The following is a 114,837-nucleotide window of genomic DNA, read 5'->3' on the forward strand; positions in this document are numbered from 1 at the left end:
TGACGCACTTCCGAAACGACCAGTCCCCCCTGGAAGAGAGGCACCGTCGCGGTGATCGTCGCCGAGGTCGCGCGATCATAGTCCTTGTAGCGGTCGCCAATATTGCCGACCTGGCTTGCGGTGTACCCCAAAGACCCGCGCGCACTGAGCGTGGGACGATACCCGGCGCGAGCCGCCGCGACACGCGCCACAGACGCGGCCTCGGTGTAGCGCGCCGCTTGCACGCTCGGATTGTTACGATCTGCGGAATCGAACGCCTGGTCCACATTGGCGGGCAACAGATCGGCCAGGGACGGCTCAGGAGCCAGATCACCAGGCGTCTGCCCGACAATCGCGACATAGGCCGCGCGGCTGGTTTCCAATTGAGCCTGAGAGGACGCGAAAGACGCCTTCGCTGCAGAGAGACGAGACTGGGACAGCGCGACGTCGGTGCGGGTGAGCTCGCCCACCTCAAACCGAGCCTGGGATTCTTCCAGCTGCCGCTCGAGAACGCTGACGTTCTCGCGGAAGATCCGCAGGCGCTCCATGTCACGGCGCACATTCACATAGGCCTGCAACACCGAGAGCACGAGCTGCTGTTCCACGCTGCGCAGCGTCTCGCGGCCGGCAAGCGCGTCGCCCTCCGCGGCGGTGAGGTTGGCCGTCGCCCGGCCGCCGGTATAAAGCGGCTGGACGATAGACAGGGTGGCTGCGCTGGAGCCCGAATTGGTTCGCGTGCCTCCAGTAGGATCGCTGCGGCCATCGGTCGCTGTAATGGACGTGCTGGCCGTGGGACGGAACGCCGTCTTGGCCTGGGCAATGCCTTCATCGGTGTAGCGAGCGGTGGCGCGCTGCTGGAGTAGCGTTGGATTGGTCTGATAGGCCAGGGCCAGAGCATCAGCCAGCGTCTCCGCCTGGGCGGCGGACACGAAGCCGGCCATCAGGCCCAAGCTGCAAGCGGCGGCCAGCAATCCGGCCCGACGGCTATTCGACATCAAGTTCTATCCCTAAGAAACGCGAAGCCCGCGCTCGCCCCGAATATATATGAGCGCGTGTAGAACCGACCGCCACTGGCCGCTAGTTAAGCTTTTTTCACGCACACGTTGCGCACATGCCTCAAGACCGACAAAACCACGGCTCGCCTTCGTCCTAGAAGGCGAAACCCGGCTCGGCCGAAAAGCCAGCCAGAACCGGCGGCGTCGCGTCAAACACCGTCCGACGGCCGATACCATCCTCGGCGCGGACATAGATTGTCGCCTTGCCCACCGGACCGTTCCGCTCAACCACGCCTAACCGGCCGCCGGCCGCCAGGGCCTGTGTCCAGGCGCTCGGGGCCACATTGACGGCGCCTTCGCAGATGATGACGTCATAGTCGGCCCCGACCGGGGCTTTCAGGTCATCGCCATCGAGACGGGTCACCGCCAGCCCCATGGTTTCGAGAACCGCCGCCGCATAGGGCGCAGCGATCGCCAGGGCCGTCTCGCCCGAGCGGGGCTTCAGAAATTGCAGAAGCTTGCCAATGTCGCGCGGGCGCATCAGCCATCGGCCGGGCGCATATTCGACCTCGGCGTCGGCATAGGCCAGGAAGGCCTTTGAGGCAGGCGCCAGCGCTTCACGCGCCACCACCCGCAGCGCATCCTGCAACGGCAGATCGGTCACGTCGGCAGTACGAATCTGGCTTTCCACCATGTTCAGCCGCGCGGCGGCGAAATCGGTGCTCATGGAATCCCTCGGGCGGACTGAACGTTCGAGCAGGCTTATAGGTCCGCCCCTCGCCTCAAGGCAATGCGGACGCGCGAAAAGCCACCTCAGCGGGCCTGCGACTTTGTGGCGCCGCCTGAAATTAAGATCCGATTAACCATAAACGCGCAATTTCAGTGGGTCTTCCTTGAAGACACCCACCATCACTGACTTTCCACAGCCCGGTCACAAGCCGGGCTGTTTTTTTGTCGGAAGGCGCTTGCGCCGAGTCAATGAGGCGGCTATCACCCGGCCTCTTCCTGAGGCGACCTGTTCCGCGGTAGCTCAGTGGTAGAGCAGCCGGCTGTTAACCGGCTGGTCGTAGGTTCGAATCCTACCCGCGGAGCCACCTCCGGCTTGGAGCAGCGACCTTCGTTTCGGCGAAGGTCGCGCCCTTCCCTCTCCCAGATCATATTTTCTTTCCTCGTCGAGGCGACGGCTGCGGTTTTGGCGCGCAAGAGGCTGACGCTGCTCAACGGCGGTCACGCCGCCGCTGAGCACACCCACAATCATCATGAGAAGTCTCGAGCAGCGCTGACGGGCGCCTACCAGGCCCCGACATTGGGCATCGACGCCCAGGGTTCGGCGGCGGGCAGATGGCCGTCCTGCAGCAGTTCGACCGAAATATTGTCCGGCGAACGAATGAACGCCATGTGTCCGTCGCGCGGCGGACGGTTGATCGTCACACCCATGTCCATCAGACGCTGACAGGTTTCGTAGATATCGTCGACCCGATAGGCCAGATGGCCGAAATTGCGGCCACCGTCATAGTCTTCGGGATCCCAATTGAAGGTCAGTTCGACCAACGGCGCCTGGCGCGCCTTGGCCAGCTCGACGTCTTCGGGCGCGGCCAGGAAAACCAGGGTGAAGCGCCCCTTGTCATTTTCCACCCGATACATCTCGGTCAGGCCCAGACCCTCGCAATAGAAGCGGAGCGAGGCGTCCAGATCCCGGACGCGAACCATGGTGTGCAGATAACGCAAAGCGAAACTCCCGGACCGTTTAGCGGTCGATATAGCGCCCCTGGGGCCTGAGGCGAAAGCCTTGTCAGACCGGTGTGCGATCACGCGTCTGGCGCCGCCACAGCGTCGCATATTCGCCGCCCGCCGCCAGCAACGCCGCATGAGGCCCGCGCTCGACGATCTTGCCGCGTCGCAGGACCACGATCTCGTCCGCGTCGGCGATCGTCGAAAGCCGGTGGGCGACAACCAGGGTGGTGCGGCCGGCCCGCGCCTTGCGCAGGGTCTCCTGAATCGCTGCCTCGGTGCGGCTGTCCAGAGCGCTGGTCGCCTCGTCCAGGATCAAGACCCTGGGCTGGGCCAGCATCGCCCGGGCGATGCCGACGCGCTGGCGTTCTCCGCCTGAAAGCTTCAGCCCACGCTCACCCACCTTGGTGGCCATGCCTTCAGGCAGGTTGCGAATGAATTCGCCCAGCTCGGCGGCCTCGGCGGCGGCCCAGATCTCGCCCTCGCTGGCCTCCGGACGGCCAAATCCGATATTGCTGAGCAGAGTGTCGTTGAACAGGGCCACATCCTGCGGCACCAGGGCGACCGCGCGCCGCAGAGACGCCTGGCGCAGGCTCCTGAGGTCATGACCATCGAGCGTTATGCGCCCCGCCTGCGGATCGATCATCCGCAGCGCCAGCCGCACCAGGGTTGTCTTCCCCGCTCCAGACGGCCCGACGATCGCTACCGTGGTTCCAGGCGGGATGGCGAAACTGACATCGCTCAGTCCTTCGGATCGCGCGCCATGCCGGAACGAGACCGCCTCGAACATGACCGCGCCGCCGCGCTGGTCGGCGCAAGGCGGCAGGTCTATGGCGTCGGGCGCATCGGCCACGTCGGCGCTCTGCCGGCGAAGATCGAGCATGGCCTCCATGTCGATGAACGACTGGCGGATTTCCCGGTAGGCGAAGCCGAGGATATTCAGCGGCGCATACAGATTGATCAGGATCAGCACCGCAGCGGTGACATCGCCAGGCCCCATGCGGCCGGCGGAAGCCTCGACGCCGGCGAGTATGGCCATCCCGCCCAGACCCACACTCATCACCGCCGACTGCACCACATTGAGCACGGTCAGGGAATTGGTCGCCTTGATCTGTGCGTCGCCATAGGTGTCGAGCGCGCCCTTGTAGCCGCCGACCGCCCGGTCTTCCCCGCCAAAGGACTTGACGGTCTCGTAGTTGATCAGGGAGTCAACCGCCCGGCCCGCCGCCTCGGCGTCGGCCTCGTTCAGCGCCCGGCGGTGACCGATCCGCCAATCGGAAATGGCGAAAGTGATATAGCCGTAGACACCGACCGTCAGCAGGGCGATGGCCGCGAACCGCCAGTCATAGGCCTTGGCCAGGACGACGGCGGCCATGATCAGTTCGACCGCCGTCGGCGCCAGGTTGAAGACCAGGCTGCGCAGCAGGAAGTCCATCGACCGCGCGCCGCGATCAATCACCCGCGACAGCGACCCTGTCCGCTTGGACTGGTGGAAATCGATCGACAACGACAGGGCGTGGGCGAAGGTCTCAACGGCCGCCCGGTTCTGCGCGGCCTGGGCCACCGGCGTGAAGACCGCGTCCCGCGCCTGTGGCGCTGCGGCCGAAATGAACCGCACCAGGGCCCAGCCCCCCGCCAGGCCGGCAAAGGTCCAGGTGAGGCTGGACATCGCCCCCTGCCCCGCCGCCAGGCGGTTGACCGCAGCGCCCAGCAGCAACGGGGCCAGAACGCCCAGCGCCTTGCCGATCAGGGTAAAGCCCAGCGCCAGACTGACTCGCCAACGCAGGCCCGGCGCATTCGAGCGCAGCACGAGGCGAAAGAGATCGCCCATCGCGCTCCAGAACTGGATCTTCGCCGCCGGCGGCGCAATCGCGCCCGCAACGGCCACCCGCGCGGAGGGCGCCGAACCAAACCCCCTCATCGGGGCGGCGCCTGGAGAATCAGACTGGTCTGAACGCCGCCGCCCGGCGTCATCCAGTCGATCCGCCAGCCGGTATCGATGCGTTCGGCGCGAAACGGGCCGTCCTCGAAAGGCGCAGGGTTCGAGATCACGACCCTGATCTTCTGCTCGCCCCCCTCGCCACTGACCTGAATGTCGTGCGGGCCCTCCCGGAGAAATCCGCTAAGAGAGAGGAAGAAGCGTCCATCATCGCTGGCCTGACCCACAGCGCGCGTGGTCCGATCGACGCGAACGCCAAGCCCGGCGCCGGGCGCGGCCATGCCGGAAATCACCGCGCCGCCCTCCGGATCCACGTCGACCGCCAGGATATTGGGCGAGGCCGACCCCGGCGCGAGGCGCCAGGCGCCCGCCCCAGCGCGCAACAGCGCCACGGCGGCCTCAGGCGTGATCAGAACATACCCTTCGGCCTGGACCGTCCGTCCGGCGTGGGTCATCGACAGGCCATAAAGGCGAGCGCGGTCGCTGGTTGGAACGGAAAGACTCCAGCGCCCCTGGGCGTCGGCCTTGCCGATAATCGCCTCTCCCGTCGGCGCCCCCAGCCGCACGCTGGCGTCTGGCGCGCCGACGCCCTTCAGCATCAGTCCTGTGACGCTGTGTTCGATATCCTCGACACGCGGCGGTGCAATATAGCCGGCCTCGACAGCGTCAGTATGGGCGGCGGCGGGAGCGCTCTTGGGGCGCCATTCATCCTGACCTGAACCGTCGCAGGCCGACAGGACGACGCCCGACCAGACGAAAAGTCCGATAATGCCCCCTCGGGCGAGCATCGGCTTGAAACGGGCGGTGCGAATCCTGATCATGCGGCGCTCTTGCCGGCGCGGTGATCCGCGCCGGCTTTTACATAGGGGGCCCGCCGCCACGGCGCGCCCTGTTTTTTCTGGAGTGAACGACGATGTCCGATGAGTCTAGGCGCCTGGGCTCGGTCTGCGTCTATTGCGGTTCCTCCAATGACGCCGACCCAGCTTTCATCGCGGCCGCCTACGCGATCGGGGTCAGCTTCGCCCGAGCAGATTTGAAGCTGATCTATGGCGGCGGCGGCGTGGGCCTGATGGGCTCAACCGCGCGCGGCGCGCACGAGACTGGCGGGAAGGTTCTGGGCATTATTCCCAAGTTTCTCACCGGTCGCGAGCAACCGTTCGACGACGTCGAAACCATCATCGTCGACAATATGCATGAGCGAAAAATGCTGATGTTCGAGCGTTCGGACGCGTTTGTCGTGCTGCCCGGCGGCATTGGTACGCTTGAGGAGATCATCGAGCTGCTATCGTGGCGACGGCTCGACCTGCACAAGAAGCCGATCGTGTTCCACAATCCGCGCGGCTTCTGGGATCCGCTCTTCACCCTGCTGAAACATACGATCGACGAAGGCTTGACGCCGCCAACCCTCGCCGACTGCTGGCGCTCGGTCGAAAAAGCCGAAGATGTGGTCCCCGCGCTATTGTCATGGGATGCAGAATTCTATCAAAGCGACGACCAAACAAGCGTTCGGCAGTTGACTTAGTTTTGAAACGCAACGCAAGTTTGTGACGGCCGTCCTCCCTGGCGGCCAAGGGGATAAAGGAAACAGTCATGCGTATTTTTCTGATCACGCTCATCGCGGCGTCGGCCTTGTCGACGGCCGCCCTCGCGGCCGAAGGCGCGGTGCTGAAGCTGCAAGCGCCAGCCAAGGTTCCCAGCCTGATTCAGGACGGCGCCGCCTGGCGCTGCACGGGCGACACCTGCGCCGCCCCCCAGGTCAAGGCTCTGCCCATCGGCCGCGCCTGCCGCAAGATCGTCGCCGAACTGGGCGCCGTGACGTCGTTCAACTACCGCGGCACTGAACTCGACGCTGCGGGCCTCGCCGACTGTAATACGGCCGCCAAGCCTTAAGGCGCGCCCCAGGCTTGATGTTCAAACGCCAGTCGGGCGGCTCGAGCGAAAGCACGAGCCGCCCGAACTTTTTGCGGGGTCAGCTCCGCTTGCGGTCAGTCTGCCGCGAAGGCTTGGACGAGGGTTTTGGCCTGGGCTCGGCTCTTCCTCCGACAAGCAGTCCGCCCAACAGGGCGAAGGACAGCATGGCGTGGTTCATCTTCGATACGATCATGGCGGCGTCTCCCAGACAGGCCAATGGGACCAGGAGACGCGCGCGGCTTACAGGGGTGGTCCCCTCCTAGTCGTCAGCGCGTCAAGGAAAGGCTCGCCCCGAAGGGAAGGCTTCGCAAGCATTTTATTCAGAGTACTGATCATATCAGCGCACGGAACATGGGGTTTTCCGCCCCGGCGCATGGCGTAATTTTTACTCCGTACACAGCTCGATTTCCCTAGTGCAATGTGATGGCGTCCACGGTGGGTTCAAAGGCCTCAGCCGCAGCGCCCGCTTCGCACAGCACGCCGGCCGCGGCGCGCAGAATGGCCGGGCTCACCCGTTCGATGTCGCAGCCGATGGTCTCGGCCGCCAGTTCAGGAACGTCGGCGCACAGCCGCATCTGTCCCGCGATCCGTTGCAGGATAGGGGTTCCCTGCAGGTCTGGGTCATTGGCGACCAGGCCAACGACCAGGGCCAAAGCCGCTTCGAACTGAGACGCCGCGAGCTTGGCCTGACGCGCCTGATCGATCAGCAAGCGCGCATTGGCCTCTACCAAGGCGACAGCGTCCTTGCTTGCAACCTGCGTCTTTTCCATACCCTCACCCGTCATCGTCTTCATCCTTGGCAGTCAATCAACAGGTTGAACGGCGCTTCGAGGCCGGCTTGGGCGGTCAATTTAAAAGGGGCGATAAAAAAGCCGCCCGCGTCGGCGTGACGCAGGCGGCTCCTTCATTTTCATCGATCTTCCGTGGGCGTAAACGCCCCAAACCCTAGGCGGCGGCGTCGAACGACAGGGATTCGTAGCGCTTCAGGTGATGGTCGACCGAGCCGAACAGCCCCTCGATGATCGAGGCGCGTTTGAAGTAATGGCCGATGGCCAGCTCGTCGGTCATGCCCATGCCGCCATGGATCTGAATGGCGTTCTGACCCACGAAGCGGCAAGCCCGGCCGATCTGCACCTTCATGGCCGAAACGGCCTGGGCGCGGGTGGCGGCGTCCTCGTCGATCTTGATCGTGGCCATATAGGTCATCGAAACGGCCTGTTCGACATTGATGAACATGTCGACCATCCGATGCTGCAGCACCTGGAAATTGGCGATGGCGGTGCCGAACTGCTTGCGCTGCTTGGCGTAGTCCAGGGTATTTTCATGCAGCTTGCGCAGCACCCCGACAGCCTCGGCCCCGACGGCGGCGGTGGCCTCGTCGAGCACCTTGTCAACCAGCGGCAGACCTTCGCCCTCGACGCCGATCAGGGCGTCAGCCGGGACCGAGACGTTCTCGAAATAGACTTCCGAGGCGCGGTTGCCGTCCACAGTCGGATAGTCACGCGTGACGATACCCGGCAGCGACTTGTCGATCAGGAACACCGACACGCCCCCGGCGTCGCGCTGGGCGCCGCCGGTGCGGGCCGTGACGATCAGATGGGTCGCGAAGGGGGCTCCAATGACCACAGCCTTGTGGCCGTTGATCACGTAGCCCGAGCCTTCCTTCTTGGCGGTCGTCTTCAGATCACGCCAAGTGTAGCGCCCCTGGGGTTCGGCATAGGCGAAGGCGATCGTGGTCGTTCCGCCGACAATGCCTTCGATGACCGAAGCCGCGCCGGCATAGCCCGAGTGCTTCATGAAACCGCCGCCGATCACCACCGTGCCCAGATAGGGCTCGATGACCAGGGCTTTGCCGAACTCTTCCATGATGATCATGTTGTCGATCGCGCCGCCGCCCAGGCCGCCCAGCTCTTCGCTGAACGGCGCGCCCAGGATGCCCAGCTCCTCGGCGAAGGCCTTCCAGTAGTCGGCGCGCCAGCCGCTGTCGGAGGCCACGATCTTGCGGCGGGTCTCGAAGTCGTACTTGTCCTGCAGGAAGCTCGCGACCGTGTCGCGAACCATCGACTGCTCTTCAGTGAAATTGAAATCCATCCCGGGTTTCCCGTCTTTGTTTTTTGCCTCGGCGGCTCGTGGCCCGCTTCGAGGTTTCGATGATCATGATCAAGCGATCGGGAGAGCGGCTCGGCCGCCCTCCCTTGGAGGTCGCGGCTAGAGCCCGAGCACCATCTTGGCGATGATGTTGCGCTGGATCTCGTTGGACCCGCCATAGATCGACGTCTTGCGGACGTTGAAATAGGTCGGCGCCGCACGGTGGCTGAAGTCGGGCCCGATCGGGTGAGCGTTGTCGCCGTCGTTCGGGAAGCCCCGGAAATAGGGCGCGCCGTAGTGGCCGGCCGCTTCCAGAACCAGTTCAGTGATCCGCTGCTGGATCTCGGTGCCCTTGATCTTCAGGACGCTGGATTCCGGACCGGGGCCCTTGCCGGCCGCTTCGCCCGCCAGGGTGCGCAGTTCGGTGAATTCCAGAGCCGTCAGGTCGATCTCGAGGTCGGCGATCTTGCGCTTGAAGGCGGGGTCCCGGATCAGGGTCTCGCCGTCATCCGAAAGCTCGGTCGAGGCGATGGCGCGGATACGCTCGATGCCGCGCTTGGAGCGGGCGACGCCGGCGATGCCGGAGCGCTCGTGGGCCAGAAGGAACTTGGCGCAGGTCCAGCCCTTGTTCTCGTCGAAGATGCGGTTCTCGACCGGCACCTTGACGTTCTCCAGCCAGACCTCGTTGACCTCGTGCTCGCCGCCCAGGGTGATGATCGGACGAACCGTCACGCCCGGCGACTTCATGTCGATCAGCAGGAAAGAGATGCCTTCCTGGATCTTGGCGGTCGGATCGGTACGGACCAGGCAGAAGATCCAGTCGGCGTGCTGGGCCAGGGTGGTCCAGGTCTTCTGGCCGTTGACCAGATAATATTCCTTGCCGTCATCGCCGGTGAAGCGCTCGGCCTTGGTCTTCAGACTGGCCAGGTCGGACCCCGCGCCCGGCTCGGAATAGCCCTGGCACCACCAGATGTCGCCCGACAGGGTCTGCGGCAGGAACCGCTCCTTCTGCTCGGGCGTCGCGAAGGTGTAGATCACCGGGCCGACCATGTTGATGCCGAAGGGAAGGATCGGCACGCAGTCGGCGCGGGCGGTCTCCTCGGACCAGATGTAGCGTTGAACCGAGGTCCAGCCCGGACCGCCGAACTTCTCGGGCCAGGCCGGCGCAACCCAACCCTTTTTCGCCAGGATGCGGTGCCAGGCCAGGAAGTCCTCCTTGGCCATCTCCTCACCCTCTTCCTGCTTTTCGCGCAGGCCGGCGGGATAGGTCTCGGAGATAAAGGCGCGGACTTCGTCGCGGAAGGCGACGTCTTCGGGCGAAAAATCGAGATTCATGGCGGGCTCCCGGTTCCGGCCCTTCATTATAGGGGGCCGTTCTTACGTTTCGGGCGCCATGATAGGTGTCGAACGAGCGTTTGGAAAGATGACGTTAGCGTCAACGGAAGCGAATATAATCCGCGTTCAGTTATCGCCGACCAGCCCCCTAACGCGCTTCGCAAGCCAACCTGACGAGGGGAAGAGCGCTGGCGCCGCCCACCCCTTCCTCGTCAGCGATATCGAGCGCCAGAAGCGGTCGCTTGTCGAGGGCCGCCAGCAGCCGCGCGTGGCCTTTCGACGAGCCAACATGGGCGGCGATGCAATGGTCGAGCAGTTCGGCATCGATCCGATGCAGCACGGCGGCGGCGGCGCAGGCTGCAAAGCCGTCGAGCAACACCGGAACCTTCTGCACCCGGGCCGCAAGGATCGCGCCGGCGACGGCGGCGGTCTCGCGACCACCCAATTGCCGCAGGACCTGCAGGGGATCGTCCAAACCGCCCTCCTCCCGGGCCCGCTCGACAGCGGCGGTCACCAGATCAGGCGCGTCGGACCAGTCACTGGCCTGACCGCCGAACAGGGCGTGGGCCAGACAGGCGGCGATCATGTCGGACTCGGCGGCGATGACGCCGGGGATCAGCAGGTCCGGCTGCTTGGCCAGGGCTTCCATGCCGAAGGCCATGGTCGCGGCGCATTCCTTCTCGCTCATCGCGGCCGTGTCGACAGCGTTGGGCGTTGGGCGATCAACGGCGAGATCAAAAGCTTCAAGACCCGCGCCCTGGACCCCAGCCAGTCGGCAAACGGTCGCGCCGCCGGAGGCCACGGCCTCAAGACGGTCCCGGGCATAGCCGCGCGGCCCCACGCCCTGACGCGCGCCGGCATAAAGCGCCACGACCGGCCGGTTCACGGTCGGCGGCGTTTTTCCGGTCCAGGCCGTGAGCCAGGTCGAAATCTCCGCCAACCGGTCGGTCTGAACCAGGACGGGCGCTGGGCCTGCCGCCGGCGGACTTGAGGCCAGGGCGCGAATGTCGTCGAAGGGAGAAGCAGTCATGACGCGGGCTTTGGCGCCCGCATCCGATCTTGTAAAGGCGCTAGCGACCTAGCGTGCGAGCAGGGCCTGGCATGACCCATCGCGCTCGGCGATGAGATCGCTCCTGACGGACTCGTCGCCGCGCCGGGCTTGGCTACTGGCCGCCCTGGCCGCGTCGGACGCCTTGCCGATGGTATAGTCCGCCCGCCCCTGGCGCTGAGCCTTGATGAGACCGTCGAAAGCACCGACCTCGCCGCCGCCGAGACTTGACGCCTTGGCGAGCGCCTGACAGCGCGAGGCTTGAATGAACTGGCCGTCCGTCAGACGCGGCGCAGCCAGAACGGGCGAGGCAATGGCCAAGGCCAGGGCGACGCCGAAAAAGCGATTAATTTTCATGAGATTGCTCCTAAGCTGCAGGCGCGAGGGAGCCCGAACGCGCCGACTGTTGCGCGGTGCGAACGAACCAGAGACAATTGGCTATGGATCCGACCGCCACCCTGCCCCGCCCGATCAGCACGCCCTGCGTGAAGACCTGCGCCGTGGACGGTCGCACGGGCTACTGCCTGGGGTGCCGCCGCACCCTGCCGGAAATCGCCGCTTGGAGTCGCCTGAGCGATCAGGAACGGGCGGACATCATGGCTGCCCTTCCCGATCGACCAGACCCCCGGGCCAGCCTGACGGCCAGCCCGAGACAAGCGGACTAGGCGCCGCCGCCCAGCCAGGCGACGCAGGAGCCCTGACGTTCCGCCAGCAGCTTTTCCCTTTTTGCGCCTGTGGCTTTGTCGCCCTGGGCTTGGGCGGAATTGATCTTGTTATTGGCGGAGGCCCTGACCGGCAGTGCGCGCGACTGGGATTCAGCACGCAAAAACTGGTCTATGGCTGCCGTGTCGAGTCGTCCAAGACCTTCGGACGCCGCCAGGCCGCGGCAGCGAGCTGCCTGCAGGAACTGACTATCGGTAACCGCGGGGGCGGCCTGGGCGACACCCGTCAGCGCAGACACCGCGACAGCGGCGATGATGATGATCGACTTCATGTGCGTACCCTCGATAAGCAAGTTTTCTTGGGCGCACTGTTACTTCCCACACACTAAACTCGGAAGTTAATTCCAAGACATGTATTTCATTACACAAGTTTAATCACAGTCTTTATCGGAAAGCGGCAATCGTGGTTATGGCATCATTAACTATCAGCAATATTTCTTCGCTACGATTCACCGCTTGAAAACGCCTCACGACGTAAGGTCTGCATCAACGGCCGAAGAAACGGTCAAAAAGCCTATATGGCAGGGTGTCTTCGATGTTGAAATTCGCGGCGATCGCGATGGTGGGCGCGCTCTCGGCAGTGGGGGCCGCCAAGGCCGTTGTGTCCCTGGATGATCTGCGCCATCCGGACCTGCGCGCGCCGATGGCGGCTAGCGCCACGCTTGGCGGAGCCGACGGCGCCGCCCAGATCAGCAAGGGCGCTGACGGGCACTTCTGGGCCGAGGCCTCTGTCGACGGCAAGGCTGTTCGCTTCCTGGTCGACACCGGCGCCACGGCGGTCTCACTCAGCATGGCCGACGCCCAGCGCCTGGGCATCGACACCAACAAGCTCACCTATGACTACAGTGTCATCACCGCCGACGGCCGCACCCGCGCCGCCTCGGTGAAACTGGCCAGCGTCGCCATCGCCGGCGCGCGCATCCGCAACGTCGATGCTCTGGTCATCGAGAAGGGCCTCGAAACCTCCTTGTTGGGCATGAGCTATCTGGGACGGCTCTCACGCTTTGAAGCCACGCCCCAGGCCCTGATCCTGCACCCCTAGGAGCAAGGCGCGTGAAATCGGACTCACGCGCCTTGCTCTAGGTTTTTGGTTTCGCATGGTTTTTGCGGAAAACCGGCGTCCACTTTTCCGCACGATGCTTTAGACCGCTTCGGCGGTCCGGGCCTCGCGGGCCTGCAGCGCCTGACGCACAGCCTCCAGAGCGCGATCGACGACCTCCAGACCCGCCCCGGCGGGTACGCCCTCGACCGTCAGAATTCGACGCCAGGCCCGCGCGCCCGGCAAGCCATGGAACAGGCCCAGCATATGACGGCTCATGGCCGCCAGATGCACGCCGGCCGCCAGCTTCTCGGCCATATAGGGCTTGAAGCGCTCCACAGCCTCGAATTCGGAAACATCGGCGTCCGCCGCACCGAAGACCCGCCGGTCCACCGCACCCAGCAGGCCCGGTTCGTGATAGGCTGAGCGACCGAGCATCACGCCATCCACCTGGGCCAGATGGGTCTCGACCGCGTCCAGATCGGTGACGCCGCCATTGATCACGATGGTGAGGTTGGGTCGCTCGCGCTTGAGCCGGTAGACCAACTCATAGTCCAGCGGCGGAATGTCCCGGTTTTCCTTCGGCGACAGCCCCTTCAGCCAGGCCTTGCGCGCGTGGACCACGAAACTTTCCACCCCTGCGGCCGCGCTGGCGTCGACCAGGGCAAACAGGCTTTCTTCGGCATCCTGATCATCGACGCCGATCCGGCATTTCACGGTGGCCGGAACGGAAACCGCCGCCTTGATCGCCGCCATGCAGTCGGCCACCAGTTGCGGCTCACGCATCAGGCAGGCGCCGAACCGGCCGCTTTGCACGCGATCGGACGGGCACCCGACGTTCAGATTGATCTCGTCATAACCGAAATCCTCGCCAATCCGCGCGGCCAGGGCCAGCTCGGCCGGGTCTGATCCGCCCAGTTGCAGCGCGACGGGGTGCTGATCGGCGTCGAAACCCAGCAGCTTTTCCCGGTCGCCATGGATCACGGCGCCGCTGGTCACCATCTCCGAATAGAGCAGCGCGTGGCTGGACAGGGTGCGGTGCAGCGATCGGCAATGCCGGTCGCTCCAGTCCATCATAGGGGCAACCGAAAATCGATGCGATTGAAATTTCTGCATTCTTTATCGCAACTTCAAAACGTTGGTCGGTCCAGACAGTCGCCGGTTTGCCGCCAGGGCAAGACGCATCTCTAGGTCTCACCCCACACCTGGGGCGCTCTGCGGCGGTCGGTATATAGGCGAGACCTTCCGATAGCGCGAGAATGCAGTCCTCAGCTACTGAGCTCTAGCGTTGCGCGGCAGACCCTTCGAACGCCTCGAAATCCCGCTCAAGCCGCCATTGCAGGGCAGCCTTCGGGCTCTTGGCCAGAAAGGCGTCGCAGGCTGGCCCGGCCTTGGCGCAGGCCGGCGTCGGCTCCGCCTTCGAAACCCAGAGGCTGTCGCCGGGCAAGAAAGCGTACTCCAGACTGTCGCGCGCCGCGGCTTTCAGATCGAGATAGCGCAGGCCGTGCTCTGTCGCGGCGCGCAGATACTCCTGGGTCATGTCGATGCGCGACACGCCTTCGTCATCAGTCGACAGCACAACCGGCACGCCGGCCGCGCGGTAGAGGTTCAAGGGGTGGTCTGCGCCCTTCACCCCCAGAATGACGTCATTGCTGGTCAGGTTGATCTCGACGGCCACGCGATCCCGCGCCATCCGGGCCAGCAGCGCCGGGGCGTCGTCCTCATGGGCGATATCAACGCCGTGTCCGATACGTTTGGCTCCGGCCACCTCGACCGCTTCGCGGATGTGGAAGGTCAGATCGCGCGGCGGGGTCAGGCCCAGGGTCAGCTCCCCGGCGTGGAGCGCCAGCTTCACCTTCGGATAGCGTGCGGCCAGGAACTGGAACATCCGCATGTGCAGGGAATAGTCGGCCAGGGAGGTCGGATCATCCTCGGGATTGACGATGTTGACCCCGACGAAGCGCGGATCACCCTCGGCCAAGGCGAAAGCGGCCAGCATCTGGGCGAACACAAACCCTGGCGGCTGGGCGCGCTCGACGAAGGACTGGAAGCCCAGCACCACCTGGCAAGGTCCGGCCTTTGTCGAGGCGTCCGCCCCACAGTTCTGGCGACGGTCAGCCTCTGCGAGAGCGACGTCCAACTCGCTCCGGGACGCGACCACCATGGCCGGCAGACCTGGAGTCAGACGCGCCAGACTGCGTTCGAAGTCACCATCCCAGCGCCCCTGCCCCGCGACAGCGAAAGCCCGCATGGCATTGGGATTGGATGAGCTCTCGACATAGCTGACACGATCACTGGCGGCATATTCCCGGGTGACGGCAATCATCGGGCCCATATTGCCGACCGCCGAGGCGGCGAACCGGCCGAAGGTGGCAAAGAACTGATCGTGTCCGGATGCGGCGGCGCCATCGGCGCCGGGCGCATAGTTGCGCACCGAAAGCGCGTCGATCGCCCGATTATAGAGGGCGAGGTCGCGGCGCTCCAGGTCCTTGGCCGGAACCTTGCCGCCCCCGTCGCAGGGTCCGTCAATGATCCCCGGCGTCCGGCCGGTCGTGACACACTGCCCGGCAGCGCCGGCCCAGGCCAGGAAATCCTCGGCATAGGGCGCGCCCCAGAGATGATTGTGCAGGTCGCCGCCCTTGGGCATGGCCTTCAGGAACAGGCGCAACCGGGCACGGTCGTGAACGACGGCGTCAAAGCGGGCGGCGGTCCTGGCCTCAGGCGTTGGCGCGGACGCCGCAACAGCGGCCCCGGCGCAGAACAGGCTTGCGGCCCCGAGCAGCATCCCCAGTTCGCGCAGTCTCATCTTGGCCGTCATCATTGCCTGCCCCCCAAATCGTAGCGCCTTTTCCACGATGATTTGCCCGCCTTGGCAAATCCCCCTCAAGCCTGAGACGGCGCGAGAGTCCCGGTCCTGCAGGTCGAGCAGGCTTGCTCAATCTGCAGGACCGGATCCCGATGGCCTATCCGGTTCAGTCCAGCTTCAGCTTGCCGTCGACCCGGCGCGCGAGACCCAGCGGGTTTTCGGGCTTCAGTTCGTCGGCCAGCAGGGCCGTCGGCAGGTTCTGATAGCAAACCGGCCGCAGGAAGCGGGCGATGGCCAGGGACCCCACCGACGTGGTCCGGCTGTCCGACGTCGCCGGGAACGGACCGCCATGGACCATGGCGTGGCAGACCTCGACGCCGGTGCCAAAGCCGTTGACCAGGATCCGGCCGGCCTTCAGTTCCAGATCCGGCAGCAAGTCGGCGGCCAGAGCGTGGTCGGCCTCATCCATATGCAGCGCGATGGTCAGCTGGCCTTCGAGGGACAGGACGACCTTGTGCAGTTCAGCCATGTCCGCGCAGCGCACGACGATGGACGCCGCGCCGAACACTTCCTCGGCCAGATGGGGATGGGCCAGGAAGTCCGCGCCCGAGACGCTGAACAGGGCCGCCTGCCCTCGGTTGCCATCCGACGCCTGCCCCTTGGCGACCTCAGTGACCACCTTGGACTCGGACAGCGCGCGCACACCGGTGGCGTAAACACGGGAAATGGCCGGGGTCAGCATGACGGCGGCCGGAACCGGCTTCAGGGCCTCTTCGGCCGCGGCCAGGAAGCCGCTCAGCTCAGGCCCTTCCAGCGCCAGGATCAGACCCGGATTGGTGCAGAACTGCCCCGCGCCGAGCGTCAGGGCGCCGACGAAGTCCTTGGCGATGACAGCACCGCGGGCAGCCAGGGCGCTGGGGAACAGCACCACCGGATTGATGCTGCTCATCTCGGCATAGAACGGGATCGGCTCTGGACGCCCTTGGGCGACGGCGGCCAGGGCCAGACCCCCGCGACGCGAGCCCGTGAAACCGGCGGCCTTGATGCGCGGATCGGCCACCAGGGCCTGGCTGATCTCGAACCCGCTGTCATGGATCAGGCTGAAGACGCCGGGATGCAGGCCGCAGGCGGCGACCGCCGACTGGATGGCGCGGCCCATCATCTCAGATGTGCCCGGATGAGCCGGGTGCGCCTTGACCACGACGGGGCACCCCGCCGCCAGGGCCGAAGCGGTGTCGCCGCCGGCCACCGAGAAGGCGAGCGGGAAGTTGGAGGCGCCAAACACCGCCACAGGACCCAGGGGCACGTTGCGCAGACGCAGGTCAGGACGCGGCATCGGTTGGCGGTCTGGAAGGGCCGGATCAATCCGGGTCTCGAGAAAACCGCCGTCACGCAGCACGCTGGCGAACAGGCGAAGCTGACCCATGGTGCGACCACGCTCGCCTTCCAGCCGGCCGCGCGGCAGGCCGCTCTCAGCCATGACGCGGACGATAAGATCGTCGCCCAAGGCCTCGATATGCTCAGCGATGGTTTCGAGGAACGTCGCGCGCGTCTCGTACGGAAGGGCTCGGTAGGGTTGGAACGCCGCCGCCGCCTGGGCGCAGGCTGTTTCCAGATCGCTCCGACTGGCGCCGCCGAAGGCGGGCTCCATCACTTGGCCCGTGGCGGGATCGATCCCGCGAATTTCACCTTGAAGGCCGCGCGTTGCGCCGCCTCCCATCAACAGTTCACCGGTTAGCTGCACGTAGAGGGTCCTTGGGTTGAAGGCGGGAGGTCAGAGCGATCTGTTCCAGCGCCTTGCCGTTCATTGGGTCAGTCTGGAACGATCGAAGAGACGCGCCTTGACCTATAGCGATATGGGGTCGTGGCGATCGACGTCGCCTTGTCGCACCGCAGTTCGTGAGCGTGCCGCAGGGCGGCGCGCAATCTTGCCGCCCGGACATGACCGTTTTCCGATCAGCTCCTCCCAGAAGCGCCTTGTATAACCCAAGCCCGCCGTCGAACAGAGGACCAAGTCGGTTTCCGAGCGGATAAACCAACGGATGGCGCACCCGCTCGACGCTTGAACCTGATCCAACCGGACGACAACGGCGTCGCAGTCCGGCCTGGGGCAGCTGGCAAGGATCAGGCCTCTATATCGACATCCTTGGTTTCCTTGAGGAACAGGATGCCAATCACCGCCGTCACGCCGGCGACGACGATCGGATACCAAAGGCCATAATAGATATTGCCCGTCGCAGCGACCATGGCGAAGGCCGTGGTGGGCAGGAACCCGCCGAACCACCCATTGCCGATGTGATAGGGCAAGCTCATCGAGGTGTAGCGGATATTGGTCGGGAACATCTCGACCAGCATCGCCGCGATCGGGCCATAGACCATGGTCACATAGATCACCAAGATCGCCAGAATGCCGACAACCAGCGGCTTGTTGACCAGGGCGCTGTCGGCCTTGGCGGGATAGCCGGCCGACGTCAGCGCGGCGCCCAGTTCAGTCTCCCAGCTCTTCTTGCGGGCGGCGAAGGCCGTCTTGTCGAGGGTCTCCCCCGGGAACGAGGCCAGGGCCACCGCCCCGATGCGCACCTGGGCCACGGAACCGGCCGGAGCGGCCGCGTTGCTGTAGGTAACCCCCGCCTTGGCCAGATAGGACTTGGCCAGGTCGCACGAGGTGTTGAACACCGTCTTGCCGATCGGATCGAACTGAACCGAGCAGTCGGCGGGATCCGCCACGACCGTCACCGGCGAGGCGGCGACGGCGGCGGCCAACTGCGGATTGGCGGCCACGGTCAGGGTCTTGAACAGCGGAAAATAGGTCAGGCAGGCCAGGACGCAGCCGAGCATGATGATCCATTTGCGGCCGATCCTGTCCGACAGCCAGCCGAAGAAGACAAAGAACGGCGTCCCGATCAGCAGGGAGACGGCCACCAGCCCATTGGTGAGACCGCCATCGACCTTGAGCATCTTCTCCAGGAAAAACAGGGCGTAGAACTGTCCCGTGTACCACACCACCGCCTGGCCGGCCGTCAGCCCGACAAGGGCCAGGATGACGATCTTCAGATTACCCCACTTGGCGAAAGAGTCGGTCAGAGGCTGTTTGCTGCCCTTGCCCTCGTCGATCATTTTCTGAAACGACGGGCTTTCAGACAGTTGCAGCCGGATCCACAGCGACACCCCCAGCAGAAGCACCGAAATCAGAAACGGGATGCGCCAGCCGAAGGCCTTGAAGGCGTCCTCGCCGACCGCATTGCGGGTCAGCAGGATGACGATCAGGCTCAGGAACAAGCCAAAGGTCGCGGTGATCTGGATGAAGCTGGTGTAGAGGCCGCGGCGATTGTGCGGCGCGTGTTCGGCCACATAGGTCGCCGCGCCGCCATATTCGCCGCCGAGGGCCAGGCCCTGGACGAGGCGCATCGCCACCAGGGCGATGGGCGCGGCGATCCCGATCGTCTCGTAGCTGGGCAGCAGGCCGACCACAAAGGTCGACAGGCCCATCAGAAGCATGGTGACGAGGAAGGTGTTCTTGCGGCCCCAAAGATCGCCGAGGCGGCCGAACACCAGGGCTCCAAAGGGCCGGACGGCGAAACCGGCGGCGAAGGCCAGCAGGGCAAAGATATACCCCGTCGTCTCGTTCACCCCAGAGAAGAAATGGTGGGTGATATAGGTGGCCAGCGAGCCGTACAGATAGAAGTCGTACCACTCGAAGACGGTGCCCACCGAGGCCGCTCCGATGACCAATCCATCCCTGCGACCGACCACAACTCCGTCTTTCGCGCCCAGATTGTTGGCTTTGGCCATGTGCTTCCCCCGTTTTAGTGACCGCTACCACGGCATGAGTTGGGCGTCACCAGCGGTCACAATCCGGAGACTCGGCATTCTATCGACGCCCAACAGCCATTTGAAGGTCAACCTTGCCCCAAATTATCCTTAAACACCCGTATTTGCTGGGATGACGTGACAAAACCTTCCCGGTTCGTCAGGGTCTACCTTCCTTGATTCCACTTGAGATGAGCTAACATCATGAACGTTTCGGATCTGGTCGACGCCGCCGTTGCTGCCGACGACAAGCTGACCAAGGCTCAGGCCAAGTCGATCATCGACGGCGTCTTCAAGTCGCTGACGGACGCCGCCGTGAAGGGCGAAGAAGTCTCGATCCCCGGCTTTGGCAAGTTCAAGGTCCAGGCCAAGCCGGCCCGCACCGGCCGCAACCCGGCCACGGGCGCGGCGATCGAGATCGCGGCCTCCAAGAAGGTCGCCTTCACGCCGGCCAAGCAACTGAAGGACGCCGTCAACGGCTAGTCCCTCGGCTTTGAGGCGACCGGCGGACTTCAGGTCCGCCGGTCGTTTTCTTCTACGGATCAACAGAACCAACCGGCGGTCCCGCGCCAGGACGTCGCGTACTATTGCGCCCCTACGCGTTTGCGAGGGACCGGGCGAAAGCCTGCCCGTCAGAGCGATCCCAGGCGGATGACCTCGCCCTGGATAGTGGAAGCGGCCCCGCCAAGACCGGCCGCCTGATCACCCCTCGCCTTTCGTTCGCTGTAGCGATCGACCAGATAGTCGGCATGACCCCGCGTCAGCAGGGTGAACTTGACCAATTCCTCCATCACGTCGACCACGCGATCATAGTAGGCCGAAGGCTTCATGCGGCCGTCGTCATCGAACTCCTTCCAGGCCATGGCCACCGAAGACTGGTTGGGAATGGTGATCATTCGCATCCACCGCCCCAGCAAGCGTAGGGTATTGACGGCGTTGAACGACTGAGATCCGCCGCTGACCTGCATCACGGCCAGGGTGCGGCCCTGAGTGGGCCTTATGCTGCCCATCTCCAGCGGCAGCCAGTCGATCTGGCTCTTGAACACCCCCGTGATCGCGCCGTGCCGCTCGGGACTGCACCAGACCTGCCCCTCCGACCACAGTGATAGATCGCGAAGCTCCTGAACCTTAGGGTGACTGGCGTCGACGGAGTCCGGCAGGGGAAGATCGCGCGGATCGAAGATCTTGGTCTCCGCCCCCAGCGTTTGCAGGATGCGCGCCGCCTCCTCGACCAACAGTCGGCTGAAGGATGGTTCGCGAAGCGATCCATAGAGCAGCAGAATACGCGGGGCGTGGCCAAGAGCGGTCGGCTCCAGCCGGGCCTGATCCGGCGCGGCAAGATAGGCGGACTCCAAGGCGGGCAGATCGTTCACGGGCGCTCCGGGGCGTTCAGGAAGGACAAGGTCTTTCCCCTGTCACACATTTCGATTATATTCGAAACATGGAAATGAATTCCGCCATCGCAAGCCTCTCGGCCCTGGCCCATACCGGCCGACTGTCGGCGTTCAGGATACTGATCCAAGCTGGCGCATCGGGCCTGGCCGCCGGCGAAATCGCCCGCCAACTGGACATCCCGCCCAGCACCCTGTCGAGCCACTTGGCGATCCTAGACCATGCGGGACTGACCCGATCACGGCGCGATGGCCGCTCGATCATCTACACGGCCGAATACGGGGCGATGCAAAAGCTGCTGGGCTTCCTGCTGGAAGATTGTTGCGCTGGCGCTCCGGAAATCTGCGCCCCGTTGAGCGACATGCTGGTCAAGGTCGCCGCCTGTGACGGAACCTGCATTACCGAACCGGAGACCGCATGAGCGCGACCCAAGACGCCAGAGCGCTGAACGTCCTGTTTCTCTGCACCCACAACTCGGCCCGTTCCATCCTGGCCGAGTCGATCATGAACAGGGTCGGCGCGGGCCGTTTCAAGGCCTATTCGGCCGGCTCGATGCCCAGCGGAACGATCAATCCGCACGCGATCCACCTGCTGGGCCACCTCAACTACAAGACCGACCATCTGCGTTCAAAGTCCTGGGACGAGTTCTCCAAGGCCAGCTATCCCGACGCCCCCGATCTCGATTTCGTCTTCACCGTCTGCGACAACGCCGCCGGCGAGGTCTGCCCGATCTGGCCCGGCCAACCGATGACAGCGCACTGGGGTGTTCCCGATCCCTCCGCCGTGAAAGGAGCCGAGGCCCAGATCGCCCTGGCCTTCGCCGAGACCTACCGTCAGCTGAACAATCGCATCGCCCTTTTCTGCGCCCTGCCCATGGCCTCGATCGACAAGCTGTCGTTGCAACGCCGCCTCGACCAGATCGGCAAGGCGCAGGCTCCCGACGAACCCGCCGCTTGAGATCAAGAGCTCCGCATGTCCATCTTCGAACGCTACCTGACCCTGTGGGTGGCGCTGTGCATCATCGCCGGCATTGCTCTGGGCCACGCCTTTTCCCCCGCCTTTCATCTGATCGGATCCGCCGAGGTCGCCAAGGTCAACCTGCCGATGGCCGGCCTGATTTGGCTGATGATCATTCCGATGCTGATCAAGGTCGATTTCGCGGCCCTGGGTGAGGTCCGCGATCACTGGCGCGGTATCGGCGTCACGCTGTTCATCAACTGGGTAGTCAAGCCGTTCGGCATGGCGGCCCTGGGCTGGATTTTCATCGCGCATCTCTTCCGCCCGTGGCTCCCGGCCGACCAGATCGACAGCTATATCGCCGGCCTGATCCTGCTGGCGGCGGCGCCCTGTACGGCCATGGTCTTCGTCTGGAGCAACCTGACTCGCGGCGATCCCAACTTCACGCTCAGCCAGGTCGCGCTGAACGACACCATCATGGTCGTGGCCTTTGCGCCCATCGTCGGCCTGTTGCTGGGCCTCTCGGCCATCACCGTGCCCTGGCCGACCTTGGCCCTGTCGGTGGGGCTCTACATCATCGTTCCGGTCGTCGTCGCCCAGTTGGTCCGCAAGTCTGTTTTGGCCTCTGGCGGTCAAGCCGCGCTCAATGCCCTGATGACCCGGCTGCAACCACTGTCGATCATCGCCCTGCTCGCCATCCTGGTGATGCTGTTCGGCTTCCAGGGCGACCAGATCATCAAGCAGCCGCTGATCATCGCCATCCTGGCTGTTCCCATCCTTATCCAAGTCTATTTCAATTCCGGCCTGGCTTACCTGTTGAACCGTCTGACCGGCGAAGCGCATTGCGTGGCTGGCCCGTCAGCCCTGATCGGGGCCAGCAATTTCTTCGAGCTGGCCGTCGCCGCCGCCATCAGCATCTTCGGCTTCCAGTCCGGCGCCGCCCTGGCCACCGTGGTTGGGGTTTTGATCGAAGTGCCGGTGATGTTGTCGATCGTCGCCATCGTGAACGCCAGCCGGGGCTGGTATGAGCGCGGCGAGGCCGTTCGCAAGGTGGCCGCCGGCCGCGAAACCCTTCCTCCCTCTTCAGATTGCTGAGCCATGACCGACGCTGATTTTCCCGTGGTGATCTTCCACAACCCCGCCTGCGGCACCTCCCGCAACGTCGTGGCGATGGTGCAGGCCGCCGGCTACGCGCCCAAGGTCATCGAGTACCTCAAGGCGGGATGGACCCACGACCAGCTCCGCGACCTGGCCGTCCAGGCCGGCGTCCCGCTCCGCGACCTGATGCGCGACAAGGGAACGCCCGCCGCCGAACTGGGCCTGCTGGACCCCGGCGCGTCGACCGAAGCCATCCTCGACGCCATGGTCGCCCACCCCATCCTGGTCAATCGGCCGATCGTGGTGACCCCCAGAGGCGTCGCTCTGTGTCGGCCGTCCGAGAGGGTCTTCCCCCTGCTGGACAAAACTCCGGAAAACTTTACCAAGGAGGATGGAGACGTGGTCTCGGCGGGCGATTGAGCCACCATGGTCAAGCTTGCTCCGCTCACGGATTGCCTGTCGCAAAGCCGTCTCTGACTTGTGAAAAAAGCCATCTGACGGGCGCTGATCGCCGCCCGACGCCACCGGGGTACGACGCCATGAACAAGCTCCTTGGAGCCGCCGCCGCCATCGCCTTGCTGGCCGCCGCCGACAACGCTTACGCCGCGCGGGACTATGTCTGGGCCGCCGGTTCCTCGACCGTGTTCCCGTTCTCCACCCGCGTAGCCGAAAACTACGCCAAGAAGACTGGCAACAAGTCTCCCAAGATCGAAAGCCTCGGCACCGGCGGCGGCATAAAAATGTTCTGCGGCGGCATGGGCGAAGGCTTCCCGGACATCGCCAACGCCTCGCGTCAGATGAAGAAGTCCGAGTTCGAAGCCTGCGCGGCCAAAGGCGTCACGGACATCGTCGAACTGAAGATCGGCTTCGACGGCATCGTGGTGGCGATGGACAAAAAGGCTCCCGACTTCAACTTCAAGCTCGAGCAGCTGTATCTGGGCCTGGCCGACAACACGCTGCGCGGCGGGCAGTTGGTCAAGAACCCCTACAAGACCTGGCATGAGATCGGGGCCAACCTGCCCGACACGCGCATTCTGGTCTATGGACCGCCGCCCACCTCCGGAACCCGTGACGCCTGGATCGAGCTGGTCATGGAAAACGGGGCCCACACCTTCCCGACCCTGGCCAATCTGAAGGCCAGCGACGACAAGGCCTTCAAGGCAAAGGTCTCGCCCCTGCGCACCGATGGCGGTTGGGTCGACGCCGGCGAGAACGACAACGCCATCATCGGCACGATCCAGAAGACGCCCAACGCGCTTGGCGTGTTCGGCTTTTCCTTCCTTGAGCAGAACGCCAACACCATCAAGGCCGCCAGCGTCGACGGCGTGAAGCCGACGATCGAGACGATCACCAGCGGGGACTATCCGATCTCGCGCTCGCTCTTCATCTACGTGAAAAAGGGCCAGATCGGCGTCACGCCAGGCCTCAGCGAATTCCTCAGCGAGTTTGTGTCCGACGCGGCAACCGGTCGGGGCGGCTATCTGCAATCGCGCGGTCTGATCCCGCTGCCGCCCAAGCTGCACATGGACAATAAAGCCAAGGCCAAGGCCTTGCCGGTCATGGCCGCGCCGAAGTCCTGATCCTTGGACGATCCGCTGGACCCACGCGCCGTCGGTCCAGCGGACGCCCGATCCCAAACAATCCTAGAGCAAGGCGCGTGAAATCGGACTCCCGCAGCTTGCTCTAGGTTTTTGTTTTCGCATCGTTTTTGCGGAAAACCGGCGTCCACTTTTCCGCACGATGCTTTAGTTTGTCGGTCGATCCGGAGCGGCGCGCGACGTCATGCCCGCAGCGGCGGCGTCTTCCGCCATCTGGGCGTCAAGGGGCGGCGTCTCTCTAACCGGGCCCGCAGCCGGCGCAGCGACGACCGGAGCCTCGATCTGACGCGGCGCCGGAACCGCCGCGGCGCTCCCGATCGCGGCGGCGGCTGCGTCATCGGCCGCCGTCCGCATCTCCGGCCCCTCGTCATAGCCCCCCAGGCCCGCCGTCAGGAACAGGATGGTTCCAAAGGTCGCCAGAACACCCACGACAAAGCCGAGCAATATCCATCCGAACGGATTTCCGCGACGTTCAGCGCTCATTCCAGCCCCCTGCCCCTTGGGGCTAAGTTCCCTGCCAGCGTCGGACGGGCCCGACGTCGACATGTACAAATCTGGTTTCGGGATAGTACCCGACGCCGCCGCGCTTGATCGTCAACGCCGCGGCGCGAAGTCGATCCAGGGCGACATCTTCCAGATATATGTCCATGGCCTTGCCGTCCATGTGCAGGCTGTGTTTGGCGACCTGGCCACTGCGCGCGGAAAGCAAGGCGTTGCTGGCCGGAGAGCGGTAACCCGAGATCACCTGGAAGGCCTTCCGGGTGTCGGTCTTGCGATGAAGCTCGCCCAAGAGGTCGAAAAGCTCGACATTCATCGGCGCAACCTCGCCAGTGCGATGGTCACGCAGCACCTTGTTCAACGCCGTGAGGGCGTCGGGGACATAGGCCCCGTTCTCCCAATAGACGGCTTCGAGCTTTTCTGCGGTGTGCACGTTGTGCAAGGACAACCACTTGGGCTCAACGGCCGGAACCGTCCTCACGACCGGCGCGACGGAAGCGCCTTGAGCCTCCAGAATCGCACCGATGATGTCGTCCTGGGCATAGGCGCTAGGCGCAACCGCGCTGACGCCAAAAACGCTCAGGCTGAGCTTAAGCAGTCTACGCCGTTCGATCATCACGCCAGTCCCAACATCACACGGTCGGGAATGACACCCCAGGCCGCGACTGAGGTCAAGCTGAGCCACGGGTGGCTGCGTCGATACGCTGCATCAAGATCCGGTCCCAGCCATAGGGATCGTCGCGGAAATTGACCTGACCATCAGGCGTCACATAGGCCGTCCAATACAGCAGGAAAACCGCCATCGGCTGGGGCAGCGTCGCTCGCACCGTCTTGCCGCTGGCGATGGTCGCGTCGATCGCCTCCGGCGTCCAGACAGGGTCACCTTCCATGACGGCGCGCGCGAGGTCCGTCGGCCTTTCCACGCGAACGCAGCCGTGGCTGGCCAGACGGCTGTAGCTGGAGAAGCGGGCGCGGCTGGGCGTGTCGTGCAGGTAGACGCCGTAGGGATTGAGAAAGTCGAACTTGATCAAACCCAAGGCCGCCTTGGGTCCGGCCGTCTGTTGCAGGCGCGATCCGCCGTCGCCGGTGGGGATGACGATGAAATCGTTGCGCGCCAGATAGCCTGGATTGGCGCGTTCCTTCGGCCACAACTCCCGCGAGGCGATCGAGGACGGAACGTTCCAGGGCGGATTGAGAACGATGCTGTGGATCTGCGACTGCAGCATCGGTGTCTCGTCCCCTGGGCGTCCCGTCACGGCGCGCATGGTCAGGATGGGACTGTCGTGATGAAACATCGACAGCACGGCGGCGGCGATATTCACCTGGATGCGGTCGGCCGGCAGGACCTGCGGCAACCATCGCCAGCGCTCCATATTGGCGACAATCTGATCCAGACGCTGCTCGACCGACATGTTGAGTGCGTCACGGGTGGCAGGGCCCAGAACGCCATCGGGATTAAGACCGAAGCGCTTCTGAGCGCGCATCAGGGCCTGAGCCAAGCCTTCATCGAACACAGCGGCGCCATCGACCGCGACGGTGGGATCTTCGACGGCGAGACGCGCCTCCAGCGCCACGACCAGCGGATCGGTCGAGCCCAGCTTGAGGCTAGGCCCTGCCGGCAAAGGCGCCCAACCGCCCCGCGCGGCGATGTCGCGATAGGTCGCCAGGCCCCGCCGCAAGGTCTGATAGCCGGTATAGGGCGGCGGCAAGGTGTCCAGCCAAGCCCTCATACGATCCTGGGCGGCGGCCTGTACGAACTCCGCGCCTGGATCATAGTCGACAGGACGCAGGCCCCAGTCCGACCGGAAGCCGCTGGCGGGCAATAGACCAGACCGCACGGCCTTGGCATAGGCCAGGGTCAGGCCGATCAGTTGGGTGTTGCCCGACTGACGCGAAACCGGGTCCTTTGAGGCCAGCAAGGACAGGGCTTGTGCAGGCGAATAGGCGCCGAGTTCGAAGCCATGACTGGGCGCCTCGGTCAGGGCCCGCGCCAACACCTCGATTTGACCGGCCCGCAGCGATACGGCGTACGGATTGACCGGCGGACTGTCGGGCTGTGGCATGACCTGAACCGGGGTCGAGCCAAATTGGGGCGGCCGCTGAGCCTGGGCCTGGGCCTGGGCGTCCAGGCTCGAAAGGAGCCAGACGGCGCCGGCGGCCAGCGCGGAAGATCGTCGAAAAAAACCCATCACTGTCTATGAATCTCGCCGCGCGCCAGCGCGCGGCGTCTCCGCGCCACGCCAAATGGCCGCTCCGGCGCGGTTCCGTCAACGCGTGTATCGTGATAAGCGAAAGGCATCATGGATCCCGGCCTTGTTTTCCAGAAATGGGAACTGGGCGTAGCGTCAATGGTTCCGTAGAGCGGCCTTTGGCTGAACCTTGGCTGAACCCCGCCCATTGGTCTTACGCACCGGAAATCGCTTGCCCCAAAATCTAGATCTGTTCCCCATCGGCAACTGCGCAGTCAGCGCCCTTATCGATCGAACCGGACGTTTCGTCTGGGCTTGCGCCCCCCGTGTCGATTCCGATCCCGTCTTCAGCGCCCTCCTGAATGACAAAGACCCTGCAAGCGACAGTGCGATCGGGCTTTGGGACGTGGTGGTCGACGGAGCGGCGTCGGTCGAGCAGAGCTATGTGCGCAACACGCCGATCCTGCGCACCGAAATCACCGACGGCGACGGCGCCAGGATCGAGATCCTCGATTTTGCCCCGCGTTACGTGCAGTTTGGCCGGACCTTCCGACCCACCGCCTTTATCCGCCTGATCCGGCCCGTGTCAGGGACGGCGAGGGTTTCCATACGTCTTCGTCCCACCGCTCAATGGGGCGCACGACCGGCCGAGCTGACGTCCGGCTCCAACCATATTCGCTACCTGTGCTCGGACCTGACCCTGCGGCTGAGCACCAATGGCCCGGTTTCGCACATTCTGCAGGAGCGCACCTTCCGTCTGGAACAGCCCATCGCCCTGTTCCTGGGTCCTGATGAGAGCTTCGACGCGGATGTCGGCTCGACCTGTGAGCGCATGCTGCGGGAAACAACGAAATACTGGACCACCTGGGTGCGCGGCCTGGCCATTCCTCTGGACTGGCAGGAAGCGGTGATCCGCGCCGCCATCACGCTCAAACTCTGCGTCCACGAGGAAACCGGGGCGATCGTCGCCGCCCTCACCACCTCAATCCCCGAGCACGCCGACAGCGGCCGCAACTGGGACTATCGCTACTGCTGGCTGCGCGACGCCTACTATGTCGTCCAGGCTCTCAATCGCATCGGCGCGGTCGATATTCTGGAAAACTATCTGGGCTATCTGCGCAACATCATCGACAGGGCCGATGGCGGTCATATCCAGCCCCTGTTCGGCGTGGGATTCGAGCCTCAGCTCACCGAGCGCCTGGCGCCGTCTCTTCCCGGCTATCGCGGGATGGGCCCCGTCCGGATCGGCAACCAGGCGTTCGAGCACCAGCAGCATGACGTCTATGGCCAGATCGTTCTGTCCACGACCCAGGCCTTTTTCGACGAGCGCCTGCTGCGCCCCGCCACGATCGCTGACTTTCATGATCTGGAACCGGTCGGCGAACGGGCTTTCCAACTGCACGCCACCCCCGACGCCAGTCTTTGGGAGTTCCGGGGACGGGCCAATGTCCACACCTATTCGGCGGTGATGTGCTGGGCGGCCTGCGACCGCCTGGGCAATGCCGCTGAAAAGCTCGGCCTCACGGACCGTGCGATCTTCTGGAACGCGCGCGCCGCCACAGTGCGCGTCACCATTGAAGCGCAGGCCTGGAACGCCGAGTTGGGCCGTTTCGCCGCCACCTTCGGCGGCGATGAACTGGACGCCAGCCTGCTGCAGTTGGTCGACCTGCGGTTCCTCGACGCTGACGACCCGCGCAACGTCGCGACGGTCGCTGCGGTCGAGGCCGGTCTGCGCAAGGGCTCCTACCTGTTGCGGTACGCCATTCCCGACGATTTCGGCGAGCCTGAGACCGCCTTCAATATCTGCACCTTCTGGCTGATTGAGGCGATGCATCTGGCCGGCCGCGCCGACGAGGCTCGAAGCCTTTTCGAGGATATGCTGGCGCGACGCACGGCTGCGGGCCTGCTCTCGGAAGACATCGGCTTCGCCGATGGCGAACTCTGGGGCAACTACCCTCAAACCTACTCGCTGGTGGGCCTGATCAACTGCGCGGTTCTGCTGAGCCGGCCCTGGAGTTCTGTGCGGTAGCGCCGCTGGATCGAAACCCGGACCAGAGCGTTACCGACCCCATGTATCGATTGAATGAGGGGCTGCAGTTGATGACCACCCATGGGTCAGCCGCGAGACAAGAGTTCCATCAACTTCCTCCGCCTCCGGTCTTCTCGCCGGCCGACTTCGCGCTATTCCTGGATGTGGACGGTACGCTGGCGCCCATCATGCCGCGTCCCGAGGATGTCGGTCCGGACCGCCGCCGCGCCCTTCTGCTACAGCGTCTGACCGCAGCGATGGACGGCCGCCTGGCCGTCGTCAGCGGACGGGCCCTGGAGGATCTGGACCGCATCCTGGAGAATCAGATTCCGGCCGTCGCCGCCATTCACGGCCTGTCCCGACGTGACGCCGCGGGAGTGGTGGTTCGCGCCGCGCCCCACGCGGGGATCGAGGATGCACGCCGGATCCTGAGTGACTTGGCGCGTTGCGACGCAGGGCTGCAGTTCGAGGACAAGGGCCTCAGTGTCACCCTTCACTATCGCCGCGCGCCTCAGGCCGCCGACGCCGTGATCGAGGCCGCCGAACGTCTGGCGCAATCGACGGGACTGGTGCTGCAGATGGGCGACATGGTCGTTGAGCTGCGCACGCCGGGCCACAACAAGGGCGGCTCTGTGGACGCCTTCCTGACCGAGCGGCCCTTTGCAGGCGCCCTGCCCATCTTCGTCGGCGATGACCTGACCGACGAAGACGGCTTCATCGCCGCCGCGCGCAGTGGCGGGTATGGCATCCTGGTTGGCCCAGCCCGAGAAACAGCGGCGACCTATGGCCTGGCGGACAATGAAGCGGTGCTGACCTGGCTGGAGGGCGTCGCGGCGCTGGCGCCAGAATGAGCCGCCTGATCGTCGTTTCCAACCGGGTCAACCCGCCGCCCACACGCGAGAGCGGCGATGAGGGCGAGGGCAGCGTCGGCGGCCTGGCCATGGCCCTGGCTGCGGCCTTGCGGGAGTATTCCGGCATCTGGTTCGGCTGGAGCGGCAAGACCACGCCGGAGTTCACAGGTCAGCTTTCCATGCAAAGGGTCGATGGCGTGACCACCGCTACGGTCGACCTAGAGGACGGGGACTACCAAGAATATTACAACGGCTACGCCAACAAGACCCTCTGGCCCCTCTTCCATTATCGCGTCGATCTCACCGCCTATGACCGCTCGTTCGGCGAGGGCTATGACCGGGTCAACAAGCGCTTCGCCGAGACCCTGCAGCCGCTGATCGAGCCCGATGACGTCATCTGGGTACACGACTACCACCTCATTCCGATGGCCAAGGAGCTGCGGCGGTTGGGTGTCACCAATCGGATCGGCTTCTTCCTGCACATCCCCTGGCCAGCCCATCAGCTGGTGGTCACCCTGCCTCGCCACCGGCCGCTTGTGGAAGCCATGTTCGACTACGATCTCATCGGCTTCCAGACCGAAGAATCGCGTCACGCTTTCGAGGGCTATGTCACCTCCGAGGTCGGCGGTTCGGCGAGAGCTGACGGTATGCTCACGGCCTTTGGCAAGACGACCCGGGCGGCGGCCTTCCCGATCGGCATCGACGCCGAGGACTTCGCCCGCATCAAGGACAGCCCGCGCGCCGCCAAGGTCTATGACCGCATGCTGGCCCACAGCGTGTTTCGCAAGATGGTCATCGGCGTGGATAGGCTCGACTATTCCAAGGGCCTGGAAGAGCGCCTGATCGGCTTCGAGCGCTTCCTGCACGACAATCCCGACATGCGCAGCAAGGTCATGCTGCTGCAGATCGCCCCGCTGTCGCGCGATGAGGTCGAGGCCTATCAGGACCTGCGCTCGCGGCTCGACGGCCTGATCGGCCGGATCAACGGCGCCTATGCCGAGATGGACTTCACCCCGATCCGCTATGTGAACCGGTCCTATCGGCGCGACGAGTTGGCCGGGATCTACCACGCCGCCAAGGTGGGTCTGGTCACGCCCCTGCGCGACGGCATGAACCTTGTGGCCAAGGAGTATGTCGCCTCCCAGGACCCCGCAGATCCCGGCGTCTTGATCTTGTCGCGCTTCGCCGGCGCGGCGCGGCAGTTGTCGGACGCCCTGATCATCAACCCCAACAGCCCCGAAGAGATCTCCGACGCCCTGAGCCGAGCCCTGGCGATGGGACTACCGGAACGCAAGCGACGCTGGGAAGCCATGTTCGACAATGTTCAGCGCAAGGACGTCACCGCCTGGCGGGACGACTTCGTCGGCGCACTGACCGCGCCAATGGCAAGCGAAATCAAGGCGCCCGCGGCTCAAGTCGTGCCGGAACTCAACGTCAGCGAAGACGCCTAGGCCCGGATCCCGCTGGCCGGCTAGGGCTCGGAAGCCAGCGAAATCTGCGCATAGATGATCACGGGCCACTGAACGGGGCGCACCACCGGTTTGGGCGGCCCTTCAGGCTGGGTCGACCAGGCGCCGGCGGCGGCGCTCAGACTCATGATCGCCACAAGCGCTCCTCCCATGGCGGCGCGATGCACGGACGGTTGCGGTCGGGACAACATGATCACCCGCTGTTCCAGCGGGTGCGGGGTTGCGGCGGGCCAATGGCAGCCCAAGGGCAGGACACGAGCGTCCAGCTGGGTCTTCAACAAGGTGCGGGCATAGAGACCGCGCGTCCGGGACAGACGGCCCATGACCCTGGCGTCGCAGGCCAGTTCTTGATCGAGTTTTGCTTCCCGGATGGCCAGATGGACGAGCGGATTGAACCACGCAAGGCCCTGGATCAGCGCCATAATGGCATTGGCTCGGTGATCATGGCGCTCGATGTGGGCTCTCTCGTGGGCCCGGATCAAGGCGCGCTCTGCTTCGGTGAATCGGGTCTGGTAGTCGCCGGGCAAAATCAAGCGTGGGCTCAGGACGCCAACCACGGCGGGCCCGGCCTCGCCTGCCCGCGCTCGCGCCATGAATCGCGTCTGACCCCAAACCAGCAAGGCGAGCGCCAGGAGCGCTCCTGCAAGCCATATCCACCCCAGGATCGCGGCATGCCCCTCCGACACGATGAACCGATGCGCGGCTGCGCCCCCGGGCTCAGCGGCGCGGGCGGGCAGCAGCGCCGCCAATCCGGCGGCGATCGGCAAGAGCCAGAGCAGATAGGCGGTCTCGGCGCCAAACAGGTTCCGCGCCGCACTGCGCAGCATCAGGACCAGCAGGATGGCCAGGCTGGCGGCCAGGTTGCAAAAGCCCAGATGGACGACGACCTCAGTCACCCTGTTCCAGGTCCTCGATCAGACGCTTGAGGCGCGCGATCTCCTCGGCCTTGAGGGCGCGATGCTGTGCAAAGTGACTGATCATGGGCGCCAGCTGCCCCTCGAAAAGCCGGTCCAGAAGGCCCTGGCTCTCGGCCTGAACATAGGCGCTCCGCGCAATCAGCGGCCGGTAGCCATGCTTGCCCTCGGCGCGCTCGGATTTGATGGCCTTCTTCTTCAGCAGGCGATTGATCAGAGTCTTGACCGTGGCCTCGCCCCAGGACTGGCTAGCCCCGACCTCCGCCACCAACTCGTCGGCCGTCAACGGCTCACGCCGCCACAGCGCTTCCATCACATGACTTTCGGCCGAGGTAATATGCATGACTCATTACGTCCGTAATATCAGGTGACGGTATACCCGTCCGGTGGCCTGTCAAGCTCTGCCGGGCGCTTCCAGGATCACGGTCAAGGCAGGGTCAGCCACGATCGCGCCCACCGAAGCCTCACCACCGCATTGTCAATGACACCGGTTTCCATTAGAGACGTCACAGACCCGTAAAATGGGCTGATGTGGTAAATGGTGAGGGAGGACTAGCGGCGTGACCGTTTCTACAGCCGAGAGCGATGCGTTCGCGCCGGCGTCCATAGCCCCACAATTTGTTCAAGCGCGCCTGGCCGGCGTCTCCACCCCCGGCTATCCAGGCGGCGTGATCCCGACGACCATGAGCGACGGCTACGCCGTCCAAGAGATCGCCATCGGCCTGTGGCCTGACGAATTGGTCGGCTGGAAAGTGGGCCTCGTGCCCCCGCAACATCAGAGCCGCTTGGGTGCTGTGCGTCTGGCGGGCTGCATCTTCAAGAAAAAGGTCTGGGAGGCCGGGCCTACGCCCACTCCGTTCCGCGCCATTGCTGGCGGCTTCACCGCGGTCGAGGCCGAGTTCATCATCCGCCTGGGCAAGGACGCGCCCGCGGACAAGACCGAATGGACCGCCGAAGAGGCCGCCGACTATGTCGGAGAGTTGATCCTGGGCGTCGAGATCGCCGGCAGCCCATTGGCCACCATCAACGCCCTGGGGCCGCCCGTCGTGGCCTCCGACTTCGGCAACAATGACGGCCAGATCCTGGGACCGGTGCTCGCCAACTGGCGCAACATCCCTTGGGAAGAGATGACGGTCGAAACCGTGATCAACGGCGTCAGCGTCGGCAAGGGCACAGCGGCCTCAATCCCCGGCTCGCCCCTGGCGGCCCTGGCCTTCCTGCTAGGCCATGTCGCGTCGCGCGGCCGTCCGCTCAAGAAGGGCATGCTGGTCACCACCGGCGCCAGCACCGGCATCCATGATGTGGTTGCGGGCGACGCCGCAAAGGTTAGTTTCGGCGCCTTGGGACAGGTGGAGTGCCTCGCCGTCCCGGCGGAATAAGAAAACAAGAAACTAGGGTAAGGAAGACGTGTCCATGGATCTCCCTAAGACCCCCGCGGTATCCGAGAAAGTCGGTCGTTACCGGTGGGTGATCGTCACGCTGCTGTTCGCGGCAATGGTCATCAACTATGTCGATCGGCAGACGATCGGACTGCTCAAGCATGACCTGTCCACCGAGTTCGGCTGGGACGAGACGCATTACGCCGATCTCGTGTTCTATTTCCAGCTGGCCTATGCCGTCGCCTACCTGGCGTGGGGCAAGATCATGGACAAGATCGGGGCCCGCTGGGGCTTCGGCATCGCGTTCCTCATCTGGCAAATGGCCCATATCGGCCACGCCATGGCCCGAGGCTTCACCGGCTTTGCCGTGGCCCGCATGGGTCTGGGCATCGGCGAGGCCGGCGGTTTCCCCGGCGGCATCAAGGCCGTCGCCGAGTGGTTCCCCAAGAAGGAACGCGCTTTCGCCACCGGTATCTTCAACGCCGGCACCAATATCGGCGCCATCGTCACCCCGCTGGTGGTGCCGGGCATCGTGCTGGCCTGGGGCTGGCAGATGGCGTTCATCGTCACCGGTCTGGCCGGCCTGATCTGGCTGCCGATCTGGCTTTTGGTCTACCGCACCCCGCGTGAGCAAAAGAATCTCGGCGCCGCCGAGCTGGCCCACATCGAGCAGGACGAAGCCGATCCTGTCGAGAAGATCGGCTGGCTCAAGCTGTTGACCAAGCGCGAAACCTGGGCCTTCGCCCTGGGCAAGTTCCTGATCGACCCGATCTGGTGGATGTTCCTGTTCTGGCTGCCCGACTTCCTGGGCAAGCGCTACGGCCTGGATCTGAAGAGCTTTGGCCCGCCACTGATCGCCATCTATCTGCTCAGCGACGTCGGCAGCGTCGGCGGCGGCTGGATGTCGTCCAACTTCATGAAGAGGGGCTGGAGCATCAACGCCGCCCGCAAGACCACCATGCTGATCTGCGCCCTGCTCGCCGTCCCGGTGATCTTCGCGGCCAATGTCGACAGCCTGTGGCTGGCGGTCCTGATCATCGGCGTCGCCACGGCGGCGCACCAAGGCTTCTCGGCCAACCTCTACACCCTGCCGTCGGACGTCTTCCCGCGCGGCGCGGTCGGTTCGGTCGTCGGCATCGGCGGTATGCTAGGCGCCTTCGGCGGCATGGTGTTCTCGAAATATATCGGTCAGGTCCTCGAGCAGATCGGCACCTACACCCCGATCTTCCTGGTTGCCGGCAGCGCCTATCTGATCGCTCTGCTGGTCATCCACATCCTGACGCCCAAGATGGAACCGGTGAAAATCTAGCGCTTCACCAGCTCCCAACGATCAAGCCCCCGTCGCCGCGTGCGTCGGGGGCTTTTTTCTGGCCCATCGCCAGGCCAGGGCCTATCTCAGGCGACGCTATCGAGGAGCCGCCATGTCATCCGCCCCCCTCAAGGTCGCCCTGGTCGGCTACGGCTATGTCGGCAAGACCTTCCACGCGCCGCTGATCGCCGCCACGCCGGGCCTTGAACTGCATACGGTGATCTCCAGCGATCCGGCCAAGGTTCGCGCCGATTTTCCGGAGATGGCCGTTGTCGCCGCTGACCTGATCCGGGCCCTCGCCGATCCAGCCATTGACCTGGTCGTCATCGCCACGCCTGACACGCTGCACGCCAGCCAGGCTCATGCCGCCCTCGCGGCCGGCAAGCACGTGGTGATCGACAAGCCCTTCGCCGTCACCCTTGAGGAGGCCCGCGCCGTCGCCGCCCACGCCCGTGAGGCCAACCGGTCGGTGACCATCTTCCACAATCGTCGTTGGGACAGCGACTTCCTGACGCTGCAGCGCCTGATCGATCAGGGCTATCTGGGCGAGATCGTACAATATGAGAGCCACTTCGATCGCTACCGGCCGCTGGTCCGTGACCGGTGGCGGGAAAAGGTCGGGGCCGGCGTGCTGCTGGATCTTGGCCCGCACCTGATCGACCAGGCTCTGGTGCTGTTCGGCAAGCCAGAGGCGATCTATGCCGACATCGCCGTCCAGAAAATAGATGGCGCAGCCGGCGACTATTTCCACCTGCTGTTACGCTATCCGCGTCTGCGCGTGCTGCTGCACGCCAGCCAGATGACCCACGCCAGCAACCTGCGCCTGGCCGTGCATGGGACCGAGGGCAGCTTCATCAAGAGCGGCCTGGACGCCCAGGAAGATCACCTCAAGGCCGGCATGCGGCCTGGCGCACCGGGTTATGGCGACGATCCCCGACCGGGCGTCCTGATCCAGCAGGAAGACAATGAGCCAATCAGTCAGGCCGTGCAGCCCCTGCCCGCCGACTATCGCGCCTTCTATGCCGGCGTGCGCGAGGCGATCACCCAAGGCGCGCCCAGTCCGGTGCCGATCGAACAGGCCCTAATGGTGATGGAGGTCCTCGACGCGGCCCAACGCAGCGCTGTCGAGCGCCGCGAAATCGGTGTGTGAGCATCGCGCTCGACCAGACGATCAAAGCGCTTGAGAGCGACTCGGACGCTAGTGGATCAGGCTGACATCCTCGCGCCGGCCCCACAGCGACAGGCCGGCGTCCAGACCGCGTCGCCACAGCAACTCAGCATCATAGAACACCCCGCCCTCCATCAAGGTCAGGCGCAGGACGAGGCGCGTGGGCAACAGCAGCGCACGCCGCATGGCCACCCGCGCGCCGTCCGCCGTCAGGTCCAGAACCGCCACGGGCTCGGCACGACCACCCGGCGAGATAAGATCCCCGCGCAGCAGGCAGGCTCGCCGACTATCCGATCGGCGTTCGACGGGCGGCTTGTGAAGGACTTCTGCGTTCGACATGACCATAACGTAAAGGGTCAACTGTCTAGGAACGGTTTGCGAAGATGGTGAGCGAACGGTGAAATCCTAAACCGGCGACGTCGCGGCCCCCGGCTGACGATTACCTGGCGACACGGTCCATCGCTTCTCGTTGGAAGGTCTCCGAAGGAACCCGAGGCTTCACACTCGCCAGACGCTTCCACCTGGAGCAAGGCGCGTGAAATCGGACTCACGCGCCTTGCTCTAGCTTTTTGTTTTCGCATCGTTTTTGCGGAGAACCGGCGTCCACTTTTCCGCGCGATGCTTTAGCTCCGAAAAGCTACGCCAGGAACGTCACTTCCAGCCCTATCACGCACGCCACCATGGACTTACTTGAAGTATTCGCGATCAATTTCTTAATACTTAAGATTGCTTTGGATTCCAAATCGCAGCACTTTCCGGATGAATCGAATACCGTGACACGCGCCGCTTGCGGTGCGTCGATCAATATTTCAGGTCCGACATCAGCCGGTAAATTTCGCCTTCTATTTGGATCGCCACGCGCTAAACGGGGACATGAAAGCTGAAGCTTCGTTCGGGAATCGCCCGCCTCCGAACTTCACTGATATTCCGGTCAGCCGATTGAGACGCCCTGTCCGTATGCGCAAACCAAAGGCCTCCCAATGATCGAAAAGACTTCGGCTCCGTCAGGACGCGCGACCGGCCGTAAAGGCACGCTTCTCGGCGGCGCGATCGCCCTGATCGCCCTGGCCGCCGTGATCTGGCTGGCCTGGACCCTGATGCATAAGGCGCCGACTGATGGCCCGAACGGCGGTGGTCGTCGGGGACCTGCCAGCACCGTCGCCGTCGCCGCAGCCACCCGCGCGGATCTTCCGGTGATCATTGAGGCGCTGGGCACGGTCACGCCGGCGGCCACAGTGACGGTCCGACCACAAGTCTCGGGCGTCATCACCAAGGTGCTGTTTCGCGAGGGGCAGATGGTGCGCGCCGGCGAGGCGCTGGTGCAGATCGACCCCCGCCCCTTTGAGAACGCGTTGCTGCAAGCGCGGGGAAACCTGGCGCGTGACCAGGCCCAACTGGAAAGCGCTCGCGTCACCCTGGCCCGCTACAAAACCCTGCTGGCCCAGGACTCCATCGCCCGGCAGGACGTCGACACCCAAGCGGCGACCGTCAAGCAGCTTGAGGGCACCGTCATGGGCGACCGCGCCGCGGTCGGCACGGCGCAGCTGGATGTGAACTATGCGCGCATCGTCGCACCGGTCAGCGGCCGGGTCGGCCTGCGGGTCATTGATGTCGGCAACTATATCGCTGCGGGCGACAGCGCCGGCGTGGCGGTGATCACCACCGTCACCCCGATCGACGTGGAGTTCACCGTGCCTCAGGATGACGTGCCTCGCATCGGCGCGCGCGTCGGCACGGGCGCCACGCTGCCGGTCACGGTCCTGGACCGCACCCGCACCACCACACTCGATCGCGGCACGTTCTCGACCCTCGACAACCTCGTCGACACAGGCACCGGCACGGTCAAGGCCAAGGCTCGGTTCCCCAATGTGCAGGGGACCATGTTCCCGAGCCAGTTCGTCAACGTAAGGCTGGAACTGGATACCGTACGCGGCGCGATCGTGGTTCCGGCTACCGCCTTGCGCCAGGGCTCGGACGGATCCTTCGTCTGGCTTCTGGAGGCCGATCAGACCGTCACCAAGCGCAAGGTCACACCCGGCCCCTTGACCACCACCCAGGTCTCGGTGACGAGCGGTCTCAAGCTAGGCGACAAGGTCATCACCGAGGGCGGCGACCGTCTTACCGAGGGCGGCAAGGTTCAACTACCGGGGCAGGCGGCACAGGGCGCGCCCAAGGGTTCCGGCAAGGAAAAGCGCACGGAAGGCGGCAAGCGTCGTCAGCCCGAATAGAGCGCGCCGATGAACCCCTCGCGCCCCTTCATCCAGCGGCCGGTCGCCACGGCCCTGTTCATGGCGGCCATCGTGCTGGCCGGCCTGGTCGGCTTCAGGCTCCTGCCGTTGGCGGCCCTGCCCCAGGTCGACTACCCGACCATCCAGATCCAGACCCTCTATCCCGGGGCCAGCCCCGAGGTGATGAGCCAGACGGTCACCGCGCCGCTGGAGCGCCAGTTGGGCGAGATGTCGGGCCTGTCACGGATGAGCTCGGTCAGCACGGCCGGGGCCAGCGTTATCACCCTGCAGTTCAATCTGGGGGAAACGCTGGACGTCGCCGAACAAGAAGTTCAGGCCGCGATCAACGCGGCCAATTCCCTGCTTCCGGCTGACCTGCCCGCGCCGCCCGTTTACGCCAAGGTCAATCCGGCCGACGCGCCAGTGCTGACCCTGGCCGTGACGTCCGACACCCTGCCTTTGACCGAGGTGCAAAACCTGGTCAACACCCGCCTGGCCCAGAAGATCAGCCAGGTCTCGGGCGTGGGTCTTGTGAGCCTCAGCGGCGGCCAGCGGCCAGCGATCCGCATCCAGGCCGACACCCAGGCCATGGCGTCCTACGGCATCACCCTTTCGGACGTTCAGAGCGCCATCTCGGCCGCCAACGCCAACAGCGCCAAAGGCAGCTTCGATGGCCCGACCCGCACCTACACCATCAACGCCAATGACCAGCTGCTGACGGTCGACGACTATTCAAGCCTGATCGTCACCTACAAAAACGAAGCGCCGGTGCGCATCCGCGACATCGCCCAGGTGGTGGACAGCGCCGAGAACACGCGTCTGGGCGCCTGGGCGAACACCACGCCCGCAATCATCGTCAATGTCCAGCGCCAGCCCGGCGCCAATGTCATCAAGACCGTCGACGCCATCAAGGCCAAGCTTCCCGAGCTCGAAGCCGGCCTGCCCGCGACCCTGAAGGTCGAGGTTCTGGCTGATCGCACCACCGGCATCCGCAGTTCCGTCGAGCACGTCGAAATGGAACTGGTGCTGGCGGTGATCATGGTCGTGCTGGTGATCTTCTTCTTCCTGCACAGCCCGCGCGCCACCCTGATCGCCAGCCTCGCCGTGCCCATCTCGCTGATCGGCTCATGTGGGGTGATGTATCTGCTGGGCTACAGCCTCAACAACCTGAGCCTGATGGCCCTGACCATCGCCACCGGCTTCGTGGTCGATGACGCCATCGTCATGATCGAGAACATCTCGCGCCACCTGGAAAAGGGCGAGAAACCGATGGAGGCGGCCCTGAAGGGCGCGCGTGAAATCGGCTTCACCATCATCTCGCTGACGATCTCGCTGATCGCCGTGCTGATCCCCCTGCTGTTCATGGGCGACGTGGTGGGCCGGCTGTTCCGCGAGTTCGCCGTCACCCTGGCCATCACCATCCTGATCTCGGCTGTCGTCTCGCTGACCCTGACGCCGATGCTGTCGGCCCGCTGGTTGAAATCGCACGCCGACGAGAAAGAGCCCCGCGGCATCGCTCTCAAATCCCAGCAAATGTTCGAGAAGGTCGAGGCTCAGTACGAACGCGGCCTGACCTGGGTTCTGGAGCGCCAGCGCGCCACCCTGATCGTCGCCATCGCCACCCTGGCCTTGACGGCCCTGCTCTATCTGGTGATCCCCAAGGGCCTGTTCCCGACCCAGGACACAGGCCAGCTCCAGGCCCGAACCGAGGTCGAGAAATCGGTGTCCTACGACCGCATGGCCGGTTTGCAACAACAGGCCGCCAAGGCGATCCTGGAGGATCCTGCGGTCGATACCTTGAGCTCTTTCATCGGCGTGGATGGCGCCAATAACAGCATGCTGCACACCGGTCAGATGCTGATCAACCTGAAGAAGGACCGTAGCGGGTCTCAGGAAAAGATCATGCAGCGGCTACGCGCGCGCGTAGCCCAGGTGCCCGGCGTCACCCTCTATCTGCAGCCAACCCAGGACCTGACGATCGACGCCGAGACCGGCCCGACCCAGTACCGGCTGTCGCTGGAAGGCGCCGACACGGCCACCGTGCAGGAATGGGCAGGCAAGCTCACCGCCCAACTGGCCAAGGTCAAAGCCGTCCGGAACGTCTATTCGGACGCCAACGCCACAGGTTCGGCGGCCTATGTCGATATAGACCGCGACACCGCTGCGCGCCTGTCCATCACGGCCTCAGACATTGACGACGCGCTCTACAGCGCCTTTGGCCAGCGTATCGTCTCGACCATCTTCACCGAAACAAACCAGTATCGGGTGATCCTGGAGGCCAAGCCTGGCCTGCTGAAAGACCCGGCGTCGCTGGGCCTGCTTCACCTAAAGACTGGCGGCGGTTCGCCCACGCCGCTGTCGGCGATCTCGACCATCCGGGAAAGGACTTCGCCGCTGCAAGTGACCCACGTCGCGCAGTTCCCGGCCACCACCATCGGCTTCGACACGGCCCAAGGCGTGTCCCTGGGCAAGGCGGTCGACGAGATCAAGCAGGCCATGGTCGATATCGGCATGCCCACCTCGGTGACCCACACCTTCCTTGGCGCGGCCGGGGCCTATCAGAATTCGCTGTCCAACCAGCTGTGGCTGATCCTGGCGGCCGTGGTCTGCGTCTATATCGTGCTGGGCGTGCTCTATGAGAGCTACGTCCACCCGATGACCATCCTGTCGACCCTGCCCTCAGCGGGCGTCGGCGCCTTGCTGGCCCTGTGGATTACCGGCAACGACCTGGGCGTGATCGGCATCATCGGCATCATCCTGCTGATCGGTATCGTCAAGAAGAACGCGATCATGATGATCGACTTCGCGATCAGCGCCGAGCGTGACGAGGGCAGGAGCCCCCGCGACGCGATCTTCCAGGCCGCGATCCTGCGCTTCCGGCCGATCCTGATGACCACCCTGGCGGCGCTGTTTGCCGCCGTGCCGCTGATGCTGAGTTTTGGCGACGGCGCCGAGTTGCGCCGCCCCCTGGGTATCGCCATTTTTGGCGGTCTGCTGGTCAGCCAGCTGCTGACCATGTTCACGACGCCCGTCGTCTATCTGGCCTTTGACCGCTTGGCGCCGGCCCGCAAACGCGCCTCTGACCAAGATCCAGACCGCGTCGCCGACCCGATCCCGGGGGCGCCGTCTTGAACCTGTCGGCGCCCTTTATCCGGCGACCCGTCGCGACCGTCCTTTTGACGATCGGCCTGGCGATGGCCGGGATCGCGGCCTTCCTGGTGCTGCCGGTCTCGCCCCTGCCGCAGGTGGACTATCCGACCATCTCGGTGTCGGCCAGTCTGTCGGGCGCCAGCCCCGAAGTGATGGCCTCAAGCGTCGCCACGCCCTTGGAGCGCAAGCTGGGCGTCATCTCCGGGGTTACGGAAATGACCTCGCGGAGCTCGAGCGGCTCGACGCGGGTGACTCTTCAGTTCGACCTCAACCGCAAGATCGACGGCGCGGCGCGCGAGGTGCAAGCGGCCATCAACGCCGCTCGCGGCGACCTGCCCGCCACGCTGAAAAGCAATCCCACCTATCGCAAGGCCAATCCGTCCGACGCGCCTGTCGTTATCCTGGCCTTGACCTCGGACACCAAGACACCCGGTCAGATCTATGATGCGGTTTCCAATGTGGTCGCCCAGCGCCTCTCGCAGGTGAAGGGTGTCGGCGACGTCGAGATCGGCGGCGGCTCGCTGCCGGCCGTGCGCATTTCGGTCAATCCGTTCCTGCTCAACAAGTATGGCGTCAGCCTGGAAGACGTTCGCGCCGCCATCCAGTCCGCCAACGCCAATCGTCCCAAGGGCGCCGTCGAGAGCGATGGCCGGCGCTTCCAGATCTATACCAGCAGCGCCGGGCGCGAGGCGGCCGACTATGCCAGCCTGCTGGTCGCCTGGCGCGGGGACACCGGCGTCAAGCTGTCGGACGTCGCTGACGTCACCGACAGCGTCGCCGACACCCGCACCATCGGCCTGTTCAACGGCAAGCCAGCCATCATCGTGCTGCTCACCCGCCAGCCGGGCGCCAATATCATCGAGACGGTCGATAGCGTCCGCGCCACCCTGCCGGAGCTTCGCGCCCAACTCCCCGGCGACATCGATTTGCAGGTGGCGTCCGACAGCACCAACTCGATCCGCGCTTCGCTCAAGGAGATCGAGATCACCCTGCTGATCTCGATCGTGCTGGTCGTTCTGGTGGTCAGCGCCTTCCTGCGCAGCGCGCGGGCGACCTTCATTCCCACCGCGGCGACCATCGTCTCGCTATTGGGCACCTTCGGGGTGATGTATCTGCTGGGTTTCTCGCTCAACAACCTCTCCCTGATGGCCATCACCGTGGCCACAGGCTTTGTGGTCGACGACGCCATCGTCGTGCTGGAGAACACCCAGCGCCACATCGAGGCGGGCATGGAGCGCTTCGCGGCCGCCACGTTGGGGGCCAAGGAAGTCGGCTTCACGGTGCTGTCGATCAGCGTCTCGCTGGTGGCGGTGTTCATCCCGCTGCTGTTCATGGGCGGCCAGGTCGGCCGGCTGTTCCGCGAATTCGCCGTCACCCTGTCAGCGGCGGTGATGATCTCGCTGGTCATCTCGCTGACCACCACGCCGATGATGTGCGCCTACATGCTGCGACCGCGCCCAGAAGGCTTCCAGGAGGGTCGGATCGCCCGGTTCTTCGAATGGGCCTTCAATCGCGTGCACAAGGCCTATGAGCACAGTCTCGACTGGGCCCTGGCCGCCAAGCCGGTCGTGATCGTGATCCTGTTCACGGTCATGGGTCTGACCGCCTGGCTCTATATCAACGTCCCCAAGGGCTTCTTTCCCCAGACCGACAACGGCCAGCTGATGGCCGGCATCCGGGCTGACGAGAGCGTCTCGTTCCAGGCCATGGAGCAGAAGCTGCGCGCCGTGGTGGAGATCATCCGCAAGGACCCCTCCGTCGACACCGTGGTGGGCTTCACGGGCGGCGCGCGAGCCGGCGGCGGCTTCATGTTCGTCAATCTCAAGCCCATCGGCGAGCGCAAGGACAACAGCGCGGCGGTAATCGCCCGCTTGAGACCGCAACTGACCCAGGTCACCGGCGTGTCGATCTTCCTCAACCCGGTGCAGGATCTGCGAATGGGCGGGCGATCCAGCAACTCGACCTACCAGTACACCCTGACCAGCGACTCCAGCGCCGCCCTAAAGACCTGGGCCACCAAGCTGGCCGAGGCCATGAAGGCCTACAGCGACGTGATGATCGACGTCGATTCTGACCAGTCGGAGAACGGCGTCGAGACCCTTGTGACGATCGACTGTGACAGCGCCTCGCGGCTGGGTATCACGCCGCGCGCCGTCGACAACGCCCTCTACAACGCCTTCGGCCAGCGCCAGGTGGCCACCATCTATGAAGACGTCAACCAGTACGCCGTGATCATGGAGTGGAAGAAGGCCTTCGCTCAGGGCCCAGAGGCGCTGAACGATGTCTATGTTCCATCGTCTTCCAGCGGGTCGACGGCAAGCACCAGCAGCGTCAATCCAGGCCTGCGCGACGCCTCGACCGGCAATGCGCTGAACACCTCGGCCACGGTCATGGCGCCGCTGAGCGCCTTCGCCAGCGTGTCCCAGAACGCCACCCCCACCTCGATCAACCACCAGAACGCCGAACTGGCGACCACGGTGTCGTTCAACCTTCCCGAAGGGGTCTCGCTCAGCCAGGCCCAGGCCGCGATCAAACAGGCCGAGGCCGACATCGGCATGCCCACCAGCGTGCGCGGCAGCTTCCAGGGCAGCGCCCGCAGCTATTCGGACCAGATGAAGCAGCAGCCGCTGCTGATCGGGGCGGCGATCGTAGCCATCTATATCGTCCTGGGCATTCTCTACGAAAGCTACGTCCATCCGATAACGGTGCTGTCCACCCTGCCCGCCGCCGGCGTCGGGGCGGTCCTGGCCCTGATGATGTTCGACATGGAGTTCTCGATCATCGCCCTGATCGGCGTCTTCCTGCTGCTGGGCATCGTCAAGAAGAACGCCATCCTGATCATCGACTTCGCGCTGGAGGCCCAGCGCAGTCGGGGTCTGTCGGCGATGGACGCGGTGCGGGAGGCCAGCCTGCTGCGCTTCCGGCCGATCCTGATGACCACCCTGGCCGCCGCCCTGGGCGCCCTGCCCCTGGCCATCGGCTTTGGCCAGGGGGCCGAACTGCGCCGGCCGCTGGGCGTCGCCATCATCGGCGGTCTGATCGCCAGCCAGTTGCTGACCCTGATCACCACCCCGGTCGTCTATGTCTATCTCGACCGCCTGAGGGGCAAGCGGCGCGACGAGCGCCACCTGACCCATACCCCCGCCGCGCCGGAGCCCGTCTGATGTCCGCCTTCCCACGCCTGGCCTGCGCCGCGTCCCTGATCGCCCTGTCGGGCTGCAGCGTCGGCCCGGCCTATCAGCGCCCCGCCACACCGACCGCCGCCAGCTTCAAGGCCCTCGACGGCTGGAAGGAAGCCACGCCCTCCGACACCCTGGAGCGCGGCGACTGGTGGACGCTGTTTGGCGACCCCGCGCTGGACGCCCTGGCCGATCGCGTCGTCGTTTCCAACCAGACCATCGCCGCTTCGGAGGCGGCCTATCGCCAGGCCCGAGCCCTGGTCCGCGAGCAGCGCTCAAGCCTGTTTCCCACCGTCGACCTGTCGGGCTCGGCGACCAAGACCGGCGGAGGCTCGGGCTCGTCCTCGCGCGGCCAGAGCTATCAGGTCGGCATCGGCGCAAGCTGGGAGCCCGATCTGTGGGGTCGCATCCGCCTGGGCCTAACCAGCGCCAAGGCCGGAGCCCAGGCCAGCGCCGCCGACCTGGCCGGAGCCAAGCTCTCCGCCCAGGGCGAACTGGCCGTGAACTATCTGGGCCTGCGCCAGAGCGACGCCGAGATCGCCCTGATCTCTTCCACGGTCGAAGGCTATCGCCGCACGCTGGAAATCACCCAGAACCGCTATGCAGCCGGCATCGCCCCCAAGTCCGACGTGCTGCAGGCCCAGTTGCAACTGGCTAACACCCAGTCCAGCCTGGCGGGCTTGGAGCAGACGCGCGCGACCTACGAGAACGCCGTCGCCGTGCTAGTCGGGGCGTCACCCAGCGCTTTCCGCATCGCCGCCGACGCTAACTGGACCGCCAAGCTACCCGACGTGCCGGTCAGCCTGCCCTCCACCGTGCTTGAGCGCCGTCCTGACATCGCCGCCGCCGAGCGCCGCGTCGCCGCCGCCAACGCCGAGATCGGCGTCGCCCGCGCCGCCTACTTCCCCACCTTGCCGCTTAGCGGTTCCACGGGCGGTAGCGCCACCCGTCTGGGCGACCTGTTCTCGACCTCGGCCAACACCTGGTCGCTGGGGCTGTCGGCGGCCCAGACCCTGTTCGACGCCGGAGCCCGCAAGGCTCAGGTCGCGCAGACCCGCGCCAGCTACGACAGCGCTGTGGCCAACTATCGCCAGACCGTACTGACCGCCTTTGAGGATGTCGAAAACCAGCTGACCGCCACGCGGGTGCTTGAGCGCCAGTACGACCTTCTGCAGACCGCTTCGACCGCCGCTGACCAGAGCGAGCAGATGCTGCTCAACCAGTACAAGGCGGGCCAGGTCGCCTATACCGACGTTGTCACCACCCAAGCCTCGGCGCTGTCAGCGCGACGGTCGCTCCTGAATGTTCGCATCGCCCGGCAGACGACGGCTGTCGCCCTGATACAGGCGCTTGGCGGCGGGTGGGACGCCGATCTTGCGCCCTGAAAGCCGCGCCATTCGTCTTTTGACCCGGGCGGCGTTTTTCAACGGCATGCCGCGAAACCTCCGTCGGAGATCGACATCGGTGACCGCAAGGCGCAAGGTGACCGTATCGTCGGACAGGTTCTCTGGACGCCCGGCGGCTGAGAGATAAGGCCTTTGACCCAAGCTCCCGTCTTTTCGACGCGGAGCCAGCCATGACCTCGTACACCGTCTTTCCCTTCAAGGCCTCCGGCGTCGCGCCTGTGTTTTTCGCGATTGAAAGCGAAGGCGACGCTGCGGCCTTCCTGGAGGCGCTGCGATTGCTGGGCGAACACCGCAGCGCTGATCGCGTCAGTGTTTGGCGCGACGAACAACTGGTCTTCAGCGGTCTTTCGACAGACTGTTTGGCGTGGCTCGCGGCCGAGCCGGAACGCTTGGCCCAGTGCCCGGCGCTTGATAGTCCAGACCAAGGGTGCCCCTCCGATTGCGGACGGCTGACCGTCGTCACGACTTGAAGTCAGGACGGATCGGAAACGGACCGCAACATGATCCCGCCGCCCGCGCCACCCACTTGGCTGCATGCGCTCATATTCGATGTCGATGGCGCCTTGCTGGACTCGCCCCATGAAAGGCTTGGCGCGAGGCCTTGACGGGTCACGTCGCCAAGGCGCGGTTCACGACGGCCTTCTATCAAGCCCATGTCACGGGAAGATCCCGCCTCGACGGCGCACAGGCGCCCTCAAGGCGCCCCCCAAGGCCGGCGGCCCTCTGGCCCTCTGGATCGAGGGCGAACGGTACGATCTTGGTCCAGACCGGCCTTTGGTCGTCGACCTCGCCGCCGAGGCCCCATCCCGGACGACCCGAACCCACGGAAGGAGTCCAGGGTCAGCCGCGCTGCAGGGTTCCGGCTTCCTGAATCGAATTGGACCCAGGACGGGCTAGACGACCGCGCCAAATAACCGGCCGATGCCCGCAGTCAACGCCATCGCCGCCGCGCCCCAGAAGGTCACCCGCACGACCGATCGCCAAACACCGGCCCCGCCAACCCCCGCGCCGACAGCTCCGAGCAGGGCCAGGCAGGACAAGGCCGCTAGGGCCACCGCTATCGTCAGCCAGGCGGCCGGAACCAGGAGCACGACCGCCAATGGCAGGGCCGCCCCGAGGGTGAAGGTCGCCGCCGAGGTCAGGGCCGCCTGGATCGGGCGTGCCGTGGTGTGGGCCGAAATGCCCAGTTCGTCGCGGGCGTGGGCGCCGATGGCGTCCTTGGCCATCAACTGCTCGGCGACCTGCCGCGCGACATCCGACGCGACACCACGCGCCATATAGAGGCCCGCCAGTTCGACCAGTTCGGCCTCGGGGTCAGCGACCAGTTCGGCGCGTTCACGGGCCAGATCCGCCTTCTCCGTGTCAGACTGGGAAGAGACCGAGACATATTCGCCGGCCGCCATCGACATCGCTCCGGCCACCAGGCCCGCGGCGCCCGCGAGCAGGATCGCTGATCTTTCGGGATTGGCCGCGGCGACACCCACGATCAGGCTAGCGGTCGAAACAATGCCGTCATTGGCGCCCAGCACCGCGGCGCGCAGCCAGCCGATCCGGGCCACCAGGTGGCGTTCGCTGTGTAAGCGGCTCATGGGGAGCGTCCTTTGGGGAAATGAGGCGACCGACGATGGCCGGTTGCGCACCTTGGTCGCAAGCGGCAAAGATACATGTCAACAGAGCGCCATACCCGTCAGCGTTCCGGGCGATTACGTCGCTCAGACGAGACTGAACCAGCTCCCTCAGAATGCCAAGGCCCGCGACTGGAGCCGCGATGGACTGGATGACAAAAAATGATCTCGCGCAATGCAAGCCGGGTGGCGGAATGACAGGATCTGCACCCGCCCTGTTCTGACAGAATCTCCCACCCCTCCTTCTTCTCCCGCATTGACCTCCAGAACCGGCGAGCGCCGGCGGATCGGACAAGCCCCATGGCGCGAGATGGTCTCAGCGGACTGACGACGGCCGAGGCCGATCGGCGGCTGTCCGCGTTCGGCCCCAACGCCCTGCCCCAAGCCTCGCGCCGAGGCGTGGCGCGGATCATCCTCGACACCCTGCACGAGCCGATGTTCCTGCTGCTGATCGGGGCCGCAGCTCTCTATCTGGTGCTGGGCAGCCTGGGCGAAGGCCTCTTCCTGATGGCCGGAGCCATCGCCACCATCGGGCTGGTCGTCCTGCAGGAAGCGCGCAGCGAGCGTGCGCTTTCGGCCCTGCGCGACCTCTCCCAACCCCACGCGCGCGCCATCCGCGACGGGATCGAAACCCAGGTTGCCGCGCGCGATCTGGTCCCCGGCGACATCATTCTGGTTGGCGAAGGCGAGCGCCTGCCCGCCGACGGCGCCCTGATCGCCGGCGACGTGCTGAGCGTGGATGAATCCGCGCTGACCGGGGAGTCGGCGCCGGTCTCCAAGCGCCCATTGACCGACGGCGAAGCGGCTGACGCCGAAACCCAGCCCGGCGCCCAGACCAGCCCCTATCTGTTCTCCGGCACGCTGGTGGTGCGCGGCCAGGCCGTGGCGGAGGTCGGCAAGACCGGACCTCGCACCGCGCTGGGCCGCATCGGCGTATCCCTGGCGACGATTGTCCAGGAGCCCACGCCCCTGCAGAAAACGGCGGGACGGCTGGTTAGCCTGCTGGGCCTTCTGGCTCTGGCCTTTTGCGCCCTTGTCGCCGTCGCCTATGGACTGCTGCGCCAGGACTGGATCGGCGGCGTCCTGGCCGGCATCACGGTCGCCATCGCCCTGATCCCCGAAGAATTCCCGATGGTGCTGGCCGTCTTTTTGGCGCTCGGCGCGGGACGTCTGGCCCACCACAAGGTTCTGGTCCGGCGCAGCGCGGTGATCGAAGCGCTGGGCGGCGCATCCTTCCTGTGCGTCGACAAGACCGGCACCCTGACCGAGAACAGGATGCAGGTCACCCGCCTTTGGACGGAGGAGGCCGATCATCTCGTCGAGGCGGGCGTCGCGCCCGCGGGCGCCGCGCAAAGATTGCTGCAGATCGCAGGACTGGCCTGCGCCGTCCATCCAGTCGACCCGATGGACAAGGCCGTGCGCGCCCTGCTGGGCGCCGCGACGCCGACCCCGCCCGGCGCCCCGGCCGAGCCGGAGCGAACCTGGCCGCTGCGCCCCGAGATGATGGCGATGATCCAGGTTTGGCGCGAACCCAAGGGTCATTGGCGCGCCGCCGCCAAGGGCGCGCCCGAAGCCATCTTCCGCCTCTGCCGCCTGCCCGATGACCAGACCGAGCACCTGACAGACATCGTGGAGCAGTTCGCTGTCCAGGGATTGCGCGTCCTGGGCGTCGCCTCCTGCGAGACCAAGACGGCCTTCCCCGAAAATCCGGACGACGCCCCGTTCCGTTTCGCCGGGTTGATCGGCTTCCTGGATCCTGTCCGGCCCGACGCCCCCGCGGCGCTGAAGGAGGCGCGGGAGGCGGGCATTTCCGTGGTCATGATTACAGGCGATCATCCCGCGACCGCTCTCGCCATCGCCAAGGCCGCCGGCCTGGACACCTCTGACGGCGTCTTGCTGGGCGGCGAGATCGCCGCTCTGGACGACAGCGCCCTGGCCGAACGCCTGCACAAGACGCGGATCTTCGCCCGCATCGTCCCCGAACAGAAGCTGCGGATCGTGCGGGCCCTGAAGGCGGACGGTCAGGTGGTCGCCATGACCGGCGACGGGGTCAATGACGCGCCAGCCCTGCAGGCGGCGCACATCGGCATCGCCATGGGACAAAAGGGCACGGACGTCGCGCGCGAGGCCGCCGATCTGGTGATCCTCGACGACAGCTTCGCCTCGATTGTCGGCGGGGTGAGACTGGGGCGGAGGATCTTCACCAACCTGCGCAAAGCGCTGGTCTATATCACCGCCATTCACGTGCCGATCGCCGGCGTGGCCCTGATCCCGATCGTCATGGGTCTGCCGCCACTGCTCTACCCGATGCACGTGGTGTTCATGGAACTGGTGATCGACCCGGTCTGCGCGATGGTTTTTGAGGCCGAACCCGGCGGGCCCGGCGCGATGAAGCGTCCGCCCCGACGGCAGGACGAGGCGCTGTTTGGCCTCCGCCAGATCGGCCTGGCTCTTCTGCAGGGCATTGGCGTGCTGGCCGGCGTCCTCGGAATCTATCTCTGGGCGCTGGACCATCATCCGGAAAATCAGGCCCGGGGCGCGGCTTTCCTGACCCTGGTTGCCGGCAACCTGATCCTCGCCCTGGCCGACGCATCCTCGTCGGGCGGTCGCCTGTTCGCACCGCATCGCCGCATCTACTGGATCATCGCCTCGGTGGCGTCCGGTCTCCTCGCCCTGATCTTCGCCGTGCCGACCCTGGACACGATCTTCAAGGTCGCCCCGCCCTCGCCCGGCCTGCTGGCCAGCGCCCTGCTGGTGGCGATCGCCAGCGGCGGCTGGTTTGGACTGGCCCGAACCCTGGGCCGACGCGTCTCGATCCGAAGCCCCTCGTGATCCCTCCCCGCCGCTCACAAAGAAAGACGGCCATACCCCTCGCGCCCATGCCTTCAAATGAGAAGCCGCAGCCCCCGGATGAGGCCGCCCGGCCATCGGGAGAGCCTGAGTGTCGTCGAGCGCTGGCGGGTTGAGCAGGACTGAGGCTACGGCCCTCAAGGCGTTTGGAACCGGCGCTGCTGTCGAGCAGCCTGCGCTTTGCGACAAACGGCGATAACTGAATTTCACATTACGGCACATTGTCCCGCAATATGAAATTATTTGCCTTGTTTGCCCGCGGTCGATATGGATCTGATCAATGAACCGCGGCAGCGATCGCAAGGGAGGCGGCGTCGTGATCCTGGATAGACGCGCAGTGCTGACCGCCCTCGCCGTTACCGCAGCAACCGGGACGCAGAGCGTCTGGGCGGCGGAGCGCGAGAAGCCAATGCTGCAATGGGCGTTCGACTTCGGCGATGGGTCTGCGGCGCCCGGTCATGTCAAGGTCGGGCGCGATGCTCTCTACACGCCAACGATTGGCCATGGCTTCGAACCGGGCGCGGGTTCGGGTCCCTTCCTGTTTTCGGTCGCCCTGCCAGAGGGCGACTATCGGGTCATCCTCGAACTCGGCGGGAAAACCGCTTCGGACACGACGGTCAAGGCCGAGTCCCGACGGCTGATGCTGGAACAGATCACGGTCCCCGCAGGCAAGACGGCCTTGGCCGAGTGCGTCGTCAATGTCCGCACGCCAGCCCTGGTTGCTCCCCCGCCCAACGCGCCCGGCGGGGTGAGGGTGATGCTCAATCCTCGCGAGGAAGGCGCCTACGACTGGGACGACAAACTGACCCTGGAGTTCTGCGGGCCCGCCCCGGCCGTGCGCCGGCTGCGGATTGAGTCCGCCACGACGCCAAGGGTATTCCTCGCCGGCGACTCCACTGTGACGGACCAGCGCTTCGAACCCGCAGCCGGCTGGGGCCAGATGCTGCCACGGTTCTTCAAGCCCGACGTCTCGGTCGCCAACCATGCCGAGTCCGGCGAGTCGCTGAAGGCCTTCCTGGTCGAGCGGCGCCTGGACAAGATCCTCAGCGGCATCAAGCCAGGCGACTGGCTGCTGATCCAGTTCGGACACAATGACCAGAAGGTTGAGTGGCCCCAGACCTATGCCGAGGCCGCCACCACCTATGGCGACTATCTGAAGGTCTATATCGGCGAGGCCCGACGGCGCGGAGCCCGTCCGGTGCTGGTGACCTCGATGCATCGGCGGAAGTTCGACGCGGCCGGCAAGATCATCAATACCCTCGGGGACTATCCCAAAGCCGTGCGGACGGTTGGGCGCGAGACCGGCACGCCGGTCATCGACCTGCTGACCCTGAGCGCGATGCTTTATGAGGCGCTGGGCCCCGACCAGGCCTGGAAGGCCTTCTCAGATGGCGGCAGGGACGCGACCCATCACAATAATTACGGCGCCTACCAACTGGCCCAGTGCGTCGTGGCGGGGATCCGGTCCGCGGTTCCGGATCTGGCCCTGCACCTGATCAAGGGCCTGCCGCCCTTCGACCCGGCCCATCCGCCCTCGCCTGACACCTTCATCATGGCCGCGAGCGCCGCCCACAGCACGGAGTCCCCGCGTGGCAACTGACCGTAGATCCCTGCTCGGCCTGGGCGCCCTGGCCGTCGCCGCGCCGAGTCTGGTCCGCGCCCAAGCGTCGACCTCGCAGGTCGAGGTCGTTGATCTGTGGCCCGGCCCCGCGCCGGGCGGCGAACGCGTGACGGTCGAAGAAAAGGTCATCCTCCGCACACCCGGCGGCGATCCCAACGACACCGCCTTCGTCAATGTCCGCAAGCCGTGGCTGATGATGCGCCGGCCCGCCCGGCCGAATGGCGCGGCGATCCTGATGATCCCCGGCGGCGGCTACGCGCGGGTGGCGGTCGGCCGGGCCGGCGGCGCGATTGACGCCTGGATCGCCAGCCAGGGGATCACGGCCTTCGTCATGGACTATCGCCTGCCTGCCGACGGTTGGGAGGCCGGGCCGGACGTTGCGCTGCAGGACGCCCAGAGAGCCATTCGCCTGATCCGCGCCCGCGCGCCGGAACTGGGTCTCGACCCGGCCCGTGTCGCCGTCGCGGGCTTCTCCGCCGGCGGCCACGTGGCTGCGCGCCTGGCCACCCGCTTCGCGGCCGACAGCTATGCCCCGATCGACGCCGCCGACCGTCTGCCGACCCGGCCGATGGCGACGGCCCTGTTCTATCCGGTCATCACCATGACCGCTCCGCACGCCCATGGCGCTTCCGTCAAGAACCTGCTGGGCCAGAGCCCCACGGACGCCGCCCGCCAGGCGGTGTCGGCCGAACAGAACATTCCCGCCAACACCCCACCGACCTTCATCGCCGCTGCAGCTGACGACAGGGTGGTGCCAATGGAGAATAGCCTGCTGATGTTCCAGGCCCTGCGCGCCAAGAAGATCGCCAGCGAACTGCATGTGTTCGAGTCCGGCGGTCACGGGTTTGGCCTCTACGGCCCCACGGGCGCGCCCATGGCCTGGCCGGATCTGCTGACCGCCTTTCTGAGGCGGCACGGCCTCTACGCATGACGCCAGCTGCGTTCGACGTTCGGACCTTCGGGGCGCGCGGCGACGGTGCGGCGCTGGATACCGCAGCGCTCAACACCGCCATCGCCGCGGCCCATGACGCGGGCGGCGGCGAGGTCATCCTGCCAGCGGGGCGGTACCTCTCGTTCTCGATCCGCCTACTCAGTGGTGTGACCTTGAGGCTGGAGACCGGCTGTGTGCTGGAAGCCGCCGATCCCGCGCGCCACGCCGGCGTCTATGATCCCGCGGAGCCGAACCCCCACGATCTGTATCAGGACTTCGGCCATAGCCACTGGCGCAACAGCCTGATCTGGGCCGAGGACGTCGAGGACGTCGCCATTGTCGGACCCGGGATGATCGACGGCCGCGGCCTGACCCGCGAAGGTCCGGGCTCTCGCTGGATGCGTCAGACGGGCGAATTCCCCCTCAGCATGGCCGATCTTTCGCCTGAAGCGATGGCGATCCTGTCGCCGGACCTTGAGGCGATGGCCGGCCAGGGTAACAAGGCCATTGCCCTGAAGACGGCTCGCCGGATCAAGCTGGAAGGCTTCACAGTCTATCGCGGCGGTCACTTCGCGGTGCTGGCCACCGGCTGCGACAACCTGACGATCACCGGCCTCTCAATTGACACCAATCGCGACGGAATCGACATCGATGCATGCCGCGACGTGCGTATCGCCGATTGCCGGGTCAACACGCCCAATGACGACGCCATCGTCCTGAAAAGCTCTCTGGCCTTGGGCGCGCCACGCGCCACGGAGCGGGTGGACATCACCCGCTGCCAGGTCAGCGGCTACGACCTGGGCACCCTTCTGGACGGCACGCTGGGCCGCACCCAGCAGTTGGCGCCCGACCAGGACCGCATCACCGGCCGTATCAAGCTGGGCACCGAATCCAACGGCGACTTCCGCAACATCACCATCAGCGACTGCGTCTTCAACCGTTCGCGCGGATTGGCTCTGGAGACGGTCGACGGCGGAGTGATCGAGGACGTGACGATCTGCAACATCGTCATGCGCGAAGTGACCACCGCGCCCCTGTTCCTCCGCCTGGGCGACCGACGACGCGGACCAGACGGCACAGGGCGCGGCGCGATCCGGCGCATAGCGGTCCGCAAGCTCACCGCGTGGAATATCCACCCCGATTATGCCGCGACGATCGCCGGCCTTGAGGGTAGCTCCATCGAAGACGTCGAACTGACCGATGTCTGCCTGCTCTATACGGGCGGCGGCGACCGCGCCCTTGCCGCGCGGCGACCAGCCGACCTGGCCGAGGCCTATCCGGAGCCCAGCATGTTCGGCCCGACCCCGGCCTATGGTCTTTGGGCCCGCCACGTTCACGGCCTTCGCCTGGACAATATCCGGATCGAGGCGCTCAAGCCCGATGAGCGCCCGCCCATTCTGTTGCAGTCCACACAAGGCGCGCGGTTCAGCCGACTGGAGCTGGCCTGGACCGAGGGCGTCGAGCCGATCATCACCGAAGACGCCGATCTGGTCGCCGACCCGCTACGGCGGGTAGGCCAGAGCTTGGCGGTCGGAGAGCGAGGTTGAGACGCCGCACGATCCTGGCCGGCCTGGCAGCTATGGCCGCGGCTCCGGCGCGGGCCGCGACGCGAGAACCGTATCGGCGCGGTCGACGCCTGCACGCCGAAGACTTTCGCAGCGACCTGAGCCAATGGGCGATTGAGGCCGAAAAGCCGGCGCATGTCTTCGTCCGGAACGGCGCGCTCGAGATCGACACGCCCGCCGGCCTGACCGTTTGGTTTCGCCCCGAACTGATCGGGCCGGTGATGATCGAATACGAGGCCCAGGCTGTTTCGGCCGGAGGCGCCCACGATCGGGTCAGCGACCTCAACGCCTTCTGGATGGCCCGCGAGCCTTCAGGGGGCAGCCCTCTGACCCATCCCCGTTCCGGAGCCTTCGCCGACTACGACACCCTGCAGACCTACTATGTGGGCCAGGGCGGCAACGGCAACACGACGACCCGCTTTCGCCGCTATGTCGGTCGGCCGGGCGATCGCCCGCTGCTGCCTCAGCACGACCAGGCCGCCACCGACGAGATGCTGGTTCCCAATCAGTGGATGACGGTGCGACTCATCGCGGACGGCGGACTGATCCAGTACTGGTGCAATGGCGCCAAGTTTTTCGAACTGCGCGACCCGGCGCCCTATACGCGAGGCTGGTTTGGCCTGCGCACGACCCAGAGCCATCTGCGGATCCAACGGTTTCGGGTGTTCGCGCTGACGGCCGCAGACGGCGCGTTCTGACCAGGTCTGTCGCAGAACGCCTAGAGCGCGATAGCCGAAAGTGTACGCGGTTTCGGCGGCTATCGCGCTCTAAGTATATGATTTAGAGCCTTTTTAGACGCTTCATATGATTCCATATGAAGCTAAAAGGCTCTAGCGTCGAGGACGTGCTCGGGAACGCCAGACCAAAGCCGTCACCAGCCCTCAGGCAACTGCTCCGGAACGGCGTCCCCGACGAGGGCCAGAAGTTCGATCAGGTTCAGCGACCACTGCGACGACTGATTGGTCGAGACATTGGCGATCTCGTCGATCGGATCAAGCACCACGGGTCCCGACACCCGGGTGATCGGCGGCGGCGGGCCGGCCTCTCCGTTGTTGCGGCGGTCGGTCAGAAACTCGCTCCAGGCCCGGCGGGCCAGAACCGGATCGTCCAGCTTCCGCGCCGCCCAGGCGGTCAACTTGGCGTGCCAGACCGGATAGCCGAACACCCGGTCCGACGCCTTAGGTCCCAACGCCGCCTGACGCTCGGCCTGAGGTGCATTGTAATAGGCGCAGAACCGCAACCAGGCCTTGGACCAGGCTGGATCGTCGATCAGACCATCCAGCTCGAACACGAACTCTGCCCCGCCCATGATGGTCACCAGGTGATAGCTGGTGGCGAAGGCGCCGCCGATATCAACCATGGTCGCCGTCGCCGGATCGTAACCAAAGCCCGGTCCCGAGAACATCCCCAGCGGCGAGGCGGCGATCCCATCCAGCCCCTTGAGGATCTTGTCTCGCCAGAGCGTGTCGCCAGTCCGCTCCCACTGCACCAACCAATTGCTGGCGAAGGCGAACCAGTCGGGACCGGTGCGGGCATGCGTGGGATAGGCCGACTTCTCCAGCCGCTTTCGCAACGGGTCGACAGCGACCAGGGCATGATCCGCATCGACCTCCGCGGCCATCAAATCGCCCGTCCGCTCGTCAGCGGTCAGGTAGTAGAGGTGCCGGCGCAGCAGCGCCTGGCTGATCCGCACTTCCTTGGCCCCATCGCCCCAATGGCTGACATTGTGGCGCGAGCCCAGGCCCTTGAACGGCCCCAGGTGATGAACGTCGACCTCGCCCGTGTGACGTGTCATGGCCTCGGCGTGACGAAAAAGGTCCGCCCGGCCGGACCGCAGATAGGCCGTCCAGAACCATAGATCGGGCACCAGTTCGCTATTGGCCCAGGCATAGCCACCGACGTCATAGCGCCAGACATGCCGATCCTGGTCATAGGTGTGCATCACATCGCCGTGGTCCCAGAACCCGTACCAGCGCCGCTGCTCGACCTCGTTCAGATAGAAGCCGGCCAACCGGTCAAGCTGGTCCTCAAGCCGCGCCTTGACCGGTGTCGAGCGATCGACAGGACTCCACGCCCCGAACACGCCGCAGGCCTGATAATGGGCCGGTGCGCAAACCGGCAGCGGCGGGGCGCTGACATGCCGGGCCATGACCGACAGGTCCGCGCGGCTGGGCGTGGCGGCCAGCGGCCACAGGAAGATCTCGTTGGTGCGCGCCACGCCCAGCGGCGTGCTGTGGCCTTCCTCGACGTCCTCGTACTGGATCTCCAGGCCATGGGCCTTGTCGCTATAGTGACGCAGATCCATCGGCGCCGCTTGGGGAGACCAGAGCCACAGGGTGACGGTCGCCGCCTCGCCGGTGGCGCCTGCAATCTCAAGTCCGGTCGGATGCCTTTGCCAGAAGTCGCGCAGGCCAAAGGCGACACCACCGGACACCCCGCCGACATAACCCAGTCCGCAAGCCCGTCCTCCCTGGTCGGCGCGCAGCCAGGAACTGTCGGCTCCCGTCCGCTTGTCGATCGTGAAGACGTCGGAGTCGCCCTGAAACAGGCGGAAGCCGTCCCAGGCCGGCACGGTCAGCAGTTGTTCGCGCGTCTTGGTGTCCATCTCCGCCAGCGCGGGAACAGCCTTGCCGTCGAGCTGGAGCGGGAAGCGATCAGCCAAGGCGAACTTGGCCGGAGCCCAGCCTGGCAGATTGCGCACGGCCTCGCCCCACATCCCGTCGCCCTGCCCCGCGAACCGGACATGCCGATTGTGGAGTTCGTCGGTCAAGGGGGTGTCAAAGCGCAAACCCAGGCCGGCGATGAAATCGCGCGCGGCGTTCCCGTCGAAGGCGAAGCTGTGGGTCAGTTTCAGGCCGCCAGCCGCATCCACCGCCACGCGCACGGTGAAGGGCAACCAGGCTCGCCCCGCCGCCGAGCGGTGCATCCCATCCAGTCGAACGACGGCCCGGACTGGGCCCCGCTGCTCGACCAGAGCGGTTTCAACCCGGCTCTCGAAGGCCTCGGTGGTCACCGTCCCGACCTCGCCGGGGGGGCTGTCGCGGCAAAGGCAGACCAGTCGCCCGTCGCGCAGGGTTTCGCGCCCCTTCACCAGAATTCGCTCTATTAGAGACCGCCCGGAACGCGGCAGACGGCAGACCAGATCGCCCGCCGTAATCTCGATGGTGTCGACGGTCTCGCGGACCGTCAGCGGCGTCGGCCACGTAGCCGATTTGCCGGGCTCAATGCGGAAGCGCCCTTCCGGCCCTGGCCCGGCAATGGCGTGACCCGTCCACTTGACCGAGCCGTCCGGCCAATAGGCCAGAGGCCAAGTCTGAAGTGGGATGGCTGTCCCGTCCTTCGCGATGGCCCGCAGCGGCGTCGTTTTCGCCAGGGCTCCGCGCGGCCAGGGCGCGCCCCAAACCGTCGCGGCCGGAGCCGCGAGGGGCGCATCGCCCAGCCAGGACACCTCGACCGGCGCGGTCGAGGGCCTCGTCTGGACAACTCCGGGAACGGCGGCGGCGGAGAGCGACAGGCTCGCCGTCAGCACATCCCGTCGCGTCGTTCCCGGAGACACGATCGCCCTCCTAGAACTTCATCGCCGCGCCGACGAAGAAGCGACGACCGAAGTAGCCCAGCTCCGTCAGGCGAATATCGCCGGCAGTGGAGCGCTCTTCTTCCTTGGTCAGGTTCTTGCCCTCAACGAATAGGGACAGACCCTTCAGGCCTGGCTTCCAGGTGATCTTGCCGTCCAGATAGCCGGTCGCATCGCGATAGACAGGCTGACCCGAGGTGTCGGCGGCCGAGACCAGGTACTTGGATCGGTAGTTGTAAGCCAGGCGAGCGTTGAACGGACCCTTGTCGTACCACACCGTCAGGTTGGCGCTGTCGGAGGACAGCCCCGGGAACGGCAGGGCCGTGCCGTCGAGGGTCGAGAACAGCAGAACGTCCTTGGCTTTCTGGTAGGTGTAGTTGGCGTCCACACCGAAGCCCGAAAACACACCAGGCAGGAAGGTGAAGGCCGTCTTGCCCGTCAGCTCCAGGCCCGAGATCTTCGCGCCATCGCCATTGATATAGGTATTGTAGTTGTAGAGAACGCCGTCGCCATAGACGTCACGCTTGCCGGTAAAAGTCCGGGAAGAGACGTAGAACGAGCGGATATCCTTATGGAACAGGCCCAGCGAAATCTGGGTGTCCTTGTTGGGATAGTATTCGAAGCTCAGGTCGTACTGGTTGGCGCGATAAGGCTTCAGGTCCGGATTGCCGGCCGAGCAGCTAGGCTCGTCAAACTCGCCATTGGCGTCAGGTGAATTATCGGTGGTGCAGGACACCGTCGGCATCAGGAAGTCCATGCGCGGACGCGCCATCAGCTGGGCGAAACCACCCCGCACCGACAGCACGTTCGGCACGAACCAGAGACCGGCGTTAAAGCTGGGCAGATAGACCGTGTAATCCTTGGTCATCGAGGCCAGGGAATTGCTCAGCACGTAGGTCGTCGACGAACCGCCGTTGGTCGCCGCAAAGGTCTGGCTGCGGGTTGAAGCGCCCTGCCCCTCGGTCTTGGTGTGAACCCGGCGCACCCCGACGTTGCCGTTGACTTCGAACGACCCGAGCGGGAACTCGTAGTTTACCTTGAAGTACTGGGCGTCGGTCTTTTCCTGAATGCGGTAGGGGATCTGGTTGGCGGCCTTGCCGTCGCTGCCGACCGTGCTCTCCAGGTTGTTCAGGTTGAAGTGCGACGTATCCAGTTGGGCGGCGACCGTATCAAAGTTCGGATACTTCCAGCTCGTCGGCAACCCGCCGCCGCCGAAATAGAAATCGCTGGGCAGGTCGGTCATCGCGTTGGCGAAGATCGAGTCCGAGAAAGCTCGTGACCAGGTCTCGGTCGTCGACCAATAGCCCGTGGTGTAGGCGGGCGAAGCATTGACCGGGTTGGTCTGGTCGATGGTCTGGGCGCCGGCGATCGTCGCCGTCGAGTTGACGGCATTGCTGTAGAGCACGGTGTCGTCGGTCGTCGAATAGGGATTGGCGCCGCCGTCCAGCACGAAGCCGCCATAGCCATAGCCCTTGGTCGAGAAGTCGGTGGCGCGGGCGCCAAACTCCAGCTTGGGCACGTAGGCCAGATGCGTGTCGTAGTCGAAGTCGAGCTTGTACTGCTTTTCTTCCGAACCGACTTTTGAGGGGCGATACTGGATTTGCCACTGGCGGATAGCCGAAGCGTCGCTGGGGCTATAGCCGGCGGCGAAGACGAAGGACGGTGCGCCGGTCGACGGATCCAGAGTCACCGTCATGCCAGGCGTGTCGAACGTGACGCTGACATTGTTGGTTTGCGACACCGTGCTGGTGTCTGCGCTCGAGCCCTGGAACTCGACCTGCAAGCGGTCACCGCGATAGTTGGCGCCGAAGTTATAGTAGTTGCTGCTGGAATCGTAGGCGAAGTCGCGGGCGCTGATGCCGAAGCCGCCATAGCCGCCGTTGCCGGACGTGCTCAGGCAGTTGCCCAGCGTATAGCCAATGACGTTGTGATTGGCGTCAACCTTGACCGAAGAGGCCGTGGTGTTGGTCGACGAGCAGGACGTCGCTGAGGCGGCGTTACGCAGGCGGGTCGCCGAGGTGAAATCGGTGCCGTAGTTGATGTCGTTCAGCGTCTGGGACCGCTCATTGCGGTTGTAGCTGACCCAGGCGTCGATCTTGTCGGTAAAGCGATATTGCGCGGTAAACTCCGCCGAGATGCGCTCATCGCCGCGCGTCCAGACGCCGTAACGCGCCACGCGCGGCGCGTAATCGTACCACTGCGACGAACAGGCGTTGCGCAGGTTGCTGGTCGAGATCTGGGTGGCGTCCGGCGTCGTCAGGCTGCTGCACCCCGCCTGGCTGGTGACGTTACGCGCCAGGTCGTTGATCTGCGAATTGTAGCCGGTGTTATAGTAAGAGACGGTCTTCTCAGCAGAATTGTCGAAGTCCGCGAAACGCCCCCATGAACTGTTTCGAACATAGTCGCCGCGCGTATCGACCTTGTCGTAGGTGATGTTGGCCATCACGCCCAGCCGTCCGTCAAACAGCTGGGTGGCGGCAAACAGGTTGCCGCGCGGCTTCCAGGTTTCGGCAGTGTCGAGATACTGGCCCGAAGCGGTCATGGAGAGGGTGGGCTTGTTGAAGTCCAGCGGCCTGCGGGTCTTTACCGAGACCGTGCCCCCAATGCCGCCTTCCGTCATGTCGGCCGTGAAGCCCTTGAACACGTCGATCGACTGAACCAGTTCGGAAGCCAGTTCGCGGAAGTCGTTCGAGCGCCCACCGCCGCCATAGACCTGCAGGTTACCCGCTGTCGACAGGGTGCTCATGCCGTTGATTTCAACGCGGTTCAGATCCGGTTCTACGCCGCGGATCGAGACCGAATTACCCTCGCCAAAGTCGCGGGCCAGCTGCACGCCGGTGATGCGCCCCAGCGCCTCACCGACGTTCTTGTCGGGAAACTGGCCGATGTCCTCGGCGACGATGGAGTCGGAAATCGTGCCGTTCCGCTTCTTGCGGTTCATGGCCGACTGAAGGCTGGCGCGCGTACCGACGACGACAACCTCTTCAATGGTGTTGATCTTGTCCGAGGCCGCTGAGCCTGAGGCCGCCGGAGCGCTCTGGGCGTAAGCGCCGCCCGCGCAGGCAAGGCCCGCAGCCAAAGCCAACAAGGATGCCGTAGCGATAGTCGCGCGACGACGATCGGTGAATGCAAGCATGGATTCCCTCCCTCTGCCATGAACTAGGCGCCTCCCAACGAAAGACGCTGGCGCTCTGACCGTGACTGCGACTGCCTTTTGAGTGAGCAGCCCACAGCGCATGGCGGCGCCTTTCTAGTGGAGCTATCCATAATTCCATATGTTGAGATGTCAAAGCATTTTATGGGAAGACAGGATTTTGTTTTCATGATGTAAGGATCGCGCTTGCTCAGCAGACGGCGTGCGCGCCGACCTCGAGCCGCTCGAGGCGGCCGGCGAAAGCAGGAAAAACGAGGAAACCCAGGGGGAAACTACGCATGAGCCAGGGTCGGAGACTCCGGGGCGCGCGAGCCGCGATATCCCTACTTCTATGGACGTCGGCGCTGTCGTGCGCGAGCGGGTCTGTCTTGGCCGCACCGAGAATGATGGAAGCGCTGGATCGCGGCCTGGTCGCCGTTCCAGCCATCAATGGCGGCATCCTGGTCAGCTGGCGCCTGCTGGGCGACGAGCCGGCCAAGACGGGCTTCAACCTCTATCGCGATGGCAGGCGGCTGAACGCCGCCCCGCTGACCGGCGCCACCAATTTCGTCGACATGGCCGGCGATTCGTCGTCGACCTATTCCGTTCGGGCGCTTGTGAGCGGCAAGGAAGCGCCCGCCAGCGCCCCGGCGAGGGTCTGGTCGGCAGGCTATCTTACGGTGCCGCTGCAGCCGCCAGCGGACGGGACCACGCCGGACGGCGTCGCCTATTCCTACACCGCCAACGACGCCAGCGTCGGCGACCTAGACGGCGACGGTCGCTACGAGATCATCCTCAAGTGGGATCCCACCAACTCCAAGGACAATGCGTTCGGCGGCTTTACGGGGCCGGTGATCATCGACGCCTATACGCTGGAAGGCCGGCGCCTCTGGCGTATCGACCTGGGGCGCAATATCCGGGCCGGCGCCCACTACACTCAGTTCCAGGTCTATGATCTGGACGGCGACGGCAAGGCCGAGGTCGCCATGCGCACCAGCGACGCCACGGTGGACGGCGCCGGCGCGGTGCTGGGCGATCCAAACGCCGACTGGCGCGGCAAGGATGGCGAAGTTGCTCAGGCCGACCGCACCGGCGCTGTGACCAAGGCGGATGGGACCAAGGTCGCGCCGCTGGTCGGCCGCATCCTCAAGGGGCCCGAGTATCTGACGGTGTTCGACAGCCTGACCGGCAAGGCTCTGGCCAGCGCCCCCTACAGTCCGCCGCGCGACCCGCGCACCGACGCCCCGACCACCGAACAAATGACGCAGATCTGGGGCGACGGCTACGCCAACCGCTCCGACCGTTTCCTGGCGGGGACCGCCTATCTCGACGGCGCGCGCCCCAGCCTGATCTTTGCCCGGGGCTATTACGGCCGCACGACCGTGGCGGCCTGGGACTGGTGGAACGGCAAACTCACCCAGCGCTGGCTGTTCGACAGCAGCACCCCCGGCAACGAGGCCTTCGGCGGTCAGGGCAATCACCAGCTCAGCGTCGCCGACGTCGACGGCGATGGCCGCGACGAGATCATCTACGGCGCCATGGCGGTGGACGACAACGGTAAGGGCCTGTGGAGCGCCCAGCTGTTCCACGGCGACGCCATGCACGTCTCGGACCTGGACCCCACCCATCCTGGCCAGGAGAAATTCGGCGTCTATGAGAGTCCGAGCCGGAACGGCGGGATCGGCGCCGCCATGCTCGACGCCCGCACGGGCAAGGTGCTGTGGAGCACTCCCACCGACAAGGACACCGGCCGTGGCTTGGCGGCCGACATCGACCCCCGCTTCCCTGGCGCAGAGGCCTGGGGCAGCAATTCCGATCAACTCTATACGGCCCAGGGCCAGCCCATCGAGGGCGTGAAACATCCTCGCCAGACCAATTTCGCCATCTGGTGGGATGGCGATGATTTACGTGAACTGCTCGACCGCAACCAGATCAGCAAGTGGGATTGGAAGGCGGGCGCGACGACGCCCCTACTGACCGCTGAGGGCATGACCTCGAACAACGGCACCAAGTCGACCCCCGCCCTGTCGGCCGATATTCTCGGCGACTGGCGTGAGGAAGTTATCTGGCGCGCCGAGGACAACCGCTCCCTGCGCATCTACGCCACGCCCTATCCCACCACGCGCCGTCTCGTGACCCTTATGCACGATCCGCAGTACCGGCTGTCGATCGCTTGGCAGAACACCGGCTACAACCAGCCGCCCCACCCCAGCTTCTATCTGGGTGAAGGCATGAAGACGCCCATCCGCACCGACATCCGGACCAAGTGAGGCCGATGATGAAAGCCCCTCTCCTTTCCACCCTGGCCTTGATCCTGGCGGTCCTTGCGCCATCAGCGCAGGCTCAGGACATGACGATGGCGGCCAAGCCGGGTCAGGCCGAGCCTCCGCGCGAATGGATCGACAAGGATACAGGCCACCGCGTCGTGCGCCTGTCAGACAAGGCCGGCAGCGGCAGCCTCTACTTCAACTTCAATGGCTACACGCCAGACGGAAAGACCCTGGCCATCAGTACGCCCGACGGCGTTTCGATGGTCGACCTGAAGACTCGCGCGCTCACACCGCTGGTCGTCGGCAAGGTGCGGCTGCTGTTCGTGGGTCGCAAGACCGGCCAAGTCTACTACCAGCGGACCAGTGCGGACGGCTTGGGCAGCGTCGAGGCGATCGATCCCAAGACCCGCAAGATGCGCCTGGTGACCAAGCTGGAACGTGGCGGCGGCATCCAGACGATCAATGCAGACGAGACCCTGCTCGCCGGCGTCGTGACCCGCAGCGACGTGCCCACGCGGCCCGATGGCATGCTGGCCCTGCCCCGCGACCCCGCCCAGGTGAAGGGACCTGACGGAAGAGCCCTCACCCATGCCGAGGGCCGCGAAGTCCAGCTGAACGCCCGGCTGGAATCCCGCATCCCCATGGAGATCTTCACGATCAACACCGTGACCGGCGAGCGCAAGATCGTGCACCAAGCGACCGACTGGCTCAACCACCTGCAGTTCTCGCCGACCGATCCGCACCTGCTCATGTTCTGCCACGAGGGCCCCTGGCACAAGGTCGACCGCCTGTGGCTGGTGCGCACCGACAAGGCCGACCCGCCCGTCAAGATCCACACCCGGACGATGAACATGGAGATCGCTGGACATGAGTGGTTCAGCGCCGACGGAAAGATCGTCTGGTACGATCTTCAAACGCCGCGTGGCGAGGACTTCTGGGTGGCGGGCTACGAGATCGCCACCGGCAAGCGGACGTGGCTTCACCTGGACCGCAACGCCTGGTCGGTGCACTTCAACACCTCGCCGGATGGCGCGCTGTTCGCGGGTGACGGCGGAGACCATGAGATGGTCGCCCACGCTCCGGACGGAAAATGGATCTACCTGATGCGGCCCCGCTCCATCCCGGACGTCGCCGGCATCCACGCCCCCGGCGCCGAAGCCCTGATCCAGCCCGGCGTCCTCGACACCGAGCGATTGGTCAACATGCAAGGGCACGACTACCGGCTGGAGCCGAACGTCAATTTCACGCCGGACGCCAAATGGATCGTGTTCCGCTCCAACATGCACGGCGCCAACCACGTGTACGCGGTCGAGGTCGCCAAGGCGGCGCAGTAGGTCAGGCAGGAGATGGCTGTGGCCGTTCTCGATCGCCGTTTAGGGACAGGTCGGCCCGCCGAGAATCGGAAGCTCGCCCGGCGGCTTGGACTTCACGTGCGATGAAATCGGCAAGTCCAGCATCCGCAGCCGTTCGGCCACCAACGACGCCGCCAGCCGGGCGCCGCCCTCATTGATATGGGTGGTGTCGCTGATGCCGTCCGGATAGCGGGCGATGTGGTCCTCGGGGGTGTAGATCAGATAGAGGCGGCGCGAGTTAGCCTCCCCCTGCGCCTGCAAGGCCGTCATGGTGTCGGCGTCCAGATCGACCAGCGGCGCGCCGGTCCGCTCAGCCACCCGCCGGATCGCCTCGGCATAGCCGACATGAGATTCCTGGACCTGGCCATCCGCGAACAGGTGCTTGGCGATCGGCGTCACCAGCACCGGCTGTCCGCCCCGGGCCCTTACGTCAGCGACGAAGCGTGTCAGGTTGTCGGTATAGGCGCCTTGCGGCTCTGTGAAGCGGACGATCTTCACCCTGTCGGCGTCGTTGTGGCCGAACTGGATCAACACGGTATCGCCGGGCTGAAGTTGCGCCAGCAGCGCGTCCCAGAGGCCTTCCTCGATGAAGGTCTTGGTCGAACGCCCGCCACGCGCCAGATTCACCACCTCGACGTCAGGCGTCAGCGAGCACTTCAGCACCATGCCCCAGCCCATCTGGGGGTATTTGTCCGGACCGTAGTTGGCGACCGTGGAGTCGCTGGCGAGGATGATGCGAGCGGCCGGCGGCGTCGGCGCGGCGGTCAACTGCAAGGCCGCAACGACGGCGGTTAGAAGTACCGTGGCCATCAGGAAATCTCCGCCAAAATCGATCGGTCAATCTGGTCCAGGGAGCTGACGCCAGTCAGGGCCATGGCCACGCGCATCTCCTTTTCGATAAGGTCCAGAAGCTCGCTCACCCCCACCCCGCCGCGCGCGGCAAGCGCATAGACAAAGGCTCGGCCCAGCAACACACCCTTGGCGCCCAGGGCCAACATCCGCACCACGTCCAACCCCGAGCGCACACCGCTGTCAGCCAATACGGTCAGCCGGTCACCGACCGCCTCGGCGATCGCCGGCAGAGCCCGGGTCGACGACAGCACGCCATCCAGCTGCCGCCCGCCATGATTGGAAACAACCACCCCATCGGCTCCGATGTCCGCGGCGGCCCGAGCATCCTCGGGATCGAGCACGCCCTTGATAATCAACGGGCCCTTCCAGAGCTCGCGGATCCAGTCCAGATCCTTCCAGGTGATCGAGGGATCGAAATTGCCCCCCAGCCAACCCATGAAGTCCTCCAGGCCAGAGTTCGCGCCCAACACCGGCGCGACATTGCCCAGCGTGTGGGGACGGCCGCGCACGCCGACATCCCAGGCCCAGCCCGGCTTGCCCATCGCCTGGAGGACGCGGCGCATGCTCGCATTGGGGCCGGACATGCCCGAATGAGCGTCGCGATAGCGCGCGCCCGGCACCGGCATGTCGACGGTGAACACCAGGGCGCTGGCGCCGGCCTCAACAGCCTTGGCCAACAGATCGCGCATGAAACCCCGGTCGCGCAGCACGTAGAGCTGGAACCAGATCGGCGCGCTGCTGGCGGCCGAAACCTCGGCAAGGTCGCAGACAGAGACGGTCGACAGACAGAACGGCACGCCCTTGGCGGCGGCGGCCCGGGCCGCCTGACACTCGCCGCGCCGTGCGTACATGCCGGTCAGACCGACCGGCGCGAGGGCTATGGGCAGGGCCTGTTTTACCCCGAACAGGGTGGTGGAAAGATCGGCATGCGAAACGTCCTTCAACACCCGCTGGCGCAGGCTGATGTCGGCCAGGTCCGAGACGTTGCGCGCCAGCGTCCGCTCGGCATAGGCGCCGCCGTCAATATAGTCGAACAGGAAACGCGGCAGGCGCTGCTTGGCCGCTGCGCGAAAATCGGTCGTTGAGGAAACGATCATGACAGGCTCGGACGAAGCTGCGTCGTGTTGACGGCGGATTGGGATCGATCACCGATGGGGCGTCTGCGGGCGACATCGGCGGTCCAACCCAGATCGGCGCTGATGGCTCGGGCTGTGGCCATGACCGGTTCAACCAGGGTCTGCATGCGCGCATCGTCCATGTACTGGGTCAGGCTCGACAGGCTGAGCGCGCCGACAATGGCCCCGTCCGCGCCCCGGATCGGCGCCGCGATGCAGCGAATCTGATCACCGTTTTCTTCCAGATCGAAGGCGACGCCATCACAGGCGTAGTTGGTCATCCGCGAGAGCCATTCGGCCTCATCGGGAGCACCTTCTGCAGGCGGTCCCTCCCGGCGATAGAGGTCGCGCCAAGCCTCGACGGTTTCATCAAGGATCAGGGCCTTGCCCAGGCCCGTTGAGCGGATAGGCCGTGTCTCACCGATGACCGAACGAACCTCGACACGACGATTGCCCGGCTCCTGATCGATGTATCGAACGATCTGCCCCTCTCGAACCGCCAGGTTGACGGCGTCTGAACTCTCACGGGCCAACCGCTCAAGATGGTCGCGCGCCACCGAGGCCAGCGTCAGTCGATCCCGCGCCAGAAAGTCCAGCCGCAGCAGTTGGGCGCCCAGGACGTAACCCGTGGCGATCAGGTTGATATAGTTCCGCTCGATCAGGGCGGCGGCCAGACGATGGGTGGTGCTGCGGCTCAAACCAATGCGGCGGGTCAGTTCCGCGAGCGCTATCGGCCCCTCCCGCGCAACGATATCGAGGAGGTCAAGGCCGCGGAGCAGCGTCTGGCTGACCGGACTTGCCGAAGAGTCATCGTGGGTCATGGCCTGGGCCGGCTACTGAAGGTTCACGAAAGCGCCGCCGTCCACCAGCAGCGCAGCGCCGGTGACGTATTTGGCCATGTCGGAGGCCAGGAAAACGATCGGACCGGCCAGATCATCCGGCTCGCCCAGACGGCCCAGAGGAATGCGGCCCGCCATGTATTCGCGCTTGGCGACATCAGCGAGATCTTCCTTGTTGATGGCCGTTTCAATGGTGCCCGGCAGAACCGAATTGCAGCGGATGCCATACTTCCCCAGTGCGATGGCCGTGGACTGCATCAGGCTGTGCAGCCCGGCCTTCGTAGGCGTGTAGTGGGTTTGCATTCCGCCACCGACCAGAGCGCTGATCGAGCTGACCGCGATGATCGCCCCGCCGTGGCCCTGCTTGACCATCTGATTGGCGGCCGCCTGCACCATGTAGTAGGCGCCATGCAGATTGACCTTCATGGTCCGCTCCAGGACCTCGGGCGGCATGTCGAGGAAGGCGTGGAACGGGCATATGCCGGCATTGTTGACGAAGACGTCGACCTTGCCGAAAGCCTCGACCGCAGCCTGGATGAAGGCGCTCGCGGTCGCCACCTGCGCAACATCGCCTTTCACGGCGATGGCCCGGCGCCCCAGGGCTTCGATCTGAGCGACGGTGTCAGCGGCCCCCGCATCATCGCCGTGATAGTTGATCGCCACATCCGCTCCCTGCCGGGCGCAACCGATCGCGGCAGCCTTGCCGATCCCCTGCGAGGCGCCCGTCACCAGCACCACCTTGTCCTCAAGAAGCATTATCTCTCCCTACGATATCGCGGCTAGCGCTTCCCGCCGGCCGCACGTTTGTCGTTCCAGCCCAGCTCAAGGCTGATGGCGTGGGCGCACTGCCGTAAATCGTCGGTCAAGACCGACATGCGCTCGTCATCCATGTACTGGGCCGCGCCCGACACGCTGATGGCCGCGACGATCTGGCCGCTAGGTCCCCGGATCGGCGCAGCGACACAGCGGATGCGGTCCTCGTTCTCCTCAAGGTCGAAGGCCACCCCGCGCTTGGCATAGTCGCGCATCCACGCGATCCACTGCTCTTCGCTGGGACCGTTGGGCGTCGGCGGACCTTCCTTGCGATACAGCTCGCGCCAGCGGTCCTCAGTCTCGTCCAGCACCAGCGCCTTGCCCAGGCCTGTCGATCGGATCGGCTGTCGATCGCCGACCCGCGAGCTGATGTTGATGCGGCGACGGCCGGTGAGCTTGTCGAGATAGTGGGCGCGATCGTCGTCCAGCACCCCAAGGTGCACGGTATCCTCAAGCTCTTCCCAAAGCCGCTCAAGATGAGGGCGAGCCACGCGTGGCAAGTCCATCTGTTGACCGGCCAGATAGCCCAACTCCAGCAGCTTGGAACCCAGGCTATACCCTTCTCGCGGCGTCTGAGAGAGCATACGCCGCTCGACCAGGGCCGTAGCCAGGCGATGGGTGGTGCTGCGGGTCAGGCCCAATTGCTTGGCCAGGGCCGGCAGGCCAATGGTGCCAGACTCGGCGACCACGTCGAGCAGATCGAGACCCCGGAAGAGCGTCTGGCTGCCACTGGGTGGCTTGCCGCCTGAACTGTCCTCCTTGGCCACCGCTTCGGCTCCCCTTGACGCATCACGTTTCATTTTGTAGCACTATCTCTCATAATATGGTACCAGAAGCAAGCGACGACGGTGGACAATTTGAGGCCATCGGGCGCTCGGCGGGCCACAGTGTCATATGGTGTTTTGGGGAGGTTGGCGCGACCAACGAAGGTTTCGCCAAGCATGTCGGAGGAATTCGTCCTTCCTTCATGCCCTCCGTCATTCTTTGGGTAAATCGCTTTCCTCAGGAAGCGTTGGGCTGGAGCACATTATACCATGCCGTTTCCTCTTATCCGGCAGGTTCGCGCCTATGTCGTGCGCGGCGGCGGCGCCGACTATCACGACCAAGGGGCCGGCCACTGGATCGATGACCACATCGCCACCCCGATGTCGCGCTATCCGGAATACCGGCAGAGTCGCCAGAGCTTCGGCATCAACGTGCTGGGCACACTGGTCGTCGAGATTGAGGCCGCTGACGGCACGATCGGTTTCGCGGTGACCACCGGCGGCGAGCCCGCCGCCTATATCGTCGAGAAGCACCTGGCGCGGTTCCTGGAAGGCCGTGATCCGACCGAGATCGAAAAGATCTGGGACCAGATGTATTTCTCCACCCAGTACTACGGCCGCAAGGGACTGGTGGTGAATGCGCTTTCCGGGGTCGATCTGGCCCTTTGGGATCTACTGGGCAAGCTGCGCCAGGAGCCCGTCTATCATCTGCTCGGCGGCAAGGTGCGCGACGAACTCACCTTCTACGCTACCGGCGCGCGGCCAGACCTGGCCCAGAAGATGGGCTTCATCGGCGGCAAGATGCCCCTTCACCATGGCCCAGTCGAGGGTGAGGAAGGCCTGCGCAAGAATCTCGAAGAACTGGCCACGATGCGCGAGCGCACCGGCGAAGACTTCTGGCTTATGTTCGACTGCTGGATGGCGCTGGACCTGAACTACGCCACCAAGCTGGCCCACAAGGCCCATGAGTATGGCCTCAAGTGGATCGAGGAAGCGCTGAGCCCCGATGACTACTGGGGTTATCGCGATCTGAAGAAGGCCGCGCCTCCCGGCATGCTGGTCACCACCGGCGAGCACGAAGCCACGCGCTGGGGCTTCCGCATGCTGCTGGAGATGGAGTGTTGCGACATCATCCAGCCCGACGTCGGCTGGTGCGGCGGTATGACCGAACTGGTCAAGATTTCGAACCTGGCCGACAGCCGTGGAGTCATGTGCATACCTCACGGCTCCAGCGTCTACAGCTACCATTTCGTCACCACGCGCCATAACAGCCCGTTCGCCGAGTTCCTGATGATGGCGCCAAAGGCCGACGAGGTGGTGCCGATGTTCCACCCGCAGCTGATCGGCGAACCCGTTCCCGTGAACGGCAAACTGAAGCTCTCCGACGCGCCCGGTTTCGGCGTCGAACTCAATCGTGAGGTCGGTCTTCACCGGCCTTACGTCCGCTGACTTCCTGAAAGCCCAGATCCATGAAGCTCCTCCGCTACGGCCCCAAGGGCGCCGAAAAGCCCGGTCTGCTCGACGCTGACGGTCAGATCCGCGACCTGTCGGGCCACGTGACCGACATCACCGGCGCGCAACTGTCGCCCGACAGCCTCAAGGCCCTGGCCGCCATTGACCCGAAGTCCCTGCCGCTGGTCGAGGGCTCACCCCGCTACGGCGTGCCGGTGAGCGGCGTGTCAAAGTTCATCGCCGTAGGCCTGAACTTCGCCGACCACGCCGCCGAGTCCAACCTGCCGATCCCTGAGGAGCCGGTGCTGTTCACCAAGGCTGTCAGTTGCCTGACCGGCCCGAACGATCCGGTGATGATCCCCAAGGGCTCGCTGAAGACCGACTGGGAAGTCGAGCTGGGTGTCGTGATCGGTTCGCGCGCCCGATATGTCTCGGAAGACAAGGCTCTGGACCACGTCGCCGGCTACGTGCTGATCAACGATGTCTCCGAGCGCGCCTTCCAGATCGAGCGCGGCGGCACCTGGGACAAGGGCAAGGGTTGCGACACCTTCGGTCCGGTCGGCCCCTGGATGGTCACGTCCGACGAAGTAGGCGATCCGCAGAACCTGGGCATGTGGCTGGACGTCAATGGCCAGCGCAAGCAGGACGGTTCGTCCAAGACCATGATCTTCAAGATCTGCAAGCTGGTTTCTTACATCAGCGAATTCATGACGCTGGAGCCTGGCGATCTGATCACCACCGGCACCCCGCCCGGCGTCGGCATGGGTCAGAAACCCGAGGCGGTCTATCTGAAGGCCGGCGACCAGATCCATCTCGGCATCGAGAAGCTTGGCGAGCAGCGCCAGATCGTCGTGGCCTGGACCCAGGACGGCGTCGCGTGAACACGACCTACGCCAAGCGCTTCGCCGGCCGGGCCGCCGTCATCACCGGCGGCGCCTCGGGCCTGGGCAAGGCCGTAGCCGCCCGTATCGTCGCCGAGGGCGGCCAGGTTTCGCTGTGGGACCTCGATGAGAGCATCCTGAAGGCCGCCGCGGCCGAGACCGGCGCCCTGCACACCGTGGCGCTGGACGTCTCCGACCAGAGCGCCGTCGCCGCCGCCGCCAAGGCCGCCCACGATGTCATGGGCAGGATCGATATCCTGGTGGCTTCGGCCGGGATCACCGGCGCCACCGCGCCGGTCCATGAGTACCCGCTCGACAGTTGGCGCCGGGTGATCGACATCAACCTGAACGGCCTGTTCTACTGCTGCCGCGAGGTCGCGCCCTTCATGATCGCCGGCGGCTATGGCCGCATCGTCAATATCGCCTCGGTGGCAGGCAAGGAAGGCAACCCCAACGCCAGCGCCTATTCGGCGTCAAAGGCCGGCGTGATCGGTCTGACCAAGTCGCTCGGCAAGGAACTGGCCACAAAGGGCGTGATCGCCAACGCCCTGACGCCCGCCACTTTCGAAAGTCCGATCCTGGCTCAATTGCCCCCCAGTCAGGTCGACTACATGCGCGGCAAGATCCCGATGGGCCGTCTGGGCGAAGTCCACGAGAGCGCCGCCATGGTCTGCTTCATGGCGTCTGAAGAGTGCTCGTTCACCACCGCGGCGACCTTCGACACCTCCGGCGGCCGAACCACCTTCTAGGGAGCCAGGGCGATGGCGTATGCAGGTCCGATCGTCGATCCCCACATGCACCTGTGGGACCTGGATCGGCACTATTATGCCTGGCTCCAGGACTCACCCCTGCCGAACAATCCGGCGGGCGACATGAGCGCGCTCGTCTATCGCTCCTACGGGCTGGACGACTATCTGGCCGACACTGCGGGCTGGAACCTCGCCGAGACGGTTCATGTCGAATGCGGTCTGCCGCCCAAGGATCAACTGTCGGAGACCGATTGGCTGCAAGGCGTCGCCGACACCCGGGGCGTCATCGCTGGCATCGTCGCGGGGGCCTGGCTGAACGATCCCGATGTCGAGGGGCTGCTGGAAGCCCAGGCCGCGCGGCCCAATGTTCGCGGCGTGCGCCAGATCGTCAACTGGCACGCCGATCCGGCCAAGACCTACAGCGACCGCGACCTGCTGCTCGACCCGCAGTGGCGTAAAGGCTACGCCCTGCTAGCCAGGCACGGCCTGTCGTTCGACCTGCAGGCCTATCCGTCGCAATTCAGGACGGCGGCCGCACTCGCCAGCGCCCATCCCGAGATACCGCTGATCCTCAACCACGCCGGCATGCCCACCGACCGCGACGAGGCCGGCTTGAAGGCTTGGCGCGAGGGCCTGGCCCTGCTGGCGCAACACCCGAACGTCAGTTGCAAGATCTCGGGCCTGGCCATGGTGGATCGCGCCTGGACGACCGACAGCCTGCGCCCCTTCGTATTGAGGGCCATCGAGATCTTCGGCCCGATGCGCTGCATGTTCGCCAGCAACTTCCCGGTCGAGAAGGTGCATGGCGCGTTCGGCGACTTCTATGGCGCCTATGACGCCATCACGGCCGACTTCAGCGATGACGAACGATCCCAGCTTTTTGCCGGAACCGCGCAGCGGATCTACCGCCTGCCCCACTGACAACGACAAGAACAAGACCGGGAGGAAGATGATGAGCACGAACATGGAAAGCCGGCCCCTAGCCTTCCGCATGCAGCTGAAATCCGGCGTGGCCGCCGAATACGAGCGTCGTCACGATGCGCTTTGGCCCGACCTCGCCGACGCTCTGCGCAAGGCCGGCATCCATGACTATTCGATCTTCCTGGACGAAGAGACCATGAGCCTCTTCGCCGTCCTGCGCCTGCGCCCCAACCACGCCAAGGACGCGCTGCCGCTGGAGCCCGTGATGAAGCGCTGGTGGGACTTCATGGCCGACCTGATGGAGGTCCATCCGGACAACAAGCCCGTCGAGCGGCCGCTCAAGCCTGTCTTCTATTTCGAGGGATAGGCCGCATGACCCACCTCCCCTTCCGCGCCATCGGCCTGGCCGCAGCATTGCTGGCGACGACGGCTATGGCCGAGCCTGTACGCTACACGATGACGGCGTTCACCAACGCCAGTCCGTCGAACATGAGCGTCTATGACTCGGCCGACGGGACACGCTTCACCCTGAAGAAGCCGCTGGCCTTCACCCCGCCCAAGGGTTTGATCCGCGACCCCAGCGTGATGAAGCATACCGACGGCTGGTACTACGTCGCCTACACGACCGGCTGGAGCGGTGACACCATCGGCCTGGCCCGTTCAAAGGATCTTGCCGACTGGACCTTCCTGCGGGACGTGCCCGTCGATGTGCCCGGCGCCACCAACAGCTGGGCGCCCGAGTGGTTTGTCGACAAGGACGGTTCGATCAGTCTGATCCTGTCGGTCTCGACCACCGGCCAGCAGGGCGCGTTCCAACCTATGCGGATCACCGCTACTGACCCGTCGCTGGCGAGCTGGAGCGCGCCCAGACCCTTAGCGGGTCTGGGTCCCAACTTCATCGACACCTTCGTGGTGCGCGAGGGCGGGCTCTACAACGCCTTCGCCAAGAACGAGACCAGCAAGTTCATCGAGCTATGGACCGCCCCCTCGCTGGACGGTCCCTGGCAGGCCAAAGGAACGGGCGACTGGGCCGGCTGGGGCCGGTTCCTGGAAGGCCCTGCCCTGACCCGCACCGTCGACGGCGCCTGGCGGATCTTTTTCGATGAGTACGGGGCCAAACGCTATTGGTTCAGCGACAGCCAGGATGGCTTCAGGACCTGGACCAAGAAGGTCGAGCTGCCCGAGCTTTCCGGCACAGTCCGGCACTTCACCGTGCTGAAGGAAGGCGGCGATCAGACGGTCGCCGCCAAATCCGCAGAAGCCCACCAGATCACTTGGGACAAGTACTCGCTGAAGGTCGATGGCGACCGCGTCTTCTCGTGGGGCGGGGAGTTCCACCCGTTCCGTCTGCCCAGCCCCGACCTGTGGCGCGACATCCTGCAGAAGATGAAAGCCAGCGGCTACAACACCGTCGCGATCTATTTCGACTGGGGCTACCACTCGCCCAAGCAGGGCGTCTATGACTTCAGCGGCGTCCGCGACATGGATCGCGTCCTGACCATGGCGAAAGAGGAAGGCCTCTACGTCATCACCCGCGCCGGCCCCTATGTGAACGCCGAGCTGACCCGGGGCGGCTTCCCCGGCTGGCTGGCCAATCAGCAGGCCCGCGCCCGCACCGACGCGCCCGAATACATCACCGCGTCCGACGAGTGGCTGACTCGGATCAACGCCGTCATCGCCCGCCACCAGCTGACCACCGGCCAGGGCACCGTGATCGCCCACCAGATCGAGAACGAGCTGGACGTCGTCGGCGCCCCGCAGCAGCGCTACATGCAGTGGCTGGCCGACAAGGCCAAGGCCGACGGCATCACCGTCCCGATCTTCCACAACGACAAGGGCCGCAACGGCTATTGGGTCCCCAAGGGCTCGAACGTACCCGGAACGGTGGAAGGCCCGACCGACCTCTACGCCTTCGACGGCTATCCGGGCGGCAACTGCAAGGTCGACTCCACGCCCGCCAGCCCCGGCGTCGCGCCTGACTGGGGCATCCACGGGGCCGGCGGCTCCAAAGGCGGAGCCTCGGCCAGCCCAAATACACCAGGCTTCCTGGCCGAATTCGGTGGCGGCTGGTTCGACTACTGGGGCAGCAACGGCGACTATGACTGCACCGCCATCCACCGCGGGGTGGGCTATCAGCGGGTGTTCTACGCCACCAATATCGCCAACGGCATCACGCTGCAAAGCTTCTACATGACCTATGGCGGGATCTCTTGGGGCTGGCTGCCCGCTCCCGTGGTGTTCACCTCCTACGACTATGGTTCGGCCATCGACGAGACCCGGGGTCTGCGCGACAAGGCCCGCGTCATGAAGCAGATGGGCGAGTTCATCGCCGCCGTGCCCGACCTGCGCCGCATGGACAAGGGCGAGGCCGTTGTCCCGTCGAACGACAAGGTGAAGGTCTATCACAACACCAACACCGAGACCGGCAGCCACCTGTATGTCGTCGTGCACAACCCCAGCAGCGGTACGGGCGACGAGGCTTTCACCTTCAAGCTGAAGACCCGCGACGGCGAGTATGTGGTCCCCTCGCGGATCAAGGGCCAGGACAGCAAGATGCTGATGGCCAGTTACGACCTGGGCGACCAGCGGCTGGTATATTCGACGTCCGAAATCCAGACGCATCTGAAATGGAACGGCGGCGATCTGGCCCTGCTCTATGGCCGCGCCGGCGAGACGGGCGAGACCGTGCTGCGCTACGCCTCCGCGCCGAGCATCGACGTGCTGGACGGCGACGTCGCCTCGACCTTCGACGCCGCGCGCGGTGACCTCAAACTGACCTATACGCACCAGGGTCTGACCCGCGTGCGGATCAGCGGCGGAGGACGGGAACCTCTGACACTGCTGCTGACCGACGCTGAGACGGGTCAGACGTTCTGGCGACGCGACACGGCGCACGGCGGCGTTCTTGTTCGCGGTCCGGGCCTCCTGCGCGGGGCGGCTGTCAAAGGCGTCGCCCTCGCCCTCACAGGCGACACCGAGATTGACAGCCCTCTGGAAGTCTTTGCGCCCAGCGGCGTCAAGACGATCAGCTGGAACGGCGCGAAGGTCGCGGCGACGACGACAGCCTCAGCCAGCCTGGTGGCAGACAAGCCCCTGGAGGGCCCCGCCGTCGTGATCACGCCAGACCTGGCAAAGCTCGACTGGAAAACTGCGACCGGGACACCCGAGGCAGATCCAAGCTTCGACGACAGCGCCTGGCTGAAGACCGAGGGCCGCCGCAGCGCCTCGACCGTGCGCGGTCCCACGGGCCAGCCGGCCCTGGACATGAGCACCTACGGTTTCCACCAGGGCGATGTCTGGTATCGCGGCCGCTATACCGCCAAGCCCGGGATCGACACCCTGACCCTGCACTACGGGGCGGGCGGCGCAGGCATGCTGCAGGTCTGGCTGGACGGCAAGTTCCTGGGCCAGCACGAGCTGGACGGCGGCCTGCCCCGACCGCTCACAACCGGGGTCGCCACCTTCAAGCTTCCCGAGACCCTGCAGGGCGCAGGCGACCATGTGCTGTCGGTTATGGTCCGCAACAACGGCCACAACTGGGACCTCGACGCCGACGACTTCCATAAGGAGGCGCGCGGTCTAGTCTCGGCTTCACTGTCCGGTCCGGGGAGCTACAGCTTTGCGGTCCCGATCGCGTGGAAGATCCAGGGCAATCTGGGCGGCGAAGATATTCAGGATCCGGTGCGCGGCAATGCCAACAACGGCGGCCAGTACGGCGAGCGCGCGGGCTGGCACCTCCCGGGCTTCCCCGACGCCTCATGGGCCAAGGCCGATATGGCTGCAACCAAGCCCTATGCCGGGACCACCTGGTATCGCACCAGCTTCGATCTGGCCCTGCCCAAGGACCACGACGTCACCCTTGGCCTGAGCATCGGCGATCCGGATAGGCCGCGCTCGCCCGGTCGCTACCGGGTGCTGATCTTCGTCAACGGCTGGAACATGGGCCAGTTCATCGCCCACGTCGGTCCGCAGCGCACCTTCGTGCTGCCGACAGGAATTATCGATCTGCATGGCAAGAACACCATCGCTCTGGCGGTAACCAGCGACGGCGCCCCCGGCGACGCCCTGGAGACCGTCAAGCTCGTGAACCTGCGCACCGTGCGCGGCGGCGTTCCCGTTGCTCGCGTACCTGCCCCGGATTTCAAGCGATGAACGACCTCACCCGCAGGGGTGCGCTGGCCACCGCAGGCGCGGCCGCGCTCGCCGCCCTGACCAACGGCCGGAGCCAGGCCCAGGCCAGCCCGGACGGCCTGACTCTGTGGTATCAAGCCCCGGCCGACGAGTGGATCGAGGCACTGCCGATCGGCAACGGGCGGCTGGGCGGTATGGTGTTTGGCGGCGTCAGCACCGAGCGCATCCAGTTGAACGAGGACACGTTCTTCGGTGGCGCCCCTTATAGTAACAACAACCCCGAGGCCTTGGCCGCTCTGCCCGAGGTGCGCCGCCTGCTGTTCGCGGGCCACTACAAGGCCGCCCAGGATCTGGCCAACGCCAAGATGATCGGCAAGCCCGCTCAGCTGCCAACCTACCAAACCCTCGGCGATCTGCTGATGGTGTTCCCTGCCCTGGACGATCACAGCGCCTATCACCGCGAACTCGACTTGGACGGCGCCGTGGTTCGAACCCGCTTCAAGGTCGGCGCGGCGCCGCACCTGCGCGAGGTGATCAGTTCACCGGTCGACCAGGTGATCGCCGTGCGGCTCGGCGCCCAGCCGCCCAAAAGCCGGATCACGGTCCAAGCCTCGCTGCAAACCCCGCAGGACGCGACCGTCAAGGTCGAAGGCCGCGATATCGTGGTCAGCGGCCTGAGCCCCACCCAAGAGGGGATTGAGGGCCGCCTACCCTTCGCCATTCGTCTACGCGGCCTCTCGACCGGAGGGACGCTGAAGGTCAGCGAAGGCGGGATCTATGTGCTCGGCGCGGATGAGGCGGTTCTGCTGATCGCGGCCGCCACGGGCTACAAGCGCTTCGACGATATCTCAGGCGATCCCGTCGCCATCACCCGGGACCAGATAACCAAAGCCGCCGCCAAGAGCTGGAGCCAATTGTTGGAGGCCCATCAGGCTGAGCATCGCAAGCTTTTCCGCCGGGTCGCGATAGACCTCGGAACCACACCCACCGCCACCCTGCCCACCGCGCGCCGCATCGCGAAATTCGCTGAGGTTGGCGATCCGGCTCTCGCGGCGCTCTATTTCCAGTACGGCCGCTACCTGCTGATCGCCAGTTCTCGGCCGGGGACACAGCCCGCCAATCTGCAGGGTATCTGGAACGAGAAAACCAACCCCTCATGGGGCAGCAAGTGGACCATCAACGTCAATACTGAGATGAACTACTGGCCCGCAGAATCGACCAACCTGCCCGAGTTGGTCGAGCCCTTGATCCGCATGGTCGAAGACCTCTCGATCACGGGCGCCCACACGGCCAAGGTCATGTACGGCGCGCGCGGCTGGGTGGCGCACCATAACACCGACCTCTGGCGGGTGACCGCGCCGGTCGACGGCGCGCCTTGGGGCCTTTGGCCTATGGGCGGTGTCTGGCTGCTGCAGAACCTTTGGGATCACTGGGACTATGGGCGTGACCCTGCCTATCTGAAACGCCTGTATCCGCTGCTAAGGGGCTCGGCCGAGTTCTTCCTCGATTTTCTCGTCAAGGATCCCAGCTCCGGCTTCCTTGTCACAGCCCCCTCGATGTCGCCCGAGAACGTCCACCGTGACGGCGCTTCGACGGCTGCTGGGCCGACTATGGACAACCAGTTGCTGCGCGACCTGTTCGACCATGTCGGCCTGGCCGCCAGAATGCTTGGCGTGGACACGGTCTTTGCCCACAAGGTCGCCACCGCCCGCGCACAGTTGCCGCCCGACTTGGTCGGCGCCCAGGGGCAACTTCAGGAATGGCGGGAGGACTGGGATGCAGACGCGCCAGACATCCACCACCGCCACGTCTCACATCTCTATGGCCTGCATCCGTCCAGCCAGATCAATCCGGATGACACGCCTGCGCTGACGGCGGCTGCCCGACGCACTCTGGAGATCCGCGGCGACGACGCCACCGGCTGGGGCCTGGGCTGGCGGCTGAACCTTTGGGCCCGCCTGCGCGACGGCGAACACGCCTATGCGATCCTGCAGCTGTTGCTAGCCCCGGCTCGCACCTATCCAAACCTATTCGACGCTCACCCGCCTTTCCAGATCGACGGCAATTTTGGCGGCACAGCCGGCATCGCCGAAATGCTGGTCCAGAGCTATGGCGGGCGCGTGCTGCTGCTACCCGCCTTGCCCCAGGCCTGGCCAAGCGGGTCGATCAAGGGCTTTCGCCTGCGTGGCGCGGCCGGGATCGACCTGTCGTGGAAGGACGGCCGTCTCGATGCAGCGACCTTAACCGCTGACCAACCCGGAAGGCACGTCGTCCGCTATGGACGCGCCCAGCTTGTCCTCCACCTTCAACCCGGACGACCGGTCACGCTGCGCGCCAGCGGTGACAGGCTCGTCCGCTCTTAGTTTTCCAAGGAGACTGCACCCGTGCCCAATCTTGCACACGGCCTTGAGGCCAAGGACATCAAGGCCAAGATCGCCCTGCTGATCAGCAATCTGGTCGATATCCAGGACCAAACGGGCGAGTTCCTGCTACGCTTGGAAGACGGCCGGGTGATCGACACCAAGGGCTGGAACGATTGGGAATGGACTCACGGCGTGGGTCTGTACGGCCTGTGGAAACAGTACGAAATGTCGGGCGACGAGCGCGCCTTCGAGATCATGACCCAGTGGTTCGCGGACCGCTTCGAAGCCGGCACCCCGACCAAGAACATCAACACAGTCTCGCCGTTCCTGACCCTGGCCTATCTGTACGAGGCCACCGGCGACCACACCTATCTGCCCTATCTGGAGACTTGGGCAGACTACGTAATGTACGAGGGCCCGCGCACCGAGGAAGGCGGTTTTCAGCACATCGTCTTCAACAGCGAAAACCCGCAACAGCTGTGGGACGACACCCTGATGATGAGCGTGCTGCCGCTGGCCAAGATCGGCCTGCTGCTGGACCGCGAGGACTTCGTGGAAGAGGCCAAGCGCCAGTTCATGGTGCACGTCAAATACCTGGCCGACCGCAAGACCGGCATGTGGTTCCATGGCTGGACCTTCGAAGGCCGGCACAATTTCGCTGACGCCCTTTGGGCCCGCGGCAATTGCTGGGTGACCATCGCCATCCCCGAATTCATCGAGCTTCTGGACCTGAAGCCCGGCGACGCCCTGCGCACCTTCCTGATCGACACCCTGGAAGCCCAGATCAAGGCCCTGACCCGCTATCAGGATGAAACCTCGGGCCTGTGGCACACCCTGGTCGACGACAGGACCTCATATCTGGAAGCCTCGGCCACGGCTGGCTTCGCCTATGGCGTCCTCAAGGCCGTGCGCAAGCGCTATGTCGGCAAGGAATACCAGGCCCTGGCGATCAAGGCGCTGAAGGGGGTGATCGCCAATATCGACGAGGCGGGCGAGCTGCAGCAGGTGTCGTTCGGCACCCCGGTGTTCGACACCCTGCAGGGCTACAAGGACATTCCCCTGACCTCCATGCCCTATGGCCAGTCCCTGGCCCTGTTGGCCCTGGGCGAGTTCCAACGAGCCTTCATCTAGCCCTGTCTCTCCATCCCCTTTTCCGGCGACAGCCTCGAGGGCGGGATGGGGCGAGGCTTCCATGAGCATAACAAGAACGTCGAGGGTGGATGAGATGCAGCCGCGCAAAGTCAAACTAATCAACTACCTGGCCTACGGTTCCAATGACCTGTTCGGCGCCGGGGCGATGGCCATTATCAGCGGCTGGATCCTCTATTTCTACACCACCTTCTGCGGCCTCTCGGCGGTCGAGGCGACGGCGATCTTCGCCATCGCCCGGCTGCTGGATGCAGTGTTCAGCCCGCTGGTCGGCCACCTGTCGGACCACTTCTACAATACCCGGCTGGGGCGGAAATTCGGACGGCGGCGATTCTTCGTGCTGGCCGCCATCCCCCTGCTGCCCAGCTTCGCAATCATGTGGATCAGCGGCCAGAACTTCTGGTTCTATCTGGTCACCTACGTCCTGTTCGAACTGGTCTATGCGTTCGAGCTGATCCCCTACGAGACGCTCGCCGCAGAGATGTCCAAGGACTACAAGGTCAAGGCCAAGTTTGCGGGCTGCCGCATCCTGTTCGCCCAGACCTCGGCGATCATGGCCGGCTTCCTGCCCGCAGCGATCATCAACCACCTGGGCAAGGACTCGGCCGACACCTTCCTCTATCTGGGGATCGGCGCGGCCATCACCTTCATGGTCACGGCCGCGTTCGTCTATCTGTTCACCTGGGAGCGCCCGCCGAGCGAGACCGGCATCGCCGTGCGCGAGGGCAAATTGGCGCTTTGGGACAGCTTCAAGGCGCTCTACGCTAACCTGTTCTCGACCCTGCGCATCCGGGCCTTCCGCCAGCACCTGGGCATGTATCTGGGCGGCTATATCAGCCAGGACATCTTCAACGGTGTGTTCGTGTTTTTCGTGGTCTTCGCCCTCGGGGCCACCACGGCCGTCGCCGGCAACTTCATGGGCTTCATGGCCTTCGCCCAACTGGCGGCTGTGGCCGGCTTCATCTGGCTGATCCTGCGCATCCACCCCGCCCCCTCCTACCGACTGGCGGTGTCCCTCTATGCTCTGGCGGTCCTGGGCTTCCTGGCGATTTACCTGCTATCCCCAAGCCACCTGTTGATCTGGATGATGGGTCCCGTGCTGCTGGCGGGTCTGGGCCGCGGCGGGCTGAACTACATCCCCTGGAACATCTATAACTACATGGCCGACGTGGATGAGATCGTCACCGGCAAGCGCCGCGAAGGCGCCTTCGCCGGCGTCATGACCTTCGTGCGCAAGACCATGCAGGCGGTGGCTATCGCCCTGGTCGGACTGATCCTCGAATGGGGCGGCTTCGTCTCCAAGGCCAAGGTCCAAAGCCCCGAGGCGATTACGACGATCCTGACGGTGCTGGTCGCGGGCACCCTGGCCCTGCTGATCTTCGGCTTCATCGTCTCGCTGCGCTTCCGGCTCAACCACCAGACCCACGAGATCCTGATGAGCGAGATCGAACGCTTCCGTTCAGGGAGCTCGACGCCGCTGTCTCCGGAGCACCAAGCGGTCGTGGAAGATCTCACCGGCTGGCGCTACGAGCGGCTTTGGGGGCGCAGTTAGTTTGGTTGAGGCGGCCGGTGGCGCGGACAGGCGGCAAACATCAAGCTGACGTGCGCCTGCGCGCGGTTTCAAGGGCTGTGCCTGATCGTCCGCGGTTCGGGGGCGAATATCTCTTGGGAGATCGCACATACCGGATTAAGCCGGTGACCCGACGCCGTCTGCCTTGGTGGTCATGATCAGGATCGCTCGTCCCTCAGCCCTTGTAGGGCGCAAAACCCGCCCCCGTCGACGCAAGTCGGTGCGCGCGCTGCGGCTCGCCTTGCCTGCTCTGGCCGGCCTGGTCGGCCTGGTGATCGCAGCTCAGGCTGCCGTCCGCGCCACCGAAGCCAAGCCTTCCCGCGTAACCCCCGTCGGCGCGTCTTTGCGTATGGAAAACCCGCGCTTCACGGGCGCCATGAAGGACGGCGGGGAGTTTCTGATCGTCGCGACAGCCGCCATCCGCGACAAGGTCGATCCCAACCTTGTTGCGCTTGAAGCGCCCCAGCTGACCCGCGGCTATGGCTCAGACACCCCCACGCAGGTGGTCTCAAAGCAAGGCGTCTATGACGAAGCCAAGGGCTCGCTGCTTTTGACCGGCGACGTGCGGATCAACAACGGCGAGGGCTACGCCTTTTCGACCGAGAAGGCCGTGATCGACACCCGCACCGGCCAGGTGATGGGCGACGCGGGCGTACAGGGCTCTGGCGTGTCGGGAAACAAGGTCCAGGCCGACAGCTACTCGGTGACCGACAAGGGAGACCGGGTGGTCTTCAAGGGTCGGGTGCGCTCGCGCCTCAACCCTGACCGCTGAGCGGAACGGCGCGCCGCTCATGAGTCGATCTGCGATCAGCCCGTCCCGGCAAAAGGTTTGTTTCCTCTACATCGCCCAGACCCATCAAATCCTGCACAGCCTGCCTATCGCCGTCGCCCTGGCGCGCGGGTGGCCCGGTCTGGACGTCCAGATCGCCGCGACGACCCAGGACCATCTGGACTATGCCCGCGACCTGATCACCGCCCTGGGCGGCGCGCCGATCACCTTGGGTTTGTTGCCCCCAGCCTGGCTGCGCGGTGTGCGACTGAAGGAGGCGTCCACCCCGCCCAAGGCGCTGATGCTGGCCGCCAACGCCCTGCGCTTGGGCCGGATGGACGCCATCGTTACGCCCGAACGCACCACGGCCCTGCTTCGCAAGCTGGGCGTCCGCAGATCGATGTTGGTCTATACCCAGCACGGCGCCGGCGATCGGGGCGGGGTGTTCGAACCGCGCCTGCGCCAGTTCGATCTGGTCATGGCCGCCGGCCCCAAGCAGCGCGACCGCATGGTCGACGGCGGCTGGGTGAAGCCGGAAAACTGCGCCATGGTCGGCTACCCCAAGTTCGACATCATCGACGCCCTGCCCGGCTCTCCGATGCCGACCTTCCCCGACGCCAGACCGATCGTCGTGTACAACCCCCACTTCCACCCGACCCTGGGGTCGTGGGCACGCTTTGGCGTGAAGGTGCTGGAGCAGTTCGCGGCGGATGAGCGCTTCAACCTGATCTTCGCCCCGCACATCCGGCTGTTCGACGGCGCCAGCCCGACCATGCTCGAGACGCTCAAGCCGTTCCGCGACCATCCCCGCATCCATATCGATCTGGGCGGCCCCGCCGCCATCGACATGACCTACACCCGGGCCGCTGACATCTATCTGGGCGACGTCAGCAGCCAGATCTATGAGTTCCTGCGCACGCCCAAACCCTGCCTGTTCCTCAACGCGACGGGCGTCGACTGGCGGGGTGACGAGAGCTTTCATCACTGGTTGTATGGGCCGGTGCTCGACAACGTCGATCATCTGGTCGACGCCGTCGAGGCCGCCCGTGTCGGCCATAGCGACTACCTGGAAGCGCAGAAGACCGGCTTCGCCGAGAGCTTCGACATCCAGGCCACGGCATCGTCCCAGCGCGCCGCCCAGGCAATCGCAGAGCGACTTCTGGCCCGGACCCGCGTCACCGCATGAGCGCCGAGAAGCCCGTTCTGGCCCGCGTGATGGCCAATGCCGGAACCCTGCTGGGCGGCCGCACGGTCAATGCCGTCGTCAGCCTGGGCTATATCGCCCTGACCGCCCGCGGCTTGGGCGACGCCGGACTGGGCGTGCTGGTGATGATCACGACCTTCACCCAGTTCCTGGCCGAGGTGGTCAAGTTCCAGTCCTGGCAGACCGTCCTGCAATATGGCGCAAAGCCGTTGCTGGAGGAGAACCGGACGGGTTTCCAGCAGGTGGTGCGCCTGTCGCTGTTCCTGGACCTGTCCAGCAGCCTGATCGGCTTGGTGCTGGGCGTATCCGGAGCTCTGCTGTTCGGAGGATTCCTGGGTTGGCCGAGGGACCTCGACCCCGCCGCGGCCCTCTATGCCGTGACCGTAGTCTTCACCACCTCGGCGACATCGGTCGGCCTGCTGCGACTGTTCGACCGTTTCCGCTACCTGGCGGCCGAGCAGGCGATCAACTCCACGGTCCGGCTCGTCGGCTCGGGTGTCGCCTTCCTGCTGCATGCCCCGCTATGGGTGTTCCTGGCCGCCTGGGCCGCCGGCCCCGTCGTCTCGTTCCTCTACATCTCCGCCGTGGCCTGGCGCGAACTGCATCATCGCGAGCTGCTAAAGGGGTTCAGACTGATCGGCCCGCTGGGCGAGGGCCTTCAAGGCGTCTGGAAGTTCGCCTGGGCGACCAATTTCAGCAGCACCCTCGAGGTGGCGTTTACCCACGTCATAACCCTGATGGTCGGACGTTTGCTGGGTCCCACCGAAGCGGGGTTCTGGAAAGTCGGCCGCCAGGTCGCTGACGGCATGGCCAAGCCGGCCCGACTGATGATCCCCGCCCTCTACCCGGAACTGGCCAAGATGCGGGCCAGCGGCGGCGATGCAGCCATGCGCAAGCTGGCGATCCAGATTTCAGTGCTGGGCGGCGCGGTGGCGGGTGCGTTGCTGCTGCTCACAGCCCTGATCGGCAAACCGCTGCTGATGCTGATCGTCGGCGAGTCCTCCGGCGCGGCCGCCGGGGTGATGACCTGGCAGGTGGCTGCGGCGGCGATCGGCATACTGGCCCTGCCGCTGGAGCCGATGCTGGTCTCGATGCGCGCCGCCGGCGCCGCTCTGCGCGTGCGGATGGCGGTCTGCGCCGCCTTCCTCATGGCCGTTGTGCCCCTGATGAAGACCTTCGGCCTGACCGGGGCGGGGGCGGCGCTTGTGGGGGCGGCGATGGCCATGGCGATCGGCATGTTTCTGACCCTCCGCGTGCGACTTGCTCAATCATCCGTAGTCAGAGACAACGAACCCCCTTGCGCCGAAGACGCAAACGACGTCAAAGGCGGCAGGTGATGATGACTCCCACTGGCTCGACGCGAACTGTACGATTCGCTGACTTCCCCACCCTGACGGCGGCGCTGGATTTTGCCGCCCAGGGCGAGACGGGGGTCAATCTCTATTCGCTCCGGGGCGAACTCCTCGAAGCCCTCCCCTATGCACGGTTACGCGTGCAGGCGCTTGATCTGGCCCAACGCCTTCTGGCCGCCGGAGCCAAGCCGGGGGACAGCGTCGGCTTGATCGCCGAGACCGAAGCTGACTTCGTCCGCGCTTTCTTCGCCTGCCAATATGCCGGTCTGCCTCCTGCGCCCCTGCCCCTGCCCGCGCCGCTGGGCGGCCGCGAGGCCTATATCGATCAGATCGCCCGCATGCTGGCCTCGGCGAAGGCCGAGATCCTGATCGGCCCGACCGCGATGGCCGCCTGGCTGCCCGAGATTGCCGCCAAGACGACGCTGAGCTTCGCCGGCACGCTGGCGGATCTGCCGACCGGAAACGGCGCAAGCCTGCCGACCATCGCGCCGGACCAAACCTGCTATCTGCAGTTCTCCTCGGGCAGCACGCGCTTCCCGACCGGGGTTCTGGTCACCCACCGGGCCCTGATGGCCAACGCCGTGGCGATCACGCGCCATGGCCTGCAAGTGCGTCCCGACGACCGCGCGATCTCGTGGCTGCCGCTCTATCACGACATGGGACTGATCGGCTTCCTGCTCAGCCCGATGACCAGCCAGATGTCCGTGGATCTGCTGCCCACCGGAGCCTTCGTGCGTCGGCCGCTGATGTGGCTGGACCTCATGACCCGGAATGGCGGCACCATCAGCTACAGCCCCACCTTCGGCTACGAATTGTGCGCCCGTCGCGCCGAGGCCGCCTCGATCGAGCACCTGGACCTGTCGCGCTGGCGCAGCGCGGGCCTGGGTGGCGACATGATCCGCACCGGCCCTCTGCGAGCCTTTGCGGAACGCTTCAAGACCGTCGGCTTTTCCGACACCGCCTTCGTGGCCAGCTACGGCATGGCCGAGGCCACCCTCGCCCTGTCGATGTCGCCTCTGGGTGAAGGCCTGAAGGTCGAGACGCTGGACGTCGAACAGCTGGAACAGGGTCTGGCGGTTCTCACCCGCGATACCGACCGCGCCCGCGATTTCGCCCGCAACGGTCCCGTCCTGCCCGGCCATGAACTGGAAGTTCGCGACGAAAACAGCGCAGTCCTGCCCGAGCGCGGCGTGGGCCGAATCTATGCGCGCGGCCCCAGCCTGATGCAGGAATATTTCGAGCAGCCTGAAGAGACCGCCCGCGTGCTGTCGTCCGACGGCTGGCTGGACACCGGCGACCTTGGCTACCTGATCGACGGTGAGATCGTGATCACCGGTCGCGGCAAGGATCTGATCATCCTCAATGGCCGCAACATCTGGCCACAAGACCTGGAATGGACGGCTGAGGCCGAGATCGAAACCCTTCGCAGCGGCGACGTGGCGGCCTTCTCGACGCCGGGCGAAGGCGAAGAGATCGTCGTGGTGCTGGTCCAGGCGCGCGGCGGCGATCCCGAAACCCGCAAAGCCCTGGCCGAACAGGTCGCCACGGTCCTGCGCCTGCGCCACAGCGTTGAGACCCAAGTGTATCTGGTCGGCGCCCACGCCCTGCCGCAAACCTCGTCGGGCAAGCTGAGCCGCAGCAAGGCCAAGGCCGCCTTCCTGGCCGGCGCCTATGGCGAGCGCGCCGGAGCATGACCAGGGGCGTCGTCGCGGTCACCGGTGGCACCGGATTTCTCGGGCGACACTTGGTGCGCGCCCTGGCGGCGGACGGATGGACCGTTCGTGTGCTGGCCCGCCGCGACATCGTGGATGCTGAATGGGCCGGTATGGAGCCCCAACTGATCATCGGCGGCCTGTCGGATCGCGGGGCCCTCCAGACCCTATGCGCCGGCGCGACGGTCGTGATCCACGCGGCCGGCCTGATCAAGGCCCGTTCACGCGCCGAGTTCGACCGCACCAATATCGACGGCGCCCGTGACATCGCCCTGGCCGCCAAGGCGGCTGGCGCGCGATTGATCGTGGTGTCCAGCCTGACGGCCCGCGAGCCGTCGCTGTCAGACTACGCCGCCAGCAAGCGCGGCGGCGAGGAAGCAGCGCGCAAGGCGTTCGGTGAGACCCTGACCATCATCCGCCCGCCCGCCATCTATGGACCGGGCGACATGGAGACGCTTCAGCTCTTCAGAGCCGCTCTGACGGCGCCGGTCCTGCCGGTGCTGGACCCCGCCGCCCGGATCGCCCTGATTCATGTCGAAGACGCCGCCGCACGGATCGCAGCGGCCGCACGTCATCCGACGCCAGGCGTCTTTGCCGTGTCTGACGATCGAACCTCCGGCTACAGCTGGGCGGAAGTCATGGAAGCGGCCTCTCGGGCCGTAGGCAGAAGGCCCCGCCTCGTGAGGATATCGCCAGCGCTTCTATGGGGTCTGGCATGGCTTTTTGAGCATTTTGCCGCAATCGCCGGAAAGATTTCGATTTTCACGTCTGGAAAAGCGCGAGAAATGCTCCATCTGGACTGGAGTCTGTCGAGAGCTGAAACGCTGCCAGAAATTGGCGCGGCGCTCTACGGCATCGAATCCGGGTTCGCCCACAGCGTGCAATGGTATCGCACGAAGGGGTTTTTAGTTGCGCAGACATGACATTAACATTCAATTTTGACAGGAATGCGACGACAGGCCTGCTACGGATTGCGTTATTGGGGTCCGCTAGTGGGGTTATCAGCGAGTCGGCATGAAAGCAGTTACGGATCTTACCTTGCGTGAAATCGGCCTGGCGGCGTCCTCAGTACTGGGGCGCACCGTGGAGGTCTCCGATGAAACACATATCGGCCGTGACCTGCAGGTCGACTCCCTGGGCTTGATGAACATCATCATGGAGCTGGAAGACGCGTTCGACATCTCGATCCCGCTTGACCGTCTGGCCTCGGTCGAGACGGCGGGCGACCTGTCTGATTTGATTAAAGACCTTCGGAACAAGGGATAACCATGGGGCTGTTCGACAAGCACCTCGCCTATCGCGACGCCTATCAGGCGATCCGCCAAGCCGGGGCCGATCCCTTCAACGTCCGTTTTGACGCTGTCGTGTCACCGACTGAAGGTGTGATCGATGGCCGCTCGACGATCCTGTTGGGCACCAACAACTATCTGGGCCTGACCTTCGACGCCGAGGCCATCGCGGCCTCCGTCAAGGCCGTCCAGGAGCGTGGCACCGGCACCACCGGCTCACGCATCGCCAATGGCAGCTTCGAGGCGCACGTCGAACTCGAACAGGCTCTGGCCAAGTTCTACCGCCGCAAGCACGCCATGGTGTTCACCACCGGCTACCAGGCCAATCTGGGCGTGCTGTCGACCCTGGTGGGACGCGGCGACCACCTGATCCTCGACGCCGACAGCCACGCCAGCATCTATGATGGCTCGCGCCTCGGCCATGCCGAGGTCATCCGCTTCCGCCACAACGACCCCGAGGATCTCTACAAGCGCCTCAAGCGCATGAAGGACCTGCCCGGCGAGCGCCTTATCGTGGTCGAGGGCATCTATTCGATGATCGGCGACACCGCGCCGCTCAAGGAAATCGCCGCCGTGAAGCGCGAACTGGGCGGCTACCTGCTGGTCGACGAAGCTCACTCGATGGGCGTCCTGGGCGAGCATGGCCGCGGCCTGGCCGAACTTGAAGGCGTTGAGGACGATGTCGACTTCGTGGTCGGCACCTTCTCCAAGAGCCTGGGGGCCATCGGCGGCTTCTGCGTGTCGAACCTGGACGATTTCGACGTCATGCGCGTCATCTGCCGCCCCTACATGTTCACCGCCTCCCTGCCCCCCGCCGTGGTCAGCTCGACCCTCGTCGCGCTGAAGCGGCTGGAAGAAGCGCCCGAGCTGCGTCATCGCCTGATGGCCAATGCCCGCCGCCTCTATGACGGCTTGACGGCGCTGGGCTTCCAGACCGGCCCGACCGCCAGCCCAATCGTGGCCATCACCATGCCCAGTCAGGAAAGCGCCATCGGCATGTGGAACACGCTGCTCCAGAACGGCGTCTATCTGAACCTGGCCCTGCCGCCCGCCACCCCCGACAGCCGTCCGCTGCTGCGCACCAGCGTCAGCGCCGCCCACACCGACGAGCAAATCGACAAGGTCCTGTCCGTGTTCGCCGAAGTCGGCGCCGCCCTGGGTCTGATCGACAACGAGCGCCAGCGCGCTCTGGCCTGATGTCCGAAAGGCCGAGGCTCTAAGCTTCGGCCTTTCGTCGGGCTCTCTGGACGCGCCACAACCGCCACAAAACGCCCGGAGCCGCCAGCACGGGATGTTTCTCGCGCCAGGGCGTCAGCGGAACCTCCAGGCCGGTGTGCCGCTCGATCTTCCAGGCCGCATAGCGCGCCGCGCCCTCGAAGGTGAAGGCGGCCTTGACTAGGCGCGCCATGTTCAGCGACTTGCCCATCCGCCGCCGCACCCGCCAGGCCCGGGCGAAGCGGGTGCGCGCCTCGTCGGTCAGATTGGGTTGAACCGAGCCGGGCGCGAGGATGTCGAGCAACCCCTGCTCTCGCCAGCAGGCGATCAGGAGCCGGTCGTAGCGCCCTGCATCAAAAGCCAGGATCGATTGCTCGCGTCCCCCGCGCTCGACCCGGAACTCGGCCTTGTAGGTCTGCTGGAACAGCGCCGACCAATAGGCTTCCGGCGCCCCCTCGGCAGGCCCAAGCGCGGCCGCGAAGCGCGCCGCCGAATGAGCGGCCTCGGCGACGGCGCTGATCACGACCGGCTCCACCTCGGCGCCGGACGACCAGACCAGGGCTGAGGGCTGCACGAACCGGGTCCAGATCGTGGTGTCGATCTCACGGCCCCGCGCCGCCAGGGCGAACTGGGCCAGGGTCATGGAGGCGACCTTGGCGCGCAGGGTGCGCCCCTCATGTTCAGCCTCATGATAGCTGACGTCCGGCCACAGCGCACGCCCCAGGACGCCGCGCCAGCCGCGCCGGGCCCCTGCGGTCAAAACATAGAAATCCATGACGCCGTCGAGGTCGCCGGTTCTGAGCACCGATCCGTAGAACAGCACCGCCACGGGATTCTCGAAGGCTGCGACCAGCGTGCGGGCGAACGTCACGGCATGCGGCGGCGCAGGGGCTCGCAATTGGGCCTCGACCATCGCTGTAACGGCGCTGATCACGACGCCAGGAACCTCAAGCTCGGCCCGAGCGAGACAGTCATGCCGCCCGAGCCTTCATAGACCTCACCATCAAGCACGAACGCCTCGCCGGTCTGGACACGCAGGGTGCTGGCCTGGCCTCGCCGATAGCCCAACCGGGGCAACCAGGCGGGATCCCGGCCGCTCAGCACGGTCACCAGGGCGGGCAGAAACCGGCGGGGCGGGGCGTCGACGTCCAGGACCTTCAGACCCTCGCGCGGCGGTCCGAACGGCTTGAGGCCCAGAGGCAGACGCTTGAGCGTGGTGGCCATCAGCAGGAACCTGGGCCCGTCCGGCGCGGGCTCGCCGTCGATCGCAAGGCTCAGATCAACGCCAGCTCGCCAATGGTCGCGCGCGCCGCCCATCAGGGCGCCAGCCGCCGCTCCCGCGACCGTCAACGCTACAGACAGGCCATGAAACGCGCCCATGCGATTGACACTCTTGGACATCCGCGTAGCTCGCACGAAGGCGCCGAGACCGAACACGAACCCCCTGAGACTCGGACGGCCATCGTCCCAGGCCACGTCCAGCGGCGCGCGGCTCTTGATCACCGCCTTGGTCGAGCGCGCTGCGATCAGAGCCTCCTGCAACGTCCAACCCTGCGCCACGCCCAGATCAATGGCCAGGACGTTGGTCTTGCCCGAGGGCAGGATCGCGATCAGCGGCGGCTTGTCGCCAAAGGCGCGCTGTAGCTGGCTCAGCACGTCACGGACGGTGCCGTCGCCGCCGTCGATGACAAGCAGTTCCACACCGCGCGCCGCGAACGCCAGCAGATCGACCTCCAGCGCCTCGCGCGTCGCCGGCTTGACCAGCATCACGTCGTCCGGCGCCCACGAGTCGGCGCTGCGCCCCATATTGGCGTGGCTGCGCGGGTTGTGGACGACGCCGACCTTCATCAGCGCGACAGCCAGGAGGTGACCGACCCCTTCGGCACGATCAGGGCCTGCAGGATCTGAACCGCATGCACCACCAGGCAGATCGCGGTCCAGGCGGCCACAAGAATGAAGCCCACATCCGGCCGACCAACCAGGGTGGTCGCGGTCAGGAACAACAGATTGGGATTCCGGCGCGCGGTGATCAGCCGGAAGAAGCTGTCGAACGGCCGCCAAGCATGCATTTCCACCTTGAAGAGGGCCAGAAATAGGCCCTCTTCGATCCGCTGGGCCACATAGCCTCCGACGATGATGGTCAGCAGCAGCGGACCATTCGGCACAGTAAAGCCCAGCGCGCCCAGACCCACGAACCACGCCCACCACCAGAAAGGCGGATGGATCAGGTCGATGCTGTGGTCGAAGACATTGCCCCACTTCGACGAGGTCAGCGTCACCCGGGCCAACTTGCCGTCGACCGTGTCGAGGAAGGTCATGATCCAGGCGCAGATCAGGCCTGGGCCATACTGACCGGTCCAGAACAGATAGAAGGCGGCCAGCACCATCAGGAAGCTGGCGAAGGTCACCATGTTGGGCGTCAGCTTGGCCAGAGCGCACCACCGCGTCACCACACGGGCCGGCGCGGGCCAGACATATTTGGTCACAAGGTCAGTGACGCCCTTGTACGAGCCCTTGAAAAGCCGCTTCTCGACCGCATCGACCGTGTCGGGGGTCAAGCGCTCCAGCACCGGCGGCTCACGCTTGCGCAGTTCGCTGTTATAGGCCGAGCCCAGCTCCATCGCCGTCAGGCGCGGGGTGTCGCCCAGCACAGCCGAAAGGTCGCCCCCGTCGGCCAGGGCGCCCATGCCGGCCGCGGCGCGGTCAGAGGGCAGATTATAGGCCACCACCCGTCCCTCGCCGTCGACCAGGGCGACATTGCGCCGCCCGGCCAGGGCGCGGATCAGCGACTCGTCGAACACCCAGCCGGCGTCGACCACCACCACGTCGGCGCCGCTGGGCGAAGCGGCCTCGGCCAGGCCCACCCGGCCATAGATGCGCGAGAGACGCTGGGCCGAGGTCATGCCCCAGATGCGGGCCTTGGCCTCGCCGACGGTCACCGCCGCCAGACGGGCGTCGCCGCCTTGATTACTTCCGCCGGTCAATATGCAAGAACCCCTTGAAACCCGTGGCGATTGATAAGCAGCTTCGCGGGCCTATGACCAGAATCCGCGATCAAGACTTGTCGATATTCCGCATTGCCCACCTGTCCGACCCGCATCTGCCACCGCCCAAGGGCGCTTTCGGCTGGCGAGACGTTGCGTCCAAGCGCCTTCTGAGTCGCATCGCCTGGCGCCGCAAACACAAGGAGCATCAACCCGATGTGCTGACCGCGATCGTCGCCGACATCAAGGCCTATGCGCCCGACCACATCGCGCTCACCGGAGACCTGACCAATTTTACCTCAACCGTCGAGGTCGAGGCCGCCCGCCAGTGGCTGAGCGCGCTTGGTGCTTCAGATAGGATCACGCTGAGCCCCGGCAACCACGACGCCCTGGTGAAGGTCGCCGGACCAGATCGATTCGGGCCCTGGTCGCCCTGGCTGGGCGACCAGGGCCGGGCCGAGTTTCCGCACCTACGCCTTCGCGATGGCGTCGCAATCTTCAACCTGTGCTCGGCCGTGCCGACCGCGCCGCACCTGGCCACCGGTCGGCTGGGCGCCCCGCAGTTGGCGCGTCTCGAGGCCTTGCTGGCCCATCCGGCTCACAGCGACCTTTTCCGCGTGGTGCTGATCCACCACCCGCCGATCGCCGGAGCGGTCTCAAAGCGCAAGGCGCTCGAGGACCAGGACGCCCTGCGGGAGATCCTGGCGCGCCACGGCGTTGATCTCGTGCTTCACGGCCACGCCCACGAAAGCCTGGTCGCGACCACATCGGGGCCGAATGGCGCGGCGATCCCGGTCCTGGGCGTTCCCTCGGCGTCGGCCCTGGGACGCGGCAAACATCCGTCGGCGCGCTGGCATGCGATCGAAATCACCCGGGACGATGCGGGAGCTTTTTCGGTTCGCGTGATCGCTCGCGGCCAGGATCGTGAAACAGGCCGGATCAACGAACTGGGCCGCTACGTCCTGGTCCCACCTCACCGGGTATAGCGCATCTTGATCCGCAGCGCGTTTTCGCCGGCCTGGACCGCGAATCGCACCGTGTCGAACGACGGCGCACCAAACCGTGTCGGCGCGTCATTGGAAAAGCCAAAGCCCTCGGTCGGCATTCCCAGTCGGTTGCGGTCGAAATCCTGGTTGCCATTGGCGTCGTGATAGATAGCCACGGCATAGACGTCCGGCCCCGGCAGGTTGAAGCAGACGCGCATCGTCGGCGCGCTGGCCTTGACCCGCACGCGAAGCAGTTTGCCGCGCGGGGCCAGAAACCGGCGCGGATCTGAGGGATAGACCGTCACGACCACCTCGCCATCGGCCGAAACCAGCTGCGAGACCTGAACCGAAAGCCGGGTTGCGCTGTCACGCCCCTCGCAACCCTCGTCTGCGACCGCAGATGTCGCCGTCATGAGCAAACCGGCCAGGGCCGAAACAAACAAGGCCGATCGTACTTCCATGGAAAAGGTCAGGTCCCTATTGTGCATGCGCGGCGGACAACGCCACGAGCCAGGCCTGTTCATGACCAACGCAACCGCCGCAACGTTTGGCTATCCCCATACCAAGGTGGCCGAAACCGACCACTGGCTTGTTCTGGTTCGGCCCAAGCAACCGACATTTGGATCTCTGGTGCTCATATGCAAGGAAAAGGCTGAAGCGTTCTCGCAATTGAGCGCCGCCGCCTTCGCCGATTTACAGATCGCCATCGACGGAATCGAGCGATTGCTGAGCAAGGTCGTCGCCTATGAGAAGATCAATTACCTGATGCTGATGATGGTCGACCGCGACGTGCACTTCCACGTCATTCCCCGCTATGAGGGCCAGCGCGTCCACGCGGGTCGCACCTTCACGGACGCCGGCTGGCCGGCGGCGCCAGCCTTGGGCGCGACCGTTGATCTGGATGCCGAAGAGGCCACCGCCATGGCGACCCTGCTGGCCCGGGACTGGGCGACGGCGTGAGCCCTCCAATGCTCAATCTGCGTTTGATCGATCGTTACATGCTCAAGCTGGTGGCCTGGCCGATGGTCGGTTGCCTGGGCGTCACCGTCATCGCGCTTCTGCTCGAGCGCATCCTTCGCCTGCTGGACGCCTTGTCACAGAGTAGCGCGCGCTTTGGCTACGTGACCGAACTGGCCGCCAACCTCGTGCCGCACTATCTGGGCCTGGCCCTGCCGGTGGCCTTCTTCGTCGCGCTGTTTATCGTCATCACCAAGCTGTCGGACGGGTCGGAAATCGACGCCTTGCTCGCCACCGGACAGTCGCTGACCCGCGTCGCCGCGCCCTTTGTCTGTGTGGGCCTTCTGCTGGCGGCCTTCAGCGTCGCCCTGTTCGGCTACAGCCAGCCCTACAGTCGCTATGCCTATCGCTCGGTGATGCACGCCGCGGTCAATGCCGGCTGGAACGGCCGACTGTCAGGCGGAGCCTTCATCGACGACGACAACCTGCTGATGACCGCCGACAAGGCGGATCCGGCCGGTCAGAGCCTGACCCGCGTGTTCATCCGCAGGCTCGACGCCAAGGGACGCGAGGAAGTCATCACGGCCGCCACCGCCGACCTCAGCGCCAGCGCGACCGGCGAAAAGGTCACCCTGCTGCTCAAGCGCGGACAGCGTGTGGCCGCCGACGCCGAGGGCGGCTATCGCACCCTGGCCTTCGACCAGTTCACCACCGAAATCCCTCTGGCCGGCGCCGCCACCCTGCTGCGGGTTCGAGGCGGCGACGAGCGTGAGCTGACGCTGAACGAGCTGGCGGGCCAGGCTGCGTCCGGCAAATCGACCCTGCCCAAGGCGACCCTGCTGGCCGAGCTCTACGGCCGCCTGGCCCGCGCCGCCTTCCTGCCGTTCCTGCCCTTGCTGGCCTTCCCGCTGGGCCTGGCCGCCAAGCGGGGCAATCGCACGCCCGGCCTGATCGTGGCGGGCGTCCTGCTCCTGGCCTTCCAGCACGCCCTGCAACTGGGCCAAAGCCTGGCTGAGGCTGGAAAGGCCAATCCCGCCATCGCGATCTGGACGCCGTTCCTGCTGTTCACCGGCTTCAGCGTCTGGATGTTCATGGGCAGCCGCAAACGGCCCGGCGACACCCCCGTCACCCGCATGGTGCGCGCGATAGGCGACGCGCTAGAACGCGGTGTACGGATGGTTCTTCCCAGGAAGCAGGCCGCATAATGAGGCTTCAGCGCTATGTCCTGACGGTCGTCGCGACCCGCATCCTGGGCGCCGCCGTCATCCTGATGAGCATCCTGCAGATCCTGGACCTGCTGGAAGTGACCACCGACATTCTCGACCGGGGCCTGGGCGTCGGCGGGGTGCTCTACTACGCCGCCCTGCGCGCGCCGCGCTTGATCGAGCAGATCGCCCCGATCAGCGTGCTGGCCGGCGGCCTGTTCGCCTTCTCGCAGTTGGCTCGGGAAAGCGCCGTGATCGCCATGCGCGCCGCTGGCGTCTCGGCCTATCGTATCGTGGGCATGGCCGCGCCGGCGGCGGTGGCGATGATGCTGCTGGACTTCACCTGCGCCCAGGTGATCGCTCCACGCACCGATCCTGTCCTGAACGCCTGGTGGCAAGCCACGACGCCCGCCGCCGACAGAAAGGCCGAAGGACCGCGCAGCTTCCGGGTCGGGGATGACCTGGTCATCGCCGACGGCAGCACGCCGAACGGCCGCACCCTGACCGCGGTGAAGATCTATCGCCGCGACAAGACCAGCCGCCTGGTCGAACGCATCGCGGCGCCGTCAGCGACCCTGGGCTCCAAGGGCTGGGAACTGCACAACGCCGTCACGGCCCGCTTTTCCGGCGATCGCACCGACATGGTCAGCGCCAGCCAGATGACCTGGCCATCGTCCCTTCGCCCCGTGGACGTCCAGGCCCTGTTTTCCAACAATCCCGCGCCCTCGGCCGGCTCGGCGCGCCGCGCCCTGCTGAACGGCGGCACTGACCGTCCGCCCAGCTATTATCAGACGCGCCTGCTGGGCGCTTTTGCCGGTCCGTTCGGCGCGCTGATCATGCTGCTGCTGAGCGCGCCCGTCGCCCTGGCCAATTTCCGCAGCCGCCAGGGCGCAGTGCTGCTGACCGGAGGTCTGGCCGCGGGCCTGATCTTCCTGGTCGCCGACGGTCTGCTGTCCGCCCTTGGGGAAAGCGGCGCGATCTCACCTCTTCTCGCCGTCTGGGGCGGCCCCGTGATCTTTGGGGCCCTGGCCGTCACCGCTCTCGTCTCTCTGGAGGGCTGATGCCTTTCGACTCTATCGACGCCGACCTCAAGGTCATCCCGGTCAAGACGCCCGCAGAGATGAAGCGGTTCATCGCCCTACCCGCTCGCCTGAGCTCCGGCGACCCAAACTGGATCACCCCGCTGATCATGGAGCGGTCCGAAGCCCTGTCGCCCAAGACCAACCCCTTCTTCCAGCACGCCGAAGTGCAACTATGGCTGGCCGTGCGCGATGGCCGCGACGTGGGACGGATCAGCGCCCAGATCGACGCCCTGGCGCCGCAAACCGAGGGCCAGAAGACCGGCAATTTCGGTCTCATCGCGGCCGAAAATGATCCAGCGATCTTCAAGATCCTGTTCCGCGCCGCCGAGGACTGGCTGCGCGATCGCCGCTGCACCCGAGCCCTGGGCCCCTTCAACCTGTCAATCAACGAAGAGGTCGGCCTGCTGGTTGACGGCTTCGATACCCCCCCGATGGTGATGATGGGCCATGACCCGGCTTTCACCGGAAAACGGGTCGAGGAGCAGGGCTACGCCAAGGCCAAGGACGTCTACGCCTATCTCTGTGACCCCACCGCAGACCTGCCGACCGCGGTGGTGCGCCGCGTGCGGCGCGGCCTGCCCGACGGCGTGACCCTGCGCGAACTGGACATGAGCCGCTACGATCAGGAAGTCGTCTCGCTCACCGAAATTCTCAACGACGCCTGGGCCGGAAACTGGGGCTTCGTGCCCACCACCGAGGCCGAGACGGCCCAACTGGCCAAGGCCCTGAAGCCGGTCATCGAAAAGAAGATGACCCTGTTCGCAGAGATCGACGGCGAGCCCGCCGGCTTCATCGTGTTGCTGCCCAACATCAACGAGGCGATCCGCGATCTGAAGGGCAAGCTCCTGCCGTTCGGCTGGGCCAAGCTGCTGTGGCGTCTGAAGGTCAGGGGCCTGAAGTCGGCGCGGGTGCCGCTGATGGGCGTGAAACGCAAGTTCGCCGACACCCTGCGCGGTCAGCTTCTGCCCTTCCACCTGATGAACGCCGGCCGCACGGCCTCTCTGGCCCTGGGCTACGAAAAATTCGAGTTCTCTTGGGTTCTCGAAGAGAACATGCCGATGCGACGCATCTCCGAGGCCATGGGCGCCACGATCTACAAGACCTATCGCCTTTATGAGAAGGCGCTTTGAGCGCCCTTGCGGGGGGCTTCAAGGCGCTGGTGCTCGCGGGCTCGCGCGGGGGCGTCGATCCGGTCGCAGACTATGCCGGCGTCAGCCACAAGGGTCTGATTGTCCTCGGCGGCGAGACCTTGCTGACGCGGGTGCTGCGCGCCCTGGACCAGGCCGGCGCCACGCAGATCGGCGTCTCGACGTCCGACCTCGCCGTTGTCGACGCGCTGGCGGGCGTGGCCAAGGCCAGCCCCCTGCCCGCCGCAGGCGGTCCCAGCCAGAGCGTTCACGATGGCGCCAGCCTTTTGGGCGCGCCCCTGCTGGTCACCACGGTGGACCATGCCCTGCTGCAACCGGACTGGATCACGGAGTTCATCGCCTTGGCCCCGGCCGACTGCGACATCGCCGTGCTGATGGCCCCCGAAGCCGTGGTCCGCGCCGCCGCACCCCAGACCCAGCGCACCTACTGGCGGTTCAAGGACGGCGGCTATTCGGGCTGCAATCTGTTCCTGCTGAAAAACGAGACCGCCCTGAACGCCGTCGACTTCTGGCGCAAGGCCGAGAGCCTGCGCAAGCAGCCGTGGCGTATCGCGGCCCTGCTGGGGCCGGTGATGCTGCTACGCTACGCGCTGGGCCTGATGACGCTGGACGAGACCCTGGAACGGCTGGGTCGCGCGGCCGGGGTCAAGGCGGCGGTCGTGCGATCGTCCCATGGCCTGGCGGCGGTGGATGTCGACAAGCCTGCGGACCTGGATCTGGTGCGATCGATCGTCGAGGGCGCCTAGAGCGTCATCATCGGGTCTATCCGTTGGGGAGGAGTGGAGAGAGAGGCCGTCAAGCCTCCACCAACTCCGCCGCCCAGGACGCCGCCAGTTCGCGATTGCGCGGCAGGTCTTCGGGGAAATCCATCTCGGCCCAGTCCAGGCCCTGGATCGATTGCACCCGCACCACGTCGTGCTCCTGGGCAATCTGGTTGATGACGCTGAGATACCAGCGCTTCAGCCCCTCTGGGGTTCTCAGGGCCGCCTCCACGATCTTCGTGAACAGGGCGGCGCCGTCGCTGCTGAAGCGCAGAAAGCCGATCGACTCCGCATCATAGGCTTCGATCGTCTTGCCGATGGCGCGCAGACTGAGACCTTCGGTCAAAACCTTCATGTCATCGGCGTCATAGCCGGCCTTGCGGTCGATGGTGACCGTAATTGGCGCAGGTGGCGCGGCGATCAGGCGTTCCGCTATGGCCGGCTCGAACAGGGTGTCGCCGTTCAAGAGCAGGAAATCGCCGACCATCTCGCCGCGCGCCAGCCAGCAGGTGGCCAGGTTATCCGTCAGTCCGAAGAACGGGTTGAACAGGGTCCGCACCGTCATGCCGGGTAAATCGAGACTGGCGATCTCGGCCTCGACGGTGTCGGCGGCAAAGCCCGTAACCACCACCGCCTCGGTGACGCCCGCCTGCCGCAGGTGGCGCAACTGCCAGTGAAGCACGGTGCGCCCCGACAGTTCGACCAGGCACTTGGGACGCGTATCGGTGAGGGGCGAAAGACGCTTTCCCTGACCGGCGCTGAGGATGATGGCCTTATTCGGATGCGCCACAGCGACTCGATTCACTTCTGGCCGCACGCGTCGGCATCTGATTCAGAACAGGAAACTACAGGATACTGCCGGGCTCATATAGGGCCAGTGTATTCACCCCTAGTCAGGCGTTTCCGGCCAAAGCGCAGGAACAGGACCGAAAAGCAACCTGCGGACTACTTCGCGCCCCGGCAAACTCCCGGCAGGTGGCGCGCCATGTTGAACCCAAGTGGGAATTACAGGGACGTCGTCGCCATCCCAACGCCGAAACGCGGTGTCCAAACGCGTGTCGCGGTTAACTAGTCCGTTCAGCCCCGGATGCGGCGGCATGAAAACGGGTCGCATCGTCCTGATCACCGGCGCTGCCGGCTTGGATAAGGCGAAGGCAAATGCAGTGATCGCCGCCGGCCACGCCGGCCTTGTAGCCTTTGGCGTGCCGTTCCTCGCCAACCCAACTGCGCGGCGAAGAGGTTTCTTAGAACCTGATCAAACCGAACAGCCACTGCAGGATAACGGTCGCAAGCACGAGCCCGGCAATACAAATGACGGCGCATAGGCTGCTATGAAAGCGGCGCCGCGTGGCAATACGGTGATTGTCGATCACAGCCATGGTTCGATCTCCGTTGACGCCATGGACGCTGCGGCCGATCAGCGTAACCTTGTCGTAAAAAACAAATTTCTTCGCCTGGCGGATATGGCTTTATGTTTGCGGCTCCGCTCTTGGCCCCGAGCTCAAATCTTGATCAGATCCGCTCCCTGCTTGTGCGCCGCGAGGGATGGTTTCCCGCGCCGGGATGTGATCGATCCAGTCATCGTTTCAGCGCGATCATCGCCCTCGCGGCGGTTGCTAGTGGGGTTCTTCGCCACCCGATACGTTCATGCTTTCTGCGGTGATGTAGGCGGCTTCATCCGAGCAGAGGAACGCCACGGCGTTGGCAGTGTCGGACGGCAGCCCTGGCCTGCCCATGGGGATGCGGGCGGCCATCTGGGCAAGGTACTGTTCCAGACTCAGGCCCAGGACCTTGGAAAAGTACTCGTTCTGCCAAGCGCCCAGACCCGTGGTGACGTGGTTGGGGCAGACGTTGTTGACGGTGACGCCGTGCGGCCCAAGCTCGATGGCCGCCGATCGGGCCAGACCCACCAGACCGTGCTTCGAGGACGTATAGGCCTGGGCGTGCGGGAAGCCCGACTTCGCCGCCTGGCTCGCGATATTGATGATCCGCCCGCCCTTGCCGCCGGCGATCATCGCCTCGGCGGCCGCCTTCAGGCCGAAGAATGACCCCGTCAGATTAACACCGATCACCGCCTCCCAATCCTCCGGCGCGACCTCCAGCAGGGGCTTCATGATGTAGCCGATCCCAGCGTTGTTGATCCAGATGTCCAGCGAGCCGTGCGTGGAGACCGCGTGATCGGCTAGGGCCTTGACCTCGTCCCAGCGCCGCACGTCGCAAGGCTGGGTGCTGACCGACACGCCCAGAGCGCGCAGATCAGCGGCGATCGCCTCCATCTCATCGGTGGCCCCGATCATCGCGCCGGGCGTGGACCGATCGGTCGAGCGTCCGAGGTCGGAGATGACGATCGAAGCGCCCTCCTGCGCCAGGCGCAGGGCTATGGCTTCGCCAAGCCCCTTGCGACGCCCGGAGCCGGTGATGACGGCGGTCTTACCCGTGAAGCGCCCCATGGCTCAGGCTCCGGTCCAGTCGAGCTTTTCGCTGACGATGAACACCGCGTCGGCGAACGCGCCGAATTCGGCGGCGATCGTCTGCATGGTCGGGGTGGAGACGTCGGCGCCGAACTTGTCCATGTCGGCCACATCGATGATCTCGATATAGTCGTAAGGCGGTTTGCCCTCGCCCATCAGCAGGCCGGCGCTGCGGAAAACCTCGAATCGCTCGATCGAGCCCAGGGCGTTGACCGTCGGCAGGTCGTTGGCGCGCGCCCAGGCTTCATAGTCCGTCGCCGTCTTGCCGGGCTTGAGGTTGAACAGGGCGATGATCCGGGTGGCAGCCATGGTCGTCTCCAACAGACTTTAAATGTTCGGACATTTTAACCGTACGGCGTCGCCCGTCGAGGGGGAACCTGAGGCGCCGCGTAGCCAAATGCGAAGCCAGCCTGACGACTTGCGCAAAAATTGGAGCGGACAGTCTCGTCGGCGCCCGCACAGCGAACGAATGCGAGATTGGCATGTACGGGCGCAGGTTCACGGGTCGTCCTCCGTCGCATGCTGTTGACAGGCGGACCATTGCCTCGCCATAAATGTCCGGACATTTAGAGGCTCCCATGTCCTTTCGTTCTTTTCTCTTCGTGCCCGGCGCGCGTCCCGAGCGCTTCGGCAAGGCGCTGTCGGCCGGCGCGGACGCCGTCTGCATCGACCTGGAGGACGCCGTTGCGCCGGATCAGAAAGCGACGGCGCGCGCCCAGACCTTGGACTGGCTGAACGCGGCCGCCGACCGCGCGACACCGATCGGGTTGCGGATCAATGGCGTCCCCACCCTCGATGGCCTGCGCGATCTGGTGGCCTTGGCCGACAGCGAGGCCAAGCCGGCGTTTCTGATGCTGCCCAAGGTGGTTCACGCCGAAGAGCTTCGCATCGTCAAGGAGGCCCTGGGCGCCGCGACGCCCGCGCTGTGGCCGATCGTCGAGAGCGCCGGCGCTTTGAAGGAAGCCTGGGACATCGCCGCCGCGCCAGGCGTTGAGGGCGTGCTGTTTGGCGGCGCCGACTATTCAGCCGACCTGGGCGTTTCGATGGACTGGGAGCCCCTGTTCCTGGCCCGCTCGACCCTGGCGGCGGCCTGCGCCCGCGCCGGCGTGCAACTGCTCGATGTGCCGCACATCGACATCAAGGACGAGGATGGCCTGGACGCCAGCACCCGCCGGGCCAAGGTCCTGGGCTTCAGCGGCCGCGCCTGCATCCACCCCACCCAGGTGGCCGTGGTCAACGCCGCCTTCACGCCGACCGAGGCGGAAATCGCCCAGGCCCATCGCATCCTCGCGGCCTTCGAAGCCGCCCGTGGCGCGGCCGCGCTCTTGGACGGAAAACTCATCGAGGCGCCGGTTATCCGGTCCGCCCAACGCACGCTCGCGCGTGTGCAAAAACCATAGGGACAAGATCGTGGTTCAGAACTGGAAAGAAGTCGGCCCCAATCGCTATCGTGAAACCTTCGGCCGCTACTACGAGGATTTCCACGTCGGCGACGTCTATGAGCACCGCCCCGGAAAGACCGTCACGGAATATGACAACCACCTGTTCACGCTGCTGACGCTGAACACCCATCCGATGCACTTCGACGCCGAATTCGCCAAGGCTTCGGAGTTCAAGCAGAACTTGGTGGTCAGCCCCTATACCTTGGCCCTCCTGATCGGCATGAGCGTGACCGACGTCTCGCAAAAGGCCATCGCCAATCTGGGCATGGACGAGGTGAAGTTCACCGCGCCGGTGTTCGCCGGCGACACCCTGTATGGCGAGAGTGAAGTGTTGGCCAAGCGCGAGAGCGCCTCGCGTCCGGGTCAAGGCATCGTGACCATCCGCACCATCGGCAAGAACCAGCGCGACGAAATCGTCTGCAGCTTCAAGCGCAACATGCTGATCCCCGGCCGCGGCAACGCGGTTGAGGATAAAGTTTCAACCTACTGATTGATCGGGGAAAACCTATGGACGCTCAGGTGACGGCGGCGGAAGCCGCGGCCGAGGAACGCGCGATCCTCGACGCCATCGAAAAGTGGATCGAGAAAAAGGTCGCGCCCGTCGCGATGAAGCTCGAGCACGACGATACCTACCCGACCGAACTGGTCGAGGACATGAAGGAACTGGGCCTGTTCGGCGCCTTGATCGACCCGGAATACGGCGGTCTGGGCCTGTCGGCGACGACCTATTCCAAGATCGTGACCCGCATCTCCGAAGAGTGGATGAGCCTGACGGGCATTTTCAACTCGCACCTGATGATGGCGTTGGTGGTGCAGAAGTTCGGCACCCAGAGGCAGAAGGATTTCTGGCTTCCCCGCTTCGCCACCGGCGAGCTGCGCGGCTGCCTGGGCCTGACCGAGCCCGACGCCGGCACCGATCTGCAGGCCATCCGCACGGTCGCCCGCCGCGACGGCGACAACTATATCGTCAACGGCAACAAAACCTGGATCTCCAACGCCATCGAGGGCCATGTCGTGGCCCTGCTGGTCAAGACCGATCCGGACGCCAAGCCCCGCTATAAGGGCATGAGCATGCTGATCACGCCCAAGGCCCACCCCGAGACCGGCGAGCCGATCCCGGGCCTGAAGAACGGCCGCAAGCTTGAGAAGCTGGGCTATAAGGGCATCGATTCCGGCGAGCTGATGTATGAGGACTACGCCATCTCCGCCGAGCTGGGCCTCGTCGGCGGCGAAGAGGGCAAGGGCTTCCTGATGGCCACGGGCGGTCTTGAGATCGGCCGCATCAACGTCGCGGCGCGCGCCGTCGGCATCGCCAAGCGCGCCCTCAGCGAGAGCGTCAAATACGCTCAGCTGCGCAAGACCATGGGCAAGCCGATCGCCGAACACCAGGCGATCCAGCTGAAGCTGGGCGAAATGGCCTCCAAGACCCGCGCGGCCGAACTACTCGTCCAGGACGCCGCAGCGGCCTACGACAAGGGCCTGCGCGTCGACATGGAAGCGGGCATGGCCAAGTACTTCGCTTCGGAAACGGCAGTCTATTGCGCCACCGAAGCCATGCGCATCCATGGCGGCTATGGCTATTCCAAGGAATATCCGATCGAGCGCCTCTATCGTGATGCTCCGCTGATGTGCATCGGCGAAGGCACCAACGAGATGCAGCGCATCATCATCGCCAAGCAACTGGTGGCGAGGAACCCCGTCTGATGCGCCCGCTGGAAGGTCTGCGAATTCTCGCCATCGAGCAGTACGGCGCCGGTCCCTACGGCACCCAGCTGCTCGCGGAACTGGGCGCCGAGGTCATCAAGATCGAGGCGCCGTCGATGGGCGGCGACGTCAGTCGCGCCACGGGACCGTTCTTCCTGGGCGACCAGGACAGCGAGTTCTTCCAGACCTTCTCGCGCTCCAAGAAGTCGCTGGCCCTGGAGCTGAAAAGCCCCGAGGGCCGGGCCGCCTTCGAAGCGCTGGTGGCCACGGCCGACGCCGTGGTCAACAACCTGCGCGGCGATCAGCCGGCCAAGCTGAAACTGACCTATGCCGACTTGGCGCCGATCAAGCCGACGATCGTCTGCGCCCACCTGTCGGCCTATGGCCGGGGCAACAGCCGCGAAAGCTGGCCGGGCTACGACTATCTAATGCAGGCCGAATGCGGCTTCATGGGCCTGAGCGGCGAACCGGACGGCCCGCCCACCCGGCTGGGCGTGTCGATGGTCGACTTCATGACCGGCTCGACCTTCGCCTTGGGCATCGTCTCGGCGGTGCTGGCCGCCGGCAAGACCGGCAAAGGCGCTGATGTCGATGTGGCCTTGTTCGATGTCGCTCTGCACCAGCTGAGCTACCCCGCCGTCTGGCGGCTGAACGAAGGCCATGAAGTCGGCCGCCTGCCGCGCGGCGCCCACCCCTCGATCGCGCCGTCCCAGGCGGTTCGGACCGCCGATGGCTGGGGCATGTTGATGTGCCAGACACCCAAGTTCTGGGAAGCCTTCTGCGACCTGACCGGCCATCCCGAACTCAAGGCCGATCCGCGCTTCATCGACATCCCCACCCGCCGTCGGAATCTGGGCGAGTTGACCGCCGTGGTCGACACCGTCCTGTCGACCAAAACCACCGCCGAGTGGTCGAAGATCCTGGGCGGCGCGGTGCCCTTCGCGCCGGTGACGTCGCTGGGCGAAGCCCTGGACAATCCCTTCGTGGACGAGATCGGCATGCGCGACGTTGTCGAGCACCCCGACAAGCCGGAAGGCCTGCGCATGCTCGCTTGCCCTGTGAAGATTGACGGCCTGCGCATGCCCGGTCACCGCGCGCCCAAGATGGGCGAACACACCCAAGCCCTGCTCAAAGAGATCGGTCGATGAAGCTTGAAGGCCTGAAGGTTCTCGACCTTTCGCTGTTCCTGCCGGGGCCGATGCTGACCCTGATGATGGCAGATCACGGCGCCGACGTGATCAAGGTCGAGCCGTGGGAAGAAGGCGATCCCGCCCGCCATATCGGCTATCGCAAGAACGGCCACACCGTCTGGTTCCGTAACGCCAACCGCGGCAAGCGCGCGCTGCGCCTGAACCTCAAGACCGACGCCGACAAGGCCCGCTTCATGGATCTGGCCGCCGAGGCGGATGTCGTGGTGGAAGCCTTCCGCCCTGGCGTGGCTGATCGGCTAGGGATCGGCTATAACGCCGTTCGGGCGGTCAATCCTGCGATCGTCTATGTCTCGATCTCGGCCTTCGGACAAACGGGCCCCAATCGCGACCGCCCGGCGCACGACCTGGCCGTCGAGGCCCTGGCCGGCGTCGTGGCGCTGAACGAAGGCCAGGACGGCAAGCCGGCCATGCCGCACATGCCCGTGGCCGACGCCCTGGCCTCGCTGACCGCCCTCTCGGGCGTGCTGATGGCCCTGCTGCGGCGGCGTGATACCGGCCAGGGCGATTTTGTCGATGTCGCCATGCTCGACAGCCTAATGGCCTGGACCCCCAACGTCACCGGCAAGGTGTTCGCCACCGGCGAGCCGCATGTCGTCAAGGACGAGCGCTCGTTCGGCGGCAACGCCATGTACAACCTCTATGAAACCGCCGATGGCCAGTGGATCACCCTGGGCGGGGCCGAACCTAAGTTCGCCCGCAATCTGCTCAAGGGCCTGGATCGCGAGGATCTGGCGATCTACGCCACCTATCCGCCCGGTCCGCAGCAAGAGCCACTTCGCGCCTTCCTGCGCGAGGCCTTCAAGCAGCGCACGCGCGCCGACTGGGAGGCGTGGTTCGCCGACAAGGACGTCTGCTTCGCCCCGGTGCGCAATCTGAAAGAAGCCTTCGAGGATTCGGCGCTGGAAGCGCGGGGCATGCTGACGCGCGATGCGGACGGTTCCGAAATCGTTGGAACGCCGATCCTGTTCCGCGATGAACCCGGCCGCCCTGACCCGACCGTGCCTAAGGTCAACGACGAAACGATCGGTTGGCGAACGGCCTGATCAGCTGTCGCGGTGATAGGTCATCGCATAGACGAAGCGGTTAGCGGGATGGATGCTGTCGGACGCCAGAATGATCTCGCCCTCACTGTCGAAATAGCGACGCAGGGTGCGCAGCGCCGCCTCGCCCCGGCGCGCCTGAAGATGACGGGCGCCCTCCGGATCCAGAAGCTCGGCGCTGATCTCCTGCTCGATCCTGTCGGACTGCACGCCGAAGGTCTGGGCGATCAGTTCCTGCAAGGCGCCCTCCCATTGCCGAACCGTCGCCTCAAGCTTGGCGAACCGAGGCGCGATCAGCACGCGCGAGATCGACAGGGGCTTGCCGTCGACCGAGCGCACGCCCTCCAGAACCAGCCAGCGGCCCGGAGCAGCCGTATCAGGAATGCGGAAATGTTGCGCCTCATCGGCCGACAGAGGCCGTCCTTCGACCTCACGCAGCACCAACTGCGCGTCCCGCGCATATTGCAGCAGAGCCGAGACACTGCCCAGCGGTTGAACGAACGACACCGGCGGGGCCGCCGCCAGCACGGTGGTGCCCAGCCCGCGACGCCGCTCGACCAGTCCCGCCTCGCGAAGCAGCCGGATCGCGTCGCGGATCGTGTGGCGCGAGACCTCATAGGCTTCGCACAGCTCGACCTCAGGCGGCAGCAACGATCCAATCGGATAGCGACCAGACTCGATATCCTTGCGCAGCACGTCGGTCAGTTGGCGATAACGAGGAGTCGACATGGAGCGCACGGGCTTTCTGATCAGGCAATGAACATCAAAGCGTCGCGCCTCGATAAGGCAAGCCCTGTCGCTTGACCCAGACCCCGCTCCGGGCGACAGATATATGTCCGGACATTTACGGAGACCAGAGCAGTATGACCGAAGCGATCCGATCGGCCCTCACTTCGGCCCTCACCTCGGAACGACTCGTCGATCACGCCCTGTCAGTCGAATGGAGCGCCTTGCCCTCCTCTGTTCGCGCTGACGCCGTGCGGCTGCTCTATGACGCCTTGGTGGTCGGAGTCGGCGGCGCGCGCGCTGTCTTTGGCGACGAACTCTTGCGTGTCGTCCAGGGATGGGGCGCGGCCGCCGATGAGGGCTGCGGGGTTCTTGGGCGCCCGGGCGTGCGATTGCCTGCGCCGTCAGCGGCCTTCCTCAACGCGTTCCAGACCCACGGCCAGGAATTCGATTCGGTACATGAGGGGGCGGTGCTGCACCCGCTGCCGACCATCATGCCGGTGCTGATGGCTGAGGCCGAGCGCTCGGGCCCTTATCCCGGGTCGGAGATCCTCGCGGCCATGGTGGCAGGGACCGACATCGCCGTCACCCTGGGCGTGGCGGCCACCAGCCCCATACAGTTCTTCCGACCCGCCACCGCCGGCATCTTCGGCTGCGTCGCCGCCCTGGCCCGCCTGCGCCGTCTGGACCGCACCACGGCCTTGAACGCGCTCGGCTACGCCCTGGCCTTCTCGTCGGGCACCATGCAGGCCCATACCGAGGGCAAGCCCGCCCTGCCGGTGCAGGTGGCCAACGCCGCCCGCGCGGCCCTACAGGCGATCGATATCGCCGTGGCCGGACTGCCCGGCCCGATCGACTCCATCACCGGGCCGTTCGGCTATCTGTCGCTGTTCGAGAAGAGCTACGACCTGGGGCCCGCGCTGGAGAGCCTGGGCCGCGACTTCCGCATCAGCCAGGTCAGCGTCAAACCCTATCCCAGCGGCCGCGCCACCCACGGCGGCGTGGTGGCCGCGCTCGATCTGCGCCGCGCCCACGGCCTGACTGGCGATCAGGTCGAAAGCGCCGTCTATCGCGCGCCGCCGCTGATCCGCCATCTGGTCGGCCGCCCCTCCCAGGCCGGCATGGCGGTGTCGCACGCGCGCCTGTGCCTGCCCTATCTGATCGCCGTGGCCTTGCAGAACGGCCAGGTCAGCCTGGCCGACTTCACGCCCGAGCGCCTGACCGACCCCGAGGTTCTGGACCTGGCCTCGCGCATCGTCGTCACCACCGACGACAATCCCGATCCCGCCGCCTTCACTCCCGCCCAGCTGAGCTTGAAACTGAAGGACGGCCGCGCGCTAGCCGAGACGGTCGTCGCCCAGCTGGGCTCGCCCGCCTTCCCGCTGACCGACGCGCAGCAACAGGCCAAGGGCCTGTCCTGCCTGACCTTCGCCGACCTTGAAGCGCTGCACGCGCCCCTGGCCGACCTGATGGAACGCTTCGACACCCTGCCGGACGGCGCGGAGGCTTTTCGCCTCGCCCAAGGCGCATGACCCGACGGACTCCGATGCAAGACACTCACCAATCCTACTGGCGCTCGATCGACTTCGACCAAATGCAGGCGGAGCACCCGATCGGCGATGACTTCGTCGCCTTCGCCACCTCGATCAGCCGCGAGGCCCTGCGCGCGCACCAGAACAAGCTGTTCCTGCGCTGTGTCGACCGGGCCTGGAAGATCCCGCTGTACCAGCGCCTGTGGGGCAAGGCCGGCGTCAAGCCGGGCGACATCCGCTCGCTCGACGATCTGCCCAGCCTGCCGATGTTCAGCAAGTCCGACATCATGGAGTCGCTGAAGATCGCCCCGCCGTTCGGCGACTTCGCGGGCTTTGAGACCTATCCCAAGGATCGCCGCCCCCCGGCGATCATGCACACCACCTCGGGCACCACCGGCGATCCGCAGGTGCTGCTGTTTGGTCCCAAGAGCCGCGAGGTGCAGAATCTACTGCTGGCCCGCAGCCTGCGCTTCCAGGGCCTGCGCCCCGAGGACGTGGTCCACTCGGTCTATGGCCACGGCATGATCAATGGCGGCCACTATGTGCGCGAAGCCCTGACCCACTGGACCAGCTCGACCTTCATGTCGGCCGGCACCGGTGTCGAGACCCGCTCGATCCAGCAGGTCGAGCTGATGAAACGGTTCAGCGCCACGGTGATCGTCGGCTTCGCCGACTACATCAAGAAGCTGGCCGACGTGGCCCGCGAGCAGGGTCTGGAGCCCGGCCGCGACATCCCCGTGCGGATGATCTCCGGCCAGCTGGGCCGCGAGGACAAGGCGGTGATGAAAGAGGTCTGGGGCGTCGAGGAATGCTTCGACTGGTACGGCGTCGGCGACACCGGCCTGATCGCCGGCGAGGGCCCGGACCGCGACGGCCTCTACATCCATGAGGACGCCCACTATGTCGAGATTTGCGACATCGACACCGGCGCGCCCGTGCCCGACGGCCAGTTAGGCGACATCGTGGTCAGTTGCCTGTTCAAGGACGACCTCTATCCGATCATCCGCTTCAACACCCACGATGTAACGCGCAAGATGACTGGCCGTTCGTCGATCGGCGTGCAGTTCGACCGCATCGAGGGTTTCCTCGGACGCTCGGACAACATGGTCAAGATCCGGGGCATCAACATCTTTCCGCACGGCGTCGGGGCCATGCTGGAAGAGTTCGACGCCTTCGCCGGCGAGTTCATCTGCCTGACCCGGCGCGATGAGGCCGGCCGCGACAGCTTCATAGTCGTGGCTGAAACGACAGAAGCTGAGGCCGCCTATCCGTCCTTGGCCAAGACGTTCGGCGAGGCGCTCAAGCGCAAGATCGGCATCGAGGTAGAGGTCGATGTCGCGGCCAAGGGATCGACCGCCGCGCAAACCCAGATTGACGTGCGTCAGAAACCCATTCGCCTGATTGACCAACGCAAATGAGCTTTCATAACCCCATCGTCGAAGCCGGCGTCGCCGGCCTGGCCGACCTGTTTCGCGAACGGGCGATCACGCCCGTCGAGGCGACGCAGGCCTATCTCGCCCGCATCGACCGCCTGAACCCGGCGCTGGGCGCGGTGACGGCAGTGGATACCGATGGCGCTCGATCAGCCGCTGAAGCCAGCGCCCGCCGCTGGCGCGAAGGCCAACCACTGTCGCCAATCGACGGCGTTCCTCTGGCGGTGAAGGCCAATATCGCCGTTGCCGGCCTGCCCTGGACTTCCGGCCTGGCCGCGTACCGCGGACGTATTCCCGCCAACGACGCAAAGGCTGTCGCTGAGTTGCGCGCCGCTGGAGCGGTGATCTTGGGCGCACTGAACATGCATGAAGGCGCTTTGGGGGCGACCACCGACAATCTGGTCTATGGCCGTTGCCACAACCCCCACCGTCGCGACTATACCCCCGGGGGCTCCTCGGGCGGGTCGGGCGCCGCCACCGCCGCCGGCCTCTGCGCGGCCGCCCTGGGCAGCGACACCATGGGCAGCGTCCGAATTCCGTCGGCCTATTGCGGAGTGTTCGGCTTCAAGCCGGCTTACGGCTTTATCTCAACCGACGGCGTCGAGGCGCTGTCGTGGACCTATGATCATGTCGGCGTCCACGCCCGTTCGATCGACGACGCCCGGCTCGTGGCGAGCGCCGCCAGTGGCGGCCGCGCCATCGCCGCCGAGCCGATGATCGGCCGTCTCGCCGCCTTGGACTTCGAGGGGCAGGTCGAGGTCGAACCCGCCGTCGCCGAAGCCTTTGCCGCCACGGTCACGACAGCGCGCGCCATAGGTTTCGACGTCACACCGCTACGCCTGCCCGACTACGACTATGGCCGGCTACGCCGGCTTGGCCTGCTGATCTGCGAAGCCGAGGCCGCCGTCGTGCACGAGGCGGGCTTGAGGGACGATCCGGACGGCTTCTCGGCCGCGCTCAGGGCCTTGCTCGACTGGGGAAACCACCAGTCCGCCGTCAAGTTGGCCAAGGCCTATCGCAATCTGGCCGACGCCGTGGCCGACGTCGAGGCTAGGCTTGCTCCGTTCTCGGCTCTGCTGACCCCGACCGCGCCGCAGACGGCCTTCCCGTTCAGCCAGGCCCCGCCGGCCAACCAAGCGGACTTCACCGCCTTGGCGGCATTCTGGGGCGTACCGGCCGTCGCTTTCCCTACGGGAGTCTCAGTCGATGGCTTGCCGCTGTCTGGGCAGGTGGTGTCGCGAGATCCGACCGTCGCGCTATCGCTGGCCAAGACTCTGGCGGCGGCCTTCCCGCCCCCACCGACGCCGATAGACTTCAGCGCCTGACGCACGAAGGCCGGAGGATCCCGCCTCCGGCCCTCTGCATCTTATCGCTCGAGTTCGACCAGTTCGTACCAGGTCTGCATGTAGCCGCCGACGCCGCCCTTGACGAACAGGTGGTCGTCATCGGCCGTTACCCACAGGTCATAGACCGGGTGAGCGCCGTCCTTGCTGACCATGCCGCCGGCCTCGTCGGAAAAGCGGAAATGGCGGCAGGCGAAGGTCCCCGCCGCTGTGGTCGCCTCTTCCTCGCCGACATATTCCATGAACAGGTTGCTCTCGGCGACCAGGGGCGCGGTGGCGCCGCGGTGATCGACCGACGGCAGGAAGGCCCGCAAGGCCCGCTTGTGCGGCCCCCGCGACAGATCCATCACCTTGGTCATATAGGCGTCGCCGATGATCGGGTGGGTGCCGAAGCCGTCATAGTAACCATTGGTCGGCGTCGTCTGCGACACCCGGCCGATCGACGGGCCATAGCTCTCGCACTCGATGAAATCGGCGCCAAAGCGGAACCAGCCCGAGCCCATGAAGCGGTCGCCGACCGTCAAGCGCACATGGCAGTCCATGGGACGGCCGTGCTCGTCCATCGAATAGATCACATCGCGCAGGACGGTGGGATCGGGCTCGTCGATCTCGCACTGGGCGCTGATCGTGACCTTGCCGTCAGTGTGCTTGCGCATGACGAAGCTCTCGCGCCCCCGCTCCTGGCCCTCGCGGCCCGGCTTGTTGGAGGTGTAGAGGATGCGTCCCCGAAGAGTGCGATGCTTCATCATGCTTAGACGTCCTGACTGGAAGGGATTTCGGAAAGGGGATCGAGGCTGACGCAGACCGGGCAGCCCTCCGCCGGGGTCTGGGCGACGGCGTCAAGCATGCGGCTCAGCGCCTCCAGGCTGGCCGCTCGCACCATCGTCGGCTGAGGCCGCGGCGCTTGACCGGCAAGCCGCAGGGCCGCGCCCAGACCCAGCGCCCGTGGATTGAGCACGGGAAAAGCGCAGCGCTCGGCGATTGTCTGGGCGATAGGCGACATGCAGGTGCAGCCCAGCACCACCACCTCGGCGCCGTCGTCACGCACCGCCGCCTGGCAGGCCTCCACGACGCGGCTCACTATCCCCGTCGCCCCGGCCGCGATTTGCGACAGATAGCCGCCCGGCGCCTCAAGATCAGCCAGATCGCCTTCGCCGCCGACATTGCGCACGCTGGCGCAAGCGGCCTGCGCGCCACAATCGACGAGGCGGCTGTGGGTGATGAAGTTCATCGACTCCGGCCAGACCGTGACCACCGAAAATCGACGCCCCAGCGCCAGGGCCTGCTGAAGACTCGCCTCACCGCATCCCACGACGGGGATCTTGAGTGACGCCGTCAGCACGGCCAGGCCGTAGTCGCCAAAGGTGTCCAGAACCACCGCGTCGCAGCCGTCGGCCTGAGCCTTCAGCCCCGCCTCGACGTGCCCCAGAACCTGCATCGCGCGGTCCAGCTCGGTATAGGGAAACAGCGGCGCGCGGGACGGATAGGCGGCCAGAACCACGTCCGCCTTCAGCAGCCCCGCCAGTTCCGGCGCAATGGCGCCTGTCAGAGGATTGGCCTGGGTTCCCAGCACGCCGATCTTCATGCTCAAACCCTCTCTGTGCTTACTCTAGACCGGCGTCGCCGCGCCCAGCAGCGCCGCGCAGATCAGAAGCCCCCAGAGGCAGACCACTAGGGGTCGGGCGCGGGACAGGACCTTGCTGATCACCGCGTCGGTCTCCACCGTCGGCCCCGAGGGCCCCATCAACACGCCGATCGCCGGGCCCAACGGTCCCATGACGGCGCGAATGAGCAGGCCCAGCAGCACGCAGCCCCCCAGGATCAAGAGCTTCAGGCCAATGAAGAGCGGCGCGGCCCTGGTCGCCACGATGAAGCCGCCGCCGCAAATCAGACCTGCAAGCGCCAGCCAACGGATCAGCAGATCCAGCCGCCGCGCCAGGCTGGCGGGCCCGCTATGGCGCAGGTGAACAAACCAGGCCAGGGCCAGCCACGCCAGGGCCGCAGCCCACACCAGCCCGATCATCAGCGGCGCAAGGGTCAGCCAAGTCTTCACCACCGCAAGGGTCAGGCCGGTGGGTAGGGCCAGGATCAAGGCCGTGCGCGGCGCCATGTCCAGATCGCCCAAGACCTTCAGCGCCAACAGCCGCTCGCCCTTGGCGCGCTTGGCGTCGGTCATATAGGCCGACGTATAGAATGCCCCCAGGTCCCCGCCCAACCAGTAGGCGAACACCAGAAGGTGGGCCAGCATCGATACGGCGACGAGCATGAACGCACCTATTGATATATGTTTAGAACATATATCCTAGCTTGGCGCGCTGTCACCCCCTTGCCGCCAGCCGGTATCGCCTTTCTGGCGTTGGGCGCGGATGTGATACTCAAACAGATCAGGGCGGTAGAGCGCATTGACCAACTGGACCGGCCGACCGCGCTTGTCGCGCACGATCCGCTCGATCTTCAGCAGAGGCGCACCCACGGCCAGCAACAGGATCGAGGCAATATTCGGCTCGGCCGCCGTCGCGCTGATCCATTGCTCG

The 114,837-nt window shown here is 65.4% G+C and carries 102 protein-coding genes and 1 tRNA gene (2 of these 103 cut by a window edge); 60 read left to right on the plus strand and 43 right to left on the minus strand.

Features of this window, described 5'->3' with window-relative positions; translation table 11 throughout:
* Both ACW18B_RS14660 and ACW18B_RS14665 read right to left on the minus strand, forming a co-directional pair.
* Window positions 1-974: the 5' portion of a TolC family outer membrane protein gene (locus ACW18B_RS14660; protein ID WP_492047764.1), read on the minus strand. It extends 460 nt beyond the left edge of the window; only the first 974 of its 1,434 coding nucleotides appear in the window; it begins with the start codon at window positions 972-974; the stop codon falls past the left edge of the window.
* Between the two features lie 154 nt (window positions 975-1,128).
* Entirely contained in the window at window positions 1,129-1,701 is a 573-nt protein-coding gene (locus ACW18B_RS14665; RefSeq protein WP_492047765.1) for a protein-L-isoaspartate O-methyltransferase family protein, read from the minus strand.
* Window positions 1,702-1,993: 292 nt separating this feature from the next.
* On the opposite strand from ACW18B_RS14665, the gene ACW18B_RS14670 reads away from it, so the two are divergent.
* Window positions 1,994-2,068: transfer RNA gene (locus ACW18B_RS14670), tRNA-Asn, on the plus strand.
* Window positions 2,069-2,264: 196 nt separating this feature from the next.
* On the opposite strand, the gene ACW18B_RS14675 is transcribed toward ACW18B_RS14670, so the two are convergent.
* From ACW18B_RS14675 to ACW18B_RS14685, 3 genes are all read right to left on the minus strand, one after another.
* Window positions 2,265-2,702 carry a VOC family protein gene (locus ACW18B_RS14675; protein ID WP_492047766.1) on the minus strand — a complete coding sequence of 146 codons (438 nt, stop codon included), beginning with the start codon at window positions 2,700-2,702 and terminating at the stop codon, window positions 2,265-2,267.
* A 64-nt stretch (window positions 2,703-2,766) separates the two neighbouring features.
* A complete protein-coding gene (locus ACW18B_RS14680) occupies window positions 2,767-4,695 on the minus strand; it encodes an ABCB family ABC transporter ATP-binding protein/permease (protein WP_492051730.1) in 1,929 nt (642 codons plus the stop codon).
* Window positions 4,623-5,465 carry a hypothetical protein gene (locus tag ACW18B_RS14685; protein ID WP_492047767.1) on the minus strand — a complete coding sequence of 281 codons (843 nt, stop codon included), beginning with the start codon at window positions 5,463-5,465 and terminating at the stop codon, window positions 4,623-4,625. Before ACW18B_RS14685 ends, ACW18B_RS14680 begins: the two co-directional genes overlap by 73 nt.
* Window positions 5,466-5,557: 92 nt before the next feature.
* On the opposite strand from ACW18B_RS14685, the gene ACW18B_RS14690 reads away from it, so the two are divergent.
* Window positions 5,558-6,166, plus strand: a complete 609-nt coding sequence (locus tag ACW18B_RS14690; protein ID WP_492047768.1) for an LOG family protein — start codon at window positions 5,558-5,560, stop codon at window positions 6,164-6,166.
* A 68-nt stretch (window positions 6,167-6,234) separates the two neighbouring features.
* Window positions 6,235-6,534 (plus strand): DUF8200 family protein, encoded by a 300-nt coding sequence (locus ACW18B_RS14695; protein ID WP_492047769.1) that lies wholly within the window; start codon window positions 6,235-6,237, stop codon window positions 6,532-6,534.
* Window positions 6,535-6,613: 79 nt separating this feature from the next.
* Here the strand turns inward: ACW18B_RS14695 and ACW18B_RS14700 are convergent, their stop codons facing one another.
* From ACW18B_RS14700 to ACW18B_RS14725, 6 genes are all read right to left on the minus strand, one after another.
* Window positions 6,614-6,763: a hypothetical protein gene (locus tag ACW18B_RS14700; RefSeq protein ID WP_492051732.1), complete on the minus strand. Its 150-nt coding sequence runs from the start codon at window positions 6,761-6,763 to the stop codon at window positions 6,614-6,616.
* 202 nt (window positions 6,764-6,965) lie between these two features.
* Window positions 6,966-7,325, minus strand: a complete 360-nt coding sequence (locus ACW18B_RS14705) for a hypothetical protein (protein ID WP_492047770.1) — start codon at window positions 7,323-7,325, stop codon at window positions 6,966-6,968.
* Window positions 7,326-7,500: 175 nt separating this feature from the next.
* Entirely contained in the window at window positions 7,501-8,646 is a 1,146-nt protein-coding gene (locus ACW18B_RS14710) for an acyl-CoA dehydrogenase family protein (protein ID WP_492047771.1), read from the minus strand.
* A 117-nt stretch (window positions 8,647-8,763) separates the two neighbouring features.
* A complete protein-coding gene (locus ACW18B_RS14715) occupies window positions 8,764-9,978 on the minus strand; it encodes an acyl-CoA dehydrogenase family protein (RefSeq protein ID WP_492047772.1) in 1,215 nt (404 codons plus the stop codon).
* A 148-nt stretch (window positions 9,979-10,126) separates the two neighbouring features.
* Window positions 10,127-11,008 (minus strand): nicotinate-nucleotide--dimethylbenzimidazole phosphoribosyltransferase, encoded by an 882-nt coding sequence (locus ACW18B_RS14720; RefSeq protein ID WP_492047773.1) that lies wholly within the window; start codon window positions 11,006-11,008, stop codon window positions 10,127-10,129.
* Between the two features lie 48 nt (window positions 11,009-11,056).
* Window positions 11,057-11,383 (minus strand): hypothetical protein, encoded by a 327-nt coding sequence (locus tag ACW18B_RS14725; protein WP_492047774.1) that lies wholly within the window; start codon window positions 11,381-11,383, stop codon window positions 11,057-11,059.
* 83 nt (window positions 11,384-11,466) lie between these two features.
* Here ACW18B_RS14725 and ACW18B_RS14730 point away from each other — a divergent pair, with 83 nt between their 5' ends.
* Window positions 11,467-11,691, plus strand: a complete 225-nt coding sequence (locus ACW18B_RS14730; protein WP_492047775.1) for a DUF1289 domain-containing protein — start codon at window positions 11,467-11,469, stop codon at window positions 11,689-11,691.
* Here the strand turns inward: ACW18B_RS14730 and ACW18B_RS14735 are convergent.
* Window positions 11,688-12,020 carry a hypothetical protein gene (locus ACW18B_RS14735; RefSeq protein ID WP_492047776.1) on the minus strand — a complete coding sequence of 111 codons (333 nt, stop codon included), beginning with the start codon at window positions 12,018-12,020 and terminating at the stop codon, window positions 11,688-11,690. The genes ACW18B_RS14730 and ACW18B_RS14735 overlap by 4 nt on opposite strands.
* Window positions 12,021-12,274: 254 nt before the next feature.
* Here ACW18B_RS14735 and ACW18B_RS14740 point away from each other — a divergent pair, with 254 nt between their 5' ends.
* Window positions 12,275-12,790 (plus strand): TIGR02281 family clan AA aspartic protease, encoded by a 516-nt coding sequence (locus ACW18B_RS14740; protein WP_492047777.1) that lies wholly within the window; start codon window positions 12,275-12,277, stop codon window positions 12,788-12,790.
* A gap of 99 nt (window positions 12,791-12,889) precedes the next feature.
* On the opposite strand, the gene dusA is transcribed toward ACW18B_RS14740, so the two are convergent.
* The 4 genes from dusA to ACW18B_RS14760 form a co-directional block, all read right to left on the minus strand.
* Entirely contained in the window at window positions 12,890-13,903 is a 1,014-nt protein-coding gene (gene dusA, locus ACW18B_RS14745) for a tRNA dihydrouridine(20/20a) synthase DusA (protein ID WP_492047778.1), read from the minus strand.
* 166 nt (window positions 13,904-14,069) lie between these two features.
* Entirely contained in the window at window positions 14,070-15,608 is a 1,539-nt protein-coding gene (locus ACW18B_RS14750; protein WP_492047779.1) for an adenosine deaminase family protein, read from the minus strand.
* 151 nt (window positions 15,609-15,759) lie between these two features.
* Window positions 15,760-17,313 carry an aldehyde dehydrogenase (NADP(+)) gene (locus ACW18B_RS14755; RefSeq protein WP_492051734.1) on the minus strand — a complete coding sequence of 518 codons (1,554 nt, stop codon included), beginning with the start codon at window positions 17,311-17,313 and terminating at the stop codon, window positions 15,760-15,762.
* Between the two features lie 404 nt (window positions 17,314-17,717).
* On the minus strand, window positions 17,718-19,385 hold the full coding sequence (locus ACW18B_RS14760) for an MFS transporter (protein ID WP_492047780.1): 1,668 nt from the start codon (window positions 19,383-19,385) through the stop codon (window positions 17,718-17,720).
* A gap of 222 nt (window positions 19,386-19,607) precedes the next feature.
* Here ACW18B_RS14760 and ACW18B_RS14765 point away from each other — a divergent pair, with 222 nt between their 5' ends.
* Complete coding sequence (locus ACW18B_RS14765; RefSeq protein WP_108504974.1) at window positions 19,608-19,886, plus strand: HU family DNA-binding protein; 279 nt, start codon at window positions 19,608-19,610, stop codon at window positions 19,884-19,886.
* Between the two features lie 149 nt (window positions 19,887-20,035).
* On the opposite strand, the gene arsH is transcribed toward ACW18B_RS14765, so the two are convergent.
* Window positions 20,036-20,776, minus strand: coding sequence for an arsenical resistance protein ArsH (gene arsH / locus ACW18B_RS14770; RefSeq protein ID WP_492047781.1), 741 nt, complete (start codon window positions 20,774-20,776; stop codon window positions 20,036-20,038).
* Window positions 20,777-20,844: 68 nt separating this feature from the next.
* Here arsH and ACW18B_RS14775 point away from each other — a divergent pair, with 68 nt between their 5' ends.
* The 5 genes from ACW18B_RS14775 to ACW18B_RS14795 all read left to right on the plus strand — a co-directional run bounded on the left by ACW18B_RS14775 (window position 20,845) and on the right by ACW18B_RS14795 (window position 24,430).
* Window positions 20,845-21,216: an ArsR/SmtB family transcription factor gene (locus ACW18B_RS14775; RefSeq protein ID WP_492047782.1), complete on the plus strand. Its 372-nt coding sequence runs from the start codon at window positions 20,845-20,847 to the stop codon at window positions 21,214-21,216.
* Window positions 21,213-21,752: an arsenate reductase ArsC gene (locus ACW18B_RS14780; protein WP_492047783.1), complete on the plus strand. Its 540-nt coding sequence runs from the start codon at window positions 21,213-21,215 to the stop codon at window positions 21,750-21,752. The genes ACW18B_RS14775 and ACW18B_RS14780 overlap by 4 nt, the downstream gene beginning before the upstream one ends.
* A 15-nt stretch (window positions 21,753-21,767) precedes the next feature.
* Entirely contained in the window at window positions 21,768-22,847 is a 1,080-nt protein-coding gene (gene arsB, locus ACW18B_RS14785) for an ACR3 family arsenite efflux transporter (RefSeq protein ID WP_492047784.1), read from the plus strand.
* 3 nt (window positions 22,848-22,850) lie between these two features.
* Complete coding sequence (gene arsC, locus ACW18B_RS14790; protein WP_492047785.1) at window positions 22,851-23,270, plus strand: arsenate reductase (glutaredoxin); 420 nt, start codon at window positions 22,851-22,853, stop codon at window positions 23,268-23,270.
* A 119-nt stretch (window positions 23,271-23,389) separates the two neighbouring features.
* Entirely contained in the window at window positions 23,390-24,430 is a 1,041-nt protein-coding gene (locus tag ACW18B_RS14795) for a substrate-binding domain-containing protein (protein WP_492047786.1), read from the plus strand.
* Window positions 24,431-24,595: 165 nt separating this feature from the next.
* Here ACW18B_RS14795 and ACW18B_RS14800 read toward each other — a convergent pair whose 3' ends face one another.
* Genes ACW18B_RS14800 through ACW18B_RS14810 form a run of 3 tightly spaced genes read right to left on the minus strand, consistent with a single transcriptional unit; the run spans window position 24,596 to window position 27,135 of the window.
* Window positions 24,596-24,931 (minus strand): hypothetical protein, encoded by a 336-nt coding sequence (locus ACW18B_RS14800; protein WP_492047787.1) that lies wholly within the window; start codon window positions 24,929-24,931, stop codon window positions 24,596-24,598.
* 22 nt (window positions 24,932-24,953) lie between these two features.
* Window positions 24,954-25,562, minus strand: coding sequence for a peptidoglycan L,D-endopeptidase MepK (gene mepK / locus ACW18B_RS14805; protein ID WP_492047788.1), 609 nt, complete (start codon window positions 25,560-25,562; stop codon window positions 24,954-24,956).
* Window positions 25,563-25,617: 55 nt separating this feature from the next.
* Window positions 25,618-27,135, minus strand: a complete 1,518-nt coding sequence (locus tag ACW18B_RS14810) for a L,D-transpeptidase family protein (RefSeq protein ID WP_492047789.1) — start codon at window positions 27,133-27,135, stop codon at window positions 25,618-25,620.
* 232 nt (window positions 27,136-27,367) lie between these two features.
* On the opposite strand from ACW18B_RS14810, the gene ACW18B_RS14815 reads away from it, so the two are divergent.
* From ACW18B_RS14815 to ACW18B_RS14825, 3 genes are all read left to right on the plus strand, one after another.
* Window positions 27,368-29,164 (plus strand): glycoside hydrolase family 15 protein, encoded by a 1,797-nt coding sequence (locus ACW18B_RS14815; protein ID WP_492047790.1) that lies wholly within the window; start codon window positions 27,368-27,370, stop codon window positions 29,162-29,164.
* Window positions 29,165-29,235: 71 nt separating this feature from the next.
* Window positions 29,236-30,015 carry a trehalose-phosphatase gene (gene otsB, locus ACW18B_RS14820; protein WP_492051736.1) on the plus strand — a complete coding sequence of 260 codons (780 nt, stop codon included), beginning with the start codon at window positions 29,236-29,238 and terminating at the stop codon, window positions 30,013-30,015.
* Window positions 30,012-31,466 carry an alpha,alpha-trehalose-phosphate synthase (UDP-forming) gene (locus ACW18B_RS14825; RefSeq protein WP_492047791.1) on the plus strand — a complete coding sequence of 485 codons (1,455 nt, stop codon included), beginning with the start codon at window positions 30,012-30,014 and terminating at the stop codon, window positions 31,464-31,466. Before otsB ends, ACW18B_RS14825 begins: the two co-directional genes overlap by 4 nt.
* A gap of 20 nt (window positions 31,467-31,486) precedes the next feature.
* Here the strand turns inward: ACW18B_RS14825 and ACW18B_RS14830 are convergent, their stop codons facing one another.
* Together ACW18B_RS14830 and ACW18B_RS14835 are read right to left on the minus strand one after the other, a co-directional pair.
* Window positions 31,487-32,380, minus strand: coding sequence for a M56 family metallopeptidase (locus ACW18B_RS14830; protein ID WP_492047792.1), 894 nt, complete (start codon window positions 32,378-32,380; stop codon window positions 31,487-31,489).
* Window positions 32,373-32,741: a BlaI/MecI/CopY family transcriptional regulator gene (locus tag ACW18B_RS14835; protein WP_492047793.1), complete on the minus strand. Its 369-nt coding sequence runs from the start codon at window positions 32,739-32,741 to the stop codon at window positions 32,373-32,375. The genes ACW18B_RS14830 and ACW18B_RS14835 overlap by 8 nt, the downstream gene beginning before the upstream one ends.
* Window positions 32,742-32,958: 217 nt before the next feature.
* Between ACW18B_RS14835 and ACW18B_RS14840 the strand changes: the two genes are divergently transcribed.
* From ACW18B_RS14840 to ACW18B_RS14850, 3 genes are all read left to right on the plus strand, one after another.
* Window positions 32,959-33,777, plus strand: coding sequence for a 2-keto-4-pentenoate hydratase (locus tag ACW18B_RS14840; RefSeq protein WP_492047794.1), 819 nt, complete (start codon window positions 32,959-32,961; stop codon window positions 33,775-33,777).
* Between the two features lie 34 nt (window positions 33,778-33,811).
* Complete coding sequence (locus ACW18B_RS14845; RefSeq protein WP_492047795.1) at window positions 33,812-35,086, plus strand: MFS transporter; 1,275 nt, start codon at window positions 33,812-33,814, stop codon at window positions 35,084-35,086.
* Between the two features lie 112 nt (window positions 35,087-35,198).
* Window positions 35,199-36,236, plus strand: a complete 1,038-nt coding sequence (locus ACW18B_RS14850) for an oxidoreductase (protein WP_492047796.1) — start codon at window positions 35,199-35,201, stop codon at window positions 36,234-36,236.
* Window positions 36,237-36,284: 48 nt separating this feature from the next.
* Here the strand turns inward: ACW18B_RS14850 and ACW18B_RS14855 are convergent, their stop codons facing one another.
* Window positions 36,285-36,593, minus strand: a complete 309-nt coding sequence (locus ACW18B_RS14855; RefSeq protein ID WP_492047797.1) for a hypothetical protein — start codon at window positions 36,591-36,593, stop codon at window positions 36,285-36,287.
* Between the two features lie 641 nt (window positions 36,594-37,234).
* On the opposite strand from ACW18B_RS14855, the gene ACW18B_RS14860 reads away from it, so the two are divergent.
* The 5 genes from ACW18B_RS14860 (at window position 37,235) to ACW18B_RS14880 (ending at window position 46,687) form a co-directional block, all read left to right on the plus strand.
* A complete protein-coding gene (locus ACW18B_RS14860; RefSeq protein WP_492047798.1) occupies window positions 37,235-38,482 on the plus strand; it encodes an efflux RND transporter periplasmic adaptor subunit in 1,248 nt (415 codons plus the stop codon).
* A gap of 9 nt (window positions 38,483-38,491) precedes the next feature.
* On the plus strand, window positions 38,492-41,614 hold the full coding sequence (locus tag ACW18B_RS14865; RefSeq protein WP_492047799.1) for a multidrug efflux RND transporter permease subunit: 3,123 nt from the start codon (window positions 38,492-38,494) through the stop codon (window positions 41,612-41,614).
* Entirely contained in the window at window positions 41,611-44,796 is a 3,186-nt protein-coding gene (locus ACW18B_RS14870) for an efflux RND transporter permease subunit (protein WP_492047800.1), read from the plus strand. The genes ACW18B_RS14865 and ACW18B_RS14870 overlap by 4 nt, the downstream gene beginning before the upstream one ends.
* The gene (locus ACW18B_RS14875; RefSeq protein WP_492047801.1) at window positions 44,796-46,196 is read left to right on the plus strand and encodes an efflux transporter outer membrane subunit; all 1,401 of its coding nucleotides are present in this window, start codon (window positions 44,796-44,798) and stop codon (window positions 46,194-46,196) included. Before ACW18B_RS14870 ends, ACW18B_RS14875 begins: the two co-directional genes overlap by 1 nt.
* Window positions 46,197-46,387: 191 nt before the next feature.
* Window positions 46,388-46,687: a hypothetical protein gene (locus ACW18B_RS14880; protein ID WP_492047802.1), complete on the plus strand. Its 300-nt coding sequence runs from the start codon at window positions 46,388-46,390 to the stop codon at window positions 46,685-46,687.
* 423 nt (window positions 46,688-47,110) lie between these two features.
* Here the strand turns inward: ACW18B_RS14880 and ACW18B_RS14885 are convergent, their stop codons facing one another.
* Window positions 47,111-47,806, minus strand: a complete 696-nt coding sequence (locus ACW18B_RS14885; RefSeq protein ID WP_492047803.1) for a VIT1/CCC1 transporter family protein — start codon at window positions 47,804-47,806, stop codon at window positions 47,111-47,113.
* A 336-nt stretch (window positions 47,807-48,142) separates the two neighbouring features.
* On the opposite strand from ACW18B_RS14885, the gene ACW18B_RS14890 reads away from it, so the two are divergent.
* The 5 genes from ACW18B_RS14890 to ACW18B_RS14910 all read left to right on the plus strand — a co-directional run bounded on the left by ACW18B_RS14890 (window position 48,143) and on the right by ACW18B_RS14910 (window position 55,507).
* Window positions 48,143-50,674 (plus strand): cation-translocating P-type ATPase, encoded by a 2,532-nt coding sequence (locus tag ACW18B_RS14890; protein ID WP_492047804.1) that lies wholly within the window; start codon window positions 48,143-48,145, stop codon window positions 50,672-50,674.
* Between the two features lie 298 nt (window positions 50,675-50,972).
* Entirely contained in the window at window positions 50,973-52,292 is a 1,320-nt protein-coding gene (locus ACW18B_RS14895; RefSeq protein ID WP_492047805.1) for a rhamnogalacturonan acetylesterase, read from the plus strand.
* The gene (locus tag ACW18B_RS14900; protein WP_492047806.1) at window positions 52,282-53,244 is read left to right on the plus strand and encodes an alpha/beta hydrolase; all 963 of its coding nucleotides are present in this window, start codon (window positions 52,282-52,284) and stop codon (window positions 53,242-53,244) included. The genes ACW18B_RS14895 and ACW18B_RS14900 overlap by 11 nt, the downstream gene beginning before the upstream one ends.
* Complete coding sequence (locus ACW18B_RS14905) at window positions 53,241-54,791, plus strand: rhamnogalacturonidase (RefSeq protein WP_492047807.1); 1,551 nt, start codon at window positions 53,241-53,243, stop codon at window positions 54,789-54,791. The genes ACW18B_RS14900 and ACW18B_RS14905 overlap by 4 nt, the downstream gene beginning before the upstream one ends.
* Entirely contained in the window at window positions 54,788-55,507 is a 720-nt protein-coding gene (locus tag ACW18B_RS14910) for a DUF6250 domain-containing protein (RefSeq protein ID WP_492047808.1), read from the plus strand. Before ACW18B_RS14905 ends, ACW18B_RS14910 begins: the two co-directional genes overlap by 4 nt.
* 173 nt (window positions 55,508-55,680) lie before the next feature.
* Here ACW18B_RS14910 and ACW18B_RS14915 read toward each other — a convergent pair whose 3' ends face one another.
* Together ACW18B_RS14915 and ACW18B_RS14920 are read right to left on the minus strand one after the other, a co-directional pair.
* Window positions 55,681-58,365 carry an exo-rhamnogalacturonan lyase family protein gene (locus tag ACW18B_RS14915; RefSeq protein WP_492047809.1) on the minus strand — a complete coding sequence of 895 codons (2,685 nt, stop codon included), beginning with the start codon at window positions 58,363-58,365 and terminating at the stop codon, window positions 55,681-55,683.
* A 10-nt stretch (window positions 58,366-58,375) separates the two neighbouring features.
* Window positions 58,376-61,519 (minus strand): TonB-dependent receptor, encoded by a 3,144-nt coding sequence (locus tag ACW18B_RS14920; RefSeq protein WP_492047810.1) that lies wholly within the window; start codon window positions 61,517-61,519, stop codon window positions 58,376-58,378.
* Window positions 61,520-61,905: 386 nt separating this feature from the next.
* Here ACW18B_RS14920 and ACW18B_RS14925 point away from each other — a divergent pair, with 386 nt between their 5' ends.
* Window positions 61,906-63,786: a rhamnogalacturonan lyase gene (locus ACW18B_RS14925; protein ID WP_492047811.1), complete on the plus strand. Its 1,881-nt coding sequence runs from the start codon at window positions 61,906-61,908 to the stop codon at window positions 63,784-63,786.
* 8 nt (window positions 63,787-63,794) lie between these two features.
* Window positions 63,795-65,120, plus strand: coding sequence for an oligogalacturonate lyase family protein (locus tag ACW18B_RS14930; RefSeq protein WP_492047812.1), 1,326 nt, complete (start codon window positions 63,795-63,797; stop codon window positions 65,118-65,120).
* Window positions 65,121-65,159: 39 nt separating this feature from the next.
* On the opposite strand, the gene ACW18B_RS14935 is transcribed toward ACW18B_RS14930, so the two are convergent.
* The 5 genes from ACW18B_RS14935 to ACW18B_RS14955 are packed head-to-tail and all read right to left on the minus strand — an operon-like array spanning window position 65,160 to window position 69,557.
* Window positions 65,160-65,948, minus strand: coding sequence for a rhamnogalacturonan acetylesterase (locus tag ACW18B_RS14935; protein ID WP_492047813.1), 789 nt, complete (start codon window positions 65,946-65,948; stop codon window positions 65,160-65,162).
* On the minus strand, window positions 65,948-67,087 hold the full coding sequence (lldD, locus tag ACW18B_RS14940) for an FMN-dependent L-lactate dehydrogenase LldD (RefSeq protein ID WP_492047814.1): 1,140 nt from the start codon (window positions 67,085-67,087) through the stop codon (window positions 65,948-65,950). The genes ACW18B_RS14935 and lldD overlap by 1 nt, the downstream gene beginning before the upstream one ends.
* Window positions 67,084-67,926, minus strand: a complete 843-nt coding sequence (locus tag ACW18B_RS14945) for an IclR family transcriptional regulator (RefSeq protein WP_492047815.1) — start codon at window positions 67,924-67,926, stop codon at window positions 67,084-67,086. The genes lldD and ACW18B_RS14945 overlap by 4 nt, the downstream gene beginning before the upstream one ends.
* A gap of 12 nt (window positions 67,927-67,938) precedes the next feature.
* Window positions 67,939-68,700, minus strand: coding sequence for an L-rhamnose 1-dehydrogenase Lra1 (gene lra1, locus ACW18B_RS14950; RefSeq protein ID WP_492047816.1), 762 nt, complete (start codon window positions 68,698-68,700; stop codon window positions 67,939-67,941).
* A 23-nt stretch (window positions 68,701-68,723) separates the two neighbouring features.
* Entirely contained in the window at window positions 68,724-69,557 is an 834-nt protein-coding gene (locus ACW18B_RS14955) for an IclR family transcriptional regulator (RefSeq protein ID WP_492047817.1), read from the minus strand.
* A gap of 234 nt (window positions 69,558-69,791) precedes the next feature.
* On the opposite strand from ACW18B_RS14955, the gene rhmD reads away from it, so the two are divergent.
* The 16 genes from rhmD to spt all read left to right on the plus strand — a co-directional run bounded on the left by rhmD (window position 69,792) and on the right by spt (window position 90,260).
* Window positions 69,792-70,970 carry an L-rhamnonate dehydratase gene (rhmD, locus tag ACW18B_RS14960; protein ID WP_492047818.1) on the plus strand — a complete coding sequence of 393 codons (1,179 nt, stop codon included), beginning with the start codon at window positions 69,792-69,794 and terminating at the stop codon, window positions 70,968-70,970.
* A 20-nt stretch (window positions 70,971-70,990) separates the two neighbouring features.
* Complete coding sequence (locus tag ACW18B_RS14965) at window positions 70,991-71,854, plus strand: 2,4-didehydro-3-deoxy-L-rhamnonate hydrolase (RefSeq protein ID WP_492047819.1); 864 nt, start codon at window positions 70,991-70,993, stop codon at window positions 71,852-71,854.
* Complete coding sequence (locus ACW18B_RS14970; protein ID WP_492047820.1) at window positions 71,851-72,603, plus strand: SDR family NAD(P)-dependent oxidoreductase; 753 nt, start codon at window positions 71,851-71,853, stop codon at window positions 72,601-72,603. Before ACW18B_RS14965 ends, ACW18B_RS14970 begins: the two co-directional genes overlap by 4 nt.
* 12 nt (window positions 72,604-72,615) lie before the next feature.
* Window positions 72,616-73,524 (plus strand): amidohydrolase family protein, encoded by a 909-nt coding sequence (locus ACW18B_RS14975; protein ID WP_492047821.1) that lies wholly within the window; start codon window positions 72,616-72,618, stop codon window positions 73,522-73,524.
* 31 nt (window positions 73,525-73,555) lie between these two features.
* The gene (gene rhaM / locus ACW18B_RS14980; RefSeq protein WP_492047822.1) at window positions 73,556-73,891 is read left to right on the plus strand and encodes an L-rhamnose mutarotase; all 336 of its coding nucleotides are present in this window, start codon (window positions 73,556-73,558) and stop codon (window positions 73,889-73,891) included.
* 5 nt (window positions 73,892-73,896) lie between these two features.
* Window positions 73,897-77,676, plus strand: coding sequence for a beta-galactosidase (locus ACW18B_RS14985; RefSeq protein ID WP_492047823.1), 3,780 nt, complete (start codon window positions 73,897-73,899; stop codon window positions 77,674-77,676).
* Window positions 77,673-80,018 (plus strand): glycosyl hydrolase family 95 catalytic domain-containing protein, encoded by a 2,346-nt coding sequence (locus ACW18B_RS14990; protein WP_492047824.1) that lies wholly within the window; start codon window positions 77,673-77,675, stop codon window positions 80,016-80,018. The genes ACW18B_RS14985 and ACW18B_RS14990 overlap by 4 nt, the downstream gene beginning before the upstream one ends.
* A gap of 21 nt (window positions 80,019-80,039) precedes the next feature.
* The gene (bglB, locus tag ACW18B_RS14995; protein WP_492047825.1) at window positions 80,040-81,149 is read left to right on the plus strand and encodes a beta-galactosidase BglB; all 1,110 of its coding nucleotides are present in this window, start codon (window positions 80,040-80,042) and stop codon (window positions 81,147-81,149) included.
* A 94-nt stretch (window positions 81,150-81,243) separates the two neighbouring features.
* Complete coding sequence (locus ACW18B_RS15000) at window positions 81,244-82,719, plus strand: MFS transporter (protein WP_492047826.1); 1,476 nt, start codon at window positions 81,244-81,246, stop codon at window positions 82,717-82,719.
* Between the two features lie 238 nt (window positions 82,720-82,957).
* The gene (gene lptC, locus ACW18B_RS15005; RefSeq protein ID WP_492047827.1) at window positions 82,958-83,509 is read left to right on the plus strand and encodes an LPS export ABC transporter periplasmic protein LptC; all 552 of its coding nucleotides are present in this window, start codon (window positions 82,958-82,960) and stop codon (window positions 83,507-83,509) included.
* Window positions 83,510-83,528: 19 nt separating this feature from the next.
* The gene (locus ACW18B_RS15010) at window positions 83,529-84,692 is read left to right on the plus strand and encodes a CDP-glycerol glycerophosphotransferase family protein (RefSeq protein ID WP_492047828.1); all 1,164 of its coding nucleotides are present in this window, start codon (window positions 83,529-83,531) and stop codon (window positions 84,690-84,692) included.
* A complete protein-coding gene (locus ACW18B_RS15015; RefSeq protein WP_492047829.1) occupies window positions 84,689-86,047 on the plus strand; it encodes a lipopolysaccharide biosynthesis protein in 1,359 nt (452 codons plus the stop codon). The genes ACW18B_RS15010 and ACW18B_RS15015 overlap by 4 nt, the downstream gene beginning before the upstream one ends.
* Window positions 86,047-87,756 carry a fatty acyl-AMP ligase gene (locus tag ACW18B_RS15020; protein WP_492047830.1) on the plus strand — a complete coding sequence of 570 codons (1,710 nt, stop codon included), beginning with the start codon at window positions 86,047-86,049 and terminating at the stop codon, window positions 87,754-87,756. Before ACW18B_RS15015 ends, ACW18B_RS15020 begins: the two co-directional genes overlap by 1 nt.
* Window positions 87,753-88,697 carry an NAD-dependent epimerase/dehydratase family protein gene (locus ACW18B_RS15025; protein ID WP_492047831.1) on the plus strand — a complete coding sequence of 315 codons (945 nt, stop codon included), beginning with the start codon at window positions 87,753-87,755 and terminating at the stop codon, window positions 88,695-88,697. Before ACW18B_RS15020 ends, ACW18B_RS15025 begins: the two co-directional genes overlap by 4 nt.
* A 91-nt stretch (window positions 88,698-88,788) precedes the next feature.
* Window positions 88,789-89,040: an acyl carrier protein gene (locus ACW18B_RS15030; RefSeq protein ID WP_492047832.1), complete on the plus strand. Its 252-nt coding sequence runs from the start codon at window positions 88,789-88,791 to the stop codon at window positions 89,038-89,040.
* A gap of 2 nt (window positions 89,041-89,042) precedes the next feature.
* On the plus strand, window positions 89,043-90,260 hold the full coding sequence (gene spt, locus ACW18B_RS15035) for a serine palmitoyltransferase (RefSeq protein WP_492047833.1): 1,218 nt from the start codon (window positions 89,043-89,045) through the stop codon (window positions 90,258-90,260).
* 19 nt (window positions 90,261-90,279) lie between these two features.
* Here spt and ACW18B_RS15040 read toward each other — a convergent pair whose 3' ends face one another.
* The 3 genes from ACW18B_RS15040 to ACW18B_RS15050 are packed head-to-tail and all read right to left on the minus strand — an operon-like array spanning window position 90,280 to window position 93,181.
* Window positions 90,280-91,209 (minus strand): hypothetical protein, encoded by a 930-nt coding sequence (locus tag ACW18B_RS15040; protein WP_492051738.1) that lies wholly within the window; start codon window positions 91,207-91,209, stop codon window positions 90,280-90,282.
* Window positions 91,209-92,126, minus strand: a complete 918-nt coding sequence (locus tag ACW18B_RS15045) for a diacylglycerol/lipid kinase family protein (protein WP_492047834.1) — start codon at window positions 92,124-92,126, stop codon at window positions 91,209-91,211. The genes ACW18B_RS15040 and ACW18B_RS15045 overlap by 1 nt, the downstream gene beginning before the upstream one ends.
* On the minus strand, window positions 92,126-93,181 hold the full coding sequence (locus ACW18B_RS15050; protein ID WP_492051739.1) for a CDP-alcohol phosphatidyltransferase family protein: 1,056 nt from the start codon (window positions 93,179-93,181) through the stop codon (window positions 92,126-92,128). The genes ACW18B_RS15045 and ACW18B_RS15050 overlap by 1 nt, the downstream gene beginning before the upstream one ends.
* Before the next feature lie 158 nt (window positions 93,182-93,339).
* Here ACW18B_RS15050 and ACW18B_RS15055 point away from each other — a divergent pair, with 158 nt between their 5' ends.
* Window positions 93,340-94,248: a metallophosphoesterase family protein gene (locus tag ACW18B_RS15055; RefSeq protein WP_492047835.1), complete on the plus strand. Its 909-nt coding sequence runs from the start codon at window positions 93,340-93,342 to the stop codon at window positions 94,246-94,248.
* On the opposite strand, the gene ACW18B_RS15060 is transcribed toward ACW18B_RS15055, so the two are convergent.
* Window positions 94,236-94,736 carry a DUF2141 domain-containing protein gene (locus ACW18B_RS15060; protein WP_492047836.1) on the minus strand — a complete coding sequence of 167 codons (501 nt, stop codon included), beginning with the start codon at window positions 94,734-94,736 and terminating at the stop codon, window positions 94,236-94,238. The genes ACW18B_RS15055 and ACW18B_RS15060 overlap by 13 nt on opposite strands.
* Window positions 94,737-94,770: 34 nt before the next feature.
* Here ACW18B_RS15060 and ACW18B_RS15065 point away from each other — a divergent pair, with 34 nt between their 5' ends.
* From ACW18B_RS15065 to ACW18B_RS15085, 5 genes are read left to right on the plus strand one after another with little or no spacing between them, the layout of a single operon-like run.
* A complete protein-coding gene (locus ACW18B_RS15065; protein ID WP_492047837.1) occupies window positions 94,771-95,208 on the plus strand; it encodes an HIT family protein in 438 nt (145 codons plus the stop codon).
* A gap of 8 nt (window positions 95,209-95,216) precedes the next feature.
* Complete coding sequence (locus ACW18B_RS15070; protein ID WP_492047838.1) at window positions 95,217-96,410, plus strand: LptF/LptG family permease; 1,194 nt, start codon at window positions 95,217-95,219, stop codon at window positions 96,408-96,410.
* On the plus strand, window positions 96,410-97,471 hold the full coding sequence (locus ACW18B_RS15075) for an LptF/LptG family permease (RefSeq protein ID WP_492047839.1): 1,062 nt from the start codon (window positions 96,410-96,412) through the stop codon (window positions 97,469-97,471). Before ACW18B_RS15070 ends, ACW18B_RS15075 begins: the two co-directional genes overlap by 1 nt.
* Window positions 97,471-98,622 carry a dATP pyrophosphohydrolase gene (locus ACW18B_RS15080; RefSeq protein ID WP_492047840.1) on the plus strand — a complete coding sequence of 384 codons (1,152 nt, stop codon included), beginning with the start codon at window positions 97,471-97,473 and terminating at the stop codon, window positions 98,620-98,622. The genes ACW18B_RS15075 and ACW18B_RS15080 overlap by 1 nt, the downstream gene beginning before the upstream one ends.
* A complete protein-coding gene (locus ACW18B_RS15085; RefSeq protein ID WP_492047841.1) occupies window positions 98,619-99,386 on the plus strand; it encodes a nucleotidyltransferase family protein in 768 nt (255 codons plus the stop codon). The genes ACW18B_RS15080 and ACW18B_RS15085 overlap by 4 nt, the downstream gene beginning before the upstream one ends.
* Window positions 99,387-99,435: 49 nt before the next feature.
* Here ACW18B_RS15085 and ACW18B_RS15090 read toward each other — a convergent pair whose 3' ends face one another.
* Window positions 99,436-100,191, minus strand: a complete 756-nt coding sequence (locus tag ACW18B_RS15090; RefSeq protein WP_492047842.1) for a phosphocholine cytidylyltransferase family protein — start codon at window positions 100,189-100,191, stop codon at window positions 99,436-99,438.
* A gap of 307 nt (window positions 100,192-100,498) precedes the next feature.
* On the opposite strand from ACW18B_RS15090, the gene ACW18B_RS15095 reads away from it, so the two are divergent.
* Window positions 100,499-100,726: a hypothetical protein gene (locus tag ACW18B_RS15095; protein WP_492047843.1), complete on the plus strand. Its 228-nt coding sequence runs from the start codon at window positions 100,499-100,501 to the stop codon at window positions 100,724-100,726.
* 291 nt (window positions 100,727-101,017) lie between these two features.
* On the opposite strand, the gene ACW18B_RS15100 is transcribed toward ACW18B_RS15095, so the two are convergent.
* Window positions 101,018-101,851, minus strand: a complete 834-nt coding sequence (locus ACW18B_RS15100) for an SDR family NAD(P)-dependent oxidoreductase (protein WP_492047844.1) — start codon at window positions 101,849-101,851, stop codon at window positions 101,018-101,020.
* 3 nt (window positions 101,852-101,854) lie between these two features.
* A complete protein-coding gene (locus ACW18B_RS15105; protein ID WP_492047845.1) occupies window positions 101,855-102,181 on the minus strand; it encodes a hypothetical protein in 327 nt (108 codons plus the stop codon).
* A gap of 269 nt (window positions 102,182-102,450) precedes the next feature.
* Between ACW18B_RS15105 and ACW18B_RS15110 the strand changes: the two genes are divergently transcribed.
* Genes ACW18B_RS15110 through ACW18B_RS15130 form a run of 5 tightly spaced genes read left to right on the plus strand, consistent with a single transcriptional unit; the run spans window position 102,451 to window position 107,272 of the window.
* A complete protein-coding gene (locus ACW18B_RS15110; RefSeq protein ID WP_492047846.1) occupies window positions 102,451-103,272 on the plus strand; it encodes an HpcH/HpaI aldolase/citrate lyase family protein in 822 nt (273 codons plus the stop codon).
* A 10-nt stretch (window positions 103,273-103,282) separates the two neighbouring features.
* Window positions 103,283-103,804 (plus strand): MaoC family dehydratase, encoded by a 522-nt coding sequence (locus tag ACW18B_RS15115; RefSeq protein ID WP_492047847.1) that lies wholly within the window; start codon window positions 103,283-103,285, stop codon window positions 103,802-103,804.
* A 17-nt stretch (window positions 103,805-103,821) separates the two neighbouring features.
* On the plus strand, window positions 103,822-105,018 hold the full coding sequence (locus ACW18B_RS15120; protein ID WP_492047848.1) for an acyl-CoA dehydrogenase family protein: 1,197 nt from the start codon (window positions 103,822-103,824) through the stop codon (window positions 105,016-105,018).
* Window positions 105,018-106,166, plus strand: coding sequence for a CaiB/BaiF CoA transferase family protein (locus tag ACW18B_RS15125; RefSeq protein WP_492047849.1), 1,149 nt, complete (start codon window positions 105,018-105,020; stop codon window positions 106,164-106,166). The genes ACW18B_RS15120 and ACW18B_RS15125 overlap by 1 nt, the downstream gene beginning before the upstream one ends.
* On the plus strand, window positions 106,163-107,272 hold the full coding sequence (locus tag ACW18B_RS15130; RefSeq protein ID WP_492047850.1) for a CaiB/BaiF CoA transferase family protein: 1,110 nt from the start codon (window positions 106,163-106,165) through the stop codon (window positions 107,270-107,272). Before ACW18B_RS15125 ends, ACW18B_RS15130 begins: the two co-directional genes overlap by 4 nt.
* Here the strand turns inward: ACW18B_RS15130 and ACW18B_RS15135 are convergent, their stop codons facing one another.
* A complete protein-coding gene (locus ACW18B_RS15135) occupies window positions 107,273-107,998 on the minus strand; it encodes a GntR family transcriptional regulator (protein ID WP_492047851.1) in 726 nt (241 codons plus the stop codon).
* A gap of 134 nt (window positions 107,999-108,132) precedes the next feature.
* Between ACW18B_RS15135 and ACW18B_RS15140 the strand changes: the two genes are divergently transcribed.
* From ACW18B_RS15140 to ACW18B_RS15150, 3 genes are read left to right on the plus strand one after another with little or no spacing between them, the layout of a single operon-like run.
* Window positions 108,133-109,527 carry an MmgE/PrpD family protein gene (locus tag ACW18B_RS15140; RefSeq protein WP_492047852.1) on the plus strand — a complete coding sequence of 465 codons (1,395 nt, stop codon included), beginning with the start codon at window positions 108,133-108,135 and terminating at the stop codon, window positions 109,525-109,527.
* Between the two features lie 14 nt (window positions 109,528-109,541).
* On the plus strand, window positions 109,542-110,945 hold the full coding sequence (locus ACW18B_RS15145; RefSeq protein WP_492047853.1) for a phenylacetate--CoA ligase family protein: 1,404 nt from the start codon (window positions 109,542-109,544) through the stop codon (window positions 110,943-110,945).
* Window positions 110,942-112,285: an amidase gene (locus tag ACW18B_RS15150; RefSeq protein WP_492047854.1), complete on the plus strand. Its 1,344-nt coding sequence runs from the start codon at window positions 110,942-110,944 to the stop codon at window positions 112,283-112,285. Before ACW18B_RS15145 ends, ACW18B_RS15150 begins: the two co-directional genes overlap by 4 nt.
* 41 nt (window positions 112,286-112,326) lie before the next feature.
* Here ACW18B_RS15150 and ACW18B_RS15155 read toward each other — a convergent pair whose 3' ends face one another.
* The 4 genes in view from ACW18B_RS15155 to ACW18B_RS15170 are tightly spaced (at most 36 nt apart) and all read right to left on the minus strand, a layout consistent with a single transcriptional unit that may run on beyond the window.
* Window positions 112,327-113,052 (minus strand): hypothetical protein, encoded by a 726-nt coding sequence (locus ACW18B_RS15155; RefSeq protein WP_492047855.1) that lies wholly within the window; start codon window positions 113,050-113,052, stop codon window positions 112,327-112,329.
* A 2-nt stretch (window positions 113,053-113,054) separates the two neighbouring features.
* Complete coding sequence (locus tag ACW18B_RS15160; RefSeq protein WP_492051740.1) at window positions 113,055-113,888, minus strand: aspartate/glutamate racemase family protein; 834 nt, start codon at window positions 113,886-113,888, stop codon at window positions 113,055-113,057.
* Between the two features lie 24 nt (window positions 113,889-113,912).
* On the minus strand, window positions 113,913-114,569 hold the full coding sequence (locus ACW18B_RS15165; protein ID WP_492047856.1) for a hypothetical protein: 657 nt from the start codon (window positions 114,567-114,569) through the stop codon (window positions 113,913-113,915).
* Between the two features lie 36 nt (window positions 114,570-114,605).
* A protein-coding gene (locus tag ACW18B_RS15170; protein WP_492047857.1) for a GntR family transcriptional regulator crosses the window boundary here: on the minus strand, window positions 114,606-114,837 show its end. The gene runs 572 nt beyond the window's last position; only the last 232 of its 804 coding nucleotides appear in the window; its start codon lies off the right edge, out of view; the stop codon is at window positions 114,606-114,608.

This window comes from Caulobacter sp. FV2ps19, assembly GCF_058681035.1.

Bases quoted from the DNA above. Each gene is read 5' to 3' on its own strand.
- ACW18B_RS14665 (WP_492047765.1), bottom strand. From the start codon at position 1,701: ATGAGCACCGATTTCGCCGCCGCGCGGCTGAACATGGTGGAAAGCCAG.
- ACW18B_RS14685 (WP_492047767.1), bottom strand. From the start codon at position 5,465: ATGATCAGGATTCGCACCGCCCGTTTCAAGCCGATGCTCGCCCGAGGG.
- ACW18B_RS14690 (WP_492047768.1), top strand. From the start codon at position 5,558: ATGTCCGATGAGTCTAGGCGCCTGGGCTCGGTCTGCGTCTATTGCGGT.
- ACW18B_RS14695 (WP_492047769.1), top strand. From the start codon at position 6,235: ATGCGTATTTTTCTGATCACGCTCATCGCGGCGTCGGCCTTGTCGACG.
- ACW18B_RS14705 (WP_492047770.1), bottom strand. From the start codon at position 7,325: ATGGAAAAGACGCAGGTTGCAAGCAAGGACGCTGTCGCCTTGGTAGAG.
- ACW18B_RS14710 (WP_492047771.1), bottom strand. From the start codon at position 8,646: ATGGATTTCAATTTCACTGAAGAGCAGTCGATGGTTCGCGACACGGTC.
- ACW18B_RS14715 (WP_492047772.1), bottom strand. From the start codon at position 9,978: ATGAATCTCGATTTTTCGCCCGAAGACGTCGCCTTCCGCGACGAAGTC.
- ACW18B_RS14720 (WP_492047773.1), bottom strand. From the start codon at position 11,008: ATGACTGCTTCTCCCTTCGACGACATTCGCGCCCTGGCCTCAAGTCCG.
- ACW18B_RS14725 (WP_492047774.1), bottom strand. From the start codon at position 11,383: ATGAAAATTAATCGCTTTTTCGGCGTCGCCCTGGCCTTGGCCATTGCC.
- ACW18B_RS14730 (WP_492047775.1), top strand. From the start codon at position 11,467: ATGGATCCGACCGCCACCCTGCCCCGCCCGATCAGCACGCCCTGCGTG.
- ACW18B_RS14735 (WP_492047776.1), bottom strand. From the start codon at position 12,020: ATGAAGTCGATCATCATCATCGCCGCTGTCGCGGTGTCTGCGCTGACG.
- dusA (WP_492047778.1), bottom strand. From the start codon at position 13,903: ATGCAGAAATTTCAATCGCATCGATTTTCGGTTGCCCCTATGATGGAC.
- ACW18B_RS14750 (WP_492047779.1), bottom strand. From the start codon at position 15,608: ATGATGACGGCCAAGATGAGACTGCGCGAACTGGGGATGCTGCTCGGG.
- ACW18B_RS14755 (WP_492051734.1), bottom strand. From the start codon at position 17,313: ATGGGAGGCGGCGCAACGCGCGGCCTTCAAGGTGAAATTCGCGGGATC.
- ACW18B_RS14760 (WP_492047780.1), bottom strand. From the start codon at position 19,385: ATGGCCAAAGCCAACAATCTGGGCGCGAAAGACGGAGTTGTGGTCGGT.
- ACW18B_RS14765 (WP_108504974.1), top strand. From the start codon at position 19,608: ATGAACGTTTCGGATCTGGTCGACGCCGCCGTTGCTGCCGACGACAAG.
- ACW18B_RS14775 (WP_492047782.1), top strand. From the start codon at position 20,845: ATGGAAATGAATTCCGCCATCGCAAGCCTCTCGGCCCTGGCCCATACC.
- ACW18B_RS14780 (WP_492047783.1), top strand. From the start codon at position 21,213: ATGAGCGCGACCCAAGACGCCAGAGCGCTGAACGTCCTGTTTCTCTGC.
- arsB (WP_492047784.1), top strand. From the start codon at position 21,768: ATGTCCATCTTCGAACGCTACCTGACCCTGTGGGTGGCGCTGTGCATC.
- arsC (WP_492047785.1), top strand. From the start codon at position 22,851: ATGACCGACGCTGATTTTCCCGTGGTGATCTTCCACAACCCCGCCTGC.
- ACW18B_RS14795 (WP_492047786.1), top strand. From the start codon at position 23,390: ATGAACAAGCTCCTTGGAGCCGCCGCCGCCATCGCCTTGCTGGCCGCC.
- ACW18B_RS14800 (WP_492047787.1), bottom strand. From the start codon at position 24,931: ATGAGCGCTGAACGTCGCGGAAATCCGTTCGGATGGATATTGCTCGGC.
- mepK (WP_492047788.1), bottom strand. From the start codon at position 25,562: ATGATCGAACGGCGTAGACTGCTTAAGCTCAGCCTGAGCGTTTTTGGC.
- ACW18B_RS14810 (WP_492047789.1), bottom strand. From the start codon at position 27,135: ATGGGTTTTTTTCGACGATCTTCCGCGCTGGCCGCCGGCGCCGTCTGG.
- otsB (WP_492051736.1), top strand. From the start codon at position 29,236: ATGACCACCCATGGGTCAGCCGCGAGACAAGAGTTCCATCAACTTCCT.
- ACW18B_RS14825 (WP_492047791.1), top strand. From the start codon at position 30,012: ATGAGCCGCCTGATCGTCGTTTCCAACCGGGTCAACCCGCCGCCCACA.
- ACW18B_RS14835 (WP_492047793.1), bottom strand. From the start codon at position 32,741: ATGCATATTACCTCGGCCGAAAGTCATGTGATGGAAGCGCTGTGGCGG.
- ACW18B_RS14845 (WP_492047795.1), top strand. From the start codon at position 33,812: ATGGATCTCCCTAAGACCCCCGCGGTATCCGAGAAAGTCGGTCGTTAC.
- ACW18B_RS14850 (WP_492047796.1), top strand. From the start codon at position 35,199: ATGTCATCCGCCCCCCTCAAGGTCGCCCTGGTCGGCTACGGCTATGTC.
- ACW18B_RS14855 (WP_492047797.1), bottom strand. From the start codon at position 36,593: ATGTCGAACGCAGAAGTCCTTCACAAGCCGCCCGTCGAACGCCGATCG.
- ACW18B_RS14860 (WP_492047798.1), top strand. From the start codon at position 37,235: ATGATCGAAAAGACTTCGGCTCCGTCAGGACGCGCGACCGGCCGTAAA.
- ACW18B_RS14865 (WP_492047799.1), top strand. From the start codon at position 38,492: ATGAACCCCTCGCGCCCCTTCATCCAGCGGCCGGTCGCCACGGCCCTG.
- ACW18B_RS14875 (WP_492047801.1), top strand. From the start codon at position 44,796: ATGTCCGCCTTCCCACGCCTGGCCTGCGCCGCGTCCCTGATCGCCCTG.
- ACW18B_RS14880 (WP_492047802.1), top strand. From the start codon at position 46,388: ATGACCTCGTACACCGTCTTTCCCTTCAAGGCCTCCGGCGTCGCGCCT.
- ACW18B_RS14885 (WP_492047803.1), bottom strand. From the start codon at position 47,806: ATGAGCCGCTTACACAGCGAACGCCACCTGGTGGCCCGGATCGGCTGG.
- ACW18B_RS14890 (WP_492047804.1), top strand. From the start codon at position 48,143: ATGGCGCGAGATGGTCTCAGCGGACTGACGACGGCCGAGGCCGATCGG.
- ACW18B_RS14895 (WP_492047805.1), top strand. From the start codon at position 50,973: ATGAACCGCGGCAGCGATCGCAAGGGAGGCGGCGTCGTGATCCTGGAT.
- ACW18B_RS14905 (WP_492047807.1), top strand. From the start codon at position 53,241: ATGACGCCAGCTGCGTTCGACGTTCGGACCTTCGGGGCGCGCGGCGAC.
- ACW18B_RS14920 (WP_492047810.1), bottom strand. From the start codon at position 61,519: ATGCTTGCATTCACCGATCGTCGTCGCGCGACTATCGCTACGGCATCC.
- ACW18B_RS14930 (WP_492047812.1), top strand. From the start codon at position 63,795: ATGAAAGCCCCTCTCCTTTCCACCCTGGCCTTGATCCTGGCGGTCCTT.
- ACW18B_RS14935 (WP_492047813.1), bottom strand. From the start codon at position 65,948: ATGGCCACGGTACTTCTAACCGCCGTCGTTGCGGCCTTGCAGTTGACC.
- lldD (WP_492047814.1), bottom strand. From the start codon at position 67,087: ATGATCGTTTCCTCAACGACCGATTTTCGCGCAGCGGCCAAGCAGCGC.
- ACW18B_RS14945 (WP_492047815.1), bottom strand. From the start codon at position 67,926: ATGACCCACGATGACTCTTCGGCAAGTCCGGTCAGCCAGACGCTGCTC.
- lra1 (WP_492047816.1), bottom strand. From the start codon at position 68,700: ATGCTTCTTGAGGACAAGGTGGTGCTGGTGACGGGCGCCTCGCAGGGG.
- ACW18B_RS14955 (WP_492047817.1), bottom strand. From the start codon at position 69,557: ATGAAACGTGATGCGTCAAGGGGAGCCGAAGCGGTGGCCAAGGAGGAC.
- rhmD (WP_492047818.1), top strand. From the start codon at position 69,792: ATGCCGTTTCCTCTTATCCGGCAGGTTCGCGCCTATGTCGTGCGCGGC.
- ACW18B_RS14965 (WP_492047819.1), top strand. From the start codon at position 70,991: ATGAAGCTCCTCCGCTACGGCCCCAAGGGCGCCGAAAAGCCCGGTCTG.
- ACW18B_RS14975 (WP_492047821.1), top strand. From the start codon at position 72,616: ATGGCGTATGCAGGTCCGATCGTCGATCCCCACATGCACCTGTGGGAC.
- rhaM (WP_492047822.1), top strand. From the start codon at position 73,556: ATGAGCACGAACATGGAAAGCCGGCCCCTAGCCTTCCGCATGCAGCTG.
- ACW18B_RS14985 (WP_492047823.1), top strand. From the start codon at position 73,897: ATGACCCACCTCCCCTTCCGCGCCATCGGCCTGGCCGCAGCATTGCTG.
- ACW18B_RS14990 (WP_492047824.1), top strand. From the start codon at position 77,673: ATGAACGACCTCACCCGCAGGGGTGCGCTGGCCACCGCAGGCGCGGCC.
- ACW18B_RS15000 (WP_492047826.1), top strand. From the start codon at position 81,244: ATGCAGCCGCGCAAAGTCAAACTAATCAACTACCTGGCCTACGGTTCC.
- ACW18B_RS15010 (WP_492047828.1), top strand. From the start codon at position 83,529: ATGAGTCGATCTGCGATCAGCCCGTCCCGGCAAAAGGTTTGTTTCCTC.
- ACW18B_RS15015 (WP_492047829.1), top strand. From the start codon at position 84,689: ATGAGCGCCGAGAAGCCCGTTCTGGCCCGCGTGATGGCCAATGCCGGA.
- ACW18B_RS15020 (WP_492047830.1), top strand. From the start codon at position 86,047: ATGATGACTCCCACTGGCTCGACGCGAACTGTACGATTCGCTGACTTC.
- ACW18B_RS15025 (WP_492047831.1), top strand. From the start codon at position 87,753: ATGACCAGGGGCGTCGTCGCGGTCACCGGTGGCACCGGATTTCTCGGG.
- ACW18B_RS15030 (WP_492047832.1), top strand. From the start codon at position 88,789: ATGAAAGCAGTTACGGATCTTACCTTGCGTGAAATCGGCCTGGCGGCG.
- spt (WP_492047833.1), top strand. From the start codon at position 89,043: ATGGGGCTGTTCGACAAGCACCTCGCCTATCGCGACGCCTATCAGGCG.
- ACW18B_RS15045 (WP_492047834.1), bottom strand. From the start codon at position 92,126: ATGAAGGTCGGCGTCGTCCACAACCCGCGCAGCCACGCCAATATGGGG.
- ACW18B_RS15050 (WP_492051739.1), bottom strand. From the start codon at position 93,181: ATGACCTCGGCCCAGCGTCTCTCGCGCATCTATGGCCGGGTGGGCCTG.
- ACW18B_RS15060 (WP_492047836.1), bottom strand. From the start codon at position 94,736: ATGCACAATAGGGACCTGACCTTTTCCATGGAAGTACGATCGGCCTTG.
- ACW18B_RS15065 (WP_492047837.1), top strand. From the start codon at position 94,771: ATGACCAACGCAACCGCCGCAACGTTTGGCTATCCCCATACCAAGGTG.
- ACW18B_RS15070 (WP_492047838.1), top strand. From the start codon at position 95,217: ATGCTCAATCTGCGTTTGATCGATCGTTACATGCTCAAGCTGGTGGCC.
- ACW18B_RS15075 (WP_492047839.1), top strand. From the start codon at position 96,410: ATGAGGCTTCAGCGCTATGTCCTGACGGTCGTCGCGACCCGCATCCTG.
- ACW18B_RS15080 (WP_492047840.1), top strand. From the start codon at position 97,471: ATGCCTTTCGACTCTATCGACGCCGACCTCAAGGTCATCCCGGTCAAG.
- ACW18B_RS15095 (WP_492047843.1), top strand. From the start codon at position 100,499: ATGAAAACGGGTCGCATCGTCCTGATCACCGGCGCTGCCGGCTTGGAT.
- ACW18B_RS15100 (WP_492047844.1), bottom strand. From the start codon at position 101,851: ATGGGGCGCTTCACGGGTAAGACCGCCGTCATCACCGGCTCCGGGCGT.
- ACW18B_RS15105 (WP_492047845.1), bottom strand. From the start codon at position 102,181: ATGGCTGCCACCCGGATCATCGCCCTGTTCAACCTCAAGCCCGGCAAG.
- ACW18B_RS15110 (WP_492047846.1), top strand. From the start codon at position 102,451: ATGTCCTTTCGTTCTTTTCTCTTCGTGCCCGGCGCGCGTCCCGAGCGC.
- ACW18B_RS15120 (WP_492047848.1), top strand. From the start codon at position 103,822: ATGGACGCTCAGGTGACGGCGGCGGAAGCCGCGGCCGAGGAACGCGCG.
- ACW18B_RS15125 (WP_492047849.1), top strand. From the start codon at position 105,018: ATGCGCCCGCTGGAAGGTCTGCGAATTCTCGCCATCGAGCAGTACGGC.
- ACW18B_RS15130 (WP_492047850.1), top strand. From the start codon at position 106,163: ATGAAGCTTGAAGGCCTGAAGGTTCTCGACCTTTCGCTGTTCCTGCCG.
- ACW18B_RS15135 (WP_492047851.1), bottom strand. From the start codon at position 107,998: ATGTCGACTCCTCGTTATCGCCAACTGACCGACGTGCTGCGCAAGGAT.
- ACW18B_RS15140 (WP_492047852.1), top strand. From the start codon at position 108,133: ATGACCGAAGCGATCCGATCGGCCCTCACTTCGGCCCTCACCTCGGAA.
- ACW18B_RS15145 (WP_492047853.1), top strand. From the start codon at position 109,542: ATGCAAGACACTCACCAATCCTACTGGCGCTCGATCGACTTCGACCAA.
- ACW18B_RS15150 (WP_492047854.1), top strand. From the start codon at position 110,942: ATGAGCTTTCATAACCCCATCGTCGAAGCCGGCGTCGCCGGCCTGGCC.
- ACW18B_RS15155 (WP_492047855.1), bottom strand. From the start codon at position 113,052: ATGATGAAGCATCGCACTCTTCGGGGACGCATCCTCTACACCTCCAAC.
- ACW18B_RS15160 (WP_492051740.1), bottom strand. From the start codon at position 113,888: ATGAAGATCGGCGTGCTGGGAACCCAGGCCAATCCTCTGACAGGCGCC.
- ACW18B_RS15165 (WP_492047856.1), bottom strand. From the start codon at position 114,569: ATGCTCGTCGCCGTATCGATGCTGGCCCACCTTCTGGTGTTCGCCTAC.